109 protein-coding genes and 1 tRNA gene (2 of these 110 cut by a window edge) are annotated in these 111,946 nt (G+C 65.0%); 63 read left to right on the top strand and 47 right to left on the bottom strand.

The genetic code is table 11. The features are described from left to right. The 3 genes in view from O9320_15360 to O9320_15350 are tightly spaced (at most 23 nt apart) and all read left to right on the top strand, a layout consistent with a single transcriptional unit that may run on beyond the window. On the top strand, positions 1-410 hold the final stretch of the coding sequence (locus O9320_15360) for a TRAP transporter substrate-binding protein (GenBank protein ID MCZ8312223.1). It extends 682 nt beyond the left edge of the window; only the last 410 of its 1,092 coding nucleotides appear in the window; its start codon lies off the left edge, out of view; its stop codon occupies positions 408-410. Positions 411-433: 23 nt separating this feature from the next. Next, entirely contained in the window at positions 434-928 is a 495-nt protein-coding gene (locus O9320_15355; protein ID MCZ8312222.1) for a TRAP transporter small permease subunit, read from the top strand. Between the two features lie 7 nt (positions 929-935). Continuing rightward, on the top strand, positions 936-2,261 hold the full coding sequence (locus tag O9320_15350) for a TRAP transporter large permease subunit (GenBank protein MCZ8312221.1): 1,326 nt from the start codon (positions 936-938) through the stop codon (positions 2,259-2,261). A gap of 90 nt (positions 2,262-2,351) precedes the next feature. On the opposite strand, the gene O9320_15345 is transcribed toward O9320_15350, so the two are convergent. The 3 genes from O9320_15345 to O9320_15335 form a co-directional block, all read right to left on the bottom strand. Further along, a complete protein-coding gene (locus tag O9320_15345) occupies positions 2,352-3,068 on the bottom strand; it encodes a Bax inhibitor-1/YccA family protein (GenBank protein MCZ8312220.1) in 717 nt (238 codons plus the stop codon). 211 nt (positions 3,069-3,279) lie between these two features. Next, on the bottom strand, positions 3,280-5,814 hold the full coding sequence (locus O9320_15340) for an ABC transporter permease (protein ID MCZ8312219.1): 2,535 nt from the start codon (positions 5,812-5,814) through the stop codon (positions 3,280-3,282). Further along, positions 5,811-6,521, bottom strand: a complete 711-nt coding sequence (locus tag O9320_15335) for an ABC transporter ATP-binding protein (GenBank protein MCZ8312218.1) — start codon at positions 6,519-6,521, stop codon at positions 5,811-5,813. Before O9320_15335 ends, O9320_15340 begins: the two co-directional genes overlap by 4 nt. Positions 6,522-6,654: 133 nt before the next feature. On the opposite strand from O9320_15335, the gene O9320_15330 reads away from it, so the two are divergent. Further along, the gene (locus tag O9320_15330) at positions 6,655-7,200 is read left to right on the top strand and encodes an arylesterase (protein MCZ8312217.1); all 546 of its coding nucleotides are present in this window, start codon (positions 6,655-6,657) and stop codon (positions 7,198-7,200) included. 7 nt (positions 7,201-7,207) lie between these two features. Here the strand turns inward: O9320_15330 and O9320_15325 are convergent, their stop codons facing one another. Then, entirely contained in the window at positions 7,208-7,579 is a 372-nt protein-coding gene (locus tag O9320_15325) for a DUF2306 domain-containing protein (GenBank protein MCZ8312216.1), read from the bottom strand. Positions 7,580-7,629: 50 nt separating this feature from the next. Between O9320_15325 and O9320_15320 the strand changes: the two genes are divergently transcribed. From O9320_15320 to lpdA, 13 genes are all read left to right on the top strand, one after another. Further along, positions 7,630-8,772, top strand: a complete 1,143-nt coding sequence (locus O9320_15320; protein MCZ8312215.1) for an FIST C-terminal domain-containing protein — start codon at positions 7,630-7,632, stop codon at positions 8,770-8,772. A 36-nt stretch (positions 8,773-8,808) separates the two neighbouring features. Continuing rightward, positions 8,809-9,852 carry an NADP(H)-dependent aldo-keto reductase gene (locus O9320_15315; GenBank protein MCZ8312214.1) on the top strand — a complete coding sequence of 348 codons (1,044 nt, stop codon included), beginning with the start codon at positions 8,809-8,811 and terminating at the stop codon, positions 9,850-9,852. Between the two features lies 1 nt (position 9,853). Then, positions 9,854-10,393: an RNA 2',3'-cyclic phosphodiesterase gene (thpR, locus tag O9320_15310; GenBank protein ID MCZ8312213.1), complete on the top strand. Its 540-nt coding sequence runs from the start codon at positions 9,854-9,856 to the stop codon at positions 10,391-10,393. Beyond that, on the top strand, positions 10,390-11,001 hold the full coding sequence (locus tag O9320_15305; GenBank protein MCZ8312212.1) for a YdeI/OmpD-associated family protein: 612 nt from the start codon (positions 10,390-10,392) through the stop codon (positions 10,999-11,001). The genes thpR and O9320_15305 overlap by 4 nt, the downstream gene beginning before the upstream one ends. Positions 11,002-11,034: 33 nt before the next feature. Continuing rightward, positions 11,035-11,751 (top strand): NAD-dependent deacylase, encoded by a 717-nt coding sequence (locus O9320_15300; protein MCZ8312211.1) that lies wholly within the window; start codon positions 11,035-11,037, stop codon positions 11,749-11,751. Further along, the gene (gene zapE, locus O9320_15295) at positions 11,748-12,887 is read left to right on the top strand and encodes a cell division protein ZapE (protein MCZ8312210.1); all 1,140 of its coding nucleotides are present in this window, start codon (positions 11,748-11,750) and stop codon (positions 12,885-12,887) included. Before O9320_15300 ends, zapE begins: the two co-directional genes overlap by 4 nt. Beyond that, positions 12,884-13,507 carry a histidine phosphatase family protein gene (locus O9320_15290; protein ID MCZ8312209.1) on the top strand — a complete coding sequence of 208 codons (624 nt, stop codon included), beginning with the start codon at positions 12,884-12,886 and terminating at the stop codon, positions 13,505-13,507. The genes zapE and O9320_15290 overlap by 4 nt, the downstream gene beginning before the upstream one ends. 120 nt (positions 13,508-13,627) lie before the next feature. After that, the gene (gene mdh, locus O9320_15285) at positions 13,628-14,596 is read left to right on the top strand and encodes a malate dehydrogenase (protein MCZ8312208.1); all 969 of its coding nucleotides are present in this window, start codon (positions 13,628-13,630) and stop codon (positions 14,594-14,596) included. A 142-nt stretch (positions 14,597-14,738) separates the two neighbouring features. Continuing rightward, on the top strand, positions 14,739-15,935 hold the full coding sequence (sucC, locus tag O9320_15280) for an ADP-forming succinate--CoA ligase subunit beta (protein ID MCZ8312207.1): 1,197 nt from the start codon (positions 14,739-14,741) through the stop codon (positions 15,933-15,935). A 1-nt stretch (position 15,936) separates the two neighbouring features. Beyond that, positions 15,937-16,809, top strand: a complete 873-nt coding sequence (gene sucD, locus O9320_15275) for a succinate--CoA ligase subunit alpha (GenBank protein MCZ8312206.1) — start codon at positions 15,937-15,939, stop codon at positions 16,807-16,809. 27 nt (positions 16,810-16,836) lie between these two features. Continuing rightward, positions 16,837-19,719, top strand: coding sequence for a 2-oxoglutarate dehydrogenase E1 component (locus O9320_15270; protein ID MCZ8312205.1), 2,883 nt, complete (start codon positions 16,837-16,839; stop codon positions 19,717-19,719). A 39-nt stretch (positions 19,720-19,758) separates the two neighbouring features. Then, entirely contained in the window at positions 19,759-20,964 is a 1,206-nt protein-coding gene (gene odhB, locus O9320_15265) for a 2-oxoglutarate dehydrogenase complex dihydrolipoyllysine-residue succinyltransferase (GenBank protein MCZ8312204.1), read from the top strand. 5 nt (positions 20,965-20,969) lie between these two features. Next, on the top strand, positions 20,970-22,379 hold the full coding sequence (gene lpdA, locus O9320_15260; GenBank protein ID MCZ8312203.1) for a dihydrolipoyl dehydrogenase: 1,410 nt from the start codon (positions 20,970-20,972) through the stop codon (positions 22,377-22,379). A 10-nt stretch (positions 22,380-22,389) separates the two neighbouring features. On the opposite strand, the gene O9320_15255 is transcribed toward lpdA, so the two are convergent. The 3 genes from O9320_15255 to O9320_15245 form a co-directional block, all read right to left on the bottom strand. Beyond that, positions 22,390-23,673 carry a TRAP transporter large permease gene (locus O9320_15255; GenBank protein ID MCZ8312202.1) on the bottom strand — a complete coding sequence of 428 codons (1,284 nt, stop codon included), beginning with the start codon at positions 23,671-23,673 and terminating at the stop codon, positions 22,390-22,392. Positions 23,674-23,694: 21 nt separating this feature from the next. Next, positions 23,695-24,216 carry a TRAP transporter small permease gene (locus O9320_15250; protein ID MCZ8312201.1) on the bottom strand — a complete coding sequence of 174 codons (522 nt, stop codon included), beginning with the start codon at positions 24,214-24,216 and terminating at the stop codon, positions 23,695-23,697. Positions 24,217-24,287: 71 nt separating this feature from the next. Continuing rightward, on the bottom strand, positions 24,288-25,283 hold the full coding sequence (locus tag O9320_15245; protein MCZ8312200.1) for a TRAP transporter substrate-binding protein: 996 nt from the start codon (positions 25,281-25,283) through the stop codon (positions 24,288-24,290). A gap of 108 nt (positions 25,284-25,391) precedes the next feature. Between O9320_15245 and O9320_15240 the strand changes: the two genes are divergently transcribed. Together O9320_15240 and O9320_15235 are read left to right on the top strand one after the other, a co-directional pair. Beyond that, positions 25,392-26,213, top strand: coding sequence for a FadR/GntR family transcriptional regulator (locus O9320_15240; protein ID MCZ8312199.1), 822 nt, complete (start codon positions 25,392-25,394; stop codon positions 26,211-26,213). Between the two features lie 2 nt (positions 26,214-26,215). Beyond that, a complete protein-coding gene (locus O9320_15235; protein MCZ8312198.1) occupies positions 26,216-27,028 on the top strand; it encodes an NAD(P)-dependent oxidoreductase in 813 nt (270 codons plus the stop codon). Between the two features lie 3 nt (positions 27,029-27,031). Here O9320_15235 and O9320_15230 read toward each other — a convergent pair whose 3' ends face one another. The 4 genes from O9320_15230 to O9320_15215 are packed head-to-tail and all read right to left on the bottom strand — an operon-like array spanning position 27,032 to position 29,932. Continuing rightward, positions 27,032-27,664, bottom strand: coding sequence for a glutathione S-transferase family protein (locus O9320_15230; GenBank protein ID MCZ8312197.1), 633 nt, complete (start codon positions 27,662-27,664; stop codon positions 27,032-27,034). 5 nt (positions 27,665-27,669) lie between these two features. Next, the gene (locus O9320_15225; protein ID MCZ8312196.1) at positions 27,670-28,290 is read right to left on the bottom strand and encodes an exopolysaccharide biosynthesis protein; all 621 of its coding nucleotides are present in this window, start codon (positions 28,288-28,290) and stop codon (positions 27,670-27,672) included. Next, entirely contained in the window at positions 28,287-29,234 is a 948-nt protein-coding gene (locus tag O9320_15220; GenBank protein ID MCZ8312195.1) for a tyrosine recombinase XerC, read from the bottom strand. The genes O9320_15225 and O9320_15220 overlap by 4 nt, the downstream gene beginning before the upstream one ends. Continuing rightward, positions 29,213-29,932 carry a DUF484 family protein gene (locus O9320_15215; protein MCZ8312194.1) on the bottom strand — a complete coding sequence of 240 codons (720 nt, stop codon included), beginning with the start codon at positions 29,930-29,932 and terminating at the stop codon, positions 29,213-29,215. Before O9320_15215 ends, O9320_15220 begins: the two co-directional genes overlap by 22 nt. Positions 29,933-30,012: 80 nt before the next feature. Between O9320_15215 and O9320_15210 the strand changes: the two genes are divergently transcribed. From O9320_15210 to O9320_15180, 7 genes are all read left to right on the top strand, one after another. Then, positions 30,013-32,202, top strand: a complete 2,190-nt coding sequence (locus tag O9320_15210; protein ID MCZ8312193.1) for a primosomal protein N' — start codon at positions 30,013-30,015, stop codon at positions 32,200-32,202. Positions 32,203-32,389: 187 nt separating this feature from the next. Next, positions 32,390-32,947 carry a F0F1 ATP synthase subunit delta gene (locus O9320_15205; protein ID MCZ8312192.1) on the top strand — a complete coding sequence of 186 codons (558 nt, stop codon included), beginning with the start codon at positions 32,390-32,392 and terminating at the stop codon, positions 32,945-32,947. Between the two features lie 21 nt (positions 32,948-32,968). Next, positions 32,969-34,501 (top strand): F0F1 ATP synthase subunit alpha, encoded by a 1,533-nt coding sequence (gene atpA, locus O9320_15200; protein ID MCZ8312191.1) that lies wholly within the window; start codon positions 32,969-32,971, stop codon positions 34,499-34,501. Between the two features lie 25 nt (positions 34,502-34,526). After that, a complete protein-coding gene (locus O9320_15195; protein ID MCZ8312190.1) occupies positions 34,527-35,402 on the top strand; it encodes a F0F1 ATP synthase subunit gamma in 876 nt (291 codons plus the stop codon). Between the two features lie 19 nt (positions 35,403-35,421). Beyond that, positions 35,422-36,846 carry a F0F1 ATP synthase subunit beta gene (atpD, locus tag O9320_15190; GenBank protein MCZ8312189.1) on the top strand — a complete coding sequence of 475 codons (1,425 nt, stop codon included), beginning with the start codon at positions 35,422-35,424 and terminating at the stop codon, positions 36,844-36,846. A gap of 22 nt (positions 36,847-36,868) precedes the next feature. Continuing rightward, positions 36,869-37,267 carry an ATP synthase F1 subunit epsilon gene (gene atpC / locus O9320_15185; GenBank protein MCZ8312188.1) on the top strand — a complete coding sequence of 133 codons (399 nt, stop codon included), beginning with the start codon at positions 36,869-36,871 and terminating at the stop codon, positions 37,265-37,267. 130 nt (positions 37,268-37,397) lie between these two features. Further along, a complete protein-coding gene (locus O9320_15180) occupies positions 37,398-38,429 on the top strand; it encodes a methyl-accepting chemotaxis protein (protein MCZ8312187.1) in 1,032 nt (343 codons plus the stop codon). A gap of 32 nt (positions 38,430-38,461) precedes the next feature. Here O9320_15180 and O9320_15175 read toward each other — a convergent pair whose 3' ends face one another. Beyond that, positions 38,462-40,429: an ATP-binding protein gene (locus tag O9320_15175; protein MCZ8312186.1), complete on the bottom strand. Its 1,968-nt coding sequence runs from the start codon at positions 40,427-40,429 to the stop codon at positions 38,462-38,464. Between the two features lie 126 nt (positions 40,430-40,555). Between O9320_15175 and O9320_15170 the strand changes: the two genes are divergently transcribed. Beyond that, positions 40,556-41,089: a DNA-deoxyinosine glycosylase gene (locus tag O9320_15170; GenBank protein ID MCZ8312185.1), complete on the top strand. Its 534-nt coding sequence runs from the start codon at positions 40,556-40,558 to the stop codon at positions 41,087-41,089. On the opposite strand, the gene O9320_15165 is transcribed toward O9320_15170, so the two are convergent. Then, entirely contained in the window at positions 41,086-42,321 is a 1,236-nt protein-coding gene (locus O9320_15165; GenBank protein ID MCZ8312184.1) for a UbiH/UbiF/VisC/COQ6 family ubiquinone biosynthesis hydroxylase, read from the bottom strand. The genes O9320_15170 and O9320_15165 overlap by 4 nt on opposite strands. 178 nt (positions 42,322-42,499) lie before the next feature. Between O9320_15165 and glnK the strand changes: the two genes are divergently transcribed. Both glnK and O9320_15155 read left to right on the top strand, forming a co-directional pair. Beyond that, complete coding sequence (gene glnK / locus O9320_15160; GenBank protein MCZ8312183.1) at positions 42,500-42,838, top strand: P-II family nitrogen regulator; 339 nt, start codon at positions 42,500-42,502, stop codon at positions 42,836-42,838. Between the two features lie 313 nt (positions 42,839-43,151). Further along, positions 43,152-44,450: an ammonium transporter gene (locus O9320_15155; GenBank protein MCZ8312182.1), complete on the top strand. Its 1,299-nt coding sequence runs from the start codon at positions 43,152-43,154 to the stop codon at positions 44,448-44,450. Positions 44,451-44,517: 67 nt separating this feature from the next. On the opposite strand, the gene O9320_15150 is transcribed toward O9320_15155, so the two are convergent. Together O9320_15150 and O9320_15145 are read right to left on the bottom strand one after the other, a co-directional pair. Then, positions 44,518-46,299, bottom strand: coding sequence for an ABC transporter transmembrane domain-containing protein (locus O9320_15150; protein MCZ8312181.1), 1,782 nt, complete (start codon positions 46,297-46,299; stop codon positions 44,518-44,520). Between the two features lies 1 nt (position 46,300). After that, positions 46,301-47,443 (bottom strand): glycosyltransferase family 4 protein, encoded by a 1,143-nt coding sequence (locus tag O9320_15145; GenBank protein ID MCZ8312180.1) that lies wholly within the window; start codon positions 47,441-47,443, stop codon positions 46,301-46,303. A gap of 348 nt (positions 47,444-47,791) precedes the next feature. Here O9320_15145 and O9320_15140 point away from each other — a divergent pair, with 348 nt between their 5' ends. The 5 genes from O9320_15140 (at position 47,792) to O9320_15120 (ending at position 54,459) form a co-directional block, all read left to right on the top strand. Then, positions 47,792-49,000 (top strand): aminotransferase class I/II-fold pyridoxal phosphate-dependent enzyme, encoded by a 1,209-nt coding sequence (locus tag O9320_15140; protein ID MCZ8312179.1) that lies wholly within the window; start codon positions 47,792-47,794, stop codon positions 48,998-49,000. A 12-nt stretch (positions 49,001-49,012) separates the two neighbouring features. Continuing rightward, positions 49,013-51,439, top strand: coding sequence for a DNA translocase FtsK 4TM domain-containing protein (locus O9320_15135; GenBank protein MCZ8312178.1), 2,427 nt, complete (start codon positions 49,013-49,015; stop codon positions 51,437-51,439). Positions 51,440-51,538: 99 nt separating this feature from the next. After that, the gene (locus O9320_15130; GenBank protein MCZ8312177.1) at positions 51,539-52,513 is read left to right on the top strand and encodes a tripartite tricarboxylate transporter substrate binding protein; all 975 of its coding nucleotides are present in this window, start codon (positions 51,539-51,541) and stop codon (positions 52,511-52,513) included. Beyond that, positions 52,514-52,963, top strand: coding sequence for a tripartite tricarboxylate transporter TctB family protein (locus tag O9320_15125; protein ID MCZ8312176.1), 450 nt, complete (start codon positions 52,514-52,516; stop codon positions 52,961-52,963). It begins immediately after the preceding gene. Continuing rightward, positions 52,960-54,459, top strand: a complete 1,500-nt coding sequence (locus O9320_15120) for a tripartite tricarboxylate transporter permease (protein MCZ8312175.1) — start codon at positions 52,960-52,962, stop codon at positions 54,457-54,459. Before O9320_15125 ends, O9320_15120 begins: the two co-directional genes overlap by 4 nt. A 6-nt stretch (positions 54,460-54,465) precedes the next feature. Here O9320_15120 and O9320_15115 read toward each other — a convergent pair whose 3' ends face one another. Further along, positions 54,466-54,915 carry an ATPase inhibitor subunit zeta gene (locus O9320_15115; GenBank protein MCZ8312174.1) on the bottom strand — a complete coding sequence of 150 codons (450 nt, stop codon included), beginning with the start codon at positions 54,913-54,915 and terminating at the stop codon, positions 54,466-54,468. On the opposite strand from O9320_15115, the gene O9320_15110 reads away from it, so the two are divergent. Beyond that, entirely contained in the window at positions 54,914-55,213 is a 300-nt protein-coding gene (locus O9320_15110) for a hypothetical protein (protein MCZ8312173.1), read from the top strand. The genes O9320_15115 and O9320_15110 overlap by 2 nt on opposite strands. Before the next feature lie 259 nt (positions 55,214-55,472). Continuing rightward, on the top strand, positions 55,473-56,465 hold the full coding sequence (locus O9320_15105; GenBank protein MCZ8312172.1) for a TerC family protein: 993 nt from the start codon (positions 55,473-55,475) through the stop codon (positions 56,463-56,465). A gap of 70 nt (positions 56,466-56,535) precedes the next feature. On the opposite strand, the gene O9320_15100 is transcribed toward O9320_15105, so the two are convergent. Continuing rightward, positions 56,536-56,931: a hypothetical protein gene (locus O9320_15100; GenBank protein MCZ8312171.1), complete on the bottom strand. Its 396-nt coding sequence runs from the start codon at positions 56,929-56,931 to the stop codon at positions 56,536-56,538. 122 nt (positions 56,932-57,053) lie between these two features. Between O9320_15100 and O9320_15095 the strand changes: the two genes are divergently transcribed. Both O9320_15095 and O9320_15090 read left to right on the top strand, forming a co-directional pair. Beyond that, entirely contained in the window at positions 57,054-57,797 is a 744-nt protein-coding gene (locus O9320_15095; protein MCZ8312170.1) for a gamma-glutamyl-gamma-aminobutyrate hydrolase family protein, read from the top strand. A 288-nt stretch (positions 57,798-58,085) separates the two neighbouring features. Then, positions 58,086-58,874, top strand: coding sequence for an exodeoxyribonuclease III (locus tag O9320_15090; GenBank protein ID MCZ8312169.1), 789 nt, complete (start codon positions 58,086-58,088; stop codon positions 58,872-58,874). On the opposite strand, the gene O9320_15085 is transcribed toward O9320_15090, so the two are convergent. From O9320_15085 to O9320_15075, 3 genes are read right to left on the bottom strand one after another with little or no spacing between them, the layout of a single operon-like run. Then, the gene (locus O9320_15085; GenBank protein ID MCZ8312168.1) at positions 58,871-59,356 is read right to left on the bottom strand and encodes a hypothetical protein; all 486 of its coding nucleotides are present in this window, start codon (positions 59,354-59,356) and stop codon (positions 58,871-58,873) included. The two genes, O9320_15090 and O9320_15085, sit on opposite strands and share 4 nt — an antisense overlap. A gap of 4 nt (positions 59,357-59,360) precedes the next feature. Further along, positions 59,361-59,819, bottom strand: coding sequence for a cyclic nucleotide-binding domain-containing protein (locus tag O9320_15080; GenBank protein MCZ8312167.1), 459 nt, complete (start codon positions 59,817-59,819; stop codon positions 59,361-59,363). Positions 59,820-59,848: 29 nt separating this feature from the next. Further along, positions 59,849-62,539 (bottom strand): ABC transporter ATP-binding protein, encoded by a 2,691-nt coding sequence (locus O9320_15075; GenBank protein MCZ8312166.1) that lies wholly within the window; start codon positions 62,537-62,539, stop codon positions 59,849-59,851. 264 nt (positions 62,540-62,803) lie between these two features. On the opposite strand from O9320_15075, the gene O9320_15070 reads away from it, so the two are divergent. Beyond that, positions 62,804-64,081: a glycosyltransferase gene (locus O9320_15070; GenBank protein ID MCZ8312165.1), complete on the top strand. Its 1,278-nt coding sequence runs from the start codon at positions 62,804-62,806 to the stop codon at positions 64,079-64,081. On the opposite strand, the gene rfaE1 is transcribed toward O9320_15070, so the two are convergent. From rfaE1 to O9320_15040, 6 genes are read right to left on the bottom strand one after another with little or no spacing between them, the layout of a single operon-like run. Then, positions 64,078-65,541, bottom strand: a complete 1,464-nt coding sequence (gene rfaE1, locus O9320_15065) for a D-glycero-beta-D-manno-heptose-7-phosphate kinase (protein ID MCZ8312164.1) — start codon at positions 65,539-65,541, stop codon at positions 64,078-64,080. The two genes, O9320_15070 and rfaE1, sit on opposite strands and share 4 nt — an antisense overlap. Positions 65,542-65,560: 19 nt before the next feature. Then, positions 65,561-66,175, bottom strand: a complete 615-nt coding sequence (locus O9320_15060; protein ID MCZ8312163.1) for a D-sedoheptulose 7-phosphate isomerase — start codon at positions 66,173-66,175, stop codon at positions 65,561-65,563. Further along, positions 66,172-67,365: a glycosyltransferase family 4 protein gene (locus O9320_15055; GenBank protein ID MCZ8312162.1), complete on the bottom strand. Its 1,194-nt coding sequence runs from the start codon at positions 67,363-67,365 to the stop codon at positions 66,172-66,174. Before O9320_15055 ends, O9320_15060 begins: the two co-directional genes overlap by 4 nt. Then, complete coding sequence (locus O9320_15050) at positions 67,365-68,297, bottom strand: class I SAM-dependent methyltransferase (protein ID MCZ8312161.1); 933 nt, start codon at positions 68,295-68,297, stop codon at positions 67,365-67,367. Before O9320_15050 ends, O9320_15055 begins: the two co-directional genes overlap by 1 nt. Continuing rightward, on the bottom strand, positions 68,294-69,133 hold the full coding sequence (locus O9320_15045; protein ID MCZ8312160.1) for a glycosyltransferase family 2 protein: 840 nt from the start codon (positions 69,131-69,133) through the stop codon (positions 68,294-68,296). Before O9320_15045 ends, O9320_15050 begins: the two co-directional genes overlap by 4 nt. Then, entirely contained in the window at positions 69,130-70,455 is a 1,326-nt protein-coding gene (locus tag O9320_15040; protein ID MCZ8312159.1) for a glycosyltransferase, read from the bottom strand. Before O9320_15040 ends, O9320_15045 begins: the two co-directional genes overlap by 4 nt. Here O9320_15040 and O9320_15035 point away from each other — a divergent pair. Beyond that, positions 70,425-71,147 carry a DUF1194 domain-containing protein gene (locus O9320_15035; protein MCZ8312158.1) on the top strand — a complete coding sequence of 241 codons (723 nt, stop codon included), beginning with the start codon at positions 70,425-70,427 and terminating at the stop codon, positions 71,145-71,147. The genes O9320_15040 and O9320_15035 overlap by 31 nt on opposite strands. Positions 71,148-71,504: 357 nt before the next feature. Beyond that, on the top strand, positions 71,505-72,155 hold the full coding sequence (locus O9320_15030; protein ID MCZ8312157.1) for a protocatechuate 3,4-dioxygenase: 651 nt from the start codon (positions 71,505-71,507) through the stop codon (positions 72,153-72,155). 19 nt (positions 72,156-72,174) lie between these two features. Here the strand turns inward: O9320_15030 and O9320_15025 are convergent, their stop codons facing one another. Continuing rightward, entirely contained in the window at positions 72,175-73,479 is a 1,305-nt protein-coding gene (locus tag O9320_15025; GenBank protein MCZ8312156.1) for a DUF2336 domain-containing protein, read from the bottom strand. Positions 73,480-73,512: 33 nt separating this feature from the next. After that, positions 73,513-75,252: a sensor domain-containing diguanylate cyclase gene (locus tag O9320_15020; GenBank protein ID MCZ8312155.1), complete on the bottom strand. Its 1,740-nt coding sequence runs from the start codon at positions 75,250-75,252 to the stop codon at positions 73,513-73,515. 128 nt (positions 75,253-75,380) lie between these two features. On the opposite strand from O9320_15020, the gene dapD reads away from it, so the two are divergent. The 3 genes from dapD to O9320_15005 are packed head-to-tail and all read left to right on the top strand — an operon-like array spanning position 75,381 to position 77,952. After that, positions 75,381-76,223, top strand: a complete 843-nt coding sequence (gene dapD, locus O9320_15015) for a 2,3,4,5-tetrahydropyridine-2,6-dicarboxylate N-succinyltransferase (GenBank protein MCZ8312154.1) — start codon at positions 75,381-75,383, stop codon at positions 76,221-76,223. After that, positions 76,220-77,386: a succinyl-diaminopimelate desuccinylase gene (dapE, locus tag O9320_15010; protein ID MCZ8312153.1), complete on the top strand. Its 1,167-nt coding sequence runs from the start codon at positions 76,220-76,222 to the stop codon at positions 77,384-77,386. Before dapD ends, dapE begins: the two co-directional genes overlap by 4 nt. Further along, complete coding sequence (locus tag O9320_15005) at positions 77,383-77,952, top strand: hypothetical protein (protein ID MCZ8312152.1); 570 nt, start codon at positions 77,383-77,385, stop codon at positions 77,950-77,952. The genes dapE and O9320_15005 overlap by 4 nt, the downstream gene beginning before the upstream one ends. On the opposite strand, the gene O9320_15000 is transcribed toward O9320_15005, so the two are convergent. The 3 genes from O9320_15000 to O9320_14990 are packed head-to-tail and all read right to left on the bottom strand — an operon-like array spanning position 77,949 to position 80,054. Beyond that, positions 77,949-78,590 carry an ABC transporter permease subunit gene (locus O9320_15000; protein ID MCZ8312151.1) on the bottom strand — a complete coding sequence of 214 codons (642 nt, stop codon included), beginning with the start codon at positions 78,588-78,590 and terminating at the stop codon, positions 77,949-77,951. The genes O9320_15005 and O9320_15000 overlap by 4 nt on opposite strands. After that, positions 78,590-79,219 (bottom strand): ABC transporter permease subunit, encoded by a 630-nt coding sequence (locus tag O9320_14995; protein ID MCZ8312150.1) that lies wholly within the window; start codon positions 79,217-79,219, stop codon positions 78,590-78,592. Before O9320_14995 ends, O9320_15000 begins: the two co-directional genes overlap by 1 nt. A 25-nt stretch (positions 79,220-79,244) precedes the next feature. After that, complete coding sequence (locus tag O9320_14990) at positions 79,245-80,054, bottom strand: ABC transporter substrate-binding protein (GenBank protein MCZ8312149.1); 810 nt, start codon at positions 80,052-80,054, stop codon at positions 79,245-79,247. 123 nt (positions 80,055-80,177) lie between these two features. Here O9320_14990 and O9320_14985 point away from each other — a divergent pair, with 123 nt between their 5' ends. Together O9320_14985 and O9320_14980 are read left to right on the top strand one after the other, a co-directional pair. Beyond that, positions 80,178-81,161 (top strand): ABC transporter substrate-binding protein, encoded by a 984-nt coding sequence (locus O9320_14985; GenBank protein ID MCZ8312148.1) that lies wholly within the window; start codon positions 80,178-80,180, stop codon positions 81,159-81,161. Between the two features lie 3 nt (positions 81,162-81,164). After that, the gene (locus O9320_14980) at positions 81,165-82,250 is read left to right on the top strand and encodes a ring-opening amidohydrolase (GenBank protein ID MCZ8312147.1); all 1,086 of its coding nucleotides are present in this window, start codon (positions 81,165-81,167) and stop codon (positions 82,248-82,250) included. Positions 82,251-82,268: 18 nt separating this feature from the next. On the opposite strand, the gene O9320_14975 is transcribed toward O9320_14980, so the two are convergent. Both O9320_14975 and O9320_14970 read right to left on the bottom strand, forming a co-directional pair. Continuing rightward, complete coding sequence (locus O9320_14975) at positions 82,269-82,874, bottom strand: TetR/AcrR family transcriptional regulator (GenBank protein ID MCZ8312146.1); 606 nt, start codon at positions 82,872-82,874, stop codon at positions 82,269-82,271. 53 nt (positions 82,875-82,927) lie between these two features. Next, on the bottom strand, positions 82,928-83,452 hold the full coding sequence (locus O9320_14970; GenBank protein MCZ8312145.1) for an antibiotic biosynthesis monooxygenase: 525 nt from the start codon (positions 83,450-83,452) through the stop codon (positions 82,928-82,930). On the opposite strand from O9320_14970, the gene O9320_14965 reads away from it, so the two are divergent. Then, positions 83,451-83,993 carry a DUF2141 domain-containing protein gene (locus O9320_14965; protein ID MCZ8312144.1) on the top strand — a complete coding sequence of 181 codons (543 nt, stop codon included), beginning with the start codon at positions 83,451-83,453 and terminating at the stop codon, positions 83,991-83,993. The two genes, O9320_14970 and O9320_14965, sit on opposite strands and share 2 nt — an antisense overlap. 5 nt (positions 83,994-83,998) lie before the next feature. After that, positions 83,999-84,838 carry an SDR family oxidoreductase gene (locus tag O9320_14960; protein MCZ8312143.1) on the top strand — a complete coding sequence of 280 codons (840 nt, stop codon included), beginning with the start codon at positions 83,999-84,001 and terminating at the stop codon, positions 84,836-84,838. On the opposite strand, the gene O9320_14955 is transcribed toward O9320_14960, so the two are convergent. The 7 genes from O9320_14955 to rpmH all read right to left on the bottom strand — a co-directional run bounded on the left by O9320_14955 (position 84,835) and on the right by rpmH (position 89,687). Further along, entirely contained in the window at positions 84,835-85,419 is a 585-nt protein-coding gene (locus O9320_14955) for a DedA family protein (GenBank protein MCZ8312142.1), read from the bottom strand. The genes O9320_14960 and O9320_14955 overlap by 4 nt on opposite strands. 2 nt (positions 85,420-85,421) lie before the next feature. After that, entirely contained in the window at positions 85,422-86,312 is an 891-nt protein-coding gene (gene argB / locus O9320_14950; GenBank protein MCZ8312141.1) for an acetylglutamate kinase, read from the bottom strand. A 49-nt stretch (positions 86,313-86,361) separates the two neighbouring features. Further along, the gene (gene yihA, locus O9320_14945) at positions 86,362-87,039 is read right to left on the bottom strand and encodes a ribosome biogenesis GTP-binding protein YihA/YsxC (protein ID MCZ8312140.1); all 678 of its coding nucleotides are present in this window, start codon (positions 87,037-87,039) and stop codon (positions 86,362-86,364) included. Next, complete coding sequence (gene yidC / locus O9320_14940; protein ID MCZ8312139.1) at positions 87,036-88,856, bottom strand: membrane protein insertase YidC; 1,821 nt, start codon at positions 88,854-88,856, stop codon at positions 87,036-87,038. The genes yihA and yidC overlap by 4 nt, the downstream gene beginning before the upstream one ends. Positions 88,857-88,889: 33 nt before the next feature. After that, complete coding sequence (gene yidD, locus O9320_14935) at positions 88,890-89,129, bottom strand: membrane protein insertion efficiency factor YidD (GenBank protein ID MCZ8312138.1); 240 nt, start codon at positions 89,127-89,129, stop codon at positions 88,890-88,892. Further along, positions 89,126-89,485, bottom strand: a complete 360-nt coding sequence (gene rnpA, locus O9320_14930) for a ribonuclease P protein component (GenBank protein ID MCZ8312137.1) — start codon at positions 89,483-89,485, stop codon at positions 89,126-89,128. Before rnpA ends, yidD begins: the two co-directional genes overlap by 4 nt. A 67-nt stretch (positions 89,486-89,552) precedes the next feature. Continuing rightward, positions 89,553-89,687 carry a 50S ribosomal protein L34 gene (gene rpmH / locus O9320_14925; GenBank protein MCZ8312136.1) on the bottom strand — a complete coding sequence of 45 codons (135 nt, stop codon included), beginning with the start codon at positions 89,685-89,687 and terminating at the stop codon, positions 89,553-89,555. Positions 89,688-89,853: 166 nt separating this feature from the next. Between rpmH and O9320_14920 the strand changes: the two genes are divergently transcribed. The 4 genes from O9320_14920 (at position 89,854) to O9320_14905 (ending at position 93,242) form a co-directional block, all read left to right on the top strand. Beyond that, on the top strand, positions 89,854-90,564 hold the full coding sequence (locus O9320_14920; GenBank protein ID MCZ8312135.1) for a VTT domain-containing protein: 711 nt from the start codon (positions 89,854-89,856) through the stop codon (positions 90,562-90,564). After that, on the top strand, positions 90,561-91,982 hold the full coding sequence (locus O9320_14915) for an FAD-dependent oxidoreductase (protein MCZ8312134.1): 1,422 nt from the start codon (positions 90,561-90,563) through the stop codon (positions 91,980-91,982). The genes O9320_14920 and O9320_14915 overlap by 4 nt, the downstream gene beginning before the upstream one ends. Positions 91,983-91,996: 14 nt before the next feature. Further along, entirely contained in the window at positions 91,997-92,815 is an 819-nt protein-coding gene (locus tag O9320_14910) for a DUF547 domain-containing protein (protein MCZ8312133.1), read from the top strand. A gap of 244 nt (positions 92,816-93,059) precedes the next feature. Further along, positions 93,060-93,242, top strand: a complete 183-nt coding sequence (locus O9320_14905; protein MCZ8312132.1) for a DUF3309 domain-containing protein — start codon at positions 93,060-93,062, stop codon at positions 93,240-93,242. 7 nt (positions 93,243-93,249) lie between these two features. On the opposite strand, the gene O9320_14900 is transcribed toward O9320_14905, so the two are convergent. The 3 genes from O9320_14900 to O9320_14890 all read right to left on the bottom strand — a co-directional run bounded on the left by O9320_14900 (position 93,250) and on the right by O9320_14890 (position 97,196). After that, on the bottom strand, positions 93,250-94,455 hold the full coding sequence (locus O9320_14900) for a class I SAM-dependent rRNA methyltransferase (GenBank protein MCZ8312131.1): 1,206 nt from the start codon (positions 94,453-94,455) through the stop codon (positions 93,250-93,252). Between the two features lie 48 nt (positions 94,456-94,503). Then, on the bottom strand, positions 94,504-96,348 hold the full coding sequence (ggt, locus tag O9320_14895) for a gamma-glutamyltransferase (protein ID MCZ8312130.1): 1,845 nt from the start codon (positions 96,346-96,348) through the stop codon (positions 94,504-94,506). Between the two features lie 158 nt (positions 96,349-96,506). Then, complete coding sequence (locus O9320_14890; protein MCZ8312129.1) at positions 96,507-97,196, bottom strand: DUF6134 family protein; 690 nt, start codon at positions 97,194-97,196, stop codon at positions 96,507-96,509. Between the two features lie 198 nt (positions 97,197-97,394). Here O9320_14890 and O9320_14885 point away from each other — a divergent pair, with 198 nt between their 5' ends. Continuing rightward, positions 97,395-98,129, top strand: coding sequence for a helix-turn-helix domain-containing protein (locus tag O9320_14885; protein MCZ8312128.1), 735 nt, complete (start codon positions 97,395-97,397; stop codon positions 98,127-98,129). A 36-nt stretch (positions 98,130-98,165) separates the two neighbouring features. Here O9320_14885 and gpt read toward each other — a convergent pair whose 3' ends face one another. Both gpt and O9320_14875 read right to left on the bottom strand, forming a co-directional pair. Next, positions 98,166-98,669 carry a xanthine phosphoribosyltransferase gene (gpt, locus tag O9320_14880; GenBank protein ID MCZ8312127.1) on the bottom strand — a complete coding sequence of 168 codons (504 nt, stop codon included), beginning with the start codon at positions 98,667-98,669 and terminating at the stop codon, positions 98,166-98,168. Between the two features lie 60 nt (positions 98,670-98,729). Further along, complete coding sequence (locus O9320_14875; protein MCZ8312126.1) at positions 98,730-99,161, bottom strand: DUF4864 domain-containing protein; 432 nt, start codon at positions 99,159-99,161, stop codon at positions 98,730-98,732. A 58-nt stretch (positions 99,162-99,219) separates the two neighbouring features. On the opposite strand from O9320_14875, the gene O9320_14870 reads away from it, so the two are divergent. Next, positions 99,220-100,827, top strand: a complete 1,608-nt coding sequence (locus tag O9320_14870; protein MCZ8312125.1) for a gamma-glutamyltransferase family protein — start codon at positions 99,220-99,222, stop codon at positions 100,825-100,827. An 86-nt stretch (positions 100,828-100,913) separates the two neighbouring features. Here the strand turns inward: O9320_14870 and O9320_14865 are convergent, their stop codons facing one another. After that, positions 100,914-102,140, bottom strand: a complete 1,227-nt coding sequence (locus O9320_14865) for a hypothetical protein (protein ID MCZ8312124.1) — start codon at positions 102,138-102,140, stop codon at positions 100,914-100,916. Positions 102,141-102,496: 356 nt separating this feature from the next. Here O9320_14865 and O9320_14860 point away from each other — a divergent pair. Beyond that, positions 102,497-102,573: transfer RNA gene (locus O9320_14860), tRNA-Arg, on the top strand. Positions 102,574-102,606: 33 nt separating this feature from the next. Here the strand turns inward: O9320_14860 and O9320_14855 are convergent. Next, positions 102,607-103,122 carry an RT0821/Lpp0805 family surface protein gene (locus tag O9320_14855; GenBank protein ID MCZ8312123.1) on the bottom strand — a complete coding sequence of 172 codons (516 nt, stop codon included), beginning with the start codon at positions 103,120-103,122 and terminating at the stop codon, positions 102,607-102,609. A 183-nt stretch (positions 103,123-103,305) separates the two neighbouring features. Here O9320_14855 and O9320_14850 point away from each other — a divergent pair, with 183 nt between their 5' ends. The 8 genes from O9320_14850 to pdeM all read left to right on the top strand — a co-directional run. Then, a complete protein-coding gene (locus tag O9320_14850; protein MCZ8312122.1) occupies positions 103,306-103,512 on the top strand; it encodes a hypothetical protein in 207 nt (68 codons plus the stop codon). A gap of 148 nt (positions 103,513-103,660) precedes the next feature. Beyond that, positions 103,661-103,876, top strand: coding sequence for a hypothetical protein (locus O9320_14845; protein ID MCZ8312121.1), 216 nt, complete (start codon positions 103,661-103,663; stop codon positions 103,874-103,876). Between the two features lie 228 nt (positions 103,877-104,104). After that, entirely contained in the window at positions 104,105-105,253 is a 1,149-nt protein-coding gene (locus O9320_14840) for an efflux RND transporter periplasmic adaptor subunit (GenBank protein MCZ8312120.1), read from the top strand. 43 nt (positions 105,254-105,296) lie between these two features. Further along, on the top strand, positions 105,297-108,455 hold the full coding sequence (locus tag O9320_14835; GenBank protein ID MCZ8312119.1) for a multidrug efflux RND transporter permease subunit: 3,159 nt from the start codon (positions 105,297-105,299) through the stop codon (positions 108,453-108,455). A gap of 87 nt (positions 108,456-108,542) precedes the next feature. Then, entirely contained in the window at positions 108,543-108,908 is a 366-nt protein-coding gene (locus O9320_14830) for a hypothetical protein (GenBank protein ID MCZ8312118.1), read from the top strand. Continuing rightward, positions 108,905-109,294, top strand: a complete 390-nt coding sequence (locus O9320_14825; protein ID MCZ8312117.1) for a hypothetical protein — start codon at positions 108,905-108,907, stop codon at positions 109,292-109,294. Before O9320_14830 ends, O9320_14825 begins: the two co-directional genes overlap by 4 nt. A 5-nt stretch (positions 109,295-109,299) precedes the next feature. Beyond that, positions 109,300-111,765: a ligase-associated DNA damage response DEXH box helicase gene (locus O9320_14820; protein MCZ8312116.1), complete on the top strand. Its 2,466-nt coding sequence runs from the start codon at positions 109,300-109,302 to the stop codon at positions 111,763-111,765. Between the two features lie 10 nt (positions 111,766-111,775). After that, positions 111,776-111,946, top strand: the beginning of a protein-coding gene (gene pdeM / locus O9320_14815) for a ligase-associated DNA damage response endonuclease PdeM (protein ID MCZ8312115.1). 552 nt of this gene lie beyond the right edge of the window; the window shows 171 of its 723 coding nt (coding positions 1-171); the start codon lies at positions 111,776-111,778; the stop codon falls past the right edge of the window.

Genomic DNA, 111,946 nt, shown 5'->3' with positions numbered 1-111,946 from the left:
TGCAGCGCGCGGCCAAATACTACTACACGACCGGCTGGCACGAGACGGCGACGGCGTCCGAACTCATCATCAACAAGGCCGCGTGGGCGCGTCTGCCCGCCGACCTCAAAGCCATCGTCGAAAACGCGACGGCCGCGTGCAACGTCATCTCCGAGGCGTGGTGCCAAAAGAACAACGCCGAGGCGATGGAAGACCTAATCAAGAACCAGGGCGTGATCGCAGCGCCCTTGCCCGATCAGATCGTCGATGCATTGCGCAGCGCCAACGACCGCATCCTCGAGGAAGCCGTGGCGCGCGACCCTGTCGTCAAGCGCGTGCACGACTCGTACATGGCCTACAAGTCCAAATACGATTCGTGGGCGGGCTACAGCGAGACCGTTTACCACGCGAAGATCCGGACCAAGTCTTGATCCTCGCCGAACAAACGCACGGCATGCCGCGCCTCGTCCGCTCGCTCGACGGTCTGGTCGAAGCGATCGGGCGAGCGTCGGCGTGGACCACCTTCGTGCTGGTCTGCACGATGGCGGGCAATGTGCTGCTGCGCTACGGCTTCAACACCGGCTCGGTGTGGGCGCAGGAACTCGAATGGCACCTGATGGCGCCGATCTGCCTGTTCGGCATGTCCTACGCGTTGGCGCACGGCGAGCATGTGCGCGTCGACGTGCTGTTCGCGGATTTCGCCCCGCGCACGAAGCTTCTCGTCGAGATCGTGTCGGCCGGCCTCGGCTTTCTCGTGTGCGTGGCCGTAATCTGGCTGTCCTGGGGCTACGTGGCACAGTCGTTCGGCCAGTCGGAAGCCTCGGCCAATCCCGGCGGCATTCCGTTTCGCTGGGCGCTCAAAGCGATGATCCCGATCGGCTTTGCCGTGCTGCTGCTGCAGTATTTTTCGCTGGCATTGCGCTACGCGATCCAGCTCCGTCGCCCTTAGGACTCCAATGCCGCTTACAGAAATCTACGCGATCGCCATGCTCGTGGCGTTCTTTGGCCTGTTGATGATCGGCATTCCGGTCGGCCTAACCTTGGCCGTATCGGGCTTCGTGTTCGGCTGGCTCGGCTTCGGGCCGCTGCTGTTCAATTTGCTGCCGCATCGCCTCTACGGCGTCATCACCAACTATTCGCTGCTGGCGATCCCGCTCTTCGTGTTCATGGGCGTGATGCTCGAGAAATCGCGCATGGCCGAGGATTTGATGGAGGTCGTGGGCCATCTTGCCGGCAGCCTGCGCGGCGGGCTCGGCATCGGCATCGTGGCGGTGGGCGTTCTGATGGGGGCGACCACCGGCATCGTGGGTGCGACCGTCGTCACACTCGGGCTGTTGACGCTGCCCACACTCTTGCGCCGCGGCTACGACAAGGGGCTTGCCTGCGGCGTCATCTGTGCATCGGGCACGCTCGGGCAGATTATTCCGCCGTCGCTGATCTTGATCCTTCTCGCCGACATCATGAACGAGTCGGTCGGCACGCTGTTTGCCGCCGCCGTGATCCCGGGGCTGCTGCTCGCCGCGATCTACTGCATCTACATTCTCGTCCTCGGCATGCTGCGGCCCGACATGGTGCCGCCCGTGCCGCAGGAAGAGCGCGACGCGCTGCCGCGGCGCGAGCTGTGGATCAAGCTCCTCAAGGTCGTGCTGCCGCCTGTGGGCCTCGTGGTGGCCGTGCTCGGCTCGATCATCGGCGGCATTGCCGCCCCCACGGAAGCCGCCTCGATGGGCGCTCTCGGCGCCATTCTGGTGACCTCGCTCGGCCGCCGCTTCTCGTTCGCGGTGCTGCGCGACACGGTTTTCACGACGACGAAAATCTCGGCGATGATGATGTTCATCCTGATGTGCGCGCAGGTGTTCGCCCTCGCCTTCCGTGGGCTGCAGGGCGAAAAGCTGGTGCACGACCTGTTCGAGCTGCTGCCCGGCGGCATCGGCGCGGACATCTGGTTCATGATGGCGATCATCTTCGTTCTCGGCTTTTTCATCGAATGGATCGAGATCAGCTACATCGCCGTGCCGCTGTTCCTGCCGATCTTCATCGACGCGGGCGTCAACCTCGTTTGGCTCGCCGCGCTCATCTGCGTCAATCTGCAGACGAGCTTCCTCACGCCGCCGTTCGGCTGGGCGCTCTTCTTCCTGCGCGGCGTGGCCCCGCCGGAGATCGCCACGGGCGACATCTATCGCGGCGTGTGGACCTTCATCGGCCTGCAGCTCGTGGCCCTCGTGCTTGTGTTCCAGTTCCCGGCCTTGGCCTTGTGGCTGCCGAAAGCGATCGGCTGGTAGGCGTCAGCGGTTCGCAGCAGGCAAAGAAAAACCCCGGATCGGTTGCCCGATCCGGGGTTCGTTCGTTCCAGCGTCGTCGGGCTTGACCGACTATTCGTTCTTGTCGCCGAAGAGCGACACGAGGGCCTGGAAGATGTTCACGAAGTTCAGGTACAGCGACAAAGCGCCCATGATCGCGACCTTGTCCTGCATCTCCGTGCCGTAGGTTTCGCCGTACGTATCCTTCAGGCGCTGCGTGTCCCACGCCGTGAGGCCCGTGAACACGATCACCGACGCGACCGAGATGATGAACTGCATCATCGACGACTGCAGGAAGATGTTGACGAGGCCCGCGATGATCACGCCGATAAGGCCCATGATCAGGAACGTGCCCATCTTCGAGAGGTCGGCCTTGGTCGTGTAGCCGTAGATGCTGATGCCCGCGAACATCGCGGCAGCCACGAAGAAGGCGCGTGCCACCGAAGCGCCCGTGAATACGAGCAGGATCGAGGCGAGCGAAGCGCCCATCAGCACGGCGAACACCCAGAAGCAGGCCATCAGCGCCGGCTTCGACATCTTTTCGAAGCGGAACGACATCAGCATCACGAAGCCGATGGGGGCCAGCATGACCACCCACTTCAGCGGCGTGCCGAAAATGGCTTGGGTCAGCATCGGCGACCCGGCGACGAGCAGCGCCACGATGCCCGACAGCGCCACGGCCGAGGCCATGTAGTTGTAGATGCCCAGCATATAGCTGCGCAGCCCTTGGTCGAATACCGCAGCATCGACGCCAGCGCGTGGCATATAGCGTTCTTGGGTCTCGTACATCGTCTTCCAGCTCCTTTTGGGTGGCGCTGCAAAGCCGGGGGCAGTGCAGCGGAACCTTGATTGCCCTGAAATTATGGTCAGGTTTGTGCGGGAATTCAATATCCCATGCGTTAAAATTGGACGATCTTTATGGCAAAACAGTGACTTATATAACTAACTCTATGTGTAAAACACCGATGTCCAAGCTTTGTCCGGCGGTTAGGCCTGGGCGCTAGGCATTGCGCAGCAAGGGTGCCGCCTTCTGCCCCAGTGCTCGCCACGTGCCCGCAAGCCCGAGCACGGCCACGCTTGCCGATGCGCCCAGAACGGTCATGGCAAGTGCCCCCGGCAGGATTACGAACTCGACCTTCATGTAGAGTGCGACGAGCAGCCAGGCGCAGAATGTGCCGACAAGGGCTGCCACGATGGCGGCGGCAGCCCCCGAAAGGGCGAACTCGGCCACAAGGGCGCGCATTACATCGCTGCGCTTGGCGCCGAGCACTTTGAGCATCACGGCATCGTATGTGCGCCGGCGTTGTGTGGCGAGGATGGCGCCCGCCAGCACCAACGTGCCGGCGATCAGCGTCAAGCCGGCCGTCACGCGGGCGGCGGCGGCAATGCCCTCGACCGTGTTGCGCGCGGTCGCGAGCGCGCGCTTAACGCGGATCGAGGAGATGTTCGGGAAGGCGGATGTGACGGCGCGCTCGAGCGCGTCTTCCTGGCCGTCGGCGACCTGGGCGGTCGCGATCCACGTCTGCGGTGCACCTTCGAGGGCGCCGGGGGCGAAGGTCAGCGTGAAGTTGATGCCGAGGCTCGTCCAGTCGATGGCGCGCAGATTGGCGATGCGCGCTTCCATCTCGCGGCCGAGCACGTTCATCGTGATCGTGTCGCCGACATTGAGGCCCATGCCGCGCGCGATCTGCGCGTCGAACGACACGAGCGGCGGCCCGGCATAGTCGGCCGGCCACCATTCGCCGGCCACGAGCCGCGTGCCCTTGGGCATCGGCCCCGTATAGGTAAGGCCGCGATCCGAGCCGAGGGCCCATTGCGCTTCGGGTGCCACGACGGCCTGCTCGATCGGCACGCCGTTGAGCTTTGAGATGCGCCCGCGCAACGAGGGCACCTGGCGCACTTCGCCCACGCCCGGATGGTTTTCGAGCAGCCGGTCGAACGCTTCGAGCTGGTCGCGCTGGATGTCGATGAAGAAGAAGGACGGCGCCATCTGCGGCAATTGCTCGGCCAATTGGCGGGCGAAATTGCCCTGCACCTGGGCAATCAACACCAGCACGGTAAGGCCCAAGCCCAGCGAAAGCACGATGCCCGGCGTCGGGCTGCCGGGCCGATGCATGTTGGCGAGTGCCAGCCGCAGGCCCGGATGGCGCACATGGCCCAAGCGCTTGGCAAGCCACGCAACGCCGAGAGCCGCCACGCGGAACAGCACGAACGTGAGCAGCGCCGCCAAGCAGAACCCAGCCCCCAAGCGCTGGTCGAGCGAAGCGACGATCGCAAGGGCGGCAAGCGCACACACCGCGGCGGCCGTGTAGAGGATGTAAATGCCACGCGGCCAACGTCGCACGGGTGCCACGAGATCGCGGAACAAAGCGGCGGCCGGCACGTCGCGCGCGCGCGCCAGCGGCCACAGCGAGAAAGCAAGTGCCGTGAGCAGGCCGAAGGCGCCCGCCACTATCAGCGGCAGCGGATATATGCCGCCGCGCGCCGAAACGCCAAGCCGCTCGGCCAACAGTGGCCCGAGCACGCCGGGCACCACCGCACCCACGATAAGGCCTGCGATAATGCCCGCCATGGCGAGGGCGAGGATCTGCATCAGATAAAGCCGCAGCACCAAGCGGCCAGGTGCGCCAAGGCACTTGATCGTTGCGATCGAAGCCACGCGGCTTTCGAGATAGCTGCGCACGGCGTTGGCCACACCTACGCCGCCGACCAACAACGCGGTCAAACCCACCAGAGTCAAAAACATCGCAATACGGTCGACCCAGCGCTGCAGGCCGGGGGCGGCTTCGCTCACGCCGCGAATGCGCCAGCCCGCATCGGGAAAGCGCGCTTTTAATTCTTCGACCCACGCGGTCGCGTTGCGCCCCGGAGCCAGCGCCACGCGATACTGGTTGCGGATCAGCGCCCCGGGCTGCTCGAGCCCGGTGACAGCCAAAGCCGCTTGATCCACCATCACGCGCGGACCCAGCGTAAACAGGTTGGCCGAACGGTCGGGCTCGTTGTCGATGATCGCACTCACGACAAAGCGCCCGTCGCCGACTTCGATTTCGTCGCCAAGCTTCAAGTTGAGCCGCGACAAGGTCGCGGGCTCCAACGCCGCACCGAAACGCCCGTCGGGGCGCTTTGCGAGCGCTGCTGCCAAATCGCCGTCGTCCAGCAAACGCAGCTTGCCAACGAGCGGATAGAGCGCGTCGATCGCTTTGAGCTCCACGAGCGTGCGCTCGTTTTCGGTGCGCGCCATCGCGCGCATTTCCTGCGTGGCCGAAACGCGGCCCGCCGCTTCAAGAAACGCCTGCTGTTCCGGCGTCGTGCGCCGATGCGTGAAAGAGAGTTCCACGTCGCCGCCGAGCAGCAGGCGCGCATCCTGGCGCAGGGCTTCGCGCACGCCCTCGGCAAGCGAACCTACGCCGGCGATCGCGGCCACGCCGAGCATCAGGCACGCCATGAACACACGAAAGCCCTTGATGCCGCCGCGCAGCTCGCGCCGGGCGAGTGCGAAGGCCAGCGAATAGCGGTCGGCGGCCAGCTTGATCATTGCGCTGCCGCCAGCACCGTGTTGGCGTCGGTCAGGCGGCCGTCGAGCATGCGCACCGCGCGGTCGCAGCGCCGTGCCAGGGCCGCGTCGTGCGTGATGAGCAGCAGGCCCGTGCCGATGCGTTTGCGCAGATCGAACATGAGATCGACGATCGAATGGCCTGTACCTGCATCGAGATTGCCGGTGGGCTCGTCCGCCAGCAGCAAGGCAGGCTCGGCCACAAATGCGCGCGCAAGCGCTGTGCGCTGCTGCTCGCCCCCGGACATCTGGCCCGGATAATGCGTCGTGCGATGGCCGAGGCCGACCGATTTCAGCACCTCCCGCGCCTTGTCCCACGCATCTTTGTCGCCCGCGAATTCGAGCGGGATAGCGACGTTTTCAAGGGCCGTCATGGTCGGGATCAGATGGAACGCCTGGAACACGATGCCGACATTGCGGCGCCGGAACAGCGCCAGACCGTCTTCGTCGAGGGCGGCCAGATCCTGGCCCAGCACCGAAACGCGGCCCGATGTCGGCCGCTCGAGCCCGGCCACGATCATCATCATCGTCGATTTGCCGGAGCCCGACGGGCCGATCACGGCGAGGCTCTCGCCTTGCGCCAATGTCATATCGACGCCGCGCAGGATATTGACCTCGCCCGCCTGGCTCGCCAATTTCAGATGGACATCGCTGAGTTCAATCAGAGGGGCATTCGATTTGTTCGACATTTTTGCGTCCTGGCCAGCTTCAAACGGCTCCCCCAGATATGGGCGTCGCCGCTTCCTTTTCAACGCAACTGCGGCAAGTCTTTGCGGGCTCGCCCCTTTTGGCGCAAAAGCGCAAGCGCCGCAGAAACGTTTGTTGCTGCTGGGCGACAGTTTAACGGCGGGCTACGGCCTGCCGGCCAACCAAGCTTTCCCCGCACGCCTCGATGCGGCATTGCGCGCAGCGGGCATTTCGCTCGGCATCGTCAATGCCGGCGTGTCGGGTGATACGTCGGCCGGCGGCTTGGCGCGTCTCGAGTGGGCGCTTGGCACCCCACCATTTCCCGAGTACGCGCTGGTGATTCTGGGGGCAAACGACGGTTTGCGCGGCCTCGACGTGGCGGCGATGGAGCGCAATCTCGACCAGATCGTCGAACGCCTCAAAGCGCGCGGCGTGCGCACGATGCTTTCGGGCATGCGCGCCCCGCCCAATATGGGCAGTGCCTATACGCAAGCCTTCGCGCGGAGTTTTTCGAACGTCGCGCTAAAACACGGAGTTCCGCTCGATCCGTTTTTCCTCGAAGGGGTCGCGGCCGTGCCTGCACTCAACCAGCCAGACGGCATCCACCCGAATGCGGCCGGCGTAGATGCCGTCGTGGCCCGCCTGCTGCCCGCCTTGCGGGCGTTTCTGACGGCGGCTTGATCGCGCGTTAGTTTCCGAAAACGAGGCTGCCGAGCAGGCGGCTCGGGAGCAGCGTGAAGGCGCCCGCGATCGCGAGGCCCAGATAGAGCCCGATCATCCAGCCGCGATGGGCTTGGATATTGCCGCGGCGCGCGTTCCAAACGGCCATCGCAAGGCCGAACAAGGTCCAGGCCGACAGAAGATGGATCCAGCTGAAATGGCCGTTGTGCCGGATCCAGAACGAGCCGAACGCGGTGGCCGCCATGCTCGCAACCCAAATGCGTCCGGTCAGCCGGTGGCTCGGCGTTCCTTTGGGCCGCGCGAACATGACGGCACCAAGCGCCAACGCCAGCAAAGCTGTCGAAATATGGAACGCAATCAATGGCGTCAGTCGGTCCATCGCGATTCTTCTTCGCAGGGGGCCTCGAATCGGGCGAGGATAGTCCGACAATGAGCACGCCGCACCCCCGAACCGCATCGCCGCGCATTGCCTCGGCCGAAGCCCATGGCGCGTCGGCCGCCGCGTGGGGCCGCATGGCGGTCAGCGTCGGCGAGGCGTTGTCGCGCGATCTGCCGGGGGCACGCCTCGGAATTCTCTACGCGACCGAATCGATGGCAGGCAAACTCGAGGAAGCGCTGGCCGTCGTGCGGCGTGTGTCGGGCATTCCCGATTGGGTGGGGGCCGTCGGCCACGGCATTGTCGGCCAACGCGAATATTTCAATGCTGCGGCTTTGACCGCACTCGCGATCGATCTGCCGAGCGACGCCTATCGCCTGCTGCCGCATTTGACCGACGATCTGTCGCCGCTGGGGGCGCATGCCGGCTGGATCGCTGCCCATCGGCCTGGCTTCGGCATCGTGCATGCCGATCCGCGCGGGGCCGACACCGCCGACCTCATCGCGGGTATCGCCGATGCGAGCGACGCGTTTTTGGTGGGCGGGCTTACGGCCGCTGTCGAAGAAACTTCGCAGATCTCTGGGCGCGCGGTTGCGGGCGGCGTGTCGGGCGTGCTGTTCGCAGGTTCGGTTGCGGTCGCAACCGGTATCACGCAAGGCTGCATGCCCTCGGGGCCTGTGCATCGCATAACGGCGGCGGACGGCAATGTTGTGATCGGGCTCGACGGCGAGCGCGCGCTCGACGTGTTCAAGCGCGATCTCGACATTGCGAGTGCGGCCCAGCTGCGTGGCTACGCCGCCGAGATGCAGATCGCCTTGCCGATCCCGGGTTCGGACATGGGCGACTATCTGGTGCGCGATTTCACCGGCATCGATCCGGCCGAAGGGCTGATCGGCGTGGCGGCCTTAGTTGAGCCCGGCGACCGGCTCTTCTTCGCGCGCCGCGACCGGGCGGCGGCCGTCGACGACATGGAACGCATGTGCGAGGGGCTCAAGCGGCGGGCGCCCCGCGCCACCGGCGGGCTTTATTTCAGCTGTGTCGCACGGGGCCCGCGCCTGTTTGCCGCCGACGGCTACGAGCGCGGCTTGCTGCGTGAGACATTCGGCGCCTTGCCCGTCGCCGGCTTTTTCTGCAACGGCGAGATTTCGAACGCGCGGCTTTACGGCTATACCGGCGTTCTCGCGCTGTTTTCGTAAGCGCACCACGAACGGCCGGGAAGGCATCGCAACCAAATGGAATACCGCAAACTTGGGATGACCGATCTGTCGGTCTCGGCCTTGTGCCTTGGCACGATGACGTGGGGCGAGCAGAACAGCGAAGCAGACGCGCATGCGCAGCTCGACATGGCCGTTGCGGCCGGCGTTAATTTTTTCGATGCGGCCGAGATGTATCCGGTCCCGCCGCGCGCCGAAACCTTCGGGCGCACCGAGGAATGTCTCGGCTCGTGGCTTGCCAAAAATAAAGCCCAGCGCGGCAAATACGTCGTTGCCACCAAAGTCACCGGGCGCGGCAATTTGCTGCCGCATGTGCGCGGCGGGGCCGGGCTCGACCGCGCCAATATCCTGATTGCCGTCGACGCGTCGCTCAAAAGGTTGCAGACCGACTATATCGATCTCTACCAGACCCATTCGCCGGACCGCCCCGCCAATCGTTTCGGCCAGCTCGATTATGTCCATCAGCCGAATGCATCGGAAGGTGCCCCGTTCGAGGAAACGCTTGGCACGTTGGCCGATTTGGTGAAGGCCGGCAAAATCCGCCATTTCGGCGTGTCGAACGAAACCCCGTGGGGCCTGATGCGCCAGCTGGGCTTGGCGGCTGCAGGGGCGGGTCCGCGGCCGCAAGCGATTCAGAATCCCTACAGTCTCCTCAATCGCAGTTTCGACGTGGGCTTGGCGGAAGTGGCGTTGCGCGAGCGCGTGGGCCTGCTCGCCTACAGCCCGCTCGCGATGGGCGTTTTGGCCGGCACCTATCTCGGCGGCGCGCGGCCCCCGGGCGCGCGCTTGACGCTCTTCGATCGTTTCAAGCGCTATTCCACGCCGCGTGCCGAACCGGCAGCGGCGGCCTATGTGCGCATTGCGCGCGACGCAGGGCTCGATCCGGCGCAAATGGCGCTCGCCTTCGTGACCGGCCGGCCGTTCGTGACGTCGAACATTTTCGGCGCCAGGACACTCAAACAGCTCGCAAGCAACCTCGCTTCGGCCGAATTGCGGCTGTCGGCTGACGTTCTGGCCGCACTCGACCGCGTGCACGCCGAAAACCCGAATCCCTGCCCCTAACATGTACCGCCTGTTCGCGGCCCTGGCCTTGCCCGAAGATATCGTGCTGCGCCTGCAGGGGCTGTGCGGTGGCGTGCCGGGTGCATTTTGGGAGACGGCTGAAAATCTGCATCTGACATTGCGTTTCATCGGCGAAGTGCCGGGCGACGTCGCCGAAGACGTCGCCTATGCGCTTGCAGGCGTGCGTCATGAACCGTTCGATCTGGAGCTTGCCGGCGTGGGCCATTTTTCGAGCGGACCCGTCGTGCGCGTGCTGTGGGCGGGTTTGCGCAAGTCCGACGCATTGCTTGCCTTGCGTGCGCGCATCGAAGCGGCGTTGCGCCGTATCGATCTTCCGTCCGACGGACGGCGTTTCATCCCGCACGTAACGCTCGCCAAGCTCGCCGATCCGTCGGTTCCGAAAGTGCAGGAATGGCTCGCCACGCACGCGCTCTTCAAGGCGGGGCCGTTTGCGGTCGAACGTTTTGCGCTCTATTCGAGTGCGCGCGCCGGGGCCGCGCGCATCTACGAGCGCGAAGCCGATTTTCTGTTGCGCACATGAAGGCAAAACAAACCAACCCGGACGACCGTCTGCGCGTCGAGGTCAGATCGCGCGCCGAACTGCACAAGTGGCTGGCCAAGAACCATGCGCGCAAAGAAGCGATCTGGCTCGTGACCTGGAAAAAGGGCGGGTCCGTGCCGCATCTGCCCTGGCCCGAGATCGTCGACGAGGCGTTGTGTTTCGGCTGGATCGACAGCCTGCCGCGCAAGCTCGACGACGCGCGCACGATGCTGCTGCTGTCGCCGCGCCGGGCGGGCAGCGGCTGGTCGGCCATCAACAAGAAAAAGGCCGAAGCGCTGATCGCGGCCGGCCGCATCGCGCCGCCCGGTTTGGCAGCAATCGCGCGCGCCAAAAAAGACGGCAGCTGGACCAAGCTCGATGCCGCGCACGCGCTCGAAATGCCGGCCGATCTTGCGGCTTCGTTGGCCGCCGCCGCACCGGCGACCGCCAATTTCACGGCCTTCAGCCCGTCCTCGCGGCGCGCCATTCTGGAATGGATCGGGGCCGCCAAGAAGCCGGAAACGCGCGCCAAGCGTATTGCCGAAACCGCGCACTTGGCGCAGCGCAACATCAAAGCAAACCATCCGAATGCACGCCAAGCGCCTTGATCCGCGCCGCCTTTTGGATAGGGTGGCGATTGCATGCAGGGTTCGATCGTGGTGCTGACCGGGGCGGGGATATCGAAGGAATCGGGGTTGGCAACCTTCCGCGATCCCGACGGCATTTGGGCCAGCGTGCGCATCGAAGACGTTGCGACCCCGCAGGCTTTCGTGCGCGACGAAGCGCGCGTGCACGCTTTCTACAATGCGCGCCGCAAAGGCTTGCGCGACCCTTCCGTGCAGCCCAACGACGCGCATCTCGCCCTTGCGATTCTCGAAGCCAACTGGACGGGCGAGATGCTGCTGGTCACGCAGAACGTGGACGATCTGCACGAGCGTGCGGGCTCGCAGAATGTGCGCCACATGCATGGCGAGCTTAACAAAGCGCGCTGCATGGCGTGCGGCATTGTGGCCGAGGTTGGCGGCGATATCGCCGTCAATTCGGTGTGCCCGGCCTGTGCGGCCAATGGGGCATTGCGCCCCCATATTGTTTGGTTCGGCGAAGTGCCGTTCCACATGGAAGAGATCGAAGAAAAACTCGCGAATTGCGCGCTGTTTGTGGCGATCGGCACGTCGGGCCATGTCTATCCGGCGGCGGGTTTCGTCGAAATCGCCGCCGCAAACGGCGCACGCACGGTCGAACTCAATCTCGAGCCGTCGGCGACCAGCAATGCCTTTGCCGAGCGGCGCTTAGGCCCTGCGACGCAGATCGTGCCGCAATTCGTGGCCGAGCTTCTGGGCGTGGTGCCGCCCGCATGACCGCCCTGCTCGACGCCTACCGGGCCAAGCTCGCAGAGGGCGAAATCAAGCCCGATCCCGCCCAAGCCTTCGCGGTCGAAAAGCTCGAGACGCTGTCGCGCGCGCTGCTTGCCTACAAGCCCGACCCGCGGCCGGGCTTCTGGCGCGCGTCGCTGGGTTTTGCGCGCAAATTCGGCGCCGAGCAGCGCGGTGCCCCCCCCACGGGCCTCTATTTCTTCGGCGGCGTGGGGCGCGGCAAATCGATGCTCATGGATCTGTTCTTCGCGCATGCCGCCAGCGAAAAAAAGCGCCGCGTGCATTTCCACGCCTTCATGCTGGAGGTGCACGCGCGCATCCATGCTTGGCGCCAGACGGCGGAAGCAAAAAAGGGCGACGGCGATCCGATCCCGCCTTTGGCGGCGGCCTTTGCCGAGGAAGCCTTTTTGCTGTGCTTCGACGAGTTCCAGATCACCAATATCGCCGACGCGATGATCCTCGGCCGCCTGTTCGAGGCGTTGTTCGCCAAGGGTGTGGTCGTGGTGGCGACGTCGAATATCGAACCCGACGATCTCTATCTGAACGGGCTGCAGCGCGAGCGGTTTTTGCCGGCGATCGAACTTCTGAAGCAGAAGCTCGACGTGCTGGCCCTCGATGGCGGCATCGACTATCGGCGCATCCGCATACGCGGCCTGCCGGTCTACCACACGCCGCTGGGGCCGGCGGCGACGGGCGAACTCGAAAAAGCTTTTTCGACTCTGACGGAGGGAGCGATCGTGGGGCCCGCTACGCTCGATGTCGGCGGGCGCGATCTTGAACTGGCGCGCACGGGCGGCGGTGTCGCGTTCGCGTCGTTCGCCGATCTGTGCATGAAGGCGCTTGGCTCGGGCGACTATCTTGCCCTTGCGCGCAATTTCCACACGTTGGTGCTCGATGGCGTGCCGGTGCTCGACCCTGAAAAGCGCAACGAGGCGCGCCGCTTCGTGAACCTCATCGACGCGCTCTACGAACATCGCGCCAAGCTCGTGATGGCCGCCGACGCTGCCCCTGAAGACCTGCACGCCAAAGGCGACCACGCCTTCGAATTCCAGCGCACCGCGAGCCGACTTTTCGAAATGCAGAGCCAGGACTATCTCGCCGCGCCGCATTTGGGCGGTTGAGGCTCGCCGACCGGCACCAAGCGCCCTATATCGCGGCTATGAAGCTTTTTTCGACGTTTTTCGGGGCGGTCTTTGCCGCACTGGTCCTCGTTGCCCCCGCCAAAGCCGCCGAGCCGGTATTGGCCGCCACCCTTGCGGCGCCCGGCCATGTGCTGCTGCTGCGCCACGCGATCGCACCCGGAACGGGCGATCCGGCCGGCATGCGGCTCGGCGATTGCGCAACCCAGCGCAATCTCGATGCAGCGGGCCGCGCCCAAGCGCAGGCGATCGGGGCAGGATTGCGCCAAGCCGGGATTGCCCAAGCGCGCGTGTTCACAAGCCAATGGTGCAGGGCGCGCGAAACCGCCGAAATCCTCGCCCTCGGGCCCGTCGTCGAGCGCCCGGCGGAGCTCAATTCGTTCTTCGACGAACGCACGGCGCAACCTGCGGCAACTGCCGCTTTGCGGGCTTTTCTGCGCACATTGCCCGCCGATGGCGGCTTGGTCGTGCTGGTTACGCACCAGGTCAACATCACGGCCCTTACCGGCATTTTCCCGGCGTCGGGCGAGGGGGTTGTGCTGCGCATGGCACCGGGCGGCGAATTTGCGGTTGCCGGGCGCTTGCCGCCGCCGCGCCGCTAGGTGCCACCCTCCTGACCGCCCCACTTGCCCAGGGGCGGCGGACCGCGTAAAACCCGTTCCGGTATTTTCGCATCGCAGCGACCGGACCAGTTCGGGGCGGTCGAAAAAGGGGAAATTCGCATGGCGCGCAACAAGATCGCTCTCGTCGGGGCAGGGCAAATCGGCGGCACTTTGGCGCTTCTGGCCGGGCTCAAGGAATTGGGCGATGTGGTGCTGATCGACATCGCCGAGGGCATCCCGCAGGGCAAGGCGCTCGACCTTGCCGAAGCAGCTCCGGTCGACGGGTTCGATGTCGCCCTCTCGGGCTCCAACGATTTTGCCGCCATGAAGGGGGCCGACGTCGTGATTGTCACGGCCGGCGTGCCGCGCAAGCCCGGCATGACGCGCGACGATCTGATCGGCATCAACGTAAAGGTCATGGCGACGGTCGGCGAAGCGCTGAAGAACCATGCGCCCGACGCGTTCGTGATCTGCGTCACCAACCCGCTCGACGTGATGGTGTGGGTGCTGCAGGTGCTCTCGGGCTTGCCGACCAACAAGGTCGTCGGCATGGCGGGCGTGCTCGACAGCGCGCGCTTCCGCTACTTCCTCGCCGACGAATTCAAGGTCTCGGTCGAAGACGTCACGGCCTTTGTGCTCGGCGGCCACGGCGACACGATGGTGCCCTCGGTGCGCTATTCGACGGTCGCCGGCATTCCGCTGCCCGACCTCATCAAGATGGGCTGGACCACGCAGGAACGCCTCGACAAGATCGTGCAGCGCACGCGCGACGGCGGTGCCGAAATCGTCAATCTCTTGAAGACGGGCTCTGCCTTCTATGCGCCCGCCATGTCGGCGATCGAAATGGCCGCGAGCTACCTGCGCGACAAGCGCCGCCTGCTCCCCTGCGCGGCCTGGCTCGACGGCCAGTACGGCCAGAAGGGTCTTTATGTCGGCGTGCCGGTCATCATCGGCAAGAACGGCGTGGAAAAGATCGTCGAAATCACGCTCGACGAGGGCGAAAAGGCCGGATTTGCCAAGTCCGTCGCGGCCGTCAAGGATCTGTGCGCGATCGCCGAGAAGCTCCTCAAGGCCGACGGCAAACTGTAACTTGCAGGTCGCACCGGGGCAGGTACCGTTGCAAGCGGACCCTGCCCCGGACTAACCTAGCGACGTACCGCGATTTTTTGCGACTTCAAGGCCGCCCGCTCTCGAGCCGCCTTCGGCCACCGCCAACCGACTGGATCGCACAATGAATATCCACGAATACCAAGCCAAGACCCTGCTGGCGCGCTACGGCGTCGCGGTTCCCAAGGGCGGGGTTGCCTACACGCCCGACGAAGCCGAAAAAGTGGCGCGCGAACTGGGCGGCCCGGTTTGGGTCGTCAAATCGCAGATCCATGCGGGCGGGCGCGGGGCGGGCCGCTTCAAGGACGATCCCAACGGCAAAGGCGGCGTGCGCGTCGTCAAATCGATCGACGAGGTCAAGAAAAACGCCTCTGCGATGCTCGGAAAGACGCTGATTACCAAGCAGACCGGACCCAAGGGCAAAGAGGTCAAACGCATCTATGTCGAGGAAGGGTGCGACATCAAGCGCGAGCTCTATCTCGGCATGCTGGTCGACCGCGGCAGCCAGCGCATCACCGTGATGGCGTCGACCGAAGGCGGCATGGACATCGAAGACGTCGCCCACAACACGCCCGAAAAAATCGTCAAGATCGCGATCGACCCGACGCAAGGCCTGCAGCCCTACTATGCGCGCAAGGTGGCGTTTGCGCTCGGTCTGGAAGGCAAGCAGATCGGCGCTTGCGTGAAGTTCCTGACCGCGATGTACGAAGCTTTCACGAGCCTCGACGCCTCGATCGTCGAGATCAATCCGCTGGTCGTGACAGGGGCGGGCGAAGTGCTGGCCCTCGACGCCAAGATGAATTTCGACGACAACGCGCTGTTCCGCCACAAGGACGTGGCCGATCTGCGCGACGAAGACGAAGAAGATCCGATGGAGCTCGAAGCCTCCAAGCACGAGCTCAACTACGTGAAGCTCGACGGCTCGATCGGCTGCATGGTCAACGGTGCGGGCCTTGCCATGGCGACGATGGATATCATCAAGCTCTATGGCGGCGAGCCCGCGAACTTCCTCGACGTCGGCGGCGGGGCCACGCGCGAGCGCGTGACGCAGGCCTTCAAGCTGATCCTGTCGGACCCCAATGTCGAAGGCATTCTCGTCAACATCTTCGGCGGCATCATGCGCTGCGACGTGATCGCCGAAGGTGTGGTAGCCGCCGCGCGCGAAGTGGCACTCAACGTGCCGCTGGTGGTGCGCCTCGAAGGCACCAACGTCGATCTCGGCAAGAAGATCCTCAAAAATTCGGGCCTCAAGATCGTCTCGGCGGACAATCTCGCCGATGCCGCGCAAAAGATCGTCACGGCCGTTAAGGAGGCCGCATAACATGGCCGTTCTCGTCGACAAGAACACCAAAGTCATCTGCCAGGGCTTCACGGGCGCCCAAGGCACGTTTCATTCCGAACAGGCAGTCGCCTACGGCACCAAGATGGTCGGCGGCGTGACACCCGGCAAAGGCGGAACCCGCCATCTTGATCTGCCGGTCTTCAACACGGTCGACGAAGCCGTACACGCGACCGGGGCCGACGCCTCGGTCATCTACGTGCCGCCGCCTTTTGCGGCCGACGCGATCCTCGAGGCGGTCGACGCCAAGCTTCGCCTCGTGGTGTGCATCACCGAAGGCATTCCGGTTCTCGACATGGTGCGCGTGAAGCGCGCAATGTCGGGCAGCAAGACGCGCCTCATCGGGCCGAACTGCCCGGGCGTCATCACGCCGGGCGAATGCAAGATCGGTATCATGCCGGGCCACATCCACACGCGCGGCAAGATCGGCATCGTGTCGCGCTCGGGTACGCTCACCTACGAGGCGGTCGCACAGACCACGGCTGCCGGACTCGGCCAGACGACCTGCATCGGTATTGGCGGCGATCCGGTCAACGGCACCAACTTCATCGACGCGCTCGAACTGTTCGTGGCCGATCCCGAAACGCAGGGCATCATCATGATCGGCGAAATCGGCGGCTCGGCAGAAGAGGATGCGGCCGAATTCTATCGCTCGACCGGCTGCAAGAAGCCGATCGTCGGCTTCATTGCGGGCGTGACAGCCCCTCCGGGTCGTCGCATGGGCCATGCCGGTGCGATCATCTCGGGCGGCAAGGGCACGGCCGCTGACAAGTTCGAGGCGATGCGATCGGCGGGATTCCACATCGCGGACTCGCCCGCTTCGCTGGGCTCGACCATGCTCAAGGCGATGAGCTAACCGTCTTACGTCCTAAAAGGCACTGACATGGCGACGCATCCCGATCTCGATTCGATGTTCAATGGCGCCAACGCGGTCTATCTGGCCGAATTGTTGGACCAGTATCGCGCCGATCCGGCCAGCGTAGATTCAAGCTGGCACGGCATTCTGCGCGAGATGGAATCCGATGTGGCGGGCACTTACCAGCCCAAATGGGGCCGCGAGAAAACCCGCGTGATCGGCGTTGCCGAAGCCCCCGTTGCCCCGCCGAAGGGCAAGGGCGGTGCGGCACCTGCCGCCGTTGCGGCGGCACCGGCGCCGGGCTCGCTCACGGCCGAACAGGCGCGCGCCGCCACGCTCGATTCGATCCGCGCCATCATGATGGTGCGCGCCTATCGCGTGCGCGGGCATCTTGCCGCCAATCTCGATCCGTTGGGCCTTACCAACCGCGAGCAGCATCCCGAGCTCGATCCGGCCAGCTACGGCTTCACCGAAGCCGACATGGACCGAAAGATCTTCATCGACAACGTGCTCGGCATGCATTCGGCAAGCCTGCGCGAGATCATCGCGGCCCTCAAAACAACCTATTGCGGCTCGATCGGCGTCGAGTTCATGCACATTACGGATCCCGAGCAGAAAAGCTGGATCCAGCAGCGCATCGAAGGTCCGCGCAACCACACCGATTTCACCGAGCGCGGCAAGCGCGCGATCCTCGAGCGTCTGACGGCGGCCGAAGGTTTCGAGCGCTATCTCGACAAAAAATTCGTCGGCACCAAGCGCTTCGGCCTCGACGGCGCTGAGTCGGCCGTTCCGGCCCTCGAGCAGATCATCAAGCGCGGCGGCCAGTTGGGCGTGCGCGAGATCGTGATCGGCATGCCGCATCGCGGCCGCCTCAACGTGCTCGCCAACGTGATGGGCAAGCCGTACGTCGCGATCTTCTCGGAGTTCCAGGGCGTGTCCTCGCAGCCCGACGACGTGCAAGGTTCGGGCGACGTCAAATACCATCTCGGCACCTCGTCCGACCGCGAGTTCGACGGCAACAAGGTGCATCTGTCGCTGACCGCCAACCCGTCGCATCTCGAGGCGGTCAATCCCGTGGTGCTCGGCAAGGCGCGCGCCAAGAGCGTGCAGCTCGGCGACAACGACCGCGCGCAGGTAATGCCGATGCTGCTGCACGGCGACGCGGCGTTTGCGGGCCAGGGTATTGTGCCCGAAACGATGAGCTTCGTGGATATTCTGGGCTACCGCACCGGCGGCACCATCCATTTCGTGGTCAACAACCAGATCGGCTTCACGACGGCACCGGCCTATTCGCGTTCGGGCGCTTACTGCACCGACATCGCCAAGGGCCTTGGATTTCCGGTGTTCCACGTCAACGGCGACGATCCCGAAGCAGTCGTGCATGTGGCGCGCATCGCGGTCGAGTTCCGCCAGCGTTTCCACCGCGACGTCGTGATCGACATGATCTGCTACCGCCGCCACGGCCACAACGAGGCCGACGAGCCGTCTTTCACGCAGCCCATCATGTACCGCAAGATCGCGGCCCAGATGACCACGCGCACGCTCTATGCCGAGCAGCTCGTGCGCGAAAAATCGATGACGGCCGAAGAAGCGCAGAAGATCTACGACGATTTCGCGGCGCATCTCGAATCGCAGTTCGAAGCGTCCAAGAACTACAAGCCGAACAAAGCCGACTGGCTCGAGGGCAAGTGGGCGGGCATCGAGCTTGCGAAGAAAGAGGACAATCGCGGCAACACGGCTGTGCCGACCGAGCTGCTGCGCGAAGTCGGCAAGGCGATCTCGACCGTGCCGGATGGGCACAATATTCACCGCACGATCCGCCGCCAGCTCGACAACAAAGCCAAGATCCTCGACGTGGGCGTCGGCCTCGACTGGGCGACGGCCGAAGCGCTCGCCTTCGGCACGCTCGCGGTCGAAGGAACGCCCGTGCGCCTGTCCGGCCAGGATTGCGGCCGCGGCACCTTTTCGCAGCGCCATTCGGTGCTGGTCGACCAGGAAACCGAAAAGCGCTACGTGCCGCTCAACAATATCCGCAAGGGCCAGGCGACGTTCGAAGTGCACGACAGCCCACTGTCGGAGTTCGGCGTGCTCGGTTTCGAATACGGCTATTCGCTGGCCGAGCCCAACGCGCTCGTGCTGTGGGAAGCGCAGTTCGGCGACTTCGCCAACGGTGCCCAGACCATGTTCGACCAGTTCATCTCGTCGGGCGAGGCCAAGTGGCTGCGCATGTCGGGTCTCACGATCCTGCTGCCGCACGGCTACGAAGGGCAGGGCCCCGAGCATTCCTCGGCCCGGCTCGAGCGCTTTTTGCAGATGTGCGCGGAAGACAATTGGCAGGTCTGCAATCTCACCACGCCCGCCAACTATTTCCATGCACTTCGCCGCCAGGTGCGCCGCACGATCCGCAAACCCTTGCTGATCATGACGCCCAAATCGCTGCTGCGGCACAAGCTCGCGGTCTCGAATTTGGCCGACTTTGGGCCGGGTACGAGCTTCCACCGCATCCTGCCCGAGGCCGAAAAACTCGTCGCCGACGACAAGATCAAGCGCGTCGTGCTGTGCTCGGGCAAGGTCTACTACGATCTCCTGGAAGAGCGCACCAAGCGCGCCCTCAAGGACGTGGCGCTGATCCGCATCGAGCAGCTCTACCCGTTCCCGCTTGCCACGACCGAACGCGAGCTTGGCCGCTACAAAAACGCCGAGATCGTGTGGTGCCAGGAAGAGCCGCAGAACATGGGTGCGTGGACCTTCGTCGACCAGCGCCTCGAAGCGCTCTTGACCAATCTCAAGCATCCGGCCAAGCGTCCGCGCTATGTCGGCCGCTCGGAGATGGCCGCGACCGCAACCGGCCTCTACAAGCGCCACAACAAAGAGCAGGCCGATCTCGTCAACGCCGCGTTGAGCGTCTGACGCGTCCTTTTACCCGCCAAACAAGAAACGGAAAACGCAATGGCCGTCGAAATCAAAGTGCCGACTTTGGGCGAATCCGTCACCGAAGCGACCATCGCCAAATGGTTCAAGAATGTCGGCGACGCCGTGAAGGCGGACGAACCGCTTTGCGAGCTCGAAACGGACAAGGTCACGGTTGAAGTGCCGGCCCCGGCCGCCGGCATGCTCTCGGCGATCACGGCGCCTGCGGGTACGACTGTCGCGGTCGGCGCCAAGCTCGGCGAACTTGAAGCGGGCGCTGCCGGCAAAGCCGCTGCACCCGCCGCTGCCGCACCGGCACCCGCCAAGGCCGCACCGGCCGCCGCCGCACCTGCTGCTATCGCAAGCGACAAGCAGCCCGGCCCCGCCGCGCGCAAGGCACTGTCCGAAGCGGGCCTCGATGCTTCGGCCGTTGCAGGCTCGGGCAAAGACGGGCGCGTGACGAAAACCGACGTGGCCGCAGCCGCCGCAGCGCCGAAGCCGGCACCTGCAGCACCGGCTGCCCCTGCCGCCCCGCGCGCACTCGCCCCGCGCGAAGAGCGCGTGAAGATGACGCGCCTGCGCAGCAAGATCGCCGAGCGCCTCAAGCACGCGCAGAATACGGCCGCGATGCTGACGACCTTCAACGAGGTCGACATGACGGCGGCGATGGCGATGCGCTCCAAGTACAACGAGACCTTCGAGAAGCGCTACGGCATTAAGCTCGGCTTCATGTCGATCTTCGCCAAAGCGTGCGTGGTCGCGTTGAAGGAACTCCCGGCCGTCAATGCCGAGATTGACGCGGGCGACATCGTCTACAAGAACCACTACGACATCGGCATTGCGGTGGGCACGCCGCAGGGCCTCGTAGTGCCGGTCGTGCGCGATTGCGACGTGCTTTCGTTCGCCGACATCGAAAAGAAGATCGGTGATTTCGGCCGGCGCGCGCGCGACGGCAAGCTCACGGTCGACGAAATGTCGGGCGGCACCTTCACGATCACCAACGGCGGCATCTACGGCTCGCTGATGTCCACGCCGATCCTGAACCCGCCGCAATCGGGCATTCTCGGCATGCACAAGATCCAGTCGCGCCCGATCGCAGTCGGCGACAAGATCGAAATCCGGCCGATGATGTATCTGGCGCTGAGCTACGACCACCGCATCATCGACGGGCGCGAAGCCGTGACGTTCCTTGTGCGCGTCAAGGAATGCATCGAAGATCCCGCCCGCCTCATCCTGGACATGTGAACGACATGAGCGAAGCCTCCTACGATCTCGTCGTCATCGGCTCCGGCCCCGGCGGTTACGTGTGCGCCATCCGAGCGGCCCAGCTCGGCATGAAAGTCGCGTGCGTCGAAAAACGCGACACGCTCGGCGGCACCTGCCTCAATGTCGGCTGCATTCCCTCGAAGGCTTTGCTGCAGGCGTCCGAGAAGTTCGAAGAAGCATCGCACGGCCTCGCGGCCTTCGGCGTTAAGACCGGCAAGGTCGAACTCGACCTCAAAGCCATGATGGCGCACAAGGACAAGACCGTTAAATCGAACGTCGACGGTGTGGCGTTCTTGTTCAAGAAGAACAAGATCGACTGGATCAAGGGTGCTGGAAAGATCGCGGCCGCCGGCAAGGTCGAAGTCGCCCTCAACGCGGGTGGCACACAAACGCTGGCCGCCAAAGCCATCGTTATCGCCACGGGCTCGGAAGTCGTCTCGCTGCCGAGTCTGCCGATCGACGAAAAGAAGATCGTGTCTTCAACGGGCGCTTTGACGCTCGCGGAAGTGCCGAAGACGATGGTGCTCGTCGGCGGGGGCGTGATCGGGCTCGAGATGGGTTCGGTGTGGCAGCGTTTGGGGGCGAAAGTCACGGTCGTCGAATTTCTCGACCGCATCATGCCCGGCATGGACGGCGAGATTTCCAAGAGCATGCAGCGCATCCTTGCCAAGCAGGGCATGGCGTTCAAGCTCTCGACGAAGGTCACGGGTGCCAAGGTCGGCGCCAAGAGCGTGGCGCTCACGGTGGAGCCCGCCGGAGGCGGTGCGGCCGAAACGCTCGAAGCCGACATCGTGCTCGTCGCGGTCGGCCGCCGCCCCTACACGGACGGGCTCGGCCTCAAAGAAGCGGGTGTGGCACTCGACGAAAAAGGCCGCGTCGCCATCGACGCGCATTTCCAGACGAACGTTCCCGGTGTTTACGCGATCGGCGATGCGATCGCCGGGCCGATGCTGGCGCACAAGGCCGAAGACGAAGGCATGGCGGTCGCCGAAATTCTCGCCGGCCAGCACGGCCACGTGAATTACGATGCGATTCCGTCGGTCGTCTATACGTGGCCGGAAGTTGCCTCCGTCGGCAAGACCGAGGAGCAGCTGAAGGCAGAAGGTGTTGCGATCCGCATCGGCAAGTTCCCGTTCACGGCCAACGGGCGCGCACGCGCGCAGAACAACACCGACGGCTTCGTGAAGATCCTGGCCGATGCCACGACAGACCGCGTGTTGGGCGTGCACATGATCGGCCCGTCGGTCGGCGAACTCGTCGGCGAAATGGCGCTCGCGATCGAATTCGGCGCGTCGTCTGAAGACATCGCGCGCACCTGCCACGCGCACCCGACCTTGACCGAGGCCGTGCGCGAAGCAGCCCTCGCCGTGGACGGCCGCCCGATCCATATGTGAGCGGGTCTGTTCAGCCGAGAACGAGGCGCGGCAGCCACAGTGTTAGCGCCGGTATGTAGGTGACAAGGCCGAGCACGATGAGCATCGGCACGTAGAACACCATGATCGAGCGTGACACCTGTTCCATCGTGACTTTGCCGATCGCGCAGCCGACGGCGAGCGTTGGGCCGACGGGCGGAGTCAGCAGGCCGATCCCGAGATTGAAAATCATCACGATGCCGAAATGGATGGGATCGATGCCGAACTGCGCGATGATCGGCATGAAAATCGGCGTGCAGATCAGCAGCATTGGCGCCAGATCCATGAACGTGCCGAGCAGCAGCAGCAGGATGTTGGTGTAGAGCAGGAACATGTATTTGTCGGTGGCGATCGCAAGGAACAACTCCGTCGCTTTCGCCGGAATGCGCATCAGCGTCATCATGTAGGCGAAGGCGACCGAGAAGCCGATCATGATCATCACCATGCCGACCGTGCGCACGACGCGTGCCAGCAGCTTGGGCAGGTCGCGCAGGCTGTAGTCGCGGTAGATAAAAACAGTCACCAGCAATGCCCAAACGCTCGCGACCGCCGCACTTTCGGTCGGCGTGAAAACGCCCGACAGGATGCCGCCGAGGATGATGAATACGGTCACCAGACCCCACACCGCCTCGTAGACAATGCGCCCGGCCTGGCGAAGCGAAATCGCCTCGCCTTTCGGGAGTTTGTCGCGATACGCGATGTACAGGCAAAGCAGCATCAATGCGATGCCCAGCAACAGACCGGGCACAATGCCGGCCACGAACAGGTGCGCCACCGAGACGGTGCCCCCGGCCGCAAGCGAAAAGATCACCATATTGTGCGACGGCGGAAGCAGCAGGGGTTGCAGCGAACCCGATATCGTCACGTTGACCGCGAACAGCCGCGGATAGCCGCTTTTGATCATTTGCGGGATCATGACGCTGCCGATCGAAGCCGTATCGGCGACCGACGATCCGGAGATGCAGCCGAACATGGTCGAGGCGAGGATGTTGACGAGTGCCAACCCGCCGCGGATGAAACCGACGAATAGTTTGGCCAGGTTGATGATCCGCGTCGCCATCCCGCCTTCGGCCATGATGGCACCGGCAAGGATGAAGTAGGGGATTGCGAGCAGCGGAAAGTCGTCCATGCCGTCGGACGTCTTCAGAGCGATCGCTTCGAGCGGTATGTCGAGCCATAGTGCTGCGCAGATTGCGGAAAGCCCCAGCGCATAGGCAACGGGCACGCCCATCGCGCAGAAAACGAAGAAGCCGCCGAGCAAAACCAATGCGTCCATGATCGTCTGACCTCGTTGCCGCTATTCACTCGAGATGGTTTCGTGCGGATCGAGTTCGGCAGGCGGCGGAAACAGATCCCCCTTGAGCAGACGTTCGATCACGAACAAGGCTGTCAGCGCGCCGCCGATCGGCACCGGCAAATACGACATGCCGACCGAGACGGCGGGAAATTCGGCGATGCTTTGGTGCCAGGTGACTTGAACGAGGTTCGTTCCGAACCACAGCAGAAAGAGATTCGCCGCAAGCATGCAAAGCTCGACGCCGAAGCCCAAGATTTTGCGCGCGCCCGGCGCCAATGCGTTGGGCAGAATCCCGACCGCGATATGAAGATGCTCGCGGTAGCAAACGACCGCAGAAAGGAACGACAGCCAGATCATGAGCAGCACCGCGAGCGGTTCCGGCCACGAAGAGGCGCTCTCGAGCACGTAGCGCGTGAAGACGCCCCACGGAATGATAAGCGTGATCACCGCGAGCGCGGCAGAAGCCGCTACGACGCATAGATTGTGCAGCGCGTCCATGGCGCGGAAATAGAGTTCAAGCATGGTGCAGTCGTCGGTTTGTCGAATTCGCTGCGGATCGTCGCAGAAATGCAACGATCCGCAGCGGTTCGGGTTCAGTTGATGGCTTGGATGCGCGCGATGAGCGCCTGATGCTGGGCGCCGTATTTGTCCCAGACCGGCCTGACAGCGTCCTGGAACTCCCGCTTGTTTCCGACTTCGTTCACGATGGTGCCGGCCGCAATCATCTTTCTGAGGGCTGCCGCCTCCTCGGCCTGCCAGAGTTGGCGCTGCTCTTTCTGCGCTTCCTTGGCCATATTCCAGATCAGTGTGCGGTCGCCCGCCGAAAGCGCGTTCCAGCTGCGTTTCGAGAAGACGAGGATCTCGGGAATGATCAGATGTCCCGTCAGCGAGTAGTATTTCGCGTAGCGATAGTGCTGGCCGGCGGCATAGCTGGGTTCATTGTTCTCGGCGCCATCGACGACGCCGGTTTGTAGCGCGTTGATGAGCTGGTCGAAGCCCATCGCCACGCCGTTGCCGCCCAGCGTATTCATCGTGTCGACGAAAAGCGGATTGCCCATCATGCGGATCTTGAGGCCCCTCAGATCGGCGACCGCCGTGATCGGCCGCCGCGCATTGTAGACGTGGCGCGTGCCGCCGCTCATCCAGCACAGGCCAATCAGATTGGCCGTCGGATGGTCCGACAGTTTCTTCAGGATCTCGTCGCCGATTTCCCCATCGACGACCTTCTCCATATGTGCGGAGTCGCGAAACATGAAGGGCAGGTTGAAGACGTTCATCTCGGGGACCAGCGGGCCCATCGGCCCGACGGAGATGCGTGCGATCTGCACGGCGCCGAGTTGCGCCTGTTCGATCATCTCTTTCTCGCCGCCCAACTGCATGGACGGAAACATCTGAATCGAGATGCGGCCGCCGGTCGCTTGTTCGAGTTTGGCACCCATGCGCACCACGGCCTCGACGGTTGGGTAGCCAAGCGGGTGCACGTCGGTTGCTTTGAGGATCATTTTGGCTTGTGCGGCAGCCGGGACGACGGTTGCGGCAGGCAAGAGCGATGCGGCTGCCGTGGCAGCCAAAAAGGTGCGGCGTTTCATTCTGTATTTCCTCCCTTGTCCGACGGTTTTTCTTCGATTGTTTCCTGAAATCGGGTGCCGGTTTGTAGTATTGCGTGGCTTCTCCGGATCAGTGTAGAAAGTTGTACGATGACCAGACAACAAAAGTCCAGACCGGATTTGACGCTTGCGGAGCGGGTGCCGGCCGACGCGACGGATTTGTTCGGGAGCATTCGCAAAAGCCGGTCGCTGGTTGGCGAAATTGCCGAACGGCTATCGGCGGAAATCGCGAGCGGCCGCTATGCCGCTGGGCAACGGCTGCCGACCGAGCAAGCGATGGCCTTGTCCGGCAAAGTCAGCCGGACGGTCGTTCGCGAGGCGATCAGCGTGTTGAAGGCGCAAGGCCTCGTTACGACGCGTCAAGGCTCCGGCGCGTTTGTCGCCGACCAGCCGCGGCGGCAAGAATTCCGGATCGACCCTGAACTGCTGCGTTCGCTCGATTCGGTCATTGAAGTGCTGGAACTCCGGCAGGCGGTTGAAACGGAGGCCGCAGGGCTCGCGGCCGCGCGCGCGACGCCTCAAATGCTGGCGGATATCCAATCCGCGCACAGAGCAATGCTCGCTGCCGTTTCCCGGGACGAATCGGGCGCCGACGAGGATTTTTCCACGCACCTTGCGATCGCGGCGGCGACCGGAAATCCTCAATTTCTGGCGTTTCTCAATTTTCTCGGCACGATCGTGATTCCGCGGCGCAATCGACGCGTCTGGAGCATGACGAGCGACCACAAGGCTGCCTATCTCGCGCGAATCGAAGCTGAGCATGGCGCTATCGTCGATGCGATCTCTGCCGGCAATGCCGACGGCGCGCGGAGAGCGATGCGCGAACATCTCGTGTTGGCGGCCGTCCGCTATCGCAGCTTTGCCAATGCCGCTGCGCGCGGCGCGGTTGATCCGCAATCCAAGGAGAACTGAGAGTGCGCCGAATATTGCTTACCGGAGCCGCCGGCGGTGTCGGCCGCGCGATTACGCCGATGCTGAAAACGCTTTATCCAGGGCTTGTCCTGTCGGACCTGGATCCGCCCGAAAACACGCATGGCCTGCCGTTCGTTCGAGCTGACCTTGCCGACATGGCCGCGACGCAGGCAGCCGTTGCGGGCGCCGACGGCATAATCCATCTCGGCGGCTACTCCGTCGAAGGTCCTTGGGAGACGATTCTGTCGGCCAACATCGTGGGCTGCCGGAACATGTTCGAGGCATCCCGGCTCGCAGGCGTCAGGCGCATTGTTTTTGCGTCGTCCAATCACGTGGTCGGTTTTTATCCGCGCTCCGAAAAGATTGCGCAGGACGTGACGGTGCTGCCCGACACGCGCTATGGCGTGTCCAAAGCGTTCGGCGAGGCATTGGGCGCAATGTACGCGATGAAGCACGGAATCGGCGTTGCGTGTCTGCGGATCGGAAATGTCGGCGAGACGCCGCTCGACATGCGCCGCATGTCGATACTGCTGCACCCCGAAGACCTTGTGCAGCTCATCGCCATCGGTCTCGATCACCCGGATATCGTGTTCGAAGTCTTCTACGGCGCGTCGGACAATGCGCGCGGCTGGTGGGACAATTCGCGCGCGCACGCGTTCGGCTACAAGCCGAAGCACGGCTCGGAGCCGATGCTGGAAACTGCGATGCGAGAGCAGTCGAAGCTGGCACCCGACCCGATCGGCGACCGCTTTCAAGGCGGCAGCTTCTGTTCGATCGAATACAGCAACGAAGGCCCTGGCCGCAAACCGACCTAGTTCTCACGCTTCCGCGATCGCCTGTTTTTCCATCATGCGGCGCGTGGCGGGCAGGGTGCGCACGGCGTCGGTCGTGCGTTTGATCGCGGGGTATGCGTAGGCGGGCGTCACAAGATAGCGGCTCCAGCGCGCCGCCATGTGCAGGAAATAATCGACGACCGTGAGCTGGGCGCCGAGACAAAAGGGGTTCGCGGCATCAGAAAGCTTCGCGTCGATGAGTTCGAAGCAGATGCCGATGCGTTTTTCCGCACCTGCTTTGACGGCGTCTTGCGCGTCGGCGTCGCGCGTGAGCCAGACCGGGTGCCACCAGTCGATCAACGCCACCTGCAGCGTGTTCGAAAGATAGAACAGCCATTCGTAGGTCCGCGTGCGCTCGAGCGTGCCGGCGGCGGGCAGCAGGCCCGCCTGCGGAAAGCGCTCGGCCAGATGCAGGCAGATCGCGGCCGATTCGGTCAACGTCGTCGTGCCGTCCACCAGTACGGGCACGCGGCCCTTGGGATTGATCGCGAGAAATTCGGGCTGCTGGTGTTCGCCCGCCTCGAGATCGAGGCGCACCCATTCGTATGCCGCGCCGACATGTTCGAGAACGGCCATCGGCGCCATCGCCGCACTGCCGGGCGATCCGTAGAGTTTCATGGTCTTCACCCCAAGATGAAATTCGTGACGGCGAACCAGATCACGGCCGCCCCGCCGAGGACAACGAGGCTGGCGATCACAACGGCGCCGACGCCCATCACGCAGCCGATGGCCACAAACACGCCGTCGCGCGCCGAGAGACCCAGAGCCACCACGGCAATCGCAACGGCCGGCGGCTGGTTACCAAGCGGGATTGGCAGCGACACGACGGCCGCGAGCACAAGAAAAACCAAGCCCATCAGCCGTTCGACAAGCGGCCCGGTCAGGGCCGAAGCACGCGGTTTCAGATAGCGCTCGACGCGGATCAGGATCGGCAAGCCCTTGTCGATCATGCGTTCGAAATCGGCGCGCGCGATCGATTTTTCGAGCAGCCAAGCCGGCAGCCACGGCCGCTCGAAACCGGCGAGCATCTGGATCGCCAGAATGATCTGCGGCACGCCGAACAGTGTGGATATGCCGGGGATCACGCCGATGCCGACGGCGTTGGGCAGCGAAAACAGCAGCATCGCCACGCCGAAGGCGCGCTCGCCCAGTTCGGCGACGATGTCGGCAAGTCTCACGCGCTCATTTGCGTTCGCGCGCATCGTCGCGAGGATTTCCGAAACTTTGCGCGTGTCGCCAATCATTTGCCGGCCCTCGGATGGGCGGCGGAATAGACCTCGATCAGGCGCTTGGCGTCGACCGCCGTGTAGCGCTGCGTGGTCGACAGCGACGCATGGCCAAGCAGTTCCTGGATCGCGCGCAGATCCGCCCCTTCGCCGAGCAGGTGCGTCGCGAAAGAATGGCGCAGCGCATGCGGCGTGGTCTTCTCCGGCAGGCCCAGCGTGTTGCGCAGATTGCGCAGGCGCAATTGTACCATGCCGGCTTTGAGCCGCTTGCCGCGCACGCCCACGAACAGCGGATCGGCGGGGCCCAAGCGATGCGGGCACAAAGTCAGATACGCGTCGACCGCTTCGCGGCAGGCAGGCAGCATCGGCACGTCCCGCGCTTTGCGGCCCTTGCCGACCACGCGCAGCATGTCGCCCATGGGGGCGGCTTTGCGCGGCAGGTCAAGCGCTTCGCCGATGCGCAAACCTGCCCCGTAGAGCAGCGTGAAGATGGCGCGGTCGCGTGCGGCGACCCACGGCCGGTCTTCGATCGCGTCGACCGATTCGAGCACGACAGTCGCATCGACTGAGTTCAGCGCCTTGGGCAGATTGCGCGGCAATTTGGGCCCACGCAGGGCCGCCACGTGTGGGTTGTCGCACAAGCCACTGCGCGCCAAATGTCGGAAGAAGCCCCGCAAGGTCGAGAGTGCACGCGCGTTCGACGCGGGTTTGAGGCCCGCCGCCGCGCGCTTGGCGAGAAAGCCGCGAAAATCGGCGGGGCGCAACGCGGCAAGATCGGCCAAGCTCGGCGGGCCGCCGAGATGGTCCCGCAGATGCGCGAGAAACGCAGCCAAATCGCGCGCATAGTTGGACAGCGTGTTGGCGGCGGCACGGCGTTCGTTTTGGAGACGCGCCGTCCACGCGGCGATCGCGGCCTGGACGTCCGCTGCGGCCGCAAAACTCAGCGCTGGCGCGTCAACCATCCGCACAAGGCGGCTTCGACCGCGCGGCCGAGGAAATTGAGCAGCTCGGTGCCTTGGCCCGAGTGGAATTTCGAGGGTACGCGTGCGCCGAAGGCGAGGATGCCGGGCGGCATGTCGCGCTTGAGCTGCAGGCGCAGCAGGGCTTGGCTGTGCACGAGTGTCGCCGCCCCGCCGTAGATGCTCGAATCGCCGGGTTCGTCGGCGAGCAGCAGAATGTCGCGCCGTTCGCCCATCAGCCGGTCGACCGTGCCGCGCGGCAGGATGCGCAGATTCTGCGCGGTCTCGCCGGCAGGTACGTGCTCAAGGGATTCAAACCCGAGGCCGATCGCGTCCACTTCGAGATGCATCGGCAGATCGACCGCGATCGTGTCAATGCAGTGCGGCAGCGACTTTGCCGTGAGCACGGCCAGCACGGCCGCATGGATGCGCCCTTGCGTGGCGAGATTGCCGCGGCTGGTGGCGATGAGTTCGGCCTGTGCGGCCGTGATTTTGGCAAGGTCGGTGCGCATGCGCTCGACCAAGTAGCGCTGCATGTCGACCACGCCGTCCTGGCTGCGCTGGGCGGGAGGTGTGAGCACCCACACAAGATCCGGATGCTCGATCAGGAAGTCGGGGTGTTTGCGCAGATAGTCGGCAACCGCGGCACTGGTGACCGGTGCGGCACCCGCGAGGGCGTTTGCTGTGTCGCTGTCGGCCATGTCGTGCGGGCTTTCCCTGTTGCGACGCGTTTTCAGGACGGCTCTAGGCAAGTGCGACTCGAACGGCCAGAGTCTAGCCGATGGTCGAGTCGTCTGCCAGCATGCGCGTGCGCGTGGCCCTGCCGCTGCCGCTCGGGCCGTACGATTATCGTGTGCCGGAGCATCTTTCCGTCGCACCGGGCGATTTCGTGCGCGTACCCCTCGGGCGCAATCACGTCGTCGGCGTCGTGTGGGACGAAGCCGCCGACGCCGATCTGCCGGAAGCCAAACTCAAAGACATCGAAGCGAAACTCGATGCGCCGCCAATGGCCGCCCCTTTGCGCAAGCTCGTTGCGTGGGTTGCGGCCTACACGCTTGCGCCGCTCGGCAACGTATTGCGCATGGCAATGAGCGTGCCCGAAGCGCTGGCCCCGCCGCGCCTGATCGCGTTCTATCGCCTCGCAGCGGAAGCGCCCGATCCGCATTCGCCAGAGCCCGGCATTCTTACGCCTGCGCGTCGCCGCTTGCTGCTCGAGGCAAGTGCGGGGGCGCGGCCTTTGGCCGAACTTGCGCGTGCCGCGCAAGTTTCGCCTGCCGTCGCTAAAGGTGTGGCCGACAAAGGCTGGCTTGCCCGCTTCGAAGCCGAGCCCGACGCCGATCCCGCCCCCGACGCAAATCGCCCGCGTGCCGTATTGTCGGAGGCGCAAGACGACGCGGCGCGCGTGCTGGCGGCTGCCGTCGGCAATGGCTTTAGCGTGACCTTGCTCGACGGCGTGACAGGTTCGGGCAAAACGGAAGTCTATTTCGAAGCGGTTGCGGCGGCTCTTGCCGCCGGCCGGCAAGTGTTGGTGCTGCTCCCTGAAATCGCGATGAGCGCGCAGTGGTTGGCGCGTTTTGCGTCCCGCTTCGGCGTGGCACCGGCCGCGTGGCATTCGGAATTGGGCCGCACGGCGCGCGCGCGCGTGTGGCGCGATGTGGCCGTGGGCCGCGTGCGCGTGTTGGTTGGAGCCCGCTCGGCGCTGTTTTTGCCGTTCTGCGAACTTGGGCTCATCGTCGTCGATGAAGAACACGAGCAGGCATTCAAACAGGAAGACGGCGCCATCTACCATGCGCGCGACATGGCGGTCGTGCGCGCGCGCCTCGAAGCCTGCCCGATCGTGCTTGCTTCGGCGACACCGTCGCTCGAGACGCTCGAAAACGTCGCGCGCGGTCGCTATGCGTGCGTCGCTTTGCCCGCCCGCCATGGCGGGGCGGCGTTGCCGGACGTGTCGCTCGTCGATCTGCGCCGCCATCCGCCGCCGCGCCAGTCCTTCTTGAGTCCGCCTTTGCGCGAGGCTTTGACGCAGACTTTGGCGGCGGGCGAGCAGGCGATGCTGTTCTTGAACCGGCGCGGCTATGCACCGCTCACCTTGTGTCGGGCTTGCGGCCATCGGCTGCAATGCCCGCGCTGCACGGCGTGGCTCGTCGAGCATCGGCTCTACGGGCGCCTGCAATGCCACCATTGCGGCTACGCAGCCCCGTTGCCGAAAACCTGCCCTGCGTGTTTGGCCGAAGACAGTTTTGTTGCCTGCGGTCCCGGTGTGGAGCGCGTGGCCGAGGAGGCACGCGCCCTGTTCCCCGATGCGCGCATCGAGTTGATGACGTCGGATACGGTCACAGGCCCGGCGGCGGCCGAAGAATTCGTGCGCCGTATGACCGCGCGCGAGATCGACATCCTGATCGGCACGCAGATCGTGGCCAAGGGCCATCATTTTCCGCTGCTGACCTTGGTCGGCATCGTCGACGCGGATTTGGGCCTCGCAGGCGGCGATCTGCGCGCGGGCGAGCGCAGTTGGCAGCTGCTGCACCAGGTTGCGGGCCGGGCAGGGCGGGCGGCACATGCAGGCCGTGTGCTGCTGCAAACGCACATGCCCGACCATGCTGTCATGAAGGCGCTGGCGGCGGGCGATCGCGACAAGTTTTTGGCGGCCGAGCGCGCCGATCGCGAGCGCCATGGCTGGCCGCCTTTCGGACGCTTGGCGGCGATCGTTTTGTCGGGCGAAGACGAGGCCTTGGTTGATCGCGTCGCCCGTCGTTTGGGGGCGACAGCTCCACAGGGCCCGAATGTGAAAGTTTTGGGGCCCGCCCCGGCCGCCATGGCGATCTTACGCGGCCGCCATCGCCGCCGTTTGCTCGTCAAAACGCGGCGCGACGCGAATTTGCAGGCCATTGTCGCCGATTGGCTGGCGCAGACGAAACTGCCCAATAACGTGCGCCTGCAGCTCGATATCGACCCCTATAGTTTCCTTTAGCGATTTTCCGCCGCATTGCACCCGAGGGGATATTGCATCGCGCAAAAGCCTGTGGTAGCTACTCGCCCGCACGCGCAAGAGACGTCTCTTTCGTGTGGGCTTTTTTGTTGTTTTTCGCGGCTTTGGCAAGGTTTCGTGCCGCTGCCGAGGCCGTCGAAAAACAGACCGCTGACCATAGGAACCGCGCGTGGCCGCCAAGAACGCCTCTTCCGCCGGAATCGCCCAACGCTATGCGGGCGCTTTGTACGAACTTGCCAACCCGCAGTTTCTCGATGCGGTGGCAACCGACCTCAAGACCGTCGAAGCAGCACTGGCATCGAGTGCGGATCTTCAGCGCGTGATGCGCAGCCCGCTGCTCGCGCGCGCCGCCCAGGAAAAGGCCGTGCTTGCGGTGTGCGCCCAGCTCGGTGTGGGCGATCTCGTGCGCCGCTTCGTCGGTACGCTCGCGCGCAACCGGCGCCTTGCCAATTTCGCCGAAATCGCAGCGCAGTATCGCGCACAGCTCGCCGAAGCGCGCGGCGAAACGGTCGCGGAAGTGACGGCGGCTTCGGCCCTGTCGGCGCCTCGCCTGGCCGAGCTCGAAGCCAAGCTGCGCGCCGCCGCGGGCCGCAAAGTCACTCTCGACCTCAAAATCGATCCAGCCCTGCTGGGCGGCCTCAAGATCAAGGTGGGTTCCCGCCTGATCGATGCCTCGCTGCAAGGCCAACTCAAGCGTCTTCACCTGGCCCTGGCGGGCCGGGCCTGAACTCGATCGGAGAACAGAACGATGGGCATTAGTGCGGCCGAAATTTCCGCGATCCTCAAGGACCAGATCGCCAAGTTCGATGTGTCGGCCGAAATGGCCGAAGTGGGCCAGGTCATCTCCGTCGGCGACGGCATTGCGCGCGTCTACGGGCTCGACAACGTCCAGGCCGGCGAAATGGTCGAGTTTCCGGGCGGCATCAAGGGCATGGCGCTGAACCTCGAAACCGACAATGTCGGTATCGTGATTTTCGGTGACGACCGCGACATCAAGGAAGGCGACGTCGTCAAGCGCACGGGCGCCATCGTCGAAGTGCCGGTCGGCAAGGCGCTGCTCGGCCGCGTCGTGGACGGTCTCGGCAATCCGATCGACGGCAAGGGCCCGCTCACGGGTGCCAAGCTGACGCGCGTCGAAGTGAAGGCACCGGGCATCATCGCGCGTAAGTCGGTGCACGAGCCGATGCAGACGGGCCTCAAGGCGATCGACGCGCTCGTGCCGGTCGGCCGCGGCCAGCGCGAGCTTATCATCGGCGACCGCCAGACCGGCAAGACCGCCGTGGCGATCGATACGTTCCTGAACCAAAAGACGATCAACGCCGGCAACGACGAATCGAAGAAGCTCTATTGCATCTATGTGTGCATCGGGCAGAAGCGTTCGACCGTCGCGCGCATCGTGAAGACGCTCGAAGACTATGGCGCGCTCGACTACACGATCGTCGTCGCCGCGACCGCGTCGGACCCGGCTCCCCTGCAGTTCCTCGCGCCCTACACGGGCTGTGCGATGGGCGAGTTCTTCCGCGACAACGGCATGCATGCCGTCATCGTGTACGACGACTTGTCGAAGCAGGCCGTGTCTTACCGCCAGATGTCGCTGCTTCTGCGCCGCCCGCCGGGCCGCGAAGCGTATCCGGGCGACGTGTTCTACCTGCATTCGCGCCTGCTCGAGCGCGCGGCCAAGATGTCGGACGACATGAAGGCGGGTTCGCTTACGGCTCTGCCGATCATCGAAACCCAGGCGGGCGACGTGTCGGCCTACATTCCGACCAACGTGATCTCGATCACCGACGGCCAGATCTTCCTTGAAACCGACTTGTTCTATAAGGGCATTCGTCCTGCCATCAACGTCGGCCTGTCGGTGAGCCGCGTTGGCTCTGCCGCCCAGATCAAGGCGATGAAGCAGGTCGCCGGCAAGATCAAGCTCGAGCTCGCCCAGTATCGCGAAATGGCGGCGTTCGCGCAGTTCGCCTCCGACCTCGACGCGTCGACGCAGAAGCTGCTCGCGCGCGGTGCGCGCCTGACCGAGCTTCTGAAGCAGGCGCAATACTCGCCGATGCCGGTCGAAGAGCAGGTCGTTTCGATCTTCGCGGGCGTCAACGGCTATCTCGACGGGATCGAGGTCAAGAACGTGGGCAAGTTCGAAGCCCAGTTCATGTCCGCGATCAAGGCCAAGCACGCCGACATTCTCGACGCCGTGCGCACCGACCGCGAGATCAAGCCCGAGACGGACAAGAAGCTCCGCGGCGTGCTCGAAGCTTTCGCCAAGACGTTCGCCGCCTGATCCGACAGGGCTAGAAGAGCAAGCAATGGCCACTCTCAAAGCACTTCGGATGCGGATCGCGTCGGTCAAGTCGACGCAGAAGATCACGTCCGCCATGAAGATGGTGGCGGCAGCCAAGCTGCGCCGCGCGCAGGAGCAGGCCGAAGCCGCCCGCCCTTACGCGCTGCGCATGGGCCGCATGCTGGGCTCGCTCGCGGCCTCGATGACGGCGGGGGCGGGTGCGCCCAAGCTGCTCGCAGGTACGGGTGCGGACAAGGTGCATCTGCTTGTCGTCGCCACGTCCGACCGCGGCCTGTGCGGCGGCTTCAACTCGACGATCGTGCGCCTCGTGCGCAGCGACATCCGCAAGCTCCAGGCCGAAGGCAAGACCGTGAAGCTGCTGTGCGTGGGCCGCAAGGGCCGCGAACAGCTGCGCCGCGACTACGCCAATCTGATCGTCGGTTCGATCGACGAGCTCAACCGCAAGCGCCTCTCCTTCGCCGACGCCACGCGCGTGTCCGACAAGGTGCTGGCGATGTTCGACGCGGGCGAATTCGACGTGTGCGCCTTCTACTATGCGCGCTTCAAGTCGGCGATTTCGCAGATACCAACGCGCCTGCAGCTCGTTCCCTTCGTGCCCAGCGAAGCGCCCGCCAACGACACGGGCGCATCCTACGAATACGAGCCCGAAGAAGGCGAAATCCTCGAAGCCCTGCTGCCGCGCAATCTCGCGGTCCAGGTCTATGGGGGCTTGCTCGAAAACGGCGCATCCGAACAGGGTGCGCGCATGTCGGCGATGGACAGCGCCACGCGCAACGCCGGCGACATGATCAAGAAACTCACGCTCAACTACAACCGCTCGCGCCAAGCCTCGATCACGAAGGAATTGATCGAGATCATCTCCGGCGCCGAAGCCGTCTGATTCACCAGGAGCAGCAACAATGGCGAACAACAATGTCGGCCGCATCGTCCAGATCACGGGTGCCGTCGTCGACGTGCGCTTCGACGGGGAACTCCCCAAGATTCTGAACGCGCTCGTCGTGCAGAACCAGGGCAAGAAGCTGGTTCTCGAAGTGGCCCAGCATCTCGGCGAACAGACCGTCCGCACGATCGCGATGGACACAACCGACGGCCTCGTGCGCGGCAACGAAGCCGTCGACACCGGCAACGCCATCGCGATGCCCGTTGGCCCCGAAACGCTCGGGCGCATCATCAACGTGATCGGCGAGCCGATCGACGAGCGCGGCCCCATCGGCAACAAGCGCACGCTGCCGATCCACCGCCAGGCGCCAGCCTTCATCGACCAGTCGACGGAAGCCGAAATTCTTGTCACGGGCATCAAGGTCATCGACCTGCTCGCCCCCTACGCCAAGGGCGGCAAGATCGGCCTGTTCGGCGGTGCGGGCGTGGGCAAGACCGTGACGATCATGGAACTCATCAACAACGTCGCCAAGGCGCATGGCGGCGTGTCGGTGTTCGCGGGCGTGGGCGAGCGCACGCGCGAAGGCAACGACCTCTACCACGAAATGATGGAATCGGGCGTCATCAAGACCGACGGTCCGGGCTCGAAAGTGGCCCTCGTGTACGGCCAGATGAACGAGCCGCCGGGTGCGCGTGCGCGCGTCGCCCTGTCGGGCCTCACGGTCGCGGAATACTTCCGCGACGAAGAAGGCCAGGACGTGCTGTTCTTCGTCGACAACATCTTCCGCTTCACGCAGGCAGGTGCGGAAGTGTCGGCCCTCCTCGGCCGCATCCCGTCGGCCGTCGGCTACCAGCCGACGCTGTCGACGGACATGGGTGCTCTGCAAGAGCGCATCACCTCGACAAAGAAGGGCTCGATCACCTCGGTGCAGGCCATCTACGTGCCCGCCGACGACTTGACCGACCCGGCCCCCGCCACCTCGTTCTCGCACTTGGACGCCACGACCGTGCTGTCGCGCCAGATCGCCGAACTCGGGATTTTCCCGGCCGTCGACCCGCTCGACTCGACCTCGCGCATGCTCGATCCGCGCGTCATCGGCGAAGAGCACTACCAGGTCGCCCGCGACGTGCAGAAGGTGCTGCAGAGCTACAAGTCGCTGCAGGACATCATCGCCATTCTGGGCATGGACGAATTGTCGGAAGAAGACAAACTCGTCGTGGCGCGCGCGCGCAAGATCCAGCGCTTCCTGTCGCAGCCCTTCCACGTGGCCGAAGTCTTCACCGGCACGCCGGGCGTGCTCGTTAAGCTCGAAGACACGATCAAGGGCTTCAAGGAAATCGTCCAGGGCAACTGCGACGACATGCCGGAAGCGGCCTTCTACATGGTCGGCACGATCGACGAAGCCCGCGCTAAGGCGCGCAAGATGGCCGCGGAAGCGGCCTAACCGGAAGAGGCGTCGCCGTCCCATGGCCGACAAGACGAAGTTCGAACTGGTCGCACCCGAACGCCTGCTCGCGTCGCTTGACGTCGACATGGTCGTGGTTCCGGGCACGGAAGGCGATTTCGGCGTGATGGCGGGCCATGCGCCCGTCATCTCGACCTTGCGTATTGGCACCATCGACGTGTGGAATGGCGGGGCCATCACCGACCGCATCTTCGTGGCCGGCGGTTTTGCCGAGGCTTCGGCCGAGCGCGTGACGGTGCTGGCCGACGAAGCCACGCGCATCGCCGACATCGACAAGACGGCGGTGGGCAAGGAAATCGAAGGCCTGCGCGCCAAGCTCGGGGCGGCCACCGACGACGGCGAACGCCGCGGCATTGCCGCGCGCATCGAGATCGCAACCGCGAAACTCGCCGCAGCCTAAACCGCGACAGCGTTTTTTTCCGAGGCCGCCGTCGACGGCGTTGCTGTCGGCAGAATGGCGCGCGACTTGCTTGCGGTTGTGCACCCGTGTTTTCATTTTCGTTACACGTGGACTCTTGCGAGGAAGGGTTATGGCCGAACCGGAACGCATCGTTATGCTGTCGCAGAATGTGGGACAGATTGCCGCCGCGAAGATCGGCGAAATCAACAAGATCACCGGGAGCGTCAAAATCCTTGCGCTCAACGCAATGATCGAGGCGGCGCGCGCAGGCGAAGCCGGGCGCGGTTTTGCGGTCGTCGCAAACGAGGTCAAAGAGGTTTCCGAAGCCGTCGCGCGCATTTCGCAGGCGCTGTCGCGCGATTTGGCGGCCGCGACCGACGAGCTGGTGACGCTCGGCTCGCGCATGGTCGCCAATATGCGCGGCCAGCGCCTGGCCGATCTGTCGCTTGCAATGATCGACGTGATCGACCGCAATCTCTACGAACGCTCGTGCGACGTGCGCTGGTGGGCGACCGACACTGCTTTGGTTGCCGCTCTCGAAACGGCAACGCCCGATGCGGCGGCGTTCGCCAGCCGACGCCTCGGCGTCATTCTCGACGCCTACACGGTCTATCTCGATCTGTGGGTGGCGGATGCGCAAGGCAATGTCGTGGCGTCGGGGCGCCCGGGGCGCTTCCGTGCCGTCGGCACCAACGTCGCGGGCGAGAGCTGGTTCCGCCAGGCGATGGCCACGCACAGCGGCAACGACTATGCGGCCCTCGACGTGGCGCGCAACGCCATGCTCGACCGGCGCGCCGTTGCGACCTACGCGACCGCCGTCCGCGCGAACGGCCGGGCCGACGGCAAGAGCCTGGGGGCCATCGGCATTTTCTTCGACTGGGAGCCGCAGGCCAAAGCGGTCGTCGACGGCGTGCGCGTGGCGCCCGAAGAGCGTGCGCGCACGCGCTGCCTGCTGGTCGATTCGCGCGGCCGTATCATTGCGGCGTCGGACGGCCGCGGCGTGCTCGACGAAACCTTCGAGCTGAAGACCGAAGGAAAACAAAGCGGCGCCTATCAGATGCCGGACGGAACGATGGTCGGCTTCGCGCTGACGCCCGGCTACGAGACTTACAAGGGCCTTGGCTGGTACGGCGTCGTTCTACAGGCGCCGCACGCCGAATAGGGGCGGCGCCGAACGGCCGGCCGTGGTTCACGCTAGTCCGCGGCGTTTGCCGCGTGGCGGCTGCCGAGCTCGAGGGCGGCGCGCAGATCGCCCATCTTGATCGGTTTGGTGATGACCGCATCCATGCCGGCGGCGAGATATTCGGCGCGCTCGGTATCCATCGCATGCGCCGTCAGCGCCACGATCGGTATGCGCGCTTTGGCGCCGGTGGCCGCCCGGATATGGCGCGTGGCGGTCACACCGTCCACCTCCGGCATCTGGATGTCCATCAGGATCAAATCGAAATCGTGCTGGCGCCACAGCACCAGCGCTTCAGCCCCATCGGCCGCGAACGTGACCGTGTGGCCGAGGCTTGCGAGCAGATATTTGATGACCGTGCGGTTCACCTCGTTGTCTTCGGCCGCCAACACGTCGAGCTTCGGTCCCGCTGCCGGACCTGCGAGCAGATCAGTCGTGGCGGCCGGCACATCGAATTGCACCTCGGCCGTGGGCTGGCGTATCGGATCGACCGGCAGGCGCAGCGTGAAGGTGGAGCCCTGCCCTTGCGTCGAGGCGACATCGATGTCGCCGCCCATCGTTCGCGCAAGCTGGCGCGCGATCGCAAGCCCGAGGCCCGAACCGCCGTATCGGCGCGTGAGCGAGCCGTCGGCCTGGCTGAAGCGGTTGAACAGCGACGGCAGCATTTCGGCCGGGATGCCGATGCCGGTATCGGCGACGGCGATCGCGAGATCGAAGCGCCCGTTCTCGGCCGGCTTTGCGTCGACCGCGATCGCGACGGCACCATGGTCGGTGAATTTCACCGCATTGCCGAGCAGATTAAGCAGAATCTGACGCAGGCGCGCTGGATCCGTGCGCACCTGCGCTGGCAGGTCGGGCGCAAAGGTCGCGGTAACGCCGATGTTTTTGCCGGCCGCGGCCCCGCTCATCAGCGCCACGAGCTGGTCGACGATCTGGCGCACGTCGCAGGCGGTGGATTCAACGCGCATAGCGCCCGCCTCGAGCTTCGAATAGTCGAGCACGTCGTTGACTACGGCGAGCAGAATGTCGGCCGACCGGCTGACGATTTCGACATAGCGCTTCTGTGCGGCGTCGAGTGGCGTCTTGGCGAGAAGATCGATCATCGCCACCACGCCGTTCATCGGCGTGCGGATCTCGTGGCTCATCGTTGCCAGGAACGAGGATTTGGCCTGGCTTGCCGCTTCGGCTTGCGATTTGGCGTGGCCGAGTTCGGCCAGCAGCGTTTCCTTGCTGCGATTGGCGGCGACGAGTTCCTGCTGCTCTTGGCCCAGTCGTTCGGCAATGGCGCGGCGCTGCTCGGCAAGTGCGGCAAGTTCGGCCGTTTGGCGGCGCTGCACGCGGTCGGCGCGCCACACGAGGATGCACAAGGCACCGTAGAGAACGAGCAGGATCGGCGTCAGAGCTGCTCCAAGAACCAGCAGCCGCATGCGCGATTCGGCGACGACTTCGGTCTGGTCGGCGTAGAATTCGAGCACGCCTTCGATCGTGCCGTCGGCTGCCCGGATCGGCACGTAGGTGCCGAGGATGTAGACGTTCCGGCGCGGCCCGTCATAGCCGTTCATCTGTTCGCGAAAGGCGAGGGCGCTGCCGACGATGCCGCGGCGCGCGTCTTCGTAAGGCGGCTGGGCGGTCTTGTCCTGGCCGATTTCCGCGAACTCGGACGAGTAGATCGCTCGCCCGCGCAGATCGTAGAGCTTGACCTTGACGAGATCGGTGCCGGCCAGAAAGCCGCGAAGGAAGCCGTCGATCGTGCGCGTCTGCGGCCGCGTGCGCAGCGTTTCGGCACTCGCATCGGCTTGGCCGAGCACGTCGCCACGGATCTGCGGCCACACGGAATTGGTGAAGGCTTGGGCGACGACTTCTGCCGAATGCGTGCCCGCGCGCACGACGGCCGATTCGGCAAAGCGATTTGCCGCGAGCACGATCGCGCCGAGTGCGAGAGCGATCAAGACGAAGGCGATTGCCGCGAAGCGCCGAACCATCGAACGAGCCTGTTTTCGCAAGTGGCGTAAAACAACGTTTTTCTATCGTCTTTTGGCGCGAGCGCCTATTGCTTTGTCCTGGAATCGCAGTGCGAGCAAAATGCGCAGGTTTCTGAAGGAAAATCGATGCCGCAAAAAATGCGTTCGCCGGCACCGCTTTCGACCGGCTTTGCGCCATTGGCGCAGGGCGACGCGCGCCTGCTGATCTTGGGAACGCTGCCGGGCCAAGCCTCGCTTGCCGCCCAGTGCTATTATGCGCATCCCCACAATGCGTTCTGGCCCATTCTAGCGGCCCAATTGGGGTTCGATGCGACCGCACCTTACGCGTCGCGCGTTGCCGCACTTTTTGCGGCGCGTATCGCCGTCTGGGACGTGTGCGGTGCAGCGACGCGCGCCGGCAGTCTCGACAGCGCGCTTGTACGCCGGTCGATCCGGCCCAACGATTTTGCCGGGTTTTTCGCAAACCATCGCTTCATCGCCCGCGTGGCCTTCAACGGGGCGACGGCCGCTTCTCTCTATCGCCGTCTTGTCGTGCCGGACTTGCCGCCCGAATGGGCCGGCTTGGCGCAGATCTGTTTGCCGTCCACGAGTCCGGCACATGCGCGGATCGCGCGCGCCGAAAAGCAGCGTCTTTGGGCGGCAGCTCTTGCTGCGACTTAAAGTGCTTCGCCGCGCATCAGCCGCGGCAATTTGCCGAGAATGCCCATCGCATCGCGCATGAAGACGCGCTTGAGCGGCCCGATCCGATCGACGAGTGCAAGCCCCAGCCCGCGCGCGAGCTTGAGCGGGGCGATGTCGTTCGAGAACAGCCGCAACAGCCCGTCGGTCACGACCGAGAGGCCGACCGTGTCCACGCCGCGCCAGCGCGCATAGCGATCGAGCGTATCCGCCGCCCCGAAATCGAGGCCGAGCCGGTTGGCATCGGCGAGGATTTCGGCAAGGGCGGCGACGTCGCGCAAACCGAGATTGAGACCCTGGCCCGCGATCGGATGGATGCCGTGGAGTGCATCGCCCGCAAGGGCGAGGCGCGGTGCCGTCGCGCGCTCGGCCTGCACGAAGGTCAAAGGATAGCGCCAGCGCTGGGCAACGGGGGCGAGCGCGCCCAAGCCCCAGCCGAAGCGTTCGCGGATTTCGTCGGCGAATTCGTCGTCCGGCAGGCCGATCAGATGGTCGGCGAGTTCGGCGCGCTCGGTCCACACGATTGAACTGCGATGGCTGCCGTCCGGGCCGTCGGGCAGGGGCAGCATGGCAAACGGACCGCTCGGCAAAAACCGCTCATGCGCAATGCCGTCATGCGGGCGCTCGTGGCGGATCGCGCAGACGATGGCCGCTTGCGCATAGTCCCAGCGCAGGGCGCGAATGCCGGCCCCTTTGCGCAAGGGCGAGGGCCGGCCGTCGCACGCCACGACGAGTCGGGCGGCGATGCGGCTGCCGTCGTCGAGCGTCAAGGTTGCTTGGGTGGCGTCGTTTGCCGTTGCGGTTGCGCGGGCGGGCGCGCGCAGATCGACCCCAGTATCGCGCAAGGCGGCATAGAGTGCGCGCCGCGTGAAACGATTTTCGACGATGTAGCCGAACGGGTCGGATCCGAGCTCGCGATGGTCGTAGTGCAAAAACAGCGACGAATCGCCGTCCGACACGCGGATGTCGCGGATCGGCTCGGCGTGGGGGGCGATCAGCTTCCATACGCCGATGCCCTGCAGCACGCGCGCCGAGCCGGTCGCGATCGCGGCGGCCCGGCCGTCGAATTCGTCGCGCGCCAGCTTGGCTGGTTCGTCGGCATCGACCAGGACCACGCGCAAGCCTGCACGGTCGAGGGCGATCGCAAGCGTGAGGCCGACGAGGCCGCCGCCGACGATCGCGACGTCGCAGTCTGTCTGGGAATTCGGCACCATGCTTCAAACCTAGGGCACGGCGGTGCAGCGGTCCAGATTGGCTTTTCGGCCGCATCGGGCGATTCTTGTTGCCCTGTCCTTCCGCAGTGCGGCATGCTTCGCGCGCGGCATGTTTCTTGAAAAGAAAGCCCTGTTTTGGGCGCTTTGTCGCGCGTCGTTCAGTCGGAGGGTACGGGTCATGAAGATGGTGATGGCGATTATCAAGCCGTTCAAACTCGACGAAGTGCGCGAGGCGCTCACGGCCCTCGGCGTGCAGGGGCTGACCGTGACCGAGGTCAAGGGTTTCGGGCGCCAAAAGGGGCAGACCGAGATCTATCGCGGCGCCGAATATTCGGTGAATTTCCTGCCCAAAGTGAAAATCGAAGTCGCGGTCGCTGATCCGCTCGTCGAACGCGTCGTCGAGGCGATCCAAAAGGCTGCAAACACCGGCAAGATCGGCGACGGCAAGATCTTCGTGCTCGATGTGAGCCATGCGGTGCGCATCCGCACCGGCGAAACCAACGTCGAAGCGCTTTAAGACAATCGCCTAAATTTTGATCATCTATTTGGCCTAAAAAAGCGGCGGCTCTATCGGGAGCTGCCGCTGCCGCCAAGCTTTGCGGCCCAATCAACTTCGTGAAACCCTCGAAAAATGTAGCTGAATCAATCTATTTTGCACCGCAGCATAGGTCGGCGCGTGTGGCACGATTTTTGACTATTACGAAACGATCCAGCGGGCCCCCGGTCCGTCGGCGTAAACATCCCGGCATCGTGCTGGGGCAGCCAGGAGACGACGAAAAATGAGCAAAATCGATAAGCTGGCGCGCATCGGGGCGCTTGCAACCGTCGCGATGCTGGGCGCTGTAGCCCCCGCTTTCGCGGATGATGCGCCGAAGGTCGATACCGGCGACGCGGCGTGGATGCTCACATCCACGGCCCTCGTGCTGATGATGACCATTCCGGGCCTGGCGCTCTTCTATGCCGGCATGGTGCGCAAGAAGAACGTGCTTGCGACCATGATGCAGTCCTTTGCGATCACGGCCCTCGTCACGGTGCTGTGGATGGTCGTGGGCTATTCGCTCGCTTTCGGCGAAGGCAATGCCTATGTCGGCGACTTCTCGCGCTTCTTCCTCGCCAACATGGCGTGGGATACGCCCTTCACGCTGGGCTCGGGCGACAGCGCCATCGCCTTCACGATCCCGGAACCCATCTTCATGATGTTCCAGATGACCTTCGCGATCATCACGCCGGCGCTCATCTGCGGTGCGTTCGCCGACCGCATGAAGTTCTCGGCGATGCTGTGGTTTGTGGGTCTGTGGTCGGTGTTGATCTATTCGCCGATCGCGCATTGGGTCTGGCATCCGAACGGCTTCATCTTCGTGATGGGTGCCCTCGACTTCGCGGGCGGCACGGTCGTGCACATCAGTGCCGGCATTGCGGGCCTCGTTGCGGCCCTGGTGCTCGGCAAGCGCAAGGGCTACGGCACCGAGAATTTCTCGCCCTACAACCTCGTGCTGGCCGTGATCGGCGCCTCGCTGCTGTGGGTGGGCTGGTTCGGCTTCAACGCCGGTTCGGCCGGTGCCGCCGGCGCGCGTGCGGGTATGGCGATGGCGGTCACGCAGATCGCCACGGCCGCTGCCGCACTCGCGTGGATGTTCGCCGAGTGGGCGACGCGCGGCAAGCCGTCGGTGCTCGGCATCATCTCGGGTGCGGTTGCGGGTCTCGTTGCGATCACGCCGGCCTCGGGCTTCGTGTTCCCGGGCGGTGCGCTTGCGATCGGCCTCGTGGCGGGCATCGTGTGCTTCTGGGCCTCGACGAGCCTCAAGCGCATGCTCGGCTACGACGACTCGCTCGACGTGTTCGGCGTGCATTGCGTGGGCGGTATCGTCGGCGCGCTGCTGACGGGCATCTTCGCCGTGGGCGTGCTCTCGGCTTCGGCCTCGACGCCGGACGGCTATAGCGGCCTGCTCGACGGCAACGCCGAACAGGTGATGCTGCAGTTCTACGCCGTGATCGCCACGCTGCTCTACTCGGGCATCGGTTCGTTCATCCTGCTCAAGGTCGTCGATCTCATCGTCGGCCTGCGGGTCTCGGAAGAAGCCGAACGCGACGGTCTCGACCTGTCGCTGCACGGCGAAAGCGTCCAGTAACGCCTGTCGCCCTTCAAGGGGACGGCAAACGCGCGGGCCGGGTTTTCGAACCCGGCCCGTTTTGTTTTCAGGCTTCCGAAGCGCCGCTTTCCGGGGCCTCTTTTTGCAGCGCATGCAGACGCGCATAGACGCCGCCCGCGACGGAAAGCTCGGCATGCGAACCGCTTTCCACCACCCGCCCGCCTTCGATCACGTAGATGATGTCGGCATCCACGATCGTCGACAGGCGATGGGCGACGACCACGGTCGTGCGTCCGCGCATCAATATGGCAAGCGATGCCTGCACCACGCGCTCGGATTCGTTGTCGAGCGCACTCGTGGCTTCGTCGAGCAGCAGAATGGGCGCATCTTTGAGAAAGGCGCGCGCGATCGCGATGCGCTGGCGCTGGCCGCCCGAAAGCTTGACGCCGCGGTCGCCGACGACCGTATCGAAACCTTCGGGCAGCGCTTCGATGAATTCGAGGGCACCCGCCGCACGTGCCGCATTGCGCAGCTGGGCGTCGTCGGCGTCTCGTTTGCCGTAGGCGATGTTGGCGCGGATCGTGTCGTGGAACAGGTTGGTCTCTTGCGTGACCAGCGCAATGTGGCTGCGCAGCGATTCGATGCGAATGTCGCGTATGTCGTATCCGTCGATGCGGATGCTGCCGCTGTCGATGTCGTAGAAGCGCGGCAGTAGATTGAGGATCGTCGTTTTGCCCCCGCCCGAGGGGCCGACGAGCGCCACGGTCTTGCCGGCGGGCACGAACAGATCGATGCCGTCGAGCGTGCGCCGCTGAGGGCCATAGCCGAAGCTGACATTCTGGAAGCGCAGTTCGCCGCGCACGCTCGGGAGCGCAACCGCCCCCGGCCGGTCGACGATCTGCGGCTGCATGTCTTCGAGCGCGAAGACGCGCGCGGCCGCCGCGAGCCCTTCCTGCAGGGCCGTGTTGAGATTGGCGAGGCTCTTGACCGGCTGGTAGGCCAAAAGCAGCGCGGTGATGAACGAAAAGAACGTTCCAGGCGTGGTCGCCCCCTCGATCACGCGAAAGCCGCCGTAGAAAATCACGAGGGCGATCGCAACCGAGCCCAGCGTTTCCATGATCGGCGAAGCGGCCGAGCGCGTGCGTGCACCCTTGTGCGTGAGCTCGAAAATGCGATCGGTCGCAAGCTTCGCTTTGGCGGTTTCGGCACCTTCCATGCCATAGGCTTTGACGTGGCGAATGCCCTGGATGGCTTCGTCGATCAGCGACACGAATCCGCCGAGTTCGCCCTGCATCGATGTCGAGACTTTGCGCATGCGCTTGCCAAGGCGCACGATCGGCAGGATCGCGATCGGGAAAACGACGAACGCGACGAGCGCCATCTGCCAATCTTGGTAGAACATCAGCGCCACCAGAAACACGACGGTGAGCGTGTCCTTGGTGATGCCGGTGATCGCCTGGGTGATCGCTTGGCGCATGAGGCCCACATCGTGCGACAGGCGCATGGTGAGCTTCGAGGCCGAGTTGTCGTTGAAGAAGGCAAGATCGGCGCGCACGGTCTGGGCAAACAGCTTGAGCTGCAGATCGGCGATGATGCGCTGCCCGACATGGTTGAGCAGCACGCCTTGCCCGTAGCTCGACAGGCCCTTGACCAAGGCCGCCAGTACCACGGCGGCTGGAATGAGATAGAGCATCGCCGTATTGCGCTCGACGAACACCTTGTCGAGTACGGGCTCCATCATCCAGGCATTGAAGGCGGTGGCCGCCGCCGTCAGCGCCATGCAGATCGCGGCCAAGGCGAGGCGCCGCCAATGCTTGCGCACATGGCGATCCAGCAGACGCCCGACAAGCGCTTTGGTCGATTGGTCGGCGAGTAGCGGAAAGGCCATGTTACCTCGTACGGGGTGCTGTTTGGGTGGCGTCGGCGCGTCGGAGTGCGGCTTCGATCGCCTCGGCGAATTGGGCGGCACCGTAGCGCTGGCTTGCCCATTGTTTGGCCGCTGCACCCAGGCCTGCCGCATATTGCGGGCTTGCGATCAGATGTTCGATCGCTTCGGCGAGCGCGGCAGCGTCGCCCGGCGGATAGAGAATGCCAGTGCGGCCGCTTTCGATAAGTTCGGGAATGCCGCCGGCGTTGGTCGCCACGATTGGCACGCCCGAGCGCATCGCCTCGATCGTGATGCGGCCCAGCCCCTCGCAGCGCGAGGTGATCAGGATTGCATTGGCCTTTTGCAAGCGCGCCCCCACGCCGTCGACATGGCCGTGGAAATGCACCTGCTCATTGAGGCCCAACGTATCGGCGCGCGCGCGCAGCCGTGCCGAATAGCCGCGCCCGCCGGTGCCGAACAGATGCAGATGCACATTGCGCGTATGCAGCCGCCCCATTGCGTCGATCGCGTCCATCTGGCCTTTCTGCGGATTGAGCGAGCCCGCCAGCACGAGATGGAACGCGCCTGCCGGCTTGAAGGCCGGCGCATCGGCGGCCGAGGGCAGGTCTTTGATGTGGTAGTCGATCAGCACTTGTTTGTGCGGCCCGATATAGGGCGCCCATTTGGCGCCGATCGCCTTGGAAGGAACAAGGGCCAGCACGCTGCGCTGGTCCATGAGCCAGCCCGTCAGCTTCCAGCCGAAATCGAAAGCGAGCTGATGGTCTTCCCAAACGAATTCCTGCAGCCACCACACATGCCGGATGCCGAGATGGGCGGCGGCCATGCTGCCCAGCCCGATCGTCGCGGAATTGGACAGCACGAGATCGGGGGCGATCGCGCGCACGGCATTGACGACCGCCGGCACCGCCTGCCAATTGTCCCACATATTGCGAAAACGCCGCCGTCCCTTGGTCGAGGTCCAAAGCGGCAAGGGCAGCGCCTTCCACGGCACGCCGCGCTGGGTGAGGGCTGCCGACAGGCTGCCCGGCTGCGGGACTAGAGCGGCGAACGAAAAATCCTTTCCGGCCAGCGCATCGATCGTTTCGAGGATAGGGGTCGTGGCCCCGCCCGTATCGCCGTCATGCACGATGAACAGAATTTTCATGCCGGTCTTTTCCCACAAATTGTCGCCGATTTCCCGACAATCCTGACCCCCTAGAATTAGTGCCTTGCGACGTTGCACAAATAATCGGCAAAACCGTCCGATTTCAAGCCGTTGCCACGATTTGTTCTATTTATGTTTCGGACTACCCATGCGAATCGGGGCGACTCGGGTATTTCGTGGGGAACATCGAATTGAGCCGCTAGGCGGAGTAGGTCGCGGTCTCTTAATCTTGTACTTTAAGAGTGGTCGGGTTATTGTTGTTTCATCTTTGTACCTGCGCATTTGCGGGCGCGGGTATCCGGCTTTTTGCGCAAAATCTTGTAGGTTCCCTCGAATCACTGGTTAGCAATGCTGAACGAACGGCTGGATCAACTCAACGACTACCCCTTTACGCGCCTGGCGGGCCTGATTGCCGATGTGAACCCGCGTGCCAACGAAGCACCGCTGGCGATGTCGATCGGCGACCCGCAGCACCAGCCGCCGGCCTTTGCCGCCGAAATCGTCGCCCAGCATGCCGACAGGTGGAATACCTATCCTTCGCAACCCGGCATCCCGGAGCTGCGCGAGGCGATCGGGTCCTGGCTCGAGCGGCGCTACAAGCTTGCCTCCCAGACGATCGACCGGGCGGCACAGGTGACCTCGATCGCCGGTGCGCGCGAGGGTTTATTCGTTGTCGCACTCATGGCCGTGGGCCGCCACAAAAGCGGCAAAACGCCTGCCGCCTTGATGCCCAATCCGCTTTATCAAGTCTATTACGGCGCTGCCGTGATGGCGGGGGCCGAGCCCGTCTATCTGCCGGCCACGCGCGAAACGGGCTTCCTGCCCGATCTCGACGCGATCCCGGGCGACACGCTCGCACGCACGGCAATCTTCTATCTGTGCTCGCCAAGCAATCCCGAAGGCGCGGTTGCTTCCAAGGCCTATATCGAAAAGGCCATCGGCCTCGCACGCCAATACGATTTTCTGCTCGTCATGGACGAGTGCTACAGCGAGCTCTATTACGGCGACTCGGCCCCTGTGGGCGGCGTGGAAGCGGCCTACGCGCTGGGCCGCGGGCCCAAGGGCCACGCGCTCGACAATGTAATGTGCTTCCACACGCTCTCGAAGCGCAGCTCGGCAGCCGGCATGCGCTCGGGCTTTGCCGTGGGCACGCCTTCCGACATTGCCACGCTCAATCGCGTGCGCAGCTATTCGTGCGCCGCAACGCCCGTACCCATGCAGCTTGCGTCGGCCGCCTTGTGGCGCGATGAAGCGCACGTGGTCGAAAACCGCGCGCGCTACAAAGCCAAATTCGATGCGGCCGCCCGCCTGCTCGGCGGCCACAAAGGCTTCACGGCACCGCAAGCCGGCATGTTCTTGTGGATCGAAGTCGGCGATGGCGAGGCCACGACGCGCCGTTTGTGGAGCGAGGCGGCGATCAAAGTGCTGCCCGGCCGCTACATCGCCAAAAACGAACCCGACGGGCGCAATATCGGCGCCCCCTTCATTCGCATTGCCCTCGTGCACGATCTCGACACGGTCGAGCGTGCCTTGAGCCGCATTGCGACTTTGCTCTAGAGGAACCCAGCCATGGCGATCGCGTCGCGCATTTCCACAGGCCTCTTCCCCGAAGGTGCGGGCGCATTCGTGCGCAAGCGCCTCGCCGAAATCGCAGGCTTTGCCTTGCTCGTCGCCGGCGCTTTGCTCGCGGCCGCAATGGCGACCTATACGCCCGGCGATCCGAGCTTGAGCAACGCCAACGATCTGCGGCCCGCCAATCTGCTCGGGCTCCCAGGCGCGATCGCCGCCGACCTGATGCTGCAGACTTTGGGCATTGCGGCGGCTTTGCTGCCGGTGTCGCTGGCCGCGTGGGGGTGGCGCTTGATGCGCGCGCGCAATCTGCCGCTCTGGTGGCTGCGCATTGCGTTGCTACCGGCCTGCGTGCTGCTGGCCGCGATGGCGCTGTCCACGTGGGGTGCGCCGGCGGGCTGGCAGCATCCGCTCGATCTGGGATTGGGCGGTGTCGTCGGGCGCCTGTTCCTGGCGGCGATGCTCGATCTCGGGGCCGATTTCGGCCGCGGTGCGGACATGCTGGCCGTGATGGCCGCCGGCGTTGCGATGCTGGCCTTCGTGTTCGTGCTCGCCATCACGTGGGGCGAATATCGCACGGCCGCGATCGCCAGTGCGTGGGTCGCGCGCATGGCCGCGAAAACAACGGCTGCATTCTACATTGCGACGACGGCCCTGGTGGCCAAGTTGCGCCGTGGCGATCCCGCCAAAGCGCGCGCGCGCGAAAAAGAAGAGCTCAAACGCGACCGTTTCGAGCCCTCGCTCGACGGCAGCCCGGATCCGGAACCGGAACTGGCGCCGGTTGCTCCTGAAAAGCCGCGCCCCACGCCGGCCGAACTCGTCGAGCGCGCGGTGGTTCTTGAGAAGGCAAAGCCCGAGACCAAGAAAAAGCCCAAACAAGCCAATCTCGATCTCGCCGTGCAGGGCGAATACCAAGCGCCGTCGATCGATCTTTTGGCCAAGCCCAAAGCGGTCAAGCTGATCGCGATCGACGAAAGCGCTTTGGCGCAGAATGCGCGCTTGCTCGAAGGCGTCCTCGACGACTACGGCGTCAAAGGCCAAATTGTAAAAGTGCGGCCGGGTCCGGTCGTGACACTCTACGAACTCGAGCCCGCTCCCGGTACGAAGGCTGCGCGCGTTGTGGGCCTTGCCGACGACATTGCGCGCTCGATGTCGGCCCTTGCCGTGCGCGTGGCGGTCGTGCCGGGGCGCAACGTGATCGGCATCGAACTGCCGAATGCCGAGCGCCAGACCGTGTTCTTGCGCGATCTGCTCGAGCAGACCTTCGAAGACAAGCAGCCGGGCTTGAGCCTCGTGCTTGGCCGCGACATCGGCGGCGGGCCGATCATCGTCGATCTCGCGCGCATGCCGCATTTGCTGATTGCGGGCACCACGGGCTCGGGCAAGTCGGTCGCGATCAACACGATGATCCTGTCGCTGCTCTACAAAATGTCGCCGGCCGAATGCCGCTTCATCATGATCGATCCCAAGATGATCGAACTCTCGGTCTATGACGGCATTCCGCATCTGCTGTCGCCGGTCGTGACCGATCCCAAGAAGGCGGTCGTCGCCCTCAAATGGACCGTGCGCGAGATGGAAACGCGCTACCGTGCCATGTCGAAGCTCGGCGTGCGCAACATTGCGGGCTACAATCAGCGCTTGGCCGACGCCAAGAAAAACGGCGAATCGCTCACGCGCAAAGTGCAGACAGGCTTCGACGAGGCGGGCAAGCCCGTGTTCGAAGACCAGCCGCTCGACACCACGCCCTTGCCCTTCATCGTTGTGGTCGTCGACGAAATGGCCGATCTCATGCTGGTCGCGGGCAAAGAGGTCGAATGGGCCGTGCAGCGTTTGGCACAGATGGCGCGCGCGGCCGGCATCCATATTCTGATGGCGACCCAGCGCCCGTCGGTCGACGTCATCACCGGCACCATCAAAGCAAACTTCCCGACGCGCATCTCGTTCCAGGTCACCAGCAAGATCGACAGCCGCACGATCCTGGGCGAGCAGGGGGCCGAGCAGCTCCTGGGCCAAGGCGACATGCTCTACATGGCCGGCGGCGGTCGCATCACGCGTGTGCACGGGCCGTTCGTGTCCGACCGCGAGGTTGAACACGTGGTGCAGCATCTGAAGGCGCAGGGCGAGCCTGCCTATATCGAAGAAGTGACCGAAGACGCCGAGGGCGACATGGCGGCGGCCTTGGGCGAAGGCGGGGCCGGCGGGGGCGAAGGCGGGGAGGGCAGCGGCGACGCGCTCTACGACCAAGCGATCGCCCTTGTGGCGCGCGAGCGCAAATGCTCGACGAGCTTTATCCAGCGCCATCTGCAGATCGGCTACAACCGGGCGGCTCGCATCGTCGAGCGCATGGAGGCGGACGGCGTGGTCAGTGCCGCCAACCATGTCGGCAAGCGCGAAGTTCTCGCCCCCAAGGGCGAATATGCCGGGTGACGGCTGCGCGACCTTTCGCCTAAACTAGCTGCATAAAGGCCCAGCAGGCGAATCAACGCCTTTGCGGACCTGTCAGTCTTTTCGAGGAGAACGCCCCCTATGGAAATGTCGCGTCGTCATGCGTTGGCCGTCGCTGCGGTCGCCGCTTTGTTGCCTGCCGCCGCTTTTGCGCAAAGCTTCCCGAACCGGCCGATCCGGTTCGTTGTGCCTTTCCCGCCGGGCGGCTCGCTCGACGTGTCGGCGCGTGCGGTTGCCGATCGCATGACCGTTCTGCTGGGCCAGCCGGTCGTGGTCGAGAACCGGCCCGGTGCCGGCGGCAATGTCGGCGCCGATCTCGTGGCGAAGTCCGCACCGGACGGCTACACGATGGTGATGGGTGCGCTGTCGACGCATGCGGTCAATCCGCATCTTTATGCGCGCATGCCGTTCGATCCGCTGAAAGACCTCGCACCGATTACGCAGATCGGCGACGTGCCGAACATTCTGATCGTCGGTCCGTCGGTCAAAGCCGCAAACGTACAGGAGCTCGCGCGCGACATTCGCGCCAACCCCAAAGCCTTCAATTACGGCTCGGGCGGCAACGGCAGCGGCGGGCATCTTGCGGGCGCCTTGTTCGCCGATCGCATCGGCGTGCCGATCGAACACATCCCGTATCAGGGCGGCGCTCCGCAATTGAACGCGCTGCTGTCGGGCGAAACGCAATTCACGTTCGACAATCTCGCCAACGCCTTCCCGCAGATCGAAGCGGGCCGCGTGCGTGCACTCGCCGTCACCACGCCGCAGCGCAATTCGCAAGTGCCCAACGTGCCGACGATGGCCGAGGCCGGCATTCCGGGTTTCGACATCAGCACTTGGTTCGGCATCTTTGTGCCGGCGGGCGTGCCGGGCGATGTCGTAACCCGGCTTGCGGACGCCGCAATCGCCGCCCTCAAGGATCCGGCCACGGTCGAGCGCTTGGCCCGCCTTGCGGTGGTACCGGTCGGCAACAGTCCGGCCGAGTTCGGGCGCTTCGTTGCGGCCGAGAACGCCAAGTATCGCGAGATCGTCCGCTTGTCGGGTGCGCGGATCGATTGAGTGCTTGAACGCCTGAACCGCGCCGAAACGCTGGCGGGCCTGCTGTTCGCCGCGTTCGGTGCCGTCGCGATTTGGCTTGCCGCAGACTATCCCTACGGCACGCCGACGCGCATGGGTGCCGGCTTCGTTCCGACTGGTTTGGGCTGGGGGCTCGTCGCGTTGGGGGCTGCGATCGCGCTGGCGGGCTTTTTCGCGCGCGACGCCGATGCCGTCCCCCAGAGCGACGCGCGCCCGCTGCTGTTCTTGCTGCTCGGCGTCGCTGCTTTTGCGCTGCTGCTCGAGCGCGGTGGGCTCGTGGTCGCGATCGCTTCATGCGTGGCGGTCGCACGGCTCGCCGAGCGGCCCTATCGCTGGCGCGAAGTTGTCTTGCTTGCCGGCGGGCTCGCAACGGCGGGCGCGCTCATATTCGTGATCGGTTTGGGCTTGCCGATCCCGCTGGTTCCGCGATGAGCGAATTGTTCGATCCGCTGCTGCTCGGCTTTTCGGTCGCCCTCACGCCCGTCAATCTCTTCTGGTGTCTGCTCGGCGCGCTGCTGGGCACATTGATCGGCGTGCTGCCCGGTATTGGACCGGTCGCCACGATCGCGATGCTGCTACCGATCACGTTCCAGCTCGAGCCGGTTGGTGCGCTCATCATGCTCGCCGGCATCTATTACGGTGCGCAGTATGGCGGCTCGACGACGGCGATCCTCGTCAACATGCCGGGCGAATCTTCGTCGGTCGTCACGTGTCTCGACGGATTCGCGATGGCGCGGCGCGGGCGCGCGGGCGCTGCCCTTGCGGTTTCAGCCCTGGCATCGTTTTTTGCGGGCACGGTCGCAACCTTGATCGTCGCGGTCGCAAGCCCGGCGATGGTCAAATTCGCGATGCTGTTCGGCGCTGCCGAGTATTTCTCGCTGATGGCGTTCGGGCTTGTGGCTGCGATCGTGCTGGCGCACGGCTCGGTCGCCAAAGCGATCGCGATGACGGTGCTGGGCCTGCTGCTGGGCCTGTGCGGCACGGACGTCAATTCCGGTACCCAGCGTTTCACCTTCGGCATTCCCGAATTGTCCGACGGCATTGGTTTTGTGCCGTTGGCGATGGGGCTATTCGCGATCGCGGAAATCGCCGTGCAGCTCGAAAAACATTTTGTGCGCGACGCGATGGCCAAGATGGGCAGCCTTTGGCCGACGCGCGAGGAAGCCCGCGAAGCCTTCCCGGCCGTGCTGCGCGGCACGGCCGTGGGCTCGGTCTTGGGCGTGCTGCCGGGCGGGGGTGCTTTGCTCGCTGCCTTTGCCGCCTACACGCTCGAAAAGCGTCTCGCCAAAGATCCCGCGCGTTTCGGCAAAGGAGCCGTGGCCGGCGTGGCGGCGCCTGAGTCCGCCAACAATGCCGGTGCGCAGACCTCGTTCATCCCGATGCTGGCCCTCGGCATTCCGCCCAATGCCGTGATGGCGCTGATGATCGGGGCGATGGCGATCCACGGCATTGTGCCGGGCCCGCAAGTGATGACGCGCGAGCCTGGCTTGTTCTGGGGCCTTGTTGCCAGCATGTGGGTCGGCAATCTGATGCTGGTCGTGATCAATCTGCCGCTCGTCGGCATTTGGGTGCGGCTGCTGCGGGTCCCCTATCGGCTGCTCTATCCAGCGATCCTCGTGTTCTGCTGCATCGGCGTCTATGCGCTGAACAACTCGGTGTTCGAAGTGTATCTCACACTCGGTTTCGGCGTGCTCGGGTATCTGTTCGTGAAACTCGGCTGCGAGCCCGCACCGCTGCTGCTCGGCTTCATTCTGGGGCCGATGATGGAAGAAAATCTGCGCCGGGCGATGCGCCTTTCGCGCGGCGATCCGGCGATCTTCATCGAGCGTCCGATCAGTGCGGCTTTGCTTGCAATGGCGGTCGTGCTCTTGATCGCGGTGCTGGCGCCTTCGCTGCGTCGTTTGCGCGAAAAAGCGTTCGCGGAGTAGGCGCGTTCAGCCGCCCAGGCGCCGGATTTGAAGTCGGATCGCGGCTGCGTCGAGCGCCACGCCATGCTCGGCAAAATCAGCGGCGATTTTCGCGACCACATCTTCGCTGCCCGGCAGCGCATAATCCGCTGTCACCACTTCCTGCACATAGGCGGCGAGCCACGGTTCGCTGTAGCCGAGCTGTCGGCCTGCCCACAATGCCAAACGTTGGTTGCGCATCGCGACACGCGCGCAGGTGAATTCGCCGCTATCGACCATGACGTAACGATGCAGGGCGATTTCGGCTTTCTTAGGGCGCCATTGTGAAAACTCCGAGTCGGCAGCGCCCCAAATCAACAGGCGTAAGCCGTTGAATCTATATTGCCTTTCGCACTTGCGCCAAGTGCTGACGACGCCCAAATGGGGATGGCTGTTGCCGTCATGCGGACGGACCGGCATTGGAAAAAGGGCCGCCATGTTCGCCGATTTGATTGCCTGGATTTTCGCGATTTTCTTTGTGGAACCGTTCGAGGCTGCCACGCGCGAAAAGCTTGCCGCCGCACGTGCGCCGCAGGAAATCGTGCGCCAGATCGGCGATTGTGCGCGGCGTGGCGGGCCGATTCTGGCGGAAAAGGGCCTCGCCGATCCTGGTTGGATCGTCACCACGGTTGCGCGGATTTGGGTCGGAACGGCAAACATCGAGACCGTCCTGGCCGATCTCGACCCGAATTGCGCCCAGGCTGTCCAGGCGGCACGGCCCTATTTGCAGCAATAGCAAAATGCGGCAGCCAAATGGCGGCCGTCGCCCTTTTTTTGCCTAAATCAGGGTCTGTGCCTCTTGCATTGCGGCAGGATCAACCCTACTTGTTGCGCTGCAACAGTCCGGGCTCCTCTGGCGGCGCGTTTTCCGGTCTCTTCTTTTGTCCCGATGGGGAGGAGAGTTCCGTTGGCGCCGTGATGTCGGACTTCCATGGGACATAGTGGAACGAGTTCGCGCCGCCCGGGATACCCGGCGGCCGCGGTGCCTTTTGAGGATGGAGCAAATGGATTTTCTGGTCGCAAACGAATTTTTGGGCAAGCCCGTGTGGATGTGGGTGGGCTTCCTGTCCATCGTCGTCGCATTGCTGGTGTTCGACCTTGGCGTGCTGCACAAGGAAAACAAAGAGATCGAAGTCGCCGAGAGCTTGAAGCTGTCGGGCTTCTATTTCGCGCTCGCCATGGCGTTCGGCGGCTGGGTGTGGTGGTACATGGGCCAGCAGTCGGCCCTTGAATACTACACGGGCTTCTTCGTCGAATGGTCGCTGTCGCTCGACAACGTCTTCGCTATTTCGATGATTTTCACCTATTTCGCGGTCCCCCGCAAATACCAGCACCGCGTGCTGTTCTGGGGCATCATCGGCGTGATCTTCATGCGCGGCACGATGATTGCGCTCGGGGCTGCCCTCGTCTCGGAATTCAGCTGGGTGCTCTACATCTTCGGCGCGTTCCTCGTCTTCACGGGCGTGAAGATGCTGATCATGGCCGACAAGGAAGAAAACATCGGCGAAAACCCCGTGCTGAACTTCCTCAAGAAGCGCATGCGCGTGACCGAAGAGCTGCACGGCCAGGATTTCTTCGTGCAGAAGCCCGATCCCGTTACGGGCAAGATGGTTCGTTGGGCCACGCCGCTGTTCTTGTGCTTGATGCTGGTCGAAGCGGTCGACCTGATTTTCGCGGTCGACTCGGTGCCTGCGATCTTCGCGATCACGACCGACCCATTCATCGTGTACACGTCGAACATCTTCGCGATCCTGGGTCTGCGCTCGCTTTACTTCGCGCTCGCCGCGATGATCCACCGCTTCCGCTATCTCAAATACGCGCTGGCGGGCGTGCTCGTGTTCATCGGCTGCAAAATCTTCCTGGTCGGCATCATCGGCAAGTTCCCGGCTTGGCTGTCGCTGTCGGTGACCGTGACGATGATCACCTCGGGCATCCTCTACTCGCTCTACAAGACGCGCGGCGACGCAGAAGCCGCCCACGCCAAGTAACGGCGAATTGAGACGGCAAGGGCCGACAAGGGATATTCCCCCTTGTCGGCCCTTTTCTTTTTGGCGCCCCTTACGAACGCTGCGGCGTCGTGCGGTCGATGATCTTGAAATGCTTGCGCGCCATCGCGACGATTTCGCCGTCGCTCGGATGGTCGCTCGCCGTCGTCTCGACGATGCGTTTGGCGAGATCCGGATTGTGGTCGGCAAGATATTTGCCGAACACGGTCTTCGCCGACCCTGGGCCGGTCACGAGGATTTCCTGGGCGTCCGCCAAGGCGGTTGCCACGCTTGCGTAGTATTTGGGGTCCTCGGCGGCGTGGCCTGCACCCACGGCTCCTGCTTTGTGGTGCAGATGTGCATCCGCATGCGCGGATTTGACGTTCTTGGCTTCGAAAACATGCGCGTCGAAATGGAAGATCTTCGCGTGCGCATGGTCGAGCCAAACGGCCGCATGGAAGTGGTTCATGGATCGATACCCCCTTTTTCAATCGAGAAGCCCAATCTACCAGTCCGGGCAGGGGCGGCACTTTGCGCAGGATCAATCGGCCTTTTTGCGCGAATCCGGGCGGTATGCTAGCGGTTGGACCCATGAAGAAACCGCCCGTCATCGGCATCAGTGCATGCCTGCAGCAGGGGCCGCGTGGCCTGCAGCACATCGTGCGTGCGCAATATGTCGAAGCTGTGGTCGCGGGCATGGGTGCCGTTCCTGTACTGCTGCCGGCGATCGGCTCTGCCCAGAACATTGCCGCGATCCTGTCGCGCCTTGATGGGCTTGTGATGACCGGCAGCCCGTCCAACGTGGAGCCGGGCGAATATGGCGGCCGGTCGCGGCCCGGCACGCTGCATGATCCGGCGCGCGACGCCACCACCTTGCCGCTGCTGCGCGCGGCCGTGGCGCGTGGGCTGCCGGTGCTGGGCCTATGCCGCGGCCACCAGGAGCTGAACGTGGCACTGGGCGGCAGCCTGCACCAGCATGTCCAGGAACTGCCCGGCCGCATCGACCACCGCGCCCCGGAAAGCGACGACATGGATGCCCGCTACGCCCATCGCCATTGGGTCGATCTTGCACCCGGCGGCCTCCTGCAGCGGCTCAATGGCGACGACGGGCGGGCGTTTGTGAATTCGCTGCACGGCCAGGCGATCGACCGGTTGGCCGACGGATTGGCCGTCGAGGCCACGCACGAAGACGGAACGATCGAGGCCGTACGCTGGACCGGCGGCCCTGGTTTTGCCCTCGGCCTGCAATGGCACCCCGAATGGCACGTCAAAACCGACCCGTTTTCGGCCGCTATATTTGCTGAATTCGGCCGAATCGTCGAAAATGGTATTTAGATACCGCTTTTCGGTGTTTATTTCAGCGCGACCCTCTTGTTGAATTGAAGGAGCGGGGCCATTTGCAAGGAGTGACGATCCGCCCCCGGGTCGTCGTCTGGGCCGTCTCCCCTGGCGGCCCGACACGCTCCTTCCCCTAGGAGCCTGACGCCCGAATGGACCCCCTCCATTCGGGCGTCTCCCTTTTTGGACCCGTGTTTTTCGAATCTCGGCTATACGGGCCAGATGAGCCAAACGCCGTCCCCTTACGTCGAAACCGACCCGTTGCCGAAGCCCGCGCGCGGCGCTTTGCGGCTGGTCACCTGGAACATCAATTCGGTGCGCCTGCGCCTGCCGCTGGTCGCCAAGCTGGTGGCGCAAGTGCGGCCGGACATTCTGTGCCTGCAGGAAACCAAGTGCCCGGACGACCAGTTCCCGCATGACGGGCTCGCCGAGCTTGGTTTCACGCACCGTTATGCGCACGGTATGAAGAGCTACAACGGGGTTGCGATCCTGTCGCGCGTGCCGATTTCATCGCCTGCGCCCTTGCACCACTGCGGGCGCGAGGATTGCCGCCATGCTTCGGCCGAATTGCCGGGCGGCATCGCACTCCACAATGTCTATGTGCCGGCCGGCGGCGACGTGCCCGACCCGGTCGCCAACGACAAATTCAAGCATAAGCTCGATTTCGTCGCAGCCCAGACTGCCGTGTGGAAGAAACGCGGCCGCAAGGGATCGGCGATTCTTGTCGGCGATCTCAATATCGCGCCGTGCGAGACCGATGTTTGGAGCCACAAGCAGCTTCTCGATGTGGTGAGCCACACGCCGATCGAAGTCGCGGCGTTGGGCGGCATGCAGGCGGCGGGCGATTGGGTCGACGTGGCGCGTCTGCGCCATCCGGAGCCCGAACGGCTCTACACGTGGTGGAGCTACCGCAACAGCGACTGGCGCAAATCCGATCGCGGCCGCCGCCTCGACCATATTTGGGCTACACCCGACCTCGCGTCCAAGATCAAAGCCTTCCATATTCTGCGTGGCGCGCGCGACTGGACGCAGCCTTCCGACCACGTGCCCGTCGCGATCGATTTTGTTCCTTAACGCAGGCGGTAGAAAAAATAGCGCCCCGGATTGATGCCGACGGGCGGCGGCAACTCGGCGAGTGCTTCGCTCGGCATCGGCTGGTCGGCGACGACGAGTCCGTTCGGCGCCAGGATCGCGGGAAGATGGCGCGAGATGAAAGCGGCCAGGGCCGCGGTTTCGGCCGCGACGCCGGAGCCCGCGTCGGAATGGACGAGGGCGGTGCTGTGCGGAAATCTGTCGGCAAAGCTCGGCAGCGTGTCGCGAATGTCGCCCAGATGCAGCCGATCTTCCGGCGGCACGCAATCGGGATGGGCCGCGACGGCGCGGTCGAAGGCGTGGATCGCGCGCGCGGTCCCGAGCCGACTGCGCAGATGGTCGTAGGTACGCCCGTTGCCGAGCCCAAGTTCGAGTACGAGGCCGGGGCCGAGCTCGGCGCAGGCCCAGTCGAGGCCGATGCGCTGGGCCTGCAGGCGGCGAATGAAACTGTCGAGACGGCTCATCTTCTCAGCCTTTGGCCGCAACGGCTTGGCGCAGCTGCTGGTTCGTGTTGACGATGCGGCGCGCAAGCTCGCGCATGATTTCGACCGCCATGTTCGGAAACTCGGTCAGCATGCCGATGAAGTCGTTTTTTTCGATCTTGAGGCAGACGAGCGCCTTGTCGCCCGCCGCCGTCACGTGCGCGGTGCGCGGCACGTCGCACAGGATCGCGATTTCGCCCACGATCTCGTTGCGCGTGAGCCGCGCTATGTCGATGCGCGAATTGGGGGCGTCGATCGACACGACCGCTTCGCCGTCGAGCACGATATAGGCGGCGTCGCCCGGATCGCCTTGCGCGAACACCGCCTGGCCCGGCTCGAAGGTCAGACGCTGGCTCATGAAGGCCAGCAGTTTGAGCTTCGCGGGATCCAGATTCTGGAACAGCGGGATGCGCCGCAGGGCTTCGGTTTCTTCTTTGAGCGACATGGATTCGTTCCTTGTGAGGGGCCGAAATGCTAGGCGGCCACCAACTCTTTGAGCGTGCCGTCGCGCGCCGCGAGATCTTCGTAGGTGCCGTCCTGGACGAGACGGCCTTCGGCAAACACCATCACGCGCGCGAAGCGCGCGGCACTTGCCGTATCTTGCGTCGCCCACACGAGCGTGGTGCCGGCGGCGGCGGCGGCGAGGCTCTCGAGCAGGCGCGCTTGCCCCGCGCGGTCGAGGACTGCGACCGCGTCATTGAGCACCAGCAGGTCGGGCCGTTTGGTGAGGGCGCGCGCGATCGCAAGCTTCTGACGCTGCGGGGCGGACAGGCGTCCGCCCGCCACGCCGACCTGGAAATCGAGGCCGATTTCGAACACGCGCTCGCGCAAACCCAGCGCTTCAAGCACTTCGCGAATGGCAGACCCCACGCTTGCCTGCGCTTTGGCTTGGCCGTAGGCGATGCGCCCGAACAGGATGTTGTCCTGGATCGAGGCGGCGGCGTTGTAGATGTCCGGGTCGAAAAACGCGATCTTTGTGCGCAGTTTCTCGGGCAGTTTTTCGCGCAGCGCCTTGCGCGCCGCGAGTGCGCGTTCCTTGAACGCTTTGTCGATGAGGCCGAGGCGATGGCGCGCATCGACGAGCTTCAGCGGCAGGCTTGCCAGACGCGCGCGGTCCTCGGCGCTGATGTCGGCGGGCAGACTGCCGTCGGCAAGCGGCACCGTACGCGCCAGCACGGTCTGGAAGACCGGCAGATCGTCGGCCGCGATGAAGCTGAAACGGTCGAAAAACTCGTGGCCGGCCGGCAGATCGGCGAAGAGTTCGACCATGGTTTCGGCGACCTTGCGGCCCATGATCGGCAGTTCCGCACCGAGGCCCGTTTCGTCCAAGATGCGCCGGAAGTCCGGCTGGGCCGCGAGTGCGTCGCCCGCAAGGCTGGCGTCGAGGGCGGTCCCGAACAGCAGGTTTTCGCCCAAGGTCGCATTGTCGTTGTAGCGCTCGGGATCGAAGGTTTCGACGAGGCCCTTCAAGGTCGGGTCGGCTTGCGCACCCGTCAGGCGTTGGCGGAATGCGGCACGCGCCGTCAAGATCGCATCGGCTACATTTTTGCGGCGTATGGGATCGATTTGGCCGCGCAGGCCGAGCAAGAACACGTCTTCGGCGAGATCGACCTTGGCCAGAACCGCGGTCGCAACTCGGTCGAAATCGGCAGCGTCAGCAGCCCCAGCGGCCGTGTAGTCGATCCATTGCGCTTCCACGTCCAGCGGCAGGTTGCCCGCGCGTGCTGCTTCCGCAAGCAGCTTCTCGCGCGCGGCATCTTCGTGCGGGGCCAGCACGCGCTGGCGCAGGCCGTAGGCGAGATTGTCGCGCAAGCTCGCCGAAAACACATACGCGTTGGGCCCGACATAGCCCATGCGCGCGCCGAGATCGGCGTCGGAAATCTGCGCCATGTCGCGGCTGCCGATGCGCAAGGTGCCGCTGCTCGGTTGGTAGAGGCGTGCAAGCGTCATCGCCAAAGCCTCCCGCCCGCCGCCCGACGGCCCGACCAGCGCCACATGCGTTCCGAGCGGAAGTTCGAAGCTCACCCCCTCGAGGAGCTTGGTCTGGGCGTCTTCCTGCACCGTGAGGGCGTTGGCCACGATCGGTCCGTCGAAGGTTTGCGCTGCCGCTTCGGCGGGCGCGTGCAGCCCTGCGGGCAGCAGATTGTCGGGCTGGAACTGTTCGACGACCTGCTCGTATTTCTGCTGGGCGTCTTGCGACTGTTGGTAGTAGTCGAGCAGTTCCTTCCAGGGTGCCGTCATGTCCTTGTGCGCGGACAGGGCGGCCACGAGGGCGCCCACGCTCAACGAACCGTGGATCACGAGATAGCCGCCGATCGCGTAGAACATCAGCGGTGCGCACTGGTTCAGCGTGTTGTTGATAAATTTGACCAGCGACTTGCGCTGGTAGATCGCGAAGCGGATGCGGTAGACCGTGCCGAAGCGCTCGGTATAGTCGGCGCGCTCCCAAGCCGCCGTGCCGAGCGTGCGCACTTCCTGGATGCCGCCCACCGTTTCGCCGATGCGCTCGGAGATTTTTCGCACCGTCTTGACGCGCTCCTTGCCGAGTTCTTTGACGCGCTTTTGCAGCACCGGCACGATGTAGGCCTGGATCGGAAACAGCGAGATCGCGGCGAAGCCCATGATCGGATTCTGCGCGAACAGAAAGATCGCGATCGTAAGCAGCATGCCCGCCTGCATCAAAGGCTGGACGAACGCGTCGCCCATGAAGCCGCCGATCTGTTCGACTTCGGCCGTCAGCATCGGGATCAGTTCGCCCGATGAAGTCTTGCGGAAATGCGCCACCGGAAAGCGCAGTATACGCGCCATCAAAAGATAGCGCAGGCGCCGCAGCAGCCTTTCGCCGAGCTTGCCTTTGAGCGAATTGACGAACTGCTTGAGGCCTCCGTTGACGAGCACGGCCAGCAGGAACAGAAAGCACAACCACATCAGATACCCGACCTGGTCGAGCGACAGGATGCCGAGGCGCGCGACATCGACCGGGAACGCGATCCCGTTGCCCTGGATGCCCTGGTTCATGATGTTTTTGGGCAGGTCGAGGGAGATGTAGTAGAAGACCTGCGCAAGGGCGACGAGCGCGCAGATGAGGATCGTGTCCTTCAGCGAGAATCGCACCACGAAGCGATAGATCGAACGCTCGAGCCCATCTCCGGAACTTGTCGGCATTCTTTCGGCCTTTTCGCGAGTCTTGCGCGTGCTGTACGTGGCCTGAGACTATATGGAGCGTGCCGCCGGGGGCAAGAAATCAAGGTATTGCCACCGCCCGGATGCGACATTGTCATGAAGCCATTCAAATACGGTATTTAAGGACCTTATCGTGGCGGTTGCGCCGCAATATGCTTGTTGGCAGCGGCGTCCAATCTCGCATAAGGTGCCTTGCGTTGCGGCGTGCCGAAGGGGTGCGGCACGCTTTCAGCGCGGGAGACGGGGATGGCGAGCGATACGGGGAGTGCGACGCGCCGGTTGTTCCGCAAAGACCGCCGCGTGCTCATCTACAGCCACGACACGATGGGCCTCGGCCATCTGCGCCGCTGCCGCGCGATCGCGCACGCGATGGTGCAGGCCGACAAGGATCTTTCGGTGCTGATCCTGTCGGGCTCGCCGATCATCGGCTCGTTCGACTTCAAGGCTCGTGTCGATTTTGTGCGCATTCCGGGCGTCATCAAGCTGCGTAACGGCGAATACACTTCGCTCAATCTGCATATCGATATCGCCCAGACCCTGTCGATCCGCGGCTCGATCATCCGCCACACGGCCGAGGCGTTCGATCCCGATCTTTTCCTCGTCGACAAGGAGCCGCTGGGTTTGCGCGGCGAAGTTTCCGAGACGCTGCATTTCCTCAAGCGGCGCGGCGTGCCGCTGGTGCTGGGCCTGCGCGACGTGATGGACGATCCCGCTTTGCTGGGGCCCGAATGGAAGCGCAAGAAGGCGGTGCCCGCCTTGCGCGATCTCTACGACGACATCTGGATCTATGGCCTGCCGCAGATCTGCGACCCGCTTGCGGGCCTCGCGATTCCGCAGAGCGTGCGCCGCAAGATCAGCTATACGGGCTATCTGCACCGCATGATGCCGCAGGGCAATCCGCGCTCGACCGTCGAAATGGCCGAAGCGCGCGAGCAGCCCTACGTGCTCGTGACCACCGGCGGCGGCGGCGACGGCGATGCGCTGATCGACTGGGTCTTGCGCGCCTACGAAAGCGGGGCGGCGCTGCCGCACCGCGCCTTGCTGGTGCTGGGCCCGTTCATGCAGTCGGAAAAACAGTCGGAGTTTCTCGAGCGTGCGGCGCGCCTGTCGTCGCGGGTCGAGGCGATCACGTTCGATGCGCATCTCGAGCAGCTCATCACGCGCGCGGCCGGCATCGTCGCGATGGGCGGCTACAACACCTTCTGCGAAATTCTTTCGTTCGACAAACCGGCCGTGATCGTGCCGCGCGTGGCGCCGCGCCTCGAGCAGTTCATCCGCGCCGAGCGGGCCGAGAGCGTGGGCCTCACGCGCATGCTGCCCGACGACGGCGTGCGCGACGCCGAGGCGATGGTGGCTGCCTTGCGGGCACTTGCCCATCAAGCGCCGCCGTCGGCTGCCGTTATTCCGGGTCTGCTCGACGGGCTCGAGAACATCGAGCGGCTGATGGCGCGCTGGCTGCCGCGCCCGGCTTCGAACGCTCTTGCGCCTTTGCCGGTCGCCGGCAAACTCGAAGCGCCGATCTAGCGCCCGATCTTGCGGATCGTGGCCGTGGTGCTCTGGCCTTCGACGAGTTTGGCCAGCACCACTTTGCCGCCCCAGCCTTCGACCTCGCTCGCACCCACGACTTTGTCTTTGGTGTAGTCGGCACCTTTGACGAGGATCTCGGGCTTCAGCGCCTTGATGAGTTTGATCGGCGTGTCTTCGGCGAACACGACCACGAGATCGACTTGGCCGAGCGACGCGAGCACGGCGGCGCGGGCCGCTTCGCCCTGCACGGGGCGGCTCTCGCCCTTGAGGCGCTTGATCGAGGCATCCGAATTGAGGCCGATCACGAGCCGGTCGCAAGCGCTGCGCGCTTGCGCAATCAGCGAGACGTGGCCGGGATGCAGGAGGTCGAAGCAGCCGTTCGTGAAGCCGACGCGCAGACCCTGGCGGCGCCAGATCGCGACCTGGTCGACCGCCTGCGCATCGGTGACGAATTTGTTTTCGCTGACCGCGATGTCGTCGTGGCGGAGTGCGCGCACGAGATCGGCCGAGTAGGCGACCGCCGTGCCGAGCTTGGCCACGACCACGCTGGCCGCGACCGAAGCCAGGCGTGCGGCCTCGAGCAGCGAGAGCCCGCCTGCCAGTGCGGTTGCGAGTGTCGCGATGACCGTATCGCCGGCCCCCGACACGTCAAACACTTCGCGCGCGAGGGCGGGCAGATGTTCGACCTTGCCCTTGGCGGGCACGATGCTCATGCCTTCGGCCCCGCGCGTGACGACGATCGCTTCCGCTTCCGTGACTTTGAGCAGGCGGCGTGCTGCAAGCTCAACGCCCTTGTCCCCTTCGGCCGGCAGCCCGGTGGCATCGGCCAGTTCGCGCCGATTGGGCGTGAGGATCGTGGCCCCTTTGTAGCGCGCATAGTCGCGGCCCTTGGGATCGACGATCACGATGCGCTTGGCGGCTTTGGCGGCCTTCACGATCGCGGCGATCTGGTCGGGCAGCAGCACGCCCTTGGCGTAGTCGGACAGCACGACGACGCCGCAATCCTTCATGGCCTGGGCAACGAGGCGCGCCGCGTCTTCGGCGGTCGAGGCGGCGATGGGAGCACTGGTTTCGCTGTCCGCGCGCAGCATCTGCTGGTGACCGGCGACGAAGCGCGTCTTGATCGTGGTCGGCCGGTCGCGTTCGACCAACAGATGCGGCTCCACGCCCTCGAGCCCCGCGACGAGGCTCAACACTTCGCGGCCCGCCGTGTCCTGGCCCACGACCGACACGAACTCGACATGTCCGCCGAGCCCGACGATGTTGCGCACGACGTTGCCGGCACCGCCGAGCATCGATTCTTCGCGGTCGATGCGCAAGACCGGGATCGGCGCTTCGGGCGAGATGCGCTCGGCGCGCCCGTAGACGAAACGGTCGAGCATCAGATCGCCGATGCACACGATGCGCGCACCTGCGAGCTTGGGCACCAGCGCCACGAGATCGGCATTCACGGTCATTGCGGACGTCCCCGGTTTTCTAGGGGCTGTAGGGATCGGGGCCGTCGGCGATGCCGAGCGCATGCTCGATGCCGCCGCACATCATCTGGCCCAGCGTGATGTGCATCTCCTGGATGCGCGACGTGGTGTTGGACGGCACGATCAGCGCGATGTCGGCAAGGTCCTTGGCCTTGCCGCCGTCCTTGCCGGTGAGGCAGGCGACGACGATGCCCATCTTGCGCGCCACGCGAAAGGCTTCGAGCACGTTGGGCGAAGCGCCCGACGTCGTGATGCCGATCGCAAGATCGCCGGCACGGCCGAGTGCTTCGATCTGGCGCGAGAATAGCCGCTCGAAGCCGATGTCGTTGCCGATTGCGGTGAGGGCCGAGCTGTCGGTCGTAAGGGCGATCGCGGCGAGTGCGCGGCGATTTTTGATGTAGCGAACCGTGAGTTCGGTCGCCAAATGCTGGGCGTCGGCGGCTGAGCCGCCATTGCCGAACAGCAGGATCTTGCCGCCGTTCTGGAGCGTTGCGACAGCCTGGGCCAGCAGCTGTTTGAACGCTGCCTTGAGCGCGCGGTGCGTGGCTTCCGCGACTGCGCGATGCTCGACGAATTCCGCTTCGTAGAAACGGTCGCTGTCGAAGGATTGGCTCACTTTTTTCGCGTCCGAATCGCCTGTTCGAGAATCGCCTCGAATCGCCGGGCGATCGCCGCAATATCGAAGGTCTTAGCGGCGTAGTCCAGCGCCTTGGCGCCCATGGCCGCGCGCAGCGCAGGCTCCGCCGCAAGGCGGGACGCGGCCGCCAGAAACGCCGCACGATCCCCAGGTGCGGCCGCGAGGCCCGCGCCCTCGCGCAGCACGAGGCGGGCGGCGAGATTTTCAGGCGGGATAGCAACCAGCAGCGGGCGCCCCGCGCACAGATAGGTGAGCACTTTGGACGGGACCGAGAACACGCCCGCATCGGGCTCGAGGATCGCGACCAGGATGTCGGCGGAGGCCAGCACTTCGCCCAAACGCTCGAACGGCTGGAACGGCAGGATAAGCATGTTGGGCGCTTCAGGTCCGCGTGCGCGCAGCCAGTCGGCTCCCAGCCCTTCGGAATTCACGACGAGGGCGGCGTCGGGCTGCGATTTCGCCAGATCGAGCAGCAGGCTCGGATCGTGCTTGAGGCCGAGCGTGCCCGAATAGAGAAATACCGTGCGGCCGACGAGACCATGTTCGCGCGCCCACGCATTGTCGCGGGAGGCTGCGGCCACTTCCTCGCGTGCCGCCCAGTTTTCGACGATATGCAGGCGCTCGGCAGCGACGCCCCACTTTGCCAGCAGCGGCCGGAAATCGTCGGTGATCGCGACGACTGCATCGGACTTGCACATGAGCCGCCGCTCTTTGGCTTCGTAGGCCATGCCGACGAGCGTGCCGGGAAGCCCGAGCTTGCGCCCCAAAATCTTGCGCATCGCGAAGCCGACGAGATCCTGCAGCCAATACACAAATGCGGCATTGGCCGCACGCGCCCCGCGATAGCTGGCGGCCTGCACATCGAGCGGGGCATTGCCCGCGAGCACGGCGTCGGGCGCGAAGCTTGCGATGGCGGCTTGCGTGGCCCCCGCAAGCTCGCGCTCCTGGCGCCAGCGTTTGACGAAGCTGTGCTTCTCGAACGGCGCGTCGAGTTCGAGGAAGGCAACCTCGAAATTCGCCGGATCGTCCGCCCGGCGTGCCAGCGGCCCCTTGGGCGCTTGGAAGGCCGGAAAACACAGATGGCGCACCGTATGGCCGCGATGGGCCAGTGCCCGCGACAGCTGCACCGGGAAGGCATGGCCCGGAAAATCGTGCACGAGAATGCGCATCAGCGTTTGCGGGCCCGCACGACGAGGCAATCGCCGCGCCCGCTCGCAGTCCACGCCCACAACAGCGGGAAGAAGAGCCCGCGCGCGATCGCCATAAGGCCTGCGACCAACGGTGCCTTGCGCTGCAGGCGGATGGCGGCGGATGCATCGCGCCGCCAGGTCCAGGCGATCAGCGATTGGGCGACCCACAAAGCCGGCGTGACATTGCGCGACGCCTTCACTTCGAAGCCCGCTTCGGCCAGAAGTTTTTCGAGGCGTGTGCTGCTGAAATGCACGATGTGGAACGGCACATGCCAGTTGATCCAATCGCGCCCGCACAGTTTGGCCATCGCGGATTCGACGTTGGGCAGGCTGATCCAAACTTCGCCGCCGGGGGCGAGGATGCGCGCGACGTGCGCCAGCATCGCGCGCGGATCGGGCGCATGCTCGAGCACGTTCGAGAGCACGGCGACGTCGTAGGGCTGTGCGGGCGCAAAATCTTCGATGAGTTTTTCGTGAACTGCGAAGCCGTGCGCGCGGGCGGCGGCGGCCGCATGGGCATTGAGCTCGAGCCCTTCGGCGGCGAAGCCGTTGGCCTTGTAGAGCCGCAAGCCGCGCCCTTCGTTGCAGCCGATATCGAGCAAGCGGCCTTTGCCTCGCTGGAGATGAAAAGATACGTCCCCGTCGAGTGCGAGCATCAGTCGGTAGAAAGGCGAGAACAGAAATTTTTCGCGCAGCGAAGCGTACGCACCGTCGGTCTTGCCGCCGTAATTGTAGTAGCGCTCATAGAGGGATTTGAGCGCTGCCTGGTCGGGGCGCGGGAAGGTCTGGCGACCCCCGCAGGCCGCACACGCATGGACCGCATAATGGCCTGGCGAGCCGAAGCGATTGTCGACGATGTCGGGGAAGGCCATGTGTGTGACGGCCCCGCAGAACAGGCACGGATCGTTCATTTGCGGGCCTCGATCTGCTTGCGGCGTTCGTAGAGCTTGGCATCGACGAGGAAGCGGAACCACAAAGTCTGCAGCACGTAGAAGATGAGACCTTCCTTGCCGTCGAGGAAACCGAGCTTCACGACGTAGCGATAGAAAAACAACATAAACGCGCGCCAGAACAAGGGTGCGCGATAGTACCAGCCGCGCGCGCGGCGCTTCTCGGCGACCGGATCGCCCGAGCCCGCCTGGATCACGCCACCCCCGCCGGGATTGAGGATCTCGTCGACCTCCGCATCGGCCCAGCGATTGTGCCGCGTGGTCCATTCGCCGAAGCTCAGGCGAATGTCGTCGATCATCGGGTGCTGCAGTTTTTCGCTGCGCCCTTGCGCGTGGAAATGCTGGTCGTATTTGCGCGCTTCGCAGCGCCCGCGCCCCTTGCGGAACAGGCGCATATGGTAGATCGGGTACATGCCGCCATGTTTGAGCGCTTGCCCATGAAAATGCACGAGGCGCGGGATGTAGAAGCCGCCGATCTCCGCGTCCACATTGCCCGCCAGCAGCTTTTCGATCTCGGCCTTGAGTGCGGGTGTTACGCGCTCGTCGGCGTCGAGATGGAGCTGCCAGGCGTGCTGCAATGGCAGATTGTCGATGGCCCAGTTGCGCTGCGCGCCGTAGTTTTCGAACGGATGCGACGCGAGCTTCGCACCCTTGGCCGCGATTATCGCAAGGGTGCCGTCGGTCGAGCCTGAATCGACGACATGCACGTCGTCGCTGAGGCCCACGACCGAATCGAGCGTGGCGCCGATCGTGGCCTCGGAATTGAACGTGAGTACAATGACCGAAACCGGACTCATTTTTCCGCCAGTCGGGCATAGACCCGCTCGAGTTCGACCGCGATCGTGGCCCAATCGTATTTGGCCGCCGCAAGCTTGCGCCCTGCTTCGCCCATGCGCCGACCGCGCATTGGATCGCCTGCCAGAAGCAAGATGTGCGCGGCGACCGCATCTACTTCCGGCGGCGAGACGAGACCGGCGCCCGCCGCTTCGATCTCGCGCCAGATGTTCACGCGGTCCGAAACGATGACGGGCGCTTCGCACGCCATCGCCTCGACGATCGCGATGCCGAAATTTTCGCTCCACGACGGCAACGCGAACGCCGCGCAGTCGGCAAACGCGGCTTTTTTGGCCTCGCCCGACAGCATGCCGAGCCACAGCACTTTGTCGGCGACACCGGCCGATGCGGCAAAACCCTTGGCGGTGGCGAGATAGCCGTCGTCGGGGCCTGCAACCACCAGACGTAAAGCCGGATCCGCCGCCAAAGCCTTCGCGAAGGCCGGGATCAGCACGTCGAGCCCCTTCTTGAAATTGATGCGGCTCAAAAACAGGATCGGCTTGGTGCCGGCCAATTCGGGATATGCGGCAAAAAAAGCGCCGCGTGCCGGCACGTCCGCGTAGGCCCGCATATCGAGCCCGTTGGGCACCACCACGCCGGGTGCCCCATGCACGTAAGGGGCCGCAAGCCGCATCTCCTCTTCGGCCGTGTAGTGCAGGGCCGCCGCGTCGCGGATCACGCGATCCTGGAACGCGAGCTCGACGAGTTTTTTGCGGCCCCGATGGCGGCGCCACAAAAACGGATCGAGCGTGCCGTGCGGGCGCAACAGATACGGCACCTTCGCCTTGCGGCAGACCGACGCCGCTTTCCACACATGGTAGAGATAGAGCGAGTGCAGATGCACGATGTCGGCCTGCGGGATCGCGTCTTCGAGGGCCGCCCCCAGTTCGAAGCTCGCAGCGAATGTGTGCGGCCAATGCTGCTTGAACACGTGGCGCTGAACGCCGTCGGCGGATTGCATGCCGATGGCAGCCCGTTCCGTGTCCGACATTTCGCGGTCGGTCGTGTAGATCGACACCGCATGGCCGCGTGCGGCAACTGCGGCGGCCATATCGACCACGGCCTTGGCGGGCCCCCCGGTGCGCTGGGCGATCGACGCGATGACATGCAGGACGCGAATGGGCTTGGCTCCGGGCGGCGGCAGGGGTGTGCGGACAAAACGGGCCGCAAACTCGCAAATTCCGGGGCGCTGGGCAATGTCGCTTGTGGCGCTCCCGGCGGCGGTGCCAAGATTTGCGGATAGAGGGGGGACCGATGGCCCGACCCGACCCAACGCGCAGGGCATTTCTGGCCGGCAGCCTCGCGGCGGCCGCGTCTTCCGCGTTGGCCGATCCCCAAACCGCGAACACCGATCCGATCCGCCCTTTCGGCGCGCCGACGGCCGACCTCGCCCTCGTGTTGGCCGTCGATTGCTCGCGCTCGATCGACGGCCAGGAATACCGGCTGCAGGCCGAGGGCTATGCGGCGGCGTTCCGCCACGCGCGCGCGCGCCGGGCGATTTTGGGCGGGCCCACGCGCCGCATTGCGGTCGCGATGACGCAATGGGGCGGCCAATTCGCGCAGACGCAAACGCTGGGTTGGACGCTGCTCGACACGGAACCCGCGATCGATGCGTTTGCCGCCCGCCTCGAGGGCCAGCCGCGCCTCGTGAGCGACGACGCGACGGCGATCGGGGCGGCCATCGACCATGCCGTGCGCGTGCTGGCCGAATGCCCGTTTGCGGCCGCGCGCCGCACGATCGACGTGTCGGGCGATGGGCGCAACAACCAGGGCCGCTTCCCGCGTTTTGCCCGCGACGATGCGGTGGCGGCCGGGGTCGGCATCAACGGCCTGCCGATCCTGACCGACGAGACGAACCTCGCCGCCGTCTATCGCAGCGAGGTGATCGGCGGCCCCGGCGCTTTTGTGGTGCCCGCGCGCAATTCTGCGAGTTTTGCCGACGCGATCGTCCACAAACTTGCCGCCGAGATCGCCTGAAATAGGTTACCAAACGCGACAAACAGCGACCGTCGCCGATTTAACCCATTGATTTTTCAAGAATGTAACCACGACGACGATTCGAGGTTACATGTTGCAAAGACGGCTTTCCGAGCCGCCTGCTTCTCTTCCTTCTTCACATTTCAAACAGCGCACGCGGCCGGACAGAAGCCCGGCAGCGATGCTTGATCCGAACACAAAAATGAGGTATTTTCAAGAACTACGCTATTTTTCTGCTAGCAGATTAAAGGCTTATTCAGTGATCCGATCATCACCAAGCTGAAGGAACAACTCGGCGGCATTCTGGGTCGGAATTCAGTATGGTGTCCTCGCAGCTGCTTGCAATCGAGGGGTTCGATGAAAGACGCAAACTTCGATCAACATCGGCGCCTCTTGATGGCGCGCACGCTCGCTCTGGGCGCGGTGGGCGCGGCTTGGACGGCCACGCGCGCACTGGCCCAGTCCGGCAATGCTGCGGCGTTGCTGCCGACTCCGGCGCAAGCCGAGGGGCCTTTCTATCCGCTGCGCGAACCCGTCGACGCCGATTTCGACCTGCTGCGCAACGGCAGCCGCGAATACGCCAAAGGCAATGCGGCCTGGGTTGAAGGCGTGGTGCTGGACCTCGCGGGCAAGCCGGTGCGCGGCGGTGCCATGGAAATCTGGCAGTGCGACGCAGATGGCCATTACGACCATCCGCGCGACGGGTCGCGCATGGACCAATCTTTCCAAGGCTTCGGCCGCGTAACGCTCGATGGCGAAGGCCGCTTCAGGTTTCGAACCATTCGCCCGTCGCCCTATGTCGGCCGCACGCCCCACATCCATGCCAAGGTCAAGCTCGGTCGGCAGACGCTGTTGACGACGCAACTCTATGTCGAGGGCGACCCCGGCAATGCGCGCGACGGCATCTGGCGCCGCTTGAGCGAGGCCGAACGTGCTTCGGTGACGGTGCCTTACGTGAGCGCGGCCGATGGGCTGAAGGCCACGTATCGGATCGTCGTCAGGGCTTAGCCGACGATCGGGAGGCGCCTCACGCGCCGAAAAACTCGAGCTGCCATTTGAGTTCTTCTTCGGTGAGCGGCCAGCCGTCCCATTTGGCGGCCGTCAGCACGCTCTTGGGCGGCAGCGTCAAAACCTTCTGCTGGATCGTTACGGCCGTCGCGAGTTTGAGTTTCGCTTTCCAGCACACCGCGATGATGCCTTTGGCCGAGCGTGCGGTCAGGATCTTGTCGATCGCCTCGGCGCGGATTGCCGCGAGATCGGCGAGCGCCAGCTTCACGAAGAGTTTTTCGCCCGCTTGGGCGGCGGCCGCCACGGCCGCGTCGTCGAGCTTCTTTTCGCGCCGCAACCGCTTGACCTTGTCGGCCACGGTTTCGTTGGCCCCGTCGCCGGCGGCCCCGCCTTTGCCGGTCGCCCACACGGGATCGGCCAGCGTGCGTTTGCGCACGGCCGCATCTGCGCCGTCGCCGCCGCCTGCCGCTTGTGCGAGGCGCCGCCGCACTTCGGCCGTGACGGCGTCGCGCGTAGCGGGATCGAGATCGGGGCGCGCTTGCAGGCGCTGCGACAACGCATCGGCCACAAACGCCGCGATCTTGAGGGCAGCTTTGGGCGTCAAAGTCGGCCGGTCGACCAACGGCCCGTGCCAGGATTCGCGCGAGGGGGCGCGGTCGACGATGAGGTCGAGCGTCTCTTCGCGGATCTGCGCCGATTTGTTGGCAAGCAAGGTGGCAACCGCCGCCGTATCGTCGGCTTCGACGAGTGCGTCGGAGATCGAGGCCGCGACGTTGCTGCGCTTGGCGACGGCTGTGAGCGCACCCTCGGCATGGTCGCCGCGGATGATTTCGAGCAAATCTTCGTCGCTCAAGAGCGGCGAGAATTGCAGCACCGGGCTTGCGACCGAAAGCTCCGCATCGCGCGCCAACTGGCGGACGAGATCGGGCGGGGCATCGGGCACGTCTTTGAGGGTTTCGGCGACGACCGCGCGGATTTGCGTGGCCGTGTCTTTGGCCAGCACTTCGAGCGTTTGCATCGTGCGCGCGCGTGCGGCGTCCTGGGCACCCGGCACCTGTTCGGGCAGCAGGCGCTGCACTTTGCTCGCAAGGCCGGCGCGCACTTCCTGCGAGCGGTCGCGCGCAAGTTTGAGATTGGCATGCTGCGGCGAAGCGGCATTGTCGGCTACAGCTGCGCGCACTTCGGCACTGGAATCTTCGGTCAGGTAATAGAGAATCTCGGGCCGCACGTCCGTGCGCCGCGCAAGATTGGTGCGCACGAACACGTCCGGATCCTGGATCATGCGTTTGGCGACTTCGTAGTCGGCGTCGTCTTGGGGCTGCATGGCGGCGTTGCGTTCTTTCTTACGTCGGTGCGGCTAGTTCGGCTGGGCGGCAGGCGCGAGCGCGTAGGTGCCCTTGCCGCGCCGTTTGACTTCGTACATGGCGGCATCGCCGCGCGCGAGCAGCCCGTCGACCGTTTCGGGGCAGGCGGGCAGGTGCGCGGCAATGCCGGCCGAAAAGCCGAGCGGTTTTTCGGGGCTTGCCGACACCGGCAAAAGCTCGCGGCGCAGCTCGAGGATCTGCGCTGCTTTGGCGATCGCACCATCGGCATCGGTGCGGTCGAGCCAGATCGCAAATTCGTCGCCGCCCAGCCGGGCGAGCAGATCGTTGGCGCGCAGCGCTTTGCGCAACGTGCGCGCGACGGCTTTGAGGGCTGCGTCGCCGGCCGGATGGCCGAGCACGTCGTTGACGGCTTTGAAATTGTCGAGATCGACATAGACGAGCGCGCCCGGCTCGCCGTTGCGCTGGCAGGCGGCGAGCCGCGTGCCGAGTTCGGTCACGAAGCGGCGGCGATTGAGGAGGCCCGTCAGCGCGTCGGTCGAAGCCTGGCGGTCGAGCGTTTCGAGCACGTCGAGCTGCGCATGCGCGATGCCGAGTTGGGCGGCGATTTCGGCGAGCACGTCGCGCTCGCCCGCACTCCAGGGGGCGCCGGCTTCCGCGACCGCATCGGGGCTGCGGAACAGGGCCACGAGCCCGTTGATCTTGTGGCGGAAGGCGGTGGGGGCCGCCAGCGCAAAGCCCGCCTGCGATTTGAGTTCGACGAGCGCGTCGAGCCCTTCTTCCATCGGGCGGCCGCTGTCGAGCCTTGCTTGGAAGCGACGCGCAATGTCGAGCCCGGCCGGCATGTCGCCGCCGTGGCAGGCGGCGGCGACGAACGCAGGCGCTGCGTCCGGTGCGGCTTCCACGCGCCAGATCGAGCAGCCGGCCCCGAGCGCGTTGGCTGTTTCGGCCGCCGCCGCGCGCAGCATGGCGCCCGCCTCCATCTCGTCGCGCACGGCGCGCACGATGTGGGCGATCAAGCGCTCGCGGTTGCGCGCTTCGGCAAGTTCAGCTTCGCGCTCGCGCGCTTCGGTCACGTCGCGCGCAAGGCCGCGGGCCCCGCGCCACGTGCCGTCGGGGGCGAACAGCGGCACGGCCGATATCTGCACGCAGGCGTCTTTGCCGTCGGCGGTGCGCACCCATTGCTCAGTCTGGGCGATGGGTTCGTGCGTGAGGAACGGTGCTGCGACGGACTCGTCGTCGGGGTCGATCGCGAACACGCCGGGCTTGCGGCCCAGAAGATCGTCGGCCCGCCAGCCGAGTGCTCCCTGCGGCGACACGAAGGCGAATACGCCGGTGGCATCCGTCTCCCACGCGAAGTCGCTCGAGATTTCGACGATGTCTTTGTAGCGTCGGCGCGAGTCGGCAAGCGCGTTGCGCATGTTGGCGGCAAGGCTCACGTCGCGTGCCAGCAGCAAGGTCGACTCGCCCACGGGCACGCACGCCACGTCGAGCGTGACGGGGGCGGCCGCCCCCGGGACCACGACCGTGTCGAGGCGGGCGGCCCCCGTCTGCACGATCTCGGCCGCCAAAGCGCCGAGGTCGCCCGTGCGTGTGGCAAACTCGTTCAGCATCGGGCGCGCCTGCGCATTCGCCCCCGCGACGTCGCCCGAGCGCGCCAGGCGCGCAGCCGGCCCCGGCCAGTCGGCAATCAACCGGTCGAGGGCCGCCTCGAGCGTTGAGGTGCCGTTTTTGGCGCGCGATTCTTTGGAGGGCAGGTTCAGAGGTGTCTCCAACGGCGAAAACCGCTCGACCTTAGCCATATTGGCGCAGCCGCGCCAAGCCAACATTGACAGGCGTGCGTCGGCAGCCCATTTTCCCGGCTCGTTTTGCCTTATCCGAACCCTCTAGAGCGGACCCGAAAATGAACCTCGCCGAGATGCAGACGACGATCGACCAGGCCTGGGAAAAGCGCGCCGAGATGAACTTCTCCACGCACGGCGCGGTGCGCGCGGCGGTGGACGCCGCCCTTGAGGCGCTCGATGCGGGCGACGTGCGCGTGGCCGCGCGCGTGGACGGCAAATGGACCGTCAACCAGTGGCTCAAGAAGGCAGTGCTTCTCTCGTTCCGCCTCAACGACAACAAGCTCATCGAGCACGGGCCGGGCCCGTCGCATTGGTGGGATAAGGTGCCGTCGAAATTCGCGGGCTGGGGCGAGGCCGAATTCCGCAAGGCTGGTTTTCGGGCCGTGCCCAACTGCGTGGTGCGCAAATCGGCCTTCATCGCTCCCAACGCGATCCTGATGCCGTCTTTCGTGAATGTCGGCGCCTATGTCGGCAGCGGCACGATGGTGGATACGTGGGTCACGGTCGGCTCTTGCGCGCAGATCGGCAGCAACTGCCATCTGTCGGGCGGTGTCGGTATTGGCGGCGTGCTCGAGCCGTTGCAGGCCGATCCCGTGATCATCGAAGACAATTGTTTCATCGGCGCGCGCTCGGAAGTGGTCGAGGGCGTGATCGTCGAGGAAGGTTCGGTTCTGTCGATGGGCGTGTTCATCGGCCAATCCACAAAGATTGTGGATCGCACGACGGGCGAGATCTTCATGGGCCGCGTGCCCGCCTATTCGGTCGTCGTTCCGGGCAATCTGCCGGGCAAGCCTTTGCCCGACGGCACGCCGGGGCCGTCGACCTACTGCGCGGTCATCATCAAGCGCGTGGACGAAAAGACGCGTTCCAAGACCTCGATCAACGAGCTTTTGCGCGCGTGAGCGGGCTCGATCCGGTCGCGTTTGCAGCCGATCTCATCCGCTGCAAATCGGTGACGCCCGCCGACGACGGGGCACTCGGCACGCTCCAGCGCACGCTCGAAGCGGCGGGCTTCGTGTGCCATCGCCTGCCTTTCAGCGAGCCCGGCACGCCCGACATCGACAATCTCTATGCGCGCCTCGGCACGGGCGCCCCGCATTTCTGCTTTGCGGGCCATTCCGACGTTGTGCCCGTCGGCAATGTCGAGGGCTGGACCGTCGATCCGTTCAAGGCCGAAATCCACGACGGCTATCTCTACGGTCGCGGTGCCGTCGACATGAAGGGGGCCATCGCCGCCTTCACGGCCGCCGCTCTCGATTTCGCGGCACGCCACAAGGCGCGCGGATTGCCGGGTTCGATCTCCTTGCTCATCACCGGCGACGAGGAAGGCCCGTCGATCAACGGCACCAAGAAGATGCTGGATTGGCTCGCAGCACACGGCGAGATCCCGGACATCTGCGTGGTGGGCGAGCCCACCAATGAAACAGCACTCGGCGACATGGCCAAGATCGGCCGTCGCGGCTCGCTGAACGTCGAGCTCACCTCGACGGGCGTGCAGGGCCATGTGGCCTATCCGCATCTCGCCGACAATCCGATCCATCCGCTCATCGCGCTGCTGGCAGACCTCACGGCGAAGCCCTTGGACGCAGGCAATGCGCATTTCCAACCGTCGTCGCTGCAGGTGACCACGCTCGACGTCGGCAATCCGACCGAGAATCTGATCCCGGCCCAGGCGCGCGCGCGCTTCAATATCCGCTTCAACGACATGCACAGCTCGGCCTCGCTGCTGGCCTGGGTCGCGGGCCGCATCGAAGCGCTGGGCCTCTCGAGCAAGATCAAGACCGCCTCGCGCGTGTCGGGCGAAAGCTTCATCACGCATCCGGGTACGCTCTCCGCACTCGTGTCGGACGCCGTCGAAAAGCGCCTCGGGCGAAAGCCCGCTTTGTCGACGACGGGCGGCACGTCCGATGCGCGCTTTATTTCGCGCTTTTGCCCGACCATCGAATTCGGCCTCGTCGGCCGCACGATGCACAAGACCGACGAGCGCGCCGCCGTCAAAGACATCGCCGATCTTGCCGCCATCTACGGCCACATGCTCGACGCCTATTTCGCCGGGCGGGCATGAGCCTGTTTGCAAGCGTGCGCGTACCTTTAAGCGGCGTTCTGCGCTTGCTGCGCGGCGACCGCAGCGGCCTTGCAATGATCGGGGCCGACACGCGCGCAGGCTGGATCGCCTCGTTCCTGGTGCCGGGCCTGCTGGTGCTGCCGGCCTATCTCTATCTGTCGATGCCCGATCTCGACGTATCGGACGACCCTGCGCACACGCTGCTGCTCGAAGCGCTCGCCTATATCGTCGGCCTCGCGCTGTTTCCGGTGGCGGCACATTTGCTTTGCACGCAATGGAACAAAACGCGCGCGTGGTACGACTATGTGCCGGCCTACAATTGGGCGGGCGTGCTGCAGATGGCGATCTATCTGCCTGCCGCGATTCTGAGCCAGAGCGACGCGATCGACGGAATGCCGCTGTTCGTGATCGGCATTGCGGCCGTGACGGCGGCGGTGGCGATCCAGTTCCGCGTCGCGGTCGTCACGCTCGGCATCGACCGCTTTCAAGCATTGTCGCTGGTCGCTCTCGAACTCGCTTTGGGCGCCGTGCTGCGCCAAATCGTCGACCGCCTGCAGGGCGGCTAACGCAGGCGGCGTTCGTAGAGATACTGCAGCGCCAGGATCCCGCCCGCGATCAGCATGTAGAGGGCGGCCACAAACGCCAACACCGGGATCGCTTCGTAGGTTTCGGCGACGATCGTCGTCGAGGCGGCCGACAATTCGTCGACCGCGACGAGGCTTGCAAGCGCGCTGCCTTTGACGATCTGGATCGCGTTCGAGAACAGCGCCGGGGCAGCCGACGCGTAGGCTTGCGGCACCAGCACTTTGGCGTAGACGATCGCCGGGCGCAGGCCGAGGGCGCGCGCCGCCTCGCGCTGGCCGGGCGCAATGCTCTCGAAGCCGCTACGCAGGAATTCGAGATTGTAGGCGGTCGAGGCAAAAACAAGTCCCGCCAAGGCCGACGGGATCGGCTCGAGATAGATGCCGACCGCCGGCAGGCCGTAATAGAGGCCGAACAGCAGCGCCAGTGCCGGTACGGCGCGCGCGAAGAAACTGTAGCCGACCACGATTCGGCGCAGCCGCGCCGCAGGTTGCTGCAGATAGATCGCAAGCAAGAGGGCCAGCAAGTTCGAGGTGACGATAACCGTCGCGGCCAGCAGGAAGGTCGTGGCGAAACCGCGCACGAGCAAGGCCGTGAATGCCGGGTCGGTAAGCCAGCCCATCACGCCCGCCTTTCGTTGAAGGCGAGCAGCGGGGCGACGACCGCGATGTAGAGTGCAACCGCGATCGACAAAAACAGGAACGGCGCGTTCGTCGCCGCGATCGCCTGTTTGGTCACGTACATGATTTCGCTGACCGACACGGCCGACGCGATCGACACGCGCTTGACCGTGCCGATCGCGTAGGTGAGCCAGCCTTTGCGCGCGATCGGCAGCATCTGCGGCAGCACGACGAACGCGTAGAGCTTCGCGCGGCCGAAGCCGAGTGCACGCCCCGCTTCGAACTGGCCCGGCGACACGGCGGCTAAGGCGCCTTTGAAAACCTGGAAGTCGTAGGCAATACCGACCAGCCCGAACGCGACAAGCGTGGCGCCGATCGGACCAAGATCGAGCCCGATCTGGATGCCGCCGAAAAACACGAAGAACAGCACGACGAGCTCGGGCACCGCGCGAAAGAAGCCACTGAAAACTTCAAGTGCGCGACGCGGGGCGGCCGACTTTGCTTCGTGCACGGCGAGCGCAAGCGCGAGCCCGACGAGGCCAGACAACGCGAAGATCGCTGCGGAAAGCCCGATCGTAAGCGCTGCCGCCGCGAAAAAGCGCGGCAGCCAGGCAAGTGCGAGATCGAACAACCGGACCCGCCGCCGGCAGCGACCGCTAGCGCGCGCGCGACCAGTCGATCGCCACGCCGAACCATTTGTCGACGATGCGCGACAAGGTGCCGTCGTTGCGCCACGTCTCGAGCCGCGCGTCGATCGCGTCGGCGAGCGGCTTGTTGCGCGTGCCGACCGCGATGCTCTGCGTGATCGTCGACTGGATGTCGTCGAGCACGGTAATGCCCGGCAGCTGCCCGGCCTTCTTCAGATAGTTCGGTCCCAGGAAATCGTGCACAGCAAAATCGATGCGTCGATTCTGCAGATCGAGGAACAATTCGGTCGCCCCCGGATATTCGCGCGTCTGGGTGACGCAGCCGGCTGGCAGGGCGGTCGTCGCGTAGCGCTGGAACGTGCCGCCGCGCACCGCACCCATCGTGCGGCCGCACACGCTGCTCCAGCCGGCGATCGCGGTGTCGGCCTCGCGCCGAGTGATCGCAACGCCGTTGACGATGTAGGGCGACAGAAGATGGAAACTCGTCGAAGCCAGCCGCTCGGGCGTGCGCGTGACGCCAGAGGCGATGATGTCAAACCGGCCCGCCGCCAGGCCCGGCAGCAGACCCGCAAAATCGAGCTGCACGAATGCGACGCGCAGGCCCAAAGCCTCGCCGAGCTGGTTGGCGACGTCGATGTCGAAACCCTGCAGGGCGCCCGTCGGGCCGGTCATGCTGAAAGGCGGGGCAGAGCCCGAAGTGCCGACCGTCAGCGTGCCGGGGGCGATCAAGGCCGCGCGATAGTCTTGCGCTGCAGCCGGCAGGGCGGCGATGCCGAACATCAATGCGCCGACGGCCGCAAGGAAACCCAATCGCTGCATGGCTCTCTCCAAAATTTTGCCCCGATGTCCGAGCATGCGATAGGCGCAGCGGCGCCGACAAGCTGTTTCTGGCGCGCGCGCAGCGCTAGGCTCGTGCCCGCAAAGGGAAGGAAAAAGGTTTCGATGCTGCGTCTGCGCTTCAAGCTCAACCATCTAGTCCAGGGCCAGAACGCGCCGTTCCTGCTGGCGCAGGACGAAGGCTTTTTCGCGCAAGCGGGCGTCGAGGCGGCGTTTGTCGAAGGTTTCAGCTCCGCGCAGGTTACGCGCGCGCTCGTGGACGGCGAGGCCGAATTCGGTTTCGGCGACGCGACGTCGGTGCTTGAAGCGGCTTTGCGCACGAACGCAACGCCGCTTGCCTGCCTGATGCCGATCCATGTGCGCAGCCCCTGTTCGCTGGGCTACCGCCGCAGCAGCGGCGCCTTGCGCTTGGCGGCGCTCGACGGTGCGGTTCTGTGCGGACCCAAGGGCGATGCGTCCGCGCGCCTGCTGCCTCTGCTGCTGGACGCGAACGGTCTCGGCCATGTGCGCTATGAGCTGCGCGTCGTCGCACCTGAGGAGCGCGACCGACTGGTGGCGAACACCGAAGTGCGTGCCGCCACCTGCTTCGACGCGACTTTGAAATTCGCGATGCGCATGCGCGGCTACGACGATTCCGACCTCGCGTTTCTTTCCTTCGCCGACCACGGGCTCGATGCCTATGCGGGTGCCCTTGTGGCGCAGGATGCACTGTTGCAAGCGCATCCCGGCCTTGCCGACGCTTTGGCCGCAGCCACGCGCGCGGCGTGGGAAGCAAGTCGCGCGCAGCCCGATGCCGCGGTCGCCGCCGCTCTGCGGCGCAATCCTTCCCTCGATCCGGCAATCGTGCGCGCCCAGCTCGACTGGGTTTTGGCGCACAACGTGTTTCCGGGTACGCAGAAGCCGTTCGAATTCCAGCATGCCGGCGCGCGCATGGACGCCACGCTGAAGGCAGCACGCTTTGCAGTTGATGGCGATGCGACAGTCACGCCGGCGATGCGCAGACTTGCTTTTGCGGTCTGCCGTGGAACGCAATCCGCGCTATCTTTGCCCTCCGATTTGCCCGGCGACTCGTCCCCTACAGGAGCCTGAAAAATGCGTGCCATCGTGCGTCGACTGCCTATGCGCGACCCTGCCGACATGACGGCGCTCAACGCGACTTTTGCCGACGGCACGCTCGATCCCAGCTCGATCGTCGCCATCCTCGGCAAGACCGAGGGCAACGGATGCGTCAACGATTTCACGCGCGGCTACGCCACGCTCGCGATGAAGCTCGCACTCGCGGCCGCCTGCAACACCACGCCCGCCGAGATCGGCAAACGTGTGGCCCTCGTGATGTCGGGCGGTACGGAGGGCGGGCTCAATCCGCACATGACGGTGTTTGCCGTGGACCGTTCGGCACCGCGCGGGGTTGGGCCGAAGCGCCTTGCCATTGGTACGGGCTTCACGCGGGATTTTGCCGCCCACGAGATCGGCCGTAACGCGATGATCGCGGCGACGGCGGATGCGGTGCGCGACGCGATGACGGCAGCCGGCATATCCGATCCCGCCGACGTGCATTACGTGCAAGTGAAATGCCCGCTGCTGACGGCCGAGCGCATCGCGGCTTCGCAAGCGCCCACGGTCTGCGAAGACACGTACGAATCCATGGGCTATTCGCGTGGGGCTTCGGCACTCGGCGTCGCTGTGGCGCTCGGCGAGATCGCTTCTGCCGACGAAGCTGCCGTTTGCGCGGATTGGTCGCTTTATTCGGGGGTGGCGAGCACGTCGGCGGGCATCGAGCTCATGCGCAACGAGATCATGGTGCTCGGCAATTCTTCCGCTTGGTCGGGCGATCTCGCCATCGCCCACCGCGTGATGCAGGACAGCATCGACGCACCCGCTCTGTGGGCGGCCCTTGCCGACCTCGGCCTCGACGCAAAAGGCCAGCTCGAGCCCTTGTCGCGCGACCGGCTCGTGGCCGTGCTGGCGAAAGCCGAACCTGCGCGCACCGGAGCGATCCGCGGCCGCCGCCACACGATGTGGGACGACAGCGACATCAACGCCACGCGCCATGCGCGTGCATTGGTGGGCGGCGTGTTGGCAGGTGTTGTGGGCGACACGCAGCTGTTTGTGTCGGGCGGTGCCGAACATCAAGGCCCCGACGGCGGCGGCCCCGTGGCGGCGATCGCGCGCGTCTAGCGGCCGCAGCGGCTTGTTCTATTTCGGTGTGTCCATCGCTTGGCTGAGTCGCTGAAGCAGATGCATGCCGCTGCGCGCCAGTACGGGCGGCGTAATCTCGAGCGTCGCGACCGTCGAGGACGCGGCGATCGAAGCAAGTCCGTGCAGCCCCGACCAGATGAAAAGCGCGTCGAGCATGACGGCTTCGTCGTCCGGTATCCTGCCGCGCTGCCGCGCCTTGCGCCGCAGCGCGTCGCAGAGCAGGGCAAAAGCGTGTTTGGCGTTGGCCATCATCTCGGGGTGTTTTTTGCCGTCCGGCAGCGGCGTGTTGAACATCAAGCCGTATTCGAGCGCGTGGCGGTGGGCATATTCGAGATAGGCGTGGCCCATCTTCCCCATGTCGGCATCGGGGTCGTCCGTCTTCGGGTGCCGATCGAGATGGCGGGCAAAGGCGTCGAAGCTGCGCGCGACGATCGCCGCGAGAATATGGTCGCGGCTCGCAAAATGCTTGTAAGGGGCTTGGTGCGAAACGCCGAGGCGGCGCGCCACTTCGCGCAAACTCAGCTTGCCAATGCCGTCCTTGGCAATGATCTTCAGCCCTTCGCGAATGCACTCTTCCTTCAGGTCGCGCGTTTTCTTCTTCACGTTCGCCCGTTCCGATGCGGACGGTTCCCCGGCTCGGGGAGTTTTTTGCCGCATCAGTATCCTTGCCGTCCTCTGGAAAGTTCTTCAAGTGCTTCGTCCCAGCGCAGCGGCAGCTGGCCGTTCGTTCGCGCGACGCGCACGAAGCGCGAGTCGACGAGGGCGGGCGGGGTGGCGTCGATGGCTTGCCGATGCAGCGGCGAAGCGACGAAGCGGCGCAGATCCTCTTCGCTCCGCCACGCGGTCATCGTCCAGGCTTTGTTGCCGAGCAGCTCCTGGCGCAGCGAATAGCCGAGCAGTCCGGGCTGTTCGGGCAAAGCGCGTTCGATGCGCCACACGTTTTCCCAAAAAACCTTGCGCGCGGCGCGGTCGTCGGACACGACCGCCAGCGTGACGGCGACGACCGTCGGCGCATTCTTCGGCAGTGCCGCACCGGCATCGGTGGTCTTGTAGGGCGTTGCGATCGCGCAGCCGGCGAGCGCTCCGGCAAACGCAGCAGCCAGTGCAAGGCGAAACCGGGCGGCGCGCGACGGGCGCTTGCGCTGCGACGGCGCCAGAGCGCCGTCTTCGTGGTCGAACATGGTTCTCCTTCTCTTGCGCGTCGAGCGCGCAGCGCAAAAATCTTCTAGCCGATATGTTGACAGTGACAACCTGACAGCCTATGTATCGGTTGTCAATGTCAACCTGGAGGCAACGATGCGCCTAATCCCCTTGTCTTTCATGTGTGTTCTAGTCGCCGGCAACGCTGCCGCCGCAGCCGACTTGGTCGTCAACGTCGCTGCCGTACGCAGTGCCGACGGCGAAGTCGGTTGCGCGCTGCATGCGGACCCGGCCGCTTTTCCGCTCGGCAATGCCGATACGCCGATGCAGTGGGCCAAAGCGGATCCCGCCGGCATGGTGTGCCGATTCACGGATCTGCGGCCGGGCGCCTACGCGGTTTCGGTCTCGCACGACCTGAACGGCAACCGCAAAACCGACACCAACTTCCTCGGCATCCCGCGCGAAGACTGGGGCGTGAGCAACAATGTGCGGCCGACCCTGCGCGCGCCGACATTCGACGAAGCGAAGATCGACGTGCAGGCCGAGCGCGTGACCATCGTTGAAGTGAGGCTCGGTCGATGACGGGCGTGACCAATCTTCTCCAGAGTCCGGCGCCGGCCTACGGACCGATCGCGCTTGTGACGGGCGCTTCGGACGGCATCGGCCGGGCCTTCGCGCGAGAATTGGCACGGCGCGGTTACAACCTCGTTCTGGTGGCGCGGCGCAAGGCGCAGTTGGACGTGCTCGCCAACGAACTAGATCTTGGCAACCGCACGCTCTGCACGGTGATCGCGGCCGATCTCGGACGGCCGGAGGGAATTGCGGCCGTGCTCGAGCAAACTGCAGCACGCGACATCGGCTTGCTTGTCGCCGCAGCAGGATTCGGTACGTCGGGCAATTTCATCGACCAGCCGCTGGATGCCGAACTCGAGATGATCGACGTGAATTGCCGTGCGGTGGCGGCGCTGACGCATGGCTTCGGCCAACGTTTTGCCGCGCGCGGCGGCGGCGGCATCGTGCTGATGAGTTCGATCGTTGGTTTCCAGGGCGTGCCGCGCGCCGCGAACTATGCGGCGACCAAGGCCTTTGTGCAGAGTTTCGCCGAAGGCTTGCGGCCGGAGCTTACTGCCAAGGGGGTCGATATCGTCGCTTGTGCGCCGGGCCCGATCGCCAGCGGCTTTGCCGCGCGCGCGAACATGGTCATGAACAGATGCGACCCGCCCGAAGTCGTCGCGGCGGAGACGCTCGATGCGCTTGGACGCAAAGGGATCGTACGTCCGGGACTTTTGGCAAAGCTGCTTGAGGCTGCATTCACCGGCATGCCGAGATGGGGCCGAGTCAAGATCATGACGTTGGTCATGCGAGGCATGGCACGCGGGAAAAGCGGTGTGGCCGCAGACGCGGCGGCCGAGGTGTCGCGCCCCTAGCGCCAGATCAGCCAGGCCAGCACGGCCGCAGCCAAAGCGGCGGCGGTCCAGCCAAGGGCCGTGCCGTAGCGGCGCATAAGGCGGTCGATGCGCCCGCCTTGGTGTTTGAGCAGCCAGGCGATCGCGTAGAACTGCACGCCGCGCGCCAAAACGCTCGAAACGAAAAACGGCGCCAGCGGATATTGCGCAATGCCGGCCCCGATCGTGACGATCTTGAACGGGATCGGCGTCAAGCCCTTGCCCGCGATGAGCCAGAAGCCCCATTCGGCGAACATCGTCTGGAAGGCTTCCATCTGGGTTTCGTAATGCAGCTTCGCGATCAGCCACTGGCCGACCGTGTCGTAGAGCACGTCGCCGATCGCGTAGCCCAAAAAGCCGCCCGCGACGGAAGCAAGCGTGCAGATCGTCGCATAGCGATAGGCGCGGGCCGGGTCCGCCATCACCAGCAATGCGAGCAGCGGATGCGGCGGAACGGGCAAGAACGACGAGTCCGCGAACGACACCGCCGCCATCGTCGCCGTCGCATGCCGGCCGCGCGAGAGGACCAGCGTGCGGTCGTAGAGGGCGGTGAAGGCGCTCAATTTCAGCCTTTGATCATCGTGCCGACGCCCTTGTCGGTGAAGATCTCGAGCAAGGTTGCGTGCCGCACGCGCCCGTCGAGGATGATCGCACCCTCGACGCCGCCGTCGACGGCGGCGAGGCAAGTTTCGACCTTCGGGATCATGCCGCCCGAAATGGTGCCGTCGGCGATCAGCGCGCGCACTTGGGCGGCCGTCAGATCCGGCATCAGGTTCTTGTTTTTGTCGAGCACGCCTTTGACGTCGGTCAGCAGCAGCAGGCGCGAGGCCTTCATCGCGGCGGCGATGGCGCCTGCGACCGTGTCGGCGTTGATGTTGTAGGTCGCCCCGTCGGTGCCCACGCCGATCGGCGCCACGACCGGGATGATGTCGGACTTGGCGAAGCTCTCGAGGAACGAGGGATCGATATGCGTGGGCTCGCCCACGAAGCCCAGATCGAGCACGCGTTCGATGTTCGAATCCGGGTCCTTTTTGGTGCGCTTCACTTTGGCGGCGACCAGGAAGTTCGCGTCTTTGCCCGATACGCCGACCGCCCGGCCGCCCGCGCGGTTGATCGCCGCGACGATGGATTTGTTGATGCTGCCCGACAGCACCATTTCGACGATCTCGACCGTGGCGGCGTCGGTCACGCGCAAGCCGTCGATGAATTCGCTCTTCACTTTGAGGCGCTCGAGCATGGCGCCGATCTGCGGGCCGCCGCCGTGCACGACGATCGGGTTCATGCCGACCTGCTTCATCAGCACGATGTCGCGCGCGAAATCGCCGGCGATCGCTTCGTCGCCCATCGCGTGGCCGCCGTACTTCACGACGATGTTCTCGCCGTTGTATTCGCGCATGTAGGGCAGCGCTTGGGAGAGGATGCGGGCGATGGTCTGCGGATCGTCGGTCGTGTCCATGGCGCGTGTCGTCCGTAGGCGGTTCGGGGGATTCGAAACGGATGGGTTTTTAGCAGGGCGTCGCCAGCGCCGCTAGCTCGGCGCGGAGAATGTCGATGCCGGTGTTCTTTTCCGACGAGGTCGGCAGCACCGCGGGGTGGGCGCCCAAATGGCCTTCGAGCTCGCCCGCCACCCCGGCAATACGCTGGGCAAGGCCGGCGGCCCCGAGCGCGTCGCACTTGGTGAGCACCACCTGGTAGACGACGGCCGAGGAATCGAGAATGTCGAACAAAGCGCGGTCGAGATCTTTGAGGCCGTGGCGCGCATCGACGAGCACGAGGGCGCGGCGCAAGGTCGGGCGGCCCTTGAGATAGCGCAACATCAGATCGCTCCACACGGCCTTGGTGGCCTTGGAGACGGCGGCATAGCCGTAGCCCGGCATGTCGACCAGCGACAGGCGCTTGCCGAGCGCGAAGAAATTGAGCTGCTGCGTGCGGCCGGGATGGCGCGAGACGCGCGCCATGCGCCCGTGGCCGACGAGCGCGTTGAGCAGGCTCGATTTGCCGACGTTCGAGCGCCCGGCCAAGGCGATCTCGGGCATGTGCGGGGCCGGGATCGCGTCGAGCGTGGCGGCGCCTGCCACGAACTCGCACGGACCCACGAACAGTTTGCGCGCCGCTTCGATCTCGCCGTCCGAAAAGACCGGCGGCGAAGCGGCACCGGGCAAATCGGCGGGCGCTTGCGTCACGCCTTGCCCCGTTCCTTCTTGCTCGGTTCCTTGGCGGTGGCGGCTTGCGCGTTTTCGATGCTGCGCATGATGATCCATTGCTGCAGGATCGACAGCGTGTTGTTGACCGCCCAGTAGATCACAAGCCCGGCCGGGAACGAGGCCAGCATGATCGTGAAGATGAAGGGCAGCGCCAGGAACATCTTGGCCTGGATGGGGTCGACCGGCTGCGGATTGAGCTTCTGCTGCACGAACATCGTGACGCCCATCACGATCGGCCACACGCCGATCTCGAGCAGCGGCGGCACGTCCCACGGGATCAGGCCGAACAGGTTGAACAGCGACGTCGGATCGTGCGCCGACAGATCCTGGATCCAGCCGAAGAAGGGCGCGTGGCGCATTTCGATGGTGACGAACAGCACCTTGTAGAGCGCGAAGAACACCGGGATCTGGATCAGGATCGGCAAGCAGCCCGACAGCGGATTGGCGCCCGAACGCTTGTAGAGCTGCATCATCTCCTGCGACATGCGCGCGCGGTCGTCGCCGAATTTCTCCTTGAGCTTCTCCATCTCGGGCTGGAGCAGCTTCATCTTCGCCATCGAGCGGTAGGATTTGTTGGCGAGCGGATAGAACAGCAGCTTGACCACCATTGTGAACAGGATGATCGCGATGCCGAAATTGCCGACCGCCGCGTAGATCCATTCGAGCGCTATGAACATCGGCTTGGTGAGCCAGTAGAACCAGCCGAAATCGATGGCGCGGTCGAACAGCGGGATGTTGTATTTCTCGCCGTACATGTCGAGCAGGCGCACTTCTTTGGCGCCCGCGAACAGCAGCGTGGAATGCGTGGCGCTTGCCCCGGGCGCGACCGTCTGGACGGGGGCGAGGTAGTCGATCTGGTAGCGGTCGAGGCCGCCGGCCAGCGCGTGCGCGAAGCGTGCGCCGATCTCCACGCCCTGCTGCGGCACCAGCGCCACGAGCCAGTATTTGTCGACGATGCCGATCCAGCCGCCGCGCGTCTGGTAGGGGATCTGCCTTTTCTCGCGCAGATCCTGGTAGCTCGGCTCTTTGAGCTGCTCGTTGAAGACCCCGATCGGACCTTCATGCAGAATGTAGTAGCCGCCGAGCGTGGGCGTGCCGACGCGGCTTGCCAGCGAATAGCCGTGCAGCGACACCGGGGCCGCGCCGTTGTTGGTCACGCGCTGTTCGATGCGGAAGAAATATTCGTCGTCGAGCGTGATCTTGCGCTCGAAACGCAGGCCCTGGCCGTTGTCCCAGGTGAGCGTCACGGGATTGCCGGGCGACAGCACGTTGCGGTCGGCGGTCCATTCGGTGTCGGCATCGGGCAGCGCCAAAGCGCCCGAAGCCGAGACCCAGCCGAATTCGGCGAAATATGGATCGGTTGCGCCCAGCGGCGACAGCAGCACCACGGGCGGCGAGTCTTTTTCGACCTTCTGGCGGTATTTGGTGAGTTTGAGGTCGTCGATGCGCCCGCCGCGCAGGGTGATCGAGCCGGTCGCAACCGGGGTGTCGATCGTCACGCGGGCGGCGCGCGCGAGGATCGTCGTGCGGTCCGGATTGGCCTGGGCGGCAAGGCTCGCGGCCAAGCTGCCGGGGGCGGGCGGTGCGCCGATCGTGGCCGGGGCTGCCCCCGGTGCGGCGCCGGGCACAGGCGGCAGCGACGTGGGGGCCACCTGCTCGGCGGTCGCCCGGCGTTCGGCTTCGGCCGCGCGTTCGCGTTGGGCGCGCGGCTGGTTCCAGAAAAACTCGAAGCCGAGCACGATGACGATCGACAGGGCGATCGCGACGATCAGGTTTTTTTGGTCGAATTGCTGCATGGGGTCTGGGCTGTCTTTTTTTGAGAGCGCGGGTCAGAAACGCGGCAAATCGCCGGACCGCGGCGGAACGGGATCGAAACCAAAACCGCCCCACGGATGGCAGCGGCAGATGCGGCGGGCGGCGAGGAACGTGCCGCCGAAAGCGCCGTGGGTTTTCAACGCCTCGCGCGCATAGTCCGAGCAGCTCGGCAGATAGCGGCAATTTGCGCCCAAAAGAGGGCGCAGCGTCCATTGATAGAGCACGACGAAGGCATCGAGGACCCGCGCGATCATCGGGCGGCCCCGCTATTGCGCGCAAGGTTCAGCGCGGCGTCTTCGAAAGCGGCGATCAGCTGCAAAAACGGCGTGTCGCCGGTTTCGGCGCGCGCCACGGCCACATAGTCCGTGCCGGGCAGCCCAAGCTTCGGCAACACGGCGCGTGCAGCCTCGCGCAGGCGGCGCTTGGCGCGGTTGCGCGCCACGGCATTGCCGATCTTTTTGGTGGCCGTGAACCCGACGCCGATGGCCGCAACGCCGTCGTTGCGCGCGCGCGCCTGCAAAACCACGCCGACACGCGCGCATTTGCGGCGCGTTGCCGCAACAGCCAGGAACTGGCTTCGCGAGGTGAGGCGCGTGAGCGCGTGGGTCATGATTATCCTTGTCGCCGCCACAAGACCCCGGCGGCGCGGAATCCGACGGCCGCAGGGCCGCCGGAGACTAAGCCGAAAGGCGCTTGCGGCCCTTGGCGCGACGGCGCTGCAGCACCTTGCGGCCGCCGACCGTTTCCATGCGCGCCCGAAAACCGTGCCGCCGCTTGCGGATGAGCTTGCTGGGCTGATATGTGCGCTTCACGACGCGATCTCCGAATTGCCGAATGTCTGAAAAGGAGCGCGGGTTATACAGACCCCCTGCCTTCACGTCAATCGAGGCATTTACCGTTGTTTTTCAGTCCATTGTTTGCCCGATCGGCCCCGCAGCATGTAACGTCGCGTCTCCCTGAAGCGAATTGGACCACAAGATGGCCCAAACCTCCCCCGTTCGAAGATTTGCCCCGCTGGTGCTGATAGCGGCCGTGCTGGCCCTGGCTTTTGCGGGCGGGCTCGAGCGCTATTTGAGTTTCGCCGCTTTGGCCGAGCATCGCAGCGACCTGCTGGACTGGGCCGAGGCCAATCCCGCACTGGCGGCGGCATCCTACGTGGCGGCTTATGTGCTGGTCGTCGCCTGCTCGCTGCCGGGTGGCACGGTCGCCACGCTGGCGGGCGGGTTCCTGTTCGGCGCCTTGTGGGGCGGATTTCTGGCCGTCGTCGGGGCGACGATCGGGGCGACCTTGCTGTTTTTGGCCGCTCGCTCGGCCCTGGGCGACTTTTTGCGCGCCAAGGCGGGGTCGGCCGTGGCCGCCTTCGAAGCGGGATTCCGCGAGAACGCGCTTTCCTATATGCTGGTGTTGCGATTGGTGCCGGCCTTTCCGTTTTTCCTCGTCAATCTCGCCCCGGCCTTTTTGGGCGTGCGGCTCGGCGTTTATGTGCTGGCGACCTTTCTGGGCATCCTGCCCGCAACCTTCGTATTCGCTTCGATCGGGGCCGGGCTCGGCAGCGTGTTCGACCAGGGCGAGGAGCCGGATTTGAGACTGTTCATGAGTCCGTCCGTGATCCTGCCGCTGCTGGGCTTGGCGGCCTTGTCGCTCGTCCCGGTCGTCTACAAAAAATTCAAAGGGCGCAAAGCGTCATGACCGACATTGCCGCCGACATCTGCGTGATCGGGGCGGGCTCGGGCGGCCTGTCGGTGGCCGCTGGGGCCGCCCAGCTCGGCCTCAAAACGGTGCTCGTCGAAGCGCACAAGATGGGCGGCGACTGCCTCAATTTCGGCTGCGTTCCGTCCAAAGCGCTGATCGCGGCGGCAGGGGCGGTCAAAGCCGCGCGCAATGCCGGCCGCTTCGGCCTGCAGACGGCGGGTGGGGTGGACTACGCCGCCGTGCGCAACCATGTGCGCGCGACGATCGCGGCCATTGCACCGATGGATTCGGTCGAGCGCTTCGAAGGGCTCGGCGTCAAAGTCGTGGCCGCGCGCGCGAAGTTCGTCGGCCCGAAGCTCGTGGAAGCGGGCGACAGCCGCATTGCCGCACGCAAATTCGTGATCGCGACGGGCAGCCGCGCTGCCGTCCCGCCGATCCCGGGCCTTGCCGACGTGCCGTTCCTCACCAACGAAACCGTGTTCGAACTCGACCGCCGTCCCGACCATCTGGTCGTTATCGGGGCCGGGCCCATCGGCTGCGAGCTGGCGCAAGCCCATGCGCGCCTCGGCACGAAGGTCACGCTGATCGAAGCCGCGACCATGCTGCCCAAAGACGATCAAGAGGCGGTCGCGGTCGTGCGCGCGGGCCTGGGTGCGGACGGTGTGGTGTTGCGCGAGCATGCGAAGGTCAAGCGCATCGAGCGCCATGCGGTGGGCACGGTCGTGGTGCTCGACGACGGCAAAGGCGGCGAGGATGCGCTTGCCTGCTCGCATCTGCTGATCGCGACCGGCCGCAAAGCCAATATCGAAGATCTCGGTCTCGAAGCGGCGGGCATTGCCAGCGACGGACGTGCCATCAAAATCGACGACCGTTTGCGCACCTCGAACCGCGACGTGCTCGCACTCGGCGACGTCGCAGGCGGGCTGCAATTCACGCATGTCGCGGGCTGGCATGCCGGCATCGCGATCCGCAATCTGTGTTTCCGCATACCGGCACGCGCCGACACGACCGCGATCCCGTGGGTGACGTATACAGCACCCGAGCTTGCGCAAGTCGGATTGAGCGAAGCGGCCGCCAAGGCCGCAGGCCGCGAAATCGAAACAGCGCGCTGGCCGTTCCACGACAACGACCGCGCGATCGCAACCGGCGAGACGGAAGGTTTCGTCAAGATCGTGGCCGAACGCGGCCGCGTGATCGGGGCCACGATCGTCGGTGCCCATGCGGGCGATCTTGTCGCGCCGTGGATCGTGGCGGTCGGCCAGAAGCTCAAGGTCGCGACGATGGCCGGGACCGTGATGCCCTATCCGACCCTGTCGGAAGCGGGCAAGCGCGCGGCCGGGGCCTATTTCAGCCCGCGCCTCTTCTCGCCGCGTACGCGCAAGCTCGTGCGCTTCTTGTTCGACCTGCCGTTCTGATCCGGGAAGATGCGATGCGGCGAATTCTGCTGGCAGTGGCGCTGATGCTGGGACTGGTCCAGACCGCGTCCGGTGCGCCCAAGGCCGAGGCGTGGGAATTCTGGCGCGCGCACGACGCCGCATCGACGCAAAGCATCGACCATGCGCAATGGTCGCGATTGCTTGCGACGTACCGCAGCGAAGGGCAGGACGGCATTGCGCGTTTTGCCTATGGCAGCGTTTCGGTCGCCGACCGCGCTGCGTTGCAGGCCTATCTCGCCGCGCTGCAGGCGGTCGCCCCGCGCACGTTGTCGCGGCCGCAGCAGAAGGCTTATTGGATCAATCTCTACAATGCGGCGACGGTCGAAACGATCCTGACCCGCTATCCGGTCGCCTCGATCCGCGACATCCGCACCTCGCCCGGCCTGTTTGCGGTCGGGCCGTGGGGCGCCAAAATCTTGCGCGTCGAAAACCAAGCGCTGTCGCTCGACGACATCGAGCACCGTATCCTGCGCCCGCTGTGGCAAGACCCGCGCATCCACTACGCGCTCAATTGTGCGGCCCTCGGCTGCCCCAATCTCGATGCGGAAGCCTTCGAAGCCGACCGGCTCGACACGCAACTCGACGCCGCCGCGCGCCGCTTTGTGGCATCTCCGCGCGGGGTGCGCGTGGGGCCGCGCGGCCTCGTGCTGTCGTCGATCTACGATTGGTTCAAAGAAGATTTCGGCGCCGACGAAGCGGGCTTGCGCGCGCATCTGCTCGGCTACGCCACAGCCGAGACGCGCGCGGCTCTTGAACGCGGCGCACCCATCGCGTCCTACAGCTACGACTGGGCGCTGAACGCTGCACCCTAAGCAAGGCATCACACTATTCCGGCTCAATGAAGCCCAGGCGGATGTCGGCGAGCGCTTTGTCGATGGCGGCATCTCGCCCTTGGCGGCGCTTCGGGGCGCGGTTTTTGCGTCGCGCCGAACTCCCAAAGACCGTGCCAGATTTCGTGCTTAGGTGTTTTCCGGGGCTGCTGCGTGGATTGGCGCACGCCTAACTCTCGAGCGATGTGGGCGTCATTGCGACGCCCGCCAACGCGTGGAGAGTGCCGTGGGCCTAATCCTATTGATCGTCGTTTTGGTGCTGCTGCTCGGCGGCGGCGGGGGTTACAACGCGCATGGCCGCTACGGCAATGCGGGTGCGGGCGGCGTGCTCGGCACCGTGATCGTCGTCCTCCTGGTGGTGTGGTTCTTCGGCGGCTTTGCCGGCATGCATCCGCCGCCGGCGCTGTGATCGGGCCTCAATCGAGGGCAATCAGCAGCGCTTTGAGATAGGCGCTTTCGGGCAAAAACGGGTGCAGCGGATGGTCGGCGGCTGCGCCTGCGACGCGCAGCACACGCGCCTGGCGCCCTGTTTCGGCAATGCCGCGCGCGGTCTCTTCGAGGAAATTCGCGGTCTCGACATTGTGCGAGCACGAGGCTGCGAGCAGAAAGCCGTTGGGGGCGACGAGGGCGGCCGCGAGGCGTGCGACCTTGCGATAGCCCTTGAGCGCCATCGGCACGTCCTTGCGCGATTTGGCGAAGGCCGGCGGGTCGCACACGACCACGTCGAAGCGCTCGCCCGCTGCGTCGAGATTGGCGGCGTAGTCGAAAATCTCGCCCTTGTCGAAACGGCATTTGGCGGCCACCCCGTTGGCCTCGGCCGCCTGTGCGGCTAGATCGAGCGCTGCTTGTGCTCGGTCGGCAAACACGACCTGCACAGCCCCGCCAAGGGCCGCCTGCACGCCGAAGCCGCCGCCATAGCAATAGAGATCGAGGACCCGCGCACCCGCCGAAACTTTGGCGACGGCCGCTCGGTTGTCGCGCTGATCGTAGAACCAGCCGGTCTTCTGGCCGCCCGCAACGTCGGCAAAAAACGTGGCGCCGTTTTCGACGAGGCGGATCGGTCCTGCGACCGCACCGTGCACGGTTTCGCTCGCCGTATCGAGCCCTTCGAGGCTGCGCGCATGGCTTTCGTCGCGCAGCACGATGGCGGCGGGTGCAAGCACGGCTTCGATCGCCTGGCGCAGCGCGGGCCACAAAAGATCGATGCCCGCGGCATTGCGCTGCACCACGAGCGTGTCGCCGAACCGGTCGATCACGAGGCCCGGAAAGCCGTCGGCTTCGGCATGGATCAGGCGATAGAACCCGCCCGGATAGAGCCGCTCGCGCAAGGCAAGGGCGGTACGCAGCTTGGCCGCACACCACGCCGCATCGACGACAAGGCGCGGATTGCGCTCGAGCATGCGCACGGCGATCAGCGTGTGCGGATTGAAAAAGGCCGTCCCGAGATTTTCGCCATGGCTCGTCATCACGCGCACAAGTGTGCCGCGCGCCAGCGCTTTGGCGCTGTTGTCCATCTGGATTTCGTTCGAATAGGCCCACGGATGGCCCATGCGCAGGCGCTGGTGGCGCTGCGGTTGCAGACGGATTTCCGGCAGCGTGCCGGTCGGCGACGTTTGGGTCATGGCGAACTTTCGGGGATGAAGCGGAAAAGAGTTTCGAACGCGACGGCGTCAGTCGCCAAGGGCTTCGCCTTCGCGACGCGGATCGGCACCGCCGATCAGCTGCGTGCGACCCTGGCGGCGCACGACCTGGATGCCGTGCAGGCCGCTGCCATGGGCCACGAACGCAATCTCGTGGCCCATGGCGCGAAGTTCGCCCGCAAGGCCTGCAATCACCGTGTCGCGCTCGAGCTCGGTCGGGCCGTTGAGGCTCAAGGCGTGCGGCAAGGCCACCGCGCGCTGCATGTCGAGCCCCCAATCGAGGGTCGCCACCAGCGTGCGCGCGACGTAGGGGATGATGCGCGCCCCGCCGGGCGAGCCCAGGGTCATCACCAGCCGATTTTCGCGGTCGAGCACGATCGTGGGCGACATCGAACTGCGCGGCCGTTTGCCGGGCTCGACGCGGTTGATGTTCGGCACGTCGCCGTCGCGCGGGCGCAAGGCGAAATCGGTCATCTGGTTGTTGAGCAGGAAGCCGCGCACCATCACGCGGCTGCCGAAGGCCTGTTCGATCGAGCTCGTCATCGCAACCGCGTTGCCGGCCCCGTCCACGATCGAGAAATGCGTCGTGGCGGGCAGCTCGCTCATCGTGTCGGGCGCGCGCAAGGCCGCCCGCTGGAGGCGGCCCGCTTCCGCACGGCCCATGCTGCGCTCAGGGGCGATCAGGCGCGCGCGCGTGGCGAGATAGCGACGGTCGAGCAGCTTGTCGAGCGGCACTTGCTCGAAATCCATGTCGGCGAGATAGCGCGCGCGGTCGGCGAAAGCGAGGCGCTCGGCCTCGGTGAGTGCGTGCACGGCCGCAACCGAATTGGGCGCCATCGCGCGCATGTCGAACTTTTCGAGCATGGCGAGGATCTGGGCAACCGCCACCCCGCCCGACGAGGGCGGACCCATGCCGCAAACCTTGTACTGGCGATAGCCGCCGCATACGGGCTCGCGCTTAAGGGCTTTGTAGCTTTTGAGGTCGTCGACGCTCAGCGTGCCGGGGTTGTTCGTCTCGCGCACGGCCTTGGCCATCGCGCGCGCGAGGCCCCCATTGTAGAAGGCGTTGGCGCCGCCATTGGCGATCACGCGCAGCGTCTCGGCAAGCTCGGGATTGGCCAGGCGCGTGCCGACCGCCTTGGGATTGCCGTCGGCGTCGAAGAAATAGTCGCGCGCAGCCGGGAATTCTTTGAGTTGCGGCGTCTCGCCGATCAGCTGATGCAGGCGCGGCGAAATCGGGAAGCCTTCGGCCGCCATGCGCATCGCCGGTTCGAACAAACGCAGCCACGGCAGACGGCCATGTTGCTCGTGCGCGAGTGCCAACATGCGAACCACGCCGGGCACACCCACCGCATGCCCGCCCTGGGCTGCCCGCGCAAAGGGCAGCGGCTTGCCCTTGGCGTCGAGGAACATCTCGGGCGTTGCGCCTGCCGGGGCGGTCTCGCGCCCGTCGAAGGTTTCGACCTTGCGCGCCTCGGCCGCGTAATGGACGAGGAAGGCCCCGCCGCCGATGCCCGAGCTTTGCGGCTCCACAAGGGTCAGCACCATCTGCACGGCGATTGCGGCATCGACGGCGCTGCCGCCCTGGCGCAGAATCTGGCGGCCGACTTCCGCGGCAAGCGGGTTGGCGGCCACAACCATCTGGCGGTCGGCCGCGACGGCCGCACGGGTGGGGCCTGCGGGCGTCGCAGATTCGGGCTGTGCGCGCAAAGTCGGCGCAGGGGCGGTTGGGGCGGGGACCGGCGCAAGGGTCGGGGCGGCGGGCGCATTTTGCGCGATCGCGGGTCCGGCAAGTGCGAGACACAGCGACAGGAGACCCGCGCCCAAAATCGGACGCCAGCCGGTCCAGCGTGCTGTGTCGTTCGCGGTCGTCATCGCTCGGGATCTCGACGCTTCGAGAAAAAAGCGTCCGTGGGCTTGTGCCCGCCAGTCCCAGCGGGCAGACGGTATTTAGTCGCGTTCCCTGGCCTGGAGCAAGTGCGCCGTGGCCCTAAAGCCCCATGCCGCCCAATAAATCGTCAGCTCCCGGCCAATCAGCGGACTTGCGCGACCTGATCGAGGCTGCGCCGGACATATACGATCTGGGCGCCGCGCGCCTCGAAGCGCAGGCCGACCCAGCTGTTGTCTGCGGCGTAGCTCAAATCGGCTTTGAGATCGCCGGTGACGCGATAGGTCGAGACAAGCTGCGGGCGGCCGTCGGCGGTTATGCTTGTCTCGCCGAGATTCTCGTTGGCGACCGTTGCAAGCTTGCCGCTTTGGGTATCCAGCAGGGCGCCGCGGTTCAGCTTGTCGCGGTTCCAATAGCTGCTCGGCGCCGTGTCGGCGGGGGCGATGTAGCTGCCGCCGCTGCCCGAAACCGCCAGGCCCGATTCCCCGGCCGTGGCCAGCACGCGGGTGCGCGTGCCGTTGTCGTCGGTCGACGCTTCGAGCGACACAAGACGCTCGCCCGCCCACACTTCCGTGGCGCGGTGCGTGTAGCGATAGACCGTAACGAAAGCGAGTTTGACGGCCATATCGATGGCAACGTCGACTTCGCGGCGGTTGCCCGCTTCGCGGATCGTGACGCGGTGGGTCCCGATGCTGGAGCCGTCGCGCAGCACGTCGAATGTCAGGGTTTGCGTGGTGGCCGGCGCGTCGGCGGGCACGCCGACATTCGCCAGCGCTTGCGGCGCCGTGCCGAGCCCAAGCCACAAAAGGCTCGCGAAGAAGAAACGGCTCATCATTTTGACTCGTGCTCCGTGTCTGACTTGGATACCTCTCTTACGTCAATTTGCGTCAATTGGTTCAATATCTTCGGCTGCGAAATCGCAAACATCTGTTCTTGAAGGTATATTTCACCATACGTGCGCGAAGCCCTTGCGTTTGAGCGATGCACGTAGCACGATCCCTATGGTATCACAGAACGCCAGGGGGGCGGCAGCATGGGAATCGTCACGAGTGCAATGGGCGTTCCGGTGCCAATGGCGATCGAATCGCATTGCGACGAGTGCGTCATCCGCGAAGCCAGCATCTGCGAAGTTCTCGATGCGGCCCAGCTTTCTCGGCTGCGCAGCATCTCTACGGTCGTCACCTACGCGCCGATGGCGCCTTTGTTCGAAGAAGGCTCGCAAGCCCATCATGTCAGCAACGTCATCGAAGGAACGGTGACGCTCTACAAGCTGCTGCCCGACGGGCGGCGCCAGATTCTGGGCTTCCTGTTTCCCGGCGACTTCGTCGGGCTCGCCCTCGACCCGACCTATGGCTGCTCGGCCGAGGCGACGACGGTCGTGCGCATGTGCCGCTTCCCGCGCGAGCGGCTCGAAAAGCTGTTCAAGGATTTGCCGGCCCTCGAGCATCGCCTGCTCGAAGTTGCCGGCAACGAGATCAAAGCAGCGCAAGAGCAGATGCTGCTGCTGGGCCGCAAAACCGCGCGCGAGCGGCTGGCTTCGTTCCTGCTCACCCTGTCGCGTCGTGCAGCCGCGCGCGGGCGGCCTGCCTCGCCCGTCGATCTGCCGATGCGCCGCTCGGACATCGGCGACTATCTGGGGCTCACGATCGAAACGGTGAGCCGCACTTTCACGCAGTTCAAGAAGGCGGGACTGATTGGCCTGCCTAGTCAAAGCCAGGTCACGCTGCTGCAGCGTGAGATCTTGGAAACGATCGCTGAAGGCAATTGAAGCGCTAGGTGCGCCCCAGCGTCAGCCCATGGCCTCTTAGCGCGGGGCGACAATGGGCCGCACGAATTGCGGCTCGGTATCCCACGGGAACATGATCCAGGTATCCTGGCTCACCTCGGTCACGTAGGTGTCGACCATCGGTTTGCCGGCGGGCTTGGCGTAGACGGTGGCAAGATGCGCACCCGGAAGCATCGCACGCACGATCTTGGCGGTGGCCCCGGTATCGACGAGATCGTCGATGATAAGCCAGCGCGGGCCGGAATTGGCATCGACCGTCGTTGTCGCCAACGGCTTCAGGATGTTCGAGGTGTCGCCGATCTGCTGGCCCTGGTACGTGGCGATTGACACGGTGTCGATGATGCGCAACTCGAGCTCGCGCGCGATGATGCCGGCCGGGATGAGGCCGCCGCGCGTGACGGCAACAATGCCGCGCCACGGGCCGCCGGCCACCAGCTTCCAAGCGAGCGCCTTGCAGTCGCGGTGCAGCTCCTGCCAGGAGACGGTGAACATCTTGCGATAGGTATCGTCGGCGCTGGACATGGGCGACTCCGGTTCGGAAGCTTTCGCCTTCATGCCGCGCGCACGCGCGCGATGCAAGCGCTACACGCCCGGGCGTTTGGCGGGCAAAAGCTCGACGCCTGCGATGCGGAAGCTGCCGTCTTTCTGGCGCGCCATGTAATAGAGGGCGACTGCCGACGTGCCGTCGAGCCCGTCGAACTCGACGATCTGGGCAACGATGCCGCCGTCGGGCTTCGCGTCGCCGAACGCGTAGCTGCGCGGCCGATAGATCATCGCGTAGCCTTGACGCACCATGGCCATGAAGCGTTCGGGGCTGCCGAACATGCTTTGGATGTTCGCGTCCGCGAACGCGAAGGCTGCGGCCCCGTCGTCGGCGCGAAAGGCTTCGATCTGCCGCTCGATCGTGCTGCGGATTGCCTCGCGTTCGTCCGGGGCCAGGGCAAGGGGCGATTGGGCGAATGCTGGAAAAGCCAGCCACAGACCGACCAAAACGCTCAAAAAGCCTTTGCGCATCGCATGAACCCCCGATTAGAAAAGACTGGTTCTTCTCCCTAGCAAAGGCAAGCCTCCCATGCTCAGCACGCCGCGCGGCTACCGCGGAATGGTCACGGCCCCGCATCATCTGGCCAGCCAAGCCGGCCTCGAAGTGCTGCGCGAAGGCGGCAACGCGGTCGAAGCGATGATCGCGATGGCGGCGGCGATCCCGGTCGTCTATCCGCACATGAACGCGATCGGCGGCGACGGGTTTTGGCTCATCGATGCGGGCGACGGCCGGCCCGTGGCCGGCATTGATGCGTGCGGGGCGGCGGCCTCGGTCCTGTCGCCTGCCTGGTACAAGCGCCAAGGCCACGAGACCATCCCTTCGCGCGGGCCCCTTGCCGCCAACACGGTTGCGGGCACGGTGTCGGGCTGGGGCGCGGCCTTTGAAATCGCCAAGACGCTCGGCGGCAAATTGCCGCTCTCTCGACTTGTCGAGCCGGGTGCTTACTACGCCGAAAACGGCTATCCCACGACCGCGAGCCAGACGCGCTTCACGGCCGAAAAACGCGCCGAGTGCGAAGCTTCGCCTGGTTTCAAAAAAGCGTTTCTGCCCGGCGGCCAGGTGCCGCAGCCGGGCAGCCGCTTCGTGCAAGGCGCTTTGGCGGCCACATTGCGGCGCATCGGTGCGGAAGGCACGGAGAGCTTTTATCGCGGCAAATTGGCCGAGGCGATCGCCGCCGATCTGAAGCGCGCGGGCGCACCCGTCACGCTCGACGACTACAAGCGCCACAAGGCCAAGATCGTGACCCCGCTCACCGTGAACGTGCCCGGTGCGCGGCTTTACAACATGACGCCGCCCACGCAAGGGCTGGCGTCGCTGCTGATCCTCGCCCTTTTTTCGCGCTTCAAACCGGAGCGCGCCGACGGGTCCGAATTCGTGCATGCGCTCGTCGAGGCGACGAAGCTTGCCTTCCGCGTGCGCGACAAGCACGTGAAGGATCCGGCCTACATGGCGCAGGAAGCGCAAAGCCTGCTGGCCGACGCGCGGATCGCGAAACTTGCTGCCCAGTTCGATCCGCATCTCGCTGCCCCGTGGCCGCAAGCGCCGCAGAAGGGCGACACGATTTGGATGGGCGCCATCGACGCCCAAGGGCGCATGGCGAGTTTCATCCAGTCGATCTATTGGGAGTTCGGCTCGGCCGTGGTTGGCGACGAAACCGGCATTCTGTTCCAGAATCGCGGCACCTCGTTCAGCCTCGAAAAGGGCGCACCGCAGGAATTGGCGGCGGGCCGCAAGCCCTTCCACACGCTCAATCCCGCGATGGCGCATTTCGACGACGGCCGTTCGATGGTCTACGGCACGATGGGCGGCGACGGCCAGCCGCAGACGCAAGCCGCGATCTTCTCGCGCTACGCCTGGTACGGCCACACGCCGCAAGAAGCGATCTCGGCCCCGCGCTGGCTTCTGGGCCGCACCTGGGGAACGGCGACCACGAAGCTGCGCCTGGAAAGCCGCTTTGCCCCCGGCCTCGTCGCGGCCTTGAAGGGCATGGGCCACGATCTCGAAACGCTTGCCGACTACACGGACCTCATGGGCCATGCCGGCATGGTCGTACGCACGCCGGCGGCCGACGGCGGTTCGGCCTTGCTCGAAGGTGGTACCGACCCGCGCAGCGACGGCCAGGTCGGCACGTTCTAGGGGCAGCGCCTCAAACGAAAAACCCCGGCCCTTTGAGGGGGCCGGGGTTTTGTCTGTTCGCAGGCTCGAAAGCCGTGCCCGAAGGCTCAGCGCACGTAGAGATGCACTTCGTTGGCTTGCGCTTGCGCCGACGTGGTCGAGGACAGCGTCATGCGCTGGGCGGGCAGGCCCATATTGCCGAGGCTGCGCATCACGCCTTCGGCCTGGCGGCGCGCCGAGGTTGCGGCGAGGGCTGCCTGGCTTTGGCCGCCGCGCGTCGGCGCCACGGCCACGAGATCGAAATTCGCGGTCGGGCTGCGCTCGAGCGCACGGCTCACGGCCGTGTAGAGCGCTTGTTCGTAGGACGGGTTGGCGCGGTCGAAGCGGATCACCACGAGCGGACGGCGACCGGCGGCAGCCGTTGCGGGGTTGGCCGCTTGCGGCTGCGCGCCCGGAGCAACGCCCAGCATCGCCGGGCTGCCGTCGGCGGGTGCGACGTTCGTGAAGGCGCGGTTGTTGAGGCCGGAACCGAACAATTCGCCGTTGCGGATGGCAAGCGACAGCGCCGTGAGGTTCGAACGCTCGCGGCTGGCGTAGGTCGATTGGCGGTTGATGTCTTCGTTGAGCTCGTTGAGCAGCCGGTCGATCGACACGACCGTGCGGTTCACTTCGTCTTCGACCAGCGCCAGCTGACGATGGTCGTCTTCGACCGCACCGTTGAGCGAATAGGCGGCGCGCGTCGAGTCGAGCAGGAAGGCCGCCATCGCGGCGTCGCCCGCAGCCTGGCTCGAAAGCTGCGCCAAGCGGCCGATTTCGGCCGACAGGCGGTCGAGTTCGCTAGCCGCTTGCGTCCATTGCGCCTGCAGGATCGGGTTGCCGGGCGTGGTGCCCACTTGCAGGCGCGTGTTGATGCCGGCCACGAGCGTGAAATAGCGCTGCGCCGTGCCGACCGTGTCGGCGCGCATCTGCTGGATCGCACCCGAGCGCGTCTGGACCGCACCCTGGAGATTTTGCAGCTCGGTGCGCATCGCCTGGGCGCGAATGCCGACGGCTGTCTGCTGGCCGCCGGGCAGGCGGCCCGTGTCCGGCGTGTCGATGGCACCTGTGGCGCGCGACGGCACAACCACGGTCGTGCCGGGCATCGGGGCACTCTGCGCTTGGCGCTCGGCAGCCGAAGCGGGGATGTCCTGGCGTACGGAAGCCGGCTGCGGTGCCGCACTCGGGCCTGAGAGCGACGGCCACAAAGCTTCCGAGACCATATTGCAGCCCGACAGCGGCACGCCCAGGGCCAGCAACAAGGCAGTTTTGCGGAGATGGGCGAACCGATCGGTCATTGTGCAAGCTCGTTCAAAAAGAAAGGTGCTGGACAAAGCAGTGGGCGGGCTTGGCTCTTGGCGGCAACTCGGCAACGCTAGCGCAACCGCCGCCGTCGCCGTGAAACTTTTGTGGGTGTCTGAAGGCAAGCGGCCGGTGGGCCGTTCAACCCCAAAACCCGAAGGCGGCGGATCGTAACCAACGCGACGCATTGGCGCAACGGCGATTTTATCCCGGTTTTCCACAGCCTTAGTCGCGCGTTTGGCAACCCAAATGCGGCCGCGTGGGCGTTCGGCATTTACGCTTGCACGGGCTCGGTGGTTCGACTAGTGTCCGCGACCGTTTCCCCAAGGTATCGGGTTTGAAACGCCTCCGCGCGGCCGTAGCTCAACTGGATAGAGCATCAGACTACGAATCTGGAGGTTAGGGGTTCGAATCCCTTCGGCCGCGCCATTTTCTTTCGAACTATTCTTCAGCGCCCCATCGTCACCGATGGTGGCGATGGCCGCCGAAACCATAGCCGAAGCCGAATGACGGGCCGGGCCGATAGGGGCGCCAGCCATAAGGCTCATAGTAATAGGGCCGCGGCCGGTGATAGGGCTCTGGATAGACATAGACCACGCGCGGCGGCGGGGCGGCGACGATCACGGGCGCTTGCTGCTGCGGCACAAAGCGCTGTTCGGTCGGCTGCTGTTCTTGCTGCGCAAGTTTCCACGTGCCGTCCGGCTGGCGGCAGGCCGTGCCGTAGGCCTGCTGCTGCGTGCCGCCGATCGTCACGGTTTTGGTGAATTCGCGGCACACGGTGCCGCCGCTGTTGAAGGCTGGTTTGGGCACGATCGTTTCGACCGTGCCGCTGTCCGGATTCTGCCATTGCGTGGCCGTGCCCGAGCGCGTCGTTTCGAGCGCTGCCTGCCCGGGGCCGTCGAGGATTTGCGCCGAAGCGCAGGCCGGCAGAAGGCCGACGAGCGCCGCTACGCGCAAAGCTGGACCGAAACGCCGCATGTGCCTCTCCTCGAAGCCCGCGTGCCCGACCGAAAGATCGGCGCCCAATCCAAAGCTCCGGATAGGCCAACGCGCAGTATAGGTATCTTGTTCCGCACCGCCGCTTGCCAGATACCTAAAATTTGTGGTATTTAATACCTGTTGGGCGAGAAACGCTCGGATTTCATGCGGAGACCGTCGAGAATGTCGGGTCTTGGAGCAGTGGGCAGCGGGGTCGGCGCCAGTTCGACTGGAACCGCCAAGTTCGATCTGGGCTATCAGGTCGGCGCCTTCGTGGCCGCTTTCAACAACCAGCCTTGGACGCCGAAAAGTTTTTTCGACGGACCGCGCGTCAATGCGCCCGACCTTGTCGTGTTCGGCCAAGGCAAGACGTACGACTTTTTCGCCTGACGGCGAGGGGCGACTTTTTGCCTGACGGTGGTTGGTGATTTTTTCCACAATGATGCCGCAATTGCGCGCGGAATAGCCGATGCCTCTCGCGCTTTGTCTTGGCGACGACGGTATTGTGCCGTCGCTCGACACGAAGCGGAGACATCCCATGAAGAAGTTTGCGGCTCTTGCCATCGCCCTCGCTCTGGCCGTTCCGGCGGCCGCGTTCGCGCAGACGACCCCGACCGCGCAGCCGACGGCAAAGCCTGCCGTCGCAGCCCCGTCTGTGGCACAGGCGGCGCCGAAAGCCGGCGACGCCAAGAAGACCGAAACGGGCACCCATACGGGTACGCCCGCCGCCAAGGAACAGCCCAAGAAGAACTAAGCTTCCGGCTGTCGTTCCCGCCGCGCTGCAGCCTCTGGTTTGCGCGCGGCGGGGATAGCCCCACTGGGCCTGCGGCCAATCGGTAAGTCGCTACCACTATTTGCGGACGCGACAAGAATTCGCAATTGCTGCGCTTGCACAATAGCGTCGAACGCGCGTAACTGTTCCCCATGTGGCGCCTGCTGAATGAAGCGGCGCCAACCGATTTCGGCATGGGGGCACTTGATTATGGCGCAGCGTTTTTTGGGTGCGGTCGCACTGGCAGCGGCTTTTCTGTGGGCGCAAACTTCTTTCGCGCCGGGCGCTTTTGCGCAGGGTGGGCCGCCGCAAGCCCCGCCGGTTACGGTCGCCAAGCCCGTCGTCAAAGAAATCGTCGAGCAGGACGACTATACCGGCCGCTTCGAAGCGGCCGATGCGGTGGAATTGCGCGCACGCGTATCCGGATATCTCGAAGCCGTGCGCTTTCGCGACGGTCAGATCGTGCGCGAAGGCGATCTCCTGTTCGTGATCGACAAGCGCCTCTACCAGTCCACGCTCGCGCGCACGACGGCGGCCGTCAACGCCGCCCAGACTCGGCTCGATTTCGCACGCCTCGATTTCGAGCGCTTCGAGCGTCTGGCGCGCAGCGGGACCGCACCCGAGCGCCAGCTCGAGCAGACGCGCCAGACCTTCCAGCAGGCGCAGGCCGACATTGCGGCTCTCCGCGCCGACCAGGAAACGGCGCGCCTCAATCTCGGTTTCACCGAAATCCGCAGCCCGCTTTCGGGGCGCATCGGCCGCAAGCTCGTCTCGGAAGGCAATCTCGTGACGGCCGACCAGACGCTGCTGGCCACGGTCGTGTCGATCGATCCGATCTATCTGAATTTCGACATCGACGAACGCTCCTACATCGCCTACACGCGCCGCGTGCAGGCGGGCGAGCAGCAATCGGGCCGCGCCGGTGCGGGTTTCGACGTGCGCGCAGGCCTGCTCGACGAGCGCGACATGCCGCGCATCGGGCGGCTCGAGTTCCTCGACAACCGCATCGATCCTGCGAGCGGCACCATGCGCGCGCGCGCTACCTTCCCCAACAAAGACGGGCTGCTGACGCCGGGCCTGTTCGGCCGCGTGCAGGTGCCGGGCTCCAATCCCTACAAAGCCGTGCTGATCCCCGAAGAGGCGATCGGCGCGGACCAGGACCGGCGTTTCGTGTGGGTCGTGGCCGACGACGGGTCGGTCGCGATCCGGCTGATCCGTCCGGGTCCGCGCATCGACGGCTACCGCATCGTGCGCACCGGCCTCGACGGCAGCGAGCGCATCGTCGTGGTCGGTCTGCAGCGCGTGCGCCCCGGCGGGCGCGTGACGGCGCAGACGATCGAACTTCCGCTTTCTCGTTAAGCGTCTGGCGCGCTAAGCGCCCGCATCAAAGGACATACGCGCTATGCGCTTTACGCACTTTTTCGTCGACCATCCGATCTTCGCCTCGGTGCTGTCGATCGTGATGGTCATTCTGGGCTCGGTCGCCTTCACGGCCCTGCCGGTGACCGAGTATCCGGAAATCGCCCCGCCCACAATCGTGGTGCGCGCCGCATATCCGGGTGCCGACGCCCAGACCGTGGCCGCCACGGTCGCAACGCCGCTCGAGCAGGAAATCAACGGCGTGGAAGACATGATCTACATGTCGTCCTACGCCACCGCCGACGGTTCGATGGCGCTCACCATCACCTTCAAGGCCGGCACCAATCTCGACCAGGCAAGCGTGCTCGTGCAGAACCGCGTGGCGATCGCGACCCCGCGTTTGCCCGAAGAAGTGCGCCGCCTCGGCATCACGACGCAGAAAAGCTCGCCCAACCTCATGATGGTCGTGCACATGCTTTCGCCCGACGAAAGCTACGACCAGCTCTACATCTCGAACTACGCGCTGCTGCGCGTGCGCGACCAGCTTTTGCGCATCGAGGGCGTGGGCGATCTCATCGTGTTCGGCGCGCGCGAATACGCCGTGCGCATCTGGATGGATCCCGACAAGCTCGCGGGCTACGGCCTGTCGGCGGGCGACGTGGTGCGCGCACTCCGCGAGCAGAACGTGCAGGTCTCCGGCGGTTCGCTCGGCACGCCGCCGGCCGACGCCAACACGGCGTTCCAGATCGCGGTCACCACGCAAGGCCGTTTTGAAGATCTGCGCCAGTTCCGCGACGTGATCGTGCGCAATTCGGGCGACGGCCGCCTCGTGCGCGTGGGCGACGTGGCCCGCCTCGAACTCGGCGCCAAAGACTACGTGACCAACTCGTATCTGAACGGCAAGCCCGCGGTGGCGCTCGCGATCTTCCAGCGCCCGGGCTCGAACGCGCTTGCCACCGCCAACGCGATCCGCGCGCGCATGATCGAGTTGCAGCGCGACTTCCCGATCGGCGTCGAGCACCAGGTCGTCTACAACCCGACCGAATTCATCCAAGAGTCGATTTCGGCGGTCTACACGACGCTGATCGAGGCCATCGTGCTCGTGGCGCTCGTGGTGCTCGTGTTCCTGCAGAGCTGGCGGGCCGCCCTCATTCCCATTCTGGCGATCCCGGTGTCGCTGATCGGCACCTTCGTGGTGCTGCTCGAATTCGGCTTTTCGCTCAATGTGCTCACGCTGTTCGGCATGGTGCTTGCGATCGGCATCGTGGTCGACGATGCGATCGTCGTCGTCGAAAACGTCGAGCGCAACATCGCCAACGGCATGAGCCCGCGCGACGCCGCGCACGAAACCATGGACGAGGTGGGAACCGCCGTGATCGCGATTTCGATCGTGCTGTGCGCGGTCTTCATCCCGTCGGCGTTCGTGCCCGGCCTACAGGGCCAGTTCTACCGTCAGTTCGCCGCGACGATCGCGGTTGCGACCGTGCTGTCGGCCTTCAACTCGCTGACGTTGTCGCCGGCCCTTGCGGCGATCCTCCTGAAGCCGCACGATCCGCACCACAAGCCCAAGAATCCGATCGCGCGGCTCGGCAGCGGCTTTGCTTCGATCTTCAATCGCGGCTTCGACAAGATGGGCCACAGCTACGCAGCGCTTTCGGGCGTCCTCGTGCGGCGCAAGGCGCTGATGCTTCTGATCTATGCCGGTCTCGGCGGGGCCACGGTGTGGATCGGCTCGGCCGTGCCCACGGGCTTCATCCCGCCGCTCGACCGCGGCTACGCGATCGTGGCGATCCAGCTGCCCGACGGCGCTTCGCTCGAGCGCACGGACGCCGTCGTCAAACGCGCGATGGGCATTCTGCAGCAGACCCCGGGCGTCAAAGACGCGGTGGCGTTCGCAGGCTTCTCCGGGGCGACCTTCACGAACGCGCCCAATGCGGCCGTGATCTTCACTGGCTTCACACCGTTCGCCGATCGCATCCCGGCAGGCCTCAGTTCGGACGCGATCGTCGGCCAGATCTTCGGGCGCATGCAGCAGATCCAAGAAGCCTTCATCATCGCGATTGCACCGCCCTCGGTGCCAGGTATTGGCTCGCTAGGCGGCGTCAAGCTGCAGCTGCAGGACCGCACCGGCAACGACGTCGTGCGCGTGCTGGGGGCGGCCAACCAGCTCATCGGGCAATTGCGCCAGACGCCGGGCCTCGTCGGCGTGTTCACCTCTTTCTCGGCCAGCACGCCGCAGATCTATCTCGATATCGACCGCACCAAGGCGCAGATCCTGAACGTGCCGATCGGCAACATCTTCGAGACGCTGCAGTTCAATCTGGGTACGGCTTACGTCAACGACTTCAACGCGTTCGGCCGCGTTTACCAGGTGCGCGCCCAGGCCGACCGCGAGTTCCGCCTCACGACCGACGACATTGCGCGCCTGCGCGTGCGCTCGGCGACGGGAGCCTTAGTGCCGCTCGGCACGCTCGTCGATATTCGCGACACGACCGGGGCCGACCTCGTGCAGCGCTACAATGCGTTCGTGTCGATCCCGATCCAGGCGGCGGCCGGTCCCGGCGTCACCTCGAGCCAGGCCATCGCGCTCATCGAGAAAGTGGCGGGCGAAACGCTGCCCGCCGGTATTGGCCTCGAATGGACCGAGCTTGCCTATCAGGAGAAGCTCACCGGCAATACGGCGACGTATATCTTCATTCTCGCCGTCGTGTTCGTGTTCCTGGCCCTCGCCGCGCAGTACGAGAGTTGGGGCATGCCGTTCGCGATCGTGCTGATCGTGCCGATGAGCGTGCTGTCGGCCTTGGCGGGCGTGATGATCCGCGGGCTCGACAACAACATCCTCGTGCAGGTGGGTCTCATCGTGTTGGTGGGCTTGGCGGCGAAAAACGCGATTCTGATCGTCGAGTTCGCGCGCCAGATCGAAAACGAAGGCAAAGACGCGGTCGAAGCCGTGGTCGAGGCGTGCCGCCTGCGGCTGCGGCCCATATTGATGACGGCGTTCGCCTTCATCCTGGGCGTGGTTCCGCTTGTTACGGCAACCGGGCCGGGTGCGGAAATGCGCCAGTCGCTGGGCACGGCCGTGTTCGCGGGCATGCTCGGCGTCACGATCTTCGGCTTGTTCCTGACGCCGGTTTTCTACGTCGTGGTCCGCAGCATGTCGCGGAAACGAAAGGCAATTGCAGCCGCCGCCCCGCAAAAATGACGGTTTTCAGCACCGTGATTGCGCGGCCAAGCGCGATGGGCTATCGAAGGTGATTGTCCACAACTGCCTTGAGCCGATTACGCCCGTATGGCCAGCGAGTACCGGTGCATCCTGTTCCCTTGGCGGGACATCCGCGAAGCGCTGGTCGGGTTCCAGCGTCGGCGCGGCGTGGCCGTTCCGGTGCGCGACCCCGACGCGTTCGTCGTCGACCCCAAAAAGATCGACATCGAACTGACCTACGAGGAAGCGCCGCGGCCGCAGATTTTCCGCTTCGACCGCGAAACCATCGCCGCAGCGCTGATCTTGCAGTGCAAGGATCGCGGCGTGCGCCTGCCGCTCAAATCCAAAAAGCAGGTCTATCTGATCGACACGCGGCTGGCGCTGATGGTGCACATCGCCGGACCCGAAACCGAAGAGTTTCTGGCTTTCGAACTCGTCAAGCACGTCGCATGAAAAAGAAGTCCGCTCTGCCTGACGGCATGTCCGAATACCGGCTCATCTTTTTCCGCGAAAGCGAAATGGTACAGGCGATCGGCGCGTTCGTGCGGCTGCAGAAAAAGCCGCTGCCCGTCGGCATGATCACGCGCATGGTGTTCGACGAGGGCGATTTCTCGATGACGCTGCATATGGAGCGCGATTCCGGCGGCAAGGTCGAGCGCAGCTTCAAGCAGTCCGAGATCGCGGCGGCGCTGATCGGCTACTGCAAAAACGCGCGCATTCCCCTGCCGCGTTCGGGCAACAAGGAACTGCGCATCATCTCGAACCGGCCGGCCTTCCTCATTCGCGAACATGGCAGCGGCCTCGATCTCGACGACGCGCTGGTCGATTTCCGGGATTGACGCCGATCAGCCCCGGCTCACGCGTGCCCCCGCAAACGCTGCCAGCCCCCTTCGACGCGTGGTTCGCTGCGCGCGGCTGGGGTTTGCGCCGCCATCAGGCCGAGTTGTTGGCAGCCGCAAGCGAAGGCCGTTCGGTGCTGCTCGTGGCCCCCACGGGGGCTGGCAAAACGTTGGCGGGGTTTCTGCCGAGCCTCGTGGATCTCGCTTCCGATCCACGCCCGCGTCTGCACACGCTCTACATCTCGCCGCTCAAAGCGCTCGCGGTCGACATCCACCGCAATCTCGAAGTGCCGATCGCCGAGATGGGCCTCGGGATTCGCGCCGAAACCCGCACCGGCGACACGCCTGCGTCCAAGCGCCGCCGCCAGCGCAGCGACCCGCCGCATCTTCTGCTGACCACGCCCGAATCGCTCGCCTTGCTGCTCTCCTATCCGGATGCGGGTACGCTATTCGGCGATCTTGAATGCGTGGTGGTGGACGAAGCGCATGCGCTTGCCGGCACCAAGCGCGGCGATCTGCTTGCACTGGGCTTGGCACGGCTTGCGACATTGGCGCCGAACGCGCGGCGCGTCGGCCTGTCGGCGACCGTTGCCGATCCGCCGATGCTCGCACGCTGGCTGTCGGCGGGCTTTGGCAGCACGGCCGACATTGTGCTCGGCGAAGCGGGCGCCAAGCCCCAGGTCACGATCGTCAATCCGGCCGCACGCGTGCCGTGGTCGGGCCACGGGGCCGTGCATGCGCTGCCGGAAGTCTATATGGCGCTCAAAAACGCGCGTGCCGCGATCGTGTTCGTGAACACGCGCGCTCAGGCCGAGATCTGTTTTCGCGAATTGTGGAAGCTCAACGACGACAATCTGGCGATCGCGTTGCACCACGGCAGCCTTGCGGCCGAGCAGCGCCGGCGCGTGGAAGCGGCGATGGCGGCGGGCAAGCTGCGCGCGGTCGTCGCCACGTCCTCGCTCGATCTCGGCATCGATTGGGGCAATGTCGATCTCGTCGTGCAGGTGGGGGCCCCCAAGGGGGCGTCGCGCCTGCTGCAGCGCCTGGGGCGGGCGAACCATCGGCTCGACGACGCAAGCCGTGCATTGCTTGTGCCCGGCAACCGTTTCGAGATGCTCGAATGCGTGGCCGCGATCGCAGCCGTGGCGGCGGACGAGCTCGACCGCTTGCCCGAGCGGCCCGGTGCGTTGGACGTGCTCGCCCAGCACCTGCTGGGCATGGCGTGCGCGGGCCCGTTCGATCAAGAAGCGGCCTACGCGCAGACCGTGGCGACGCTGCCCTATGCCGACCTTTCGCGCGCCGATTTCGACGCGGTCCTCGACTATGTCGCGACTGGCGGCTACGCGCTGGCAGGCTACGAGCGCTATCGGCGCTTGGTGCGCGACGCGACCGGCCATTGGTGCGTGGCCGATCCTTTGTTCGTGCGCCAATATCGCATGAATATCGGCACCATCGTCGAAGAGCCGATGCTGCATGTCGCGTTCAAGCGCGGCAAGCGCCTGGGCTCGATCGAAGAATATTTCGCGCTCGGCCTCGAGATCGGCGACACGTTTGCGTTTGCAGGCCAGATCCTGCGCTTCGAAGGTTTGCGCGACGGCACGCTCGAGGTTTCGAAAGCCGCCTCCGCCGAGCAGCCCAAAGTGCCGGTCTATGCGGGCGGGCGCATGCCTTTCACAAGCGAGCTTGCGTTGCGCGTGCGCGAATTGCTGCAGGATCCGCCCGCTTGGGCAGGCTTTCCCGCCGACATACGCGAATGGCTGCATCTGCAGCGCAAGCGCAGCCAGATGCCGGACCGCACCGGGCTGCTCGTCGAAACCTTCCCGCGCGACGGGCGCTGGTTTCTGGTGGCTTACTGCTTTGCCGGCCGCAACGCACACCAGAGTTTGGGCATGCTGCTCACAAGGCGCATGGCGCGCGCTGGCCTGCGGCCGATCGGCTTCGTGGCGTCGGACTACGCCATCGCAGTGTGGTCGGCCAAACATGTCGAGCGGCCAAGCGAGCTTTTTGCCGAAGACATGCTCGGCGACGATCTCGAAGAATGGCTCGCCGAAAGTTCGATGCTGAAACGCAGCTTCCGCAACGTCGCGGTGATTGCGGGCCTCATCGAGCGGCGCCATCCGGGCCAGGAAAAATCCGGCCGCCAGGTGACGTTCTCGTCCGACCTCATCTACGACGTATTGCGCAAGCACCAGCCCGGCCATGTATTGCTCAAAGCCGCACGCGCCGACGCCGATGCCGGCATGATCGATCTCGTGCGCTTGGCCCAAGTGCTGAAGGCCGCGCGCGGGCGCATATCGCATCGCAGCTTGGCCCGCGTGTCGCCGCTCGCGGTGCCGATTCTGCTCGAAGTGGGGCGCGAATCGGTGCAAGGCTCCGCCCCCGACGAATGGCTCGCCGATGCCGCCGCTGCCCAAGCGCTGATCGACGAGGCGAGCTTCGAAGACGACGATCCGCAGCAGACTTTGTTCTGAGCAATTTGAAATGCACGCGCGCCTCACGCTCGAAGAAACGCCGTTGTTCGCCGATCCGTCGGGCGCTCTCTATTGGCCCGCGCGCCGCACGCTCGTGGTGGCCGATCTGCATCTCGAAAAAGGTTCGGCGTTCGCGGCCCGCCGTACCTTGCTGCCGCCTTACGATTCGGCCGCGAGCCTT

Origin of the sequence: Magnetospirillum sp. (genome assembly GCA_027532905.1) — a bacterium.
In the GTDB taxonomy this organism is placed as follows: Bacteria; Pseudomonadota; Alphaproteobacteria; order CACIAM-22H2; family CACIAM-22H2; genus Tagaea.
The sequence above is the reverse complement of the archived record's forward strand: the minus strand, read 5'-3'. Positions and strand labels throughout refer to the sequence as shown.

What these genes read in the sequence shown, in the direction of transcription:
- O9320_15070 (MCZ8312165.1), top strand. Translation starts at nt 62,804, where the DNA reads ATGGCGAGCGATACGGGGAGTGCGACGCGCCGGTTGTTCCGCAAAGAC.
- O9320_15215 (MCZ8312194.1), bottom strand. Translation starts at nt 29,932, where the DNA reads ATGGCCGACAGCGACACAGCAAACGCCCTCGCGGGTGCCGCACCGGTC.
- O9320_15105 (MCZ8312172.1), top strand. Translation starts at nt 55,473, where the DNA reads ATGGAGCAAATGGATTTTCTGGTCGCAAACGAATTTTTGGGCAAGCCC.
- O9320_15080 (MCZ8312167.1), bottom strand. Translation starts at nt 59,819, where the DNA reads ATGTCGCTCAAAGAAGAAACCGAAGCCCTGCGGCGCATCCCGCTGTTC.
- O9320_15175 (MCZ8312186.1), bottom strand. Translation starts at nt 40,429, where the DNA reads ATGGTTCGGCGCTTCGCGGCAATCGCCTTCGTCTTGATCGCTCTCGCA.
- thpR (MCZ8312213.1), top strand. Translation starts at nt 9,854, where the DNA reads ATGTACCGCCTGTTCGCGGCCCTGGCCTTGCCCGAAGATATCGTGCTG.
- O9320_15245 (MCZ8312200.1), bottom strand. Translation starts at nt 25,283, where the DNA reads ATGAAACGCCGCACCTTTTTGGCTGCCACGGCAGCCGCATCGCTCTTG.
- O9320_14980 (MCZ8312147.1), top strand. Translation starts at nt 81,165, where the DNA reads ATGCGTGCCATCGTGCGTCGACTGCCTATGCGCGACCCTGCCGACATG.
- O9320_15305 (MCZ8312212.1), top strand. Translation starts at nt 10,390, where the DNA reads ATGAAGGCAAAACAAACCAACCCGGACGACCGTCTGCGCGTCGAGGTC.
- O9320_15350 (MCZ8312221.1), top strand. Translation starts at nt 936, where the DNA reads ATGCCGCTTACAGAAATCTACGCGATCGCCATGCTCGTGGCGTTCTTT.
- O9320_15040 (MCZ8312159.1), bottom strand. Translation starts at nt 70,455, where the DNA reads ATGCCCTGCGCGTTGGGTCGGGTCGGGCCATCGGTCCCCCCTCTATCC.
- O9320_14915 (MCZ8312134.1), top strand. Translation starts at nt 90,561, where the DNA reads ATGACCGACATTGCCGCCGACATCTGCGTGATCGGGGCGGGCTCGGGC.
- O9320_14990 (MCZ8312149.1), bottom strand. Translation starts at nt 80,054, where the DNA reads ATGCAGCGATTGGGTTTCCTTGCGGCCGTCGGCGCATTGATGTTCGGC.
- O9320_14985 (MCZ8312148.1), top strand. Translation starts at nt 80,178, where the DNA reads ATGCTGCGTCTGCGCTTCAAGCTCAACCATCTAGTCCAGGGCCAGAAC.
- O9320_15220 (MCZ8312195.1), bottom strand. Translation starts at nt 29,234, where the DNA reads ATGGTTGACGCGCCAGCGCTGAGTTTTGCGGCCGCAGCGGACGTCCAG.
- O9320_15180 (MCZ8312187.1), top strand. Translation starts at nt 37,398, where the DNA reads ATGGCCGAACCGGAACGCATCGTTATGCTGTCGCAGAATGTGGGACAG.
- sucC (MCZ8312207.1), top strand. Translation starts at nt 14,739, where the DNA reads ATGAATATCCACGAATACCAAGCCAAGACCCTGCTGGCGCGCTACGGC.
- rfaE1 (MCZ8312164.1), bottom strand. Translation starts at nt 65,541, where the DNA reads ATGACCGTGAATGCCGATCTCGTGGCGCTGGTGCCCAAGCTCGCAGGT.
- O9320_14845 (MCZ8312121.1), top strand. Translation starts at nt 103,661, where the DNA reads ATGAAGAAGTTTGCGGCTCTTGCCATCGCCCTCGCTCTGGCCGTTCCG.
- dapD (MCZ8312154.1), top strand. Translation starts at nt 75,381, where the DNA reads ATGAACCTCGCCGAGATGCAGACGACGATCGACCAGGCCTGGGAAAAG.
- O9320_15130 (MCZ8312177.1), top strand. Translation starts at nt 51,539, where the DNA reads ATGGAAATGTCGCGTCGTCATGCGTTGGCCGTCGCTGCGGTCGCCGCT.
- yidC (MCZ8312139.1), bottom strand. Translation starts at nt 88,856, where the DNA reads ATGCAGCAATTCGACCAAAAAAACCTGATCGTCGCGATCGCCCTGTCG.
- atpD (MCZ8312189.1), top strand. Translation starts at nt 35,422, where the DNA reads ATGGCGAACAACAATGTCGGCCGCATCGTCCAGATCACGGGTGCCGTC.
- O9320_15095 (MCZ8312170.1), top strand. Translation starts at nt 57,054, where the DNA reads ATGAAGAAACCGCCCGTCATCGGCATCAGTGCATGCCTGCAGCAGGGG.
- O9320_15050 (MCZ8312161.1), bottom strand. Translation starts at nt 68,297, where the DNA reads ATGAACGATCCGTGCCTGTTCTGCGGGGCCGTCACACACATGGCCTTC.
- O9320_15320 (MCZ8312215.1), top strand. Translation starts at nt 7,630, where the DNA reads ATGAGCACGCCGCACCCCCGAACCGCATCGCCGCGCATTGCCTCGGCC.
- O9320_15340 (MCZ8312219.1), bottom strand. Translation starts at nt 5,814, where the DNA reads ATGATCAAGCTGGCCGCCGACCGCTATTCGCTGGCCTTCGCACTCGCC.
- O9320_14850 (MCZ8312122.1), top strand. Translation starts at nt 103,306, where the DNA reads ATGTCGGGTCTTGGAGCAGTGGGCAGCGGGGTCGGCGCCAGTTCGACT.
- O9320_15270 (MCZ8312205.1), top strand. Translation starts at nt 16,837, where the DNA reads ATGGCGACGCATCCCGATCTCGATTCGATGTTCAATGGCGCCAACGCG.
- O9320_15335 (MCZ8312218.1), bottom strand. Translation starts at nt 6,521, where the DNA reads ATGTCGAACAAATCGAATGCCCCTCTGATTGAACTCAGCGATGTCCAT.
- O9320_15055 (MCZ8312162.1), bottom strand. Translation starts at nt 67,365, where the DNA reads ATGCGCATTCTCGTGCACGATTTTCCGGGCCATGCCTTCCCGGTGCAG.
- O9320_14835 (MCZ8312119.1), top strand. Translation starts at nt 105,297, where the DNA reads ATGCGCTTTACGCACTTTTTCGTCGACCATCCGATCTTCGCCTCGGTG.
- mdh (MCZ8312208.1), top strand. Translation starts at nt 13,628, where the DNA reads ATGGCGCGCAACAAGATCGCTCTCGTCGGGGCAGGGCAAATCGGCGGC.
- O9320_14825 (MCZ8312117.1), top strand. Translation starts at nt 108,905, where the DNA reads ATGAAAAAGAAGTCCGCTCTGCCTGACGGCATGTCCGAATACCGGCTC.
- O9320_15325 (MCZ8312216.1), bottom strand. Translation starts at nt 7,579, where the DNA reads ATGGACCGACTGACGCCATTGATTGCGTTCCATATTTCGACAGCTTTG.
- O9320_15155 (MCZ8312182.1), top strand. Translation starts at nt 43,152, where the DNA reads ATGCTGGGCGCTGTAGCCCCCGCTTTCGCGGATGATGCGCCGAAGGTC.
- O9320_14900 (MCZ8312131.1), bottom strand. Translation starts at nt 94,455, where the DNA reads ATGACCCAAACGTCGCCGACCGGCACGCTGCCGGAAATCCGTCTGCAA.
- argB (MCZ8312141.1), bottom strand. Translation starts at nt 86,312, where the DNA reads ATGGACACGACCGACGATCCGCAGACCATCGCCCGCATCCTCTCCCAA.
- O9320_15045 (MCZ8312160.1), bottom strand. Translation starts at nt 69,133, where the DNA reads ATGAGTCCGGTTTCGGTCATTGTACTCACGTTCAATTCCGAGGCCACG.
- O9320_15075 (MCZ8312166.1), bottom strand. Translation starts at nt 62,539, where the DNA reads ATGCCGACAAGTTCCGGAGATGGGCTCGAGCGTTCGATCTATCGCTTC.
- O9320_15195 (MCZ8312190.1), top strand. Translation starts at nt 34,527, where the DNA reads ATGGCCACTCTCAAAGCACTTCGGATGCGGATCGCGTCGGTCAAGTCG.
- O9320_15240 (MCZ8312199.1), top strand. Translation starts at nt 25,392, where the DNA reads ATGACCAGACAACAAAAGTCCAGACCGGATTTGACGCTTGCGGAGCGG.
- atpA (MCZ8312191.1), top strand. Translation starts at nt 32,969, where the DNA reads ATGGGCATTAGTGCGGCCGAAATTTCCGCGATCCTCAAGGACCAGATC.
- yidD (MCZ8312138.1), bottom strand. Translation starts at nt 89,129, where the DNA reads ATGATCGCGCGGGTCCTCGATGCCTTCGTCGTGCTCTATCAATGGACG.
- O9320_15250 (MCZ8312201.1), bottom strand. Translation starts at nt 24,216, where the DNA reads ATGCTTGAACTCTATTTCCGCGCCATGGACGCGCTGCACAATCTATGC.
- sucD (MCZ8312206.1), top strand. Translation starts at nt 15,937, where the DNA reads ATGGCCGTTCTCGTCGACAAGAACACCAAAGTCATCTGCCAGGGCTTC.
- O9320_14875 (MCZ8312126.1), bottom strand. Translation starts at nt 99,161, where the DNA reads ATGCGCAAAGGCTTTTTGAGCGTTTTGGTCGGTCTGTGGCTGGCTTTT.
- O9320_15255 (MCZ8312202.1), bottom strand. Translation starts at nt 23,673, where the DNA reads ATGGACGCATTGGTTTTGCTCGGCGGCTTCTTCGTTTTCTGCGCGATG.
- O9320_15210 (MCZ8312193.1), top strand. Translation starts at nt 30,013, where the DNA reads ATGGTCGAGTCGTCTGCCAGCATGCGCGTGCGCGTGGCCCTGCCGCTG.
- O9320_15030 (MCZ8312157.1), top strand. Translation starts at nt 71,505, where the DNA reads ATGAAAGACGCAAACTTCGATCAACATCGGCGCCTCTTGATGGCGCGC.
- O9320_14970 (MCZ8312145.1), bottom strand. Translation starts at nt 83,452, where the DNA reads ATGTTCGACCACGAAGACGGCGCTCTGGCGCCGTCGCAGCGCAAGCGC.
- glnK (MCZ8312183.1), top strand. Translation starts at nt 42,500, where the DNA reads ATGAAGATGGTGATGGCGATTATCAAGCCGTTCAAACTCGACGAAGTG.
- rnpA (MCZ8312137.1), bottom strand. Translation starts at nt 89,485, where the DNA reads ATGACCCACGCGCTCACGCGCCTCACCTCGCGAAGCCAGTTCCTGGCT.
- O9320_15135 (MCZ8312178.1), top strand. Translation starts at nt 49,013, where the DNA reads ATGGCGATCGCGTCGCGCATTTCCACAGGCCTCTTCCCCGAAGGTGCG.
- O9320_15225 (MCZ8312196.1), bottom strand. Translation starts at nt 28,290, where the DNA reads ATGATTGGCGACACGCGCAAAGTTTCGGAAATCCTCGCGACGATGCGC.
- odhB (MCZ8312204.1), top strand. Translation starts at nt 19,759, where the DNA reads ATGGCCGTCGAAATCAAAGTGCCGACTTTGGGCGAATCCGTCACCGAA.
- ggt (MCZ8312130.1), bottom strand. Translation starts at nt 96,348, where the DNA reads ATGACGACCGCGAACGACACAGCACGCTGGACCGGCTGGCGTCCGATT.
- O9320_14870 (MCZ8312125.1), top strand. Translation starts at nt 99,220, where the DNA reads ATGCTCAGCACGCCGCGCGGCTACCGCGGAATGGTCACGGCCCCGCAT.
- O9320_15085 (MCZ8312168.1), bottom strand. Translation starts at nt 59,356, where the DNA reads ATGAGCCGTCTCGACAGTTTCATTCGCCGCCTGCAGGCCCAGCGCATC.
- atpC (MCZ8312188.1), top strand. Translation starts at nt 36,869, where the DNA reads ATGGCCGACAAGACGAAGTTCGAACTGGTCGCACCCGAACGCCTGCTC.
- lpdA (MCZ8312203.1), top strand. Translation starts at nt 20,970, where the DNA reads ATGAGCGAAGCCTCCTACGATCTCGTCGTCATCGGCTCCGGCCCCGGC.
- O9320_15145 (MCZ8312180.1), bottom strand. Translation starts at nt 47,443, where the DNA reads ATGAAAATTCTGTTCATCGTGCATGACGGCGATACGGGCGGGGCCACG.
- O9320_15345 (MCZ8312220.1), bottom strand. Translation starts at nt 3,068, where the DNA reads ATGTACGAGACCCAAGAACGCTATATGCCACGCGCTGGCGTCGATGCT.
- O9320_15355 (MCZ8312222.1), top strand. Translation starts at nt 434, where the DNA reads ATGCCGCGCCTCGTCCGCTCGCTCGACGGTCTGGTCGAAGCGATCGGG.
- O9320_15300 (MCZ8312211.1), top strand. Translation starts at nt 11,035, where the DNA reads ATGCAGGGTTCGATCGTGGTGCTGACCGGGGCGGGGATATCGAAGGAA.
- O9320_15025 (MCZ8312156.1), bottom strand. Translation starts at nt 73,479, where the DNA reads ATGCAGCCCCAAGACGACGCCGACTACGAAGTCGCCAAACGCATGATC.
- O9320_15165 (MCZ8312184.1), bottom strand. Translation starts at nt 42,321, where the DNA reads ATGGTGCCGAATTCCCAGACAGACTGCGACGTCGCGATCGTCGGCGGC.
- O9320_15120 (MCZ8312175.1), top strand. Translation starts at nt 52,960, where the DNA reads ATGAGCGAATTGTTCGATCCGCTGCTGCTCGGCTTTTCGGTCGCCCTC.
- O9320_15115 (MCZ8312174.1), bottom strand. Translation starts at nt 54,915, where the DNA reads ATGGCGGCCCTTTTTCCAATGCCGGTCCGTCCGCATGACGGCAACAGC.
- O9320_15110 (MCZ8312173.1), top strand. Translation starts at nt 54,914, where the DNA reads ATGTTCGCCGATTTGATTGCCTGGATTTTCGCGATTTTCTTTGTGGAA.
- O9320_15315 (MCZ8312214.1), top strand. Translation starts at nt 8,809, where the DNA reads ATGGAATACCGCAAACTTGGGATGACCGATCTGTCGGTCTCGGCCTTG.
- O9320_15000 (MCZ8312151.1), bottom strand. Translation starts at nt 78,590, where the DNA reads ATGGGCTGGCTTACCGACCCGGCATTCACGGCCTTGCTCGTGCGCGGT.
- O9320_15170 (MCZ8312185.1), top strand. Translation starts at nt 40,556, where the DNA reads ATGCCGCAAAAAATGCGTTCGCCGGCACCGCTTTCGACCGGCTTTGCG.
- O9320_15230 (MCZ8312197.1), bottom strand. Translation starts at nt 27,664, where the DNA reads ATGAAACTCTACGGATCGCCCGGCAGTGCGGCGATGGCGCCGATGGCC.
- O9320_14865 (MCZ8312124.1), bottom strand. Translation starts at nt 102,140, where the DNA reads ATGACCGATCGGTTCGCCCATCTCCGCAAAACTGCCTTGTTGCTGGCC.
- zapE (MCZ8312210.1), top strand. Translation starts at nt 11,748, where the DNA reads ATGACCGCCCTGCTCGACGCCTACCGGGCCAAGCTCGCAGAGGGCGAA.
- O9320_14965 (MCZ8312144.1), top strand. Translation starts at nt 83,451, where the DNA reads ATGGTTCTCCTTCTCTTGCGCGTCGAGCGCGCAGCGCAAAAATCTTCT.
- O9320_14910 (MCZ8312133.1), top strand. Translation starts at nt 91,997, where the DNA reads ATGCGGCGAATTCTGCTGGCAGTGGCGCTGATGCTGGGACTGGTCCAG.
- O9320_15150 (MCZ8312181.1), bottom strand. Translation starts at nt 46,299, where the DNA reads ATGGCCTTTCCGCTACTCGCCGACCAATCGACCAAAGCGCTTGTCGGG.
- O9320_15035 (MCZ8312158.1), top strand. Translation starts at nt 70,425, where the DNA reads ATGGCCCGACCCGACCCAACGCGCAGGGCATTTCTGGCCGGCAGCCTC.
- O9320_15100 (MCZ8312171.1), bottom strand. Translation starts at nt 56,931, where the DNA reads ATGAACCACTTCCATGCGGCCGTTTGGCTCGACCATGCGCACGCGAAG.
- O9320_15140 (MCZ8312179.1), top strand. Translation starts at nt 47,792, where the DNA reads ATGCTGAACGAACGGCTGGATCAACTCAACGACTACCCCTTTACGCGC.
- O9320_14885 (MCZ8312128.1), top strand. Translation starts at nt 97,395, where the DNA reads ATGGGAATCGTCACGAGTGCAATGGGCGTTCCGGTGCCAATGGCGATC.
- O9320_14920 (MCZ8312135.1), top strand. Translation starts at nt 89,854, where the DNA reads ATGGCCCAAACCTCCCCCGTTCGAAGATTTGCCCCGCTGGTGCTGATA.
- O9320_14830 (MCZ8312118.1), top strand. Translation starts at nt 108,543, where the DNA reads ATGGCCAGCGAGTACCGGTGCATCCTGTTCCCTTGGCGGGACATCCGC.
- O9320_14840 (MCZ8312120.1), top strand. Translation starts at nt 104,105, where the DNA reads ATGGCGCAGCGTTTTTTGGGTGCGGTCGCACTGGCAGCGGCTTTTCTG.
- O9320_15005 (MCZ8312152.1), top strand. Translation starts at nt 77,383, where the DNA reads ATGAGCCTGTTTGCAAGCGTGCGCGTACCTTTAAGCGGCGTTCTGCGC.
- O9320_14890 (MCZ8312129.1), bottom strand. Translation starts at nt 97,196, where the DNA reads ATGATGAGCCGTTTCTTCTTCGCGAGCCTTTTGTGGCTTGGGCTCGGC.
- O9320_14855 (MCZ8312123.1), bottom strand. Translation starts at nt 103,122, where the DNA reads ATGCGGCGTTTCGGTCCAGCTTTGCGCGTAGCGGCGCTCGTCGGCCTT.
- gpt (MCZ8312127.1), bottom strand. Translation starts at nt 98,669, where the DNA reads ATGTCCAGCGCCGACGATACCTATCGCAAGATGTTCACCGTCTCCTGG.